This is a genomic window from Pseudomonas sp. LD120, assembly GCF_009861525.1.
In the GTDB taxonomy this organism is placed as follows: domain Bacteria; phylum Pseudomonadota; class Gammaproteobacteria; order Pseudomonadales; family Pseudomonadaceae; genus Aquipseudomonas.
The window spans coordinates 226,047-339,174 of record NZ_WVHL01000001.1 but is presented as its reverse complement, the minus strand read 5'-3'; the positions used below and the strand labels follow the sequence as shown (position 1 = coordinate 339,174).

The 113,128-nt window shown below is 58.4% G+C and carries 110 protein-coding genes, 6 tRNA genes and 3 rRNA genes (2 of these 119 only partly in view); 85 read left to right on the top strand and 34 right to left on the bottom strand.

Features of this window, described 5'->3' with window-relative positions; genetic code table 11:
* Both surA and PLD_RS01675 read right to left on the bottom strand, forming a co-directional pair.
* A protein-coding gene (surA, locus tag PLD_RS01680; protein WP_159889206.1) for a peptidylprolyl isomerase SurA crosses the window boundary here: on the bottom strand, positions 1–1,264 show its 5' portion. It extends 53 nt beyond the left edge of the window; only the first 1,264 of its 1,317 coding nucleotides appear in the window; the start codon lies at positions 1,262–1,264; the stop codon falls past the left edge of the window.
* Positions 1,245–4,073 (bottom strand): LPS-assembly protein LptD, encoded by a 2,829-nt coding sequence (locus tag PLD_RS01675; protein WP_159889204.1) that lies wholly within the window; start codon positions 4,071–4,073, stop codon positions 1,245–1,247. Before PLD_RS01675 ends, surA begins: the two co-directional genes overlap by 20 nt.
* Positions 4,074–4,203: 130 nt before the next feature.
* Here PLD_RS01675 and PLD_RS01670 point away from each other — a divergent pair, with 130 nt between their 5' ends.
* From PLD_RS01670 to PLD_RS01660, 3 genes are read left to right on the top strand one after another with little or no spacing between them, the layout of a single operon-like run.
* Positions 4,204–5,229, top strand: coding sequence for an aminoglycoside phosphotransferase family protein (locus PLD_RS01670; protein ID WP_159889202.1), 1,026 nt, complete (start codon positions 4,204–4,206; stop codon positions 5,227–5,229).
* The gene (gene murU / locus PLD_RS01665) at positions 5,226–5,900 is read left to right on the top strand and encodes an N-acetylmuramate alpha-1-phosphate uridylyltransferase MurU (RefSeq protein ID WP_159889200.1); all 675 of its coding nucleotides are present in this window, start codon (positions 5,226–5,228) and stop codon (positions 5,898–5,900) included. The genes PLD_RS01670 and murU overlap by 4 nt, the downstream gene beginning before the upstream one ends.
* A gap of 1 nt (position 5,901) precedes the next feature.
* A complete protein-coding gene (locus PLD_RS01660; RefSeq protein ID WP_159889198.1) occupies positions 5,902–6,669 on the top strand; it encodes a TerB family tellurite resistance protein in 768 nt (255 codons plus the stop codon).
* A 58-nt stretch (positions 6,670–6,727) separates the two neighbouring features.
* Here PLD_RS01660 and PLD_RS01655 read toward each other — a convergent pair whose 3' ends face one another.
* Positions 6,728–7,723 carry an alpha/beta hydrolase family protein gene (locus PLD_RS01655; protein ID WP_159889196.1) on the bottom strand — a complete coding sequence of 332 codons (996 nt, stop codon included), beginning with the start codon at positions 7,721–7,723 and terminating at the stop codon, positions 6,728–6,730.
* A 74-nt stretch (positions 7,724–7,797) separates the two neighbouring features.
* Between PLD_RS01655 and PLD_RS01650 the strand changes: the two genes are divergently transcribed.
* The 14 genes from PLD_RS01650 to PLD_RS01585 all read left to right on the top strand — a co-directional run bounded on the left by PLD_RS01650 (position 7,798) and on the right by PLD_RS01585 (position 23,244).
* Positions 7,798–10,197 carry a PAS domain S-box protein gene (locus tag PLD_RS01650; RefSeq protein ID WP_159889194.1) on the top strand — a complete coding sequence of 800 codons (2,400 nt, stop codon included), beginning with the start codon at positions 7,798–7,800 and terminating at the stop codon, positions 10,195–10,197.
* Between the two features lie 13 nt (positions 10,198–10,210).
* Entirely contained in the window at positions 10,211–10,840 is a 630-nt protein-coding gene (locus tag PLD_RS01645) for a response regulator transcription factor (RefSeq protein WP_159889192.1), read from the top strand.
* 261 nt (positions 10,841–11,101) lie between these two features.
* Positions 11,102–12,226 (top strand): ABC transporter ATP-binding protein, encoded by a 1,125-nt coding sequence (locus PLD_RS01640; RefSeq protein WP_159889190.1) that lies wholly within the window; start codon positions 11,102–11,104, stop codon positions 12,224–12,226.
* A gap of 43 nt (positions 12,227–12,269) precedes the next feature.
* Positions 12,270–13,331, top strand: a complete 1,062-nt coding sequence (locus PLD_RS01635) for an ABC transporter substrate-binding protein (protein WP_159889188.1) — start codon at positions 12,270–12,272, stop codon at positions 13,329–13,331.
* 145 nt (positions 13,332–13,476) lie between these two features.
* Positions 13,477–14,724 (top strand): ABC transporter permease, encoded by a 1,248-nt coding sequence (locus tag PLD_RS01630; protein ID WP_159889186.1) that lies wholly within the window; start codon positions 13,477–13,479, stop codon positions 14,722–14,724.
* Positions 14,725–14,737: 13 nt separating this feature from the next.
* Complete coding sequence (locus PLD_RS01625) at positions 14,738–15,562, top strand: ABC transporter permease (RefSeq protein ID WP_159889184.1); 825 nt, start codon at positions 14,738–14,740, stop codon at positions 15,560–15,562.
* 138 nt (positions 15,563–15,700) lie between these two features.
* Positions 15,701–16,849, top strand: coding sequence for an iron-containing alcohol dehydrogenase (locus PLD_RS01620; protein ID WP_159889182.1), 1,149 nt, complete (start codon positions 15,701–15,703; stop codon positions 16,847–16,849).
* Positions 16,850–16,928: 79 nt separating this feature from the next.
* Positions 16,929–17,603 carry a ribulose-phosphate 3-epimerase gene (gene rpe / locus PLD_RS01615; protein ID WP_159889180.1) on the top strand — a complete coding sequence of 225 codons (675 nt, stop codon included), beginning with the start codon at positions 16,929–16,931 and terminating at the stop codon, positions 17,601–17,603.
* On the top strand, positions 17,600–18,418 hold the full coding sequence (locus PLD_RS01610; protein WP_159889178.1) for a phosphoglycolate phosphatase: 819 nt from the start codon (positions 17,600–17,602) through the stop codon (positions 18,416–18,418). The genes rpe and PLD_RS01610 overlap by 4 nt, the downstream gene beginning before the upstream one ends.
* 71 nt (positions 18,419–18,489) lie before the next feature.
* Entirely contained in the window at positions 18,490–19,977 is a 1,488-nt protein-coding gene (gene trpE / locus PLD_RS01605) for an anthranilate synthase component I (protein WP_159889176.1), read from the top strand.
* Positions 19,978–19,989: 12 nt separating this feature from the next.
* Positions 19,990–20,583, top strand: a complete 594-nt coding sequence (locus tag PLD_RS01600; RefSeq protein ID WP_159889174.1) for an aminodeoxychorismate/anthranilate synthase component II — start codon at positions 19,990–19,992, stop codon at positions 20,581–20,583.
* A 9-nt stretch (positions 20,584–20,592) separates the two neighbouring features.
* Positions 20,593–21,642 (top strand): anthranilate phosphoribosyltransferase, encoded by a 1,050-nt coding sequence (gene trpD, locus PLD_RS01595; protein WP_159889172.1) that lies wholly within the window; start codon positions 20,593–20,595, stop codon positions 21,640–21,642.
* Positions 21,639–22,475, top strand: coding sequence for an indole-3-glycerol phosphate synthase TrpC (gene trpC / locus PLD_RS01590; RefSeq protein ID WP_159889170.1), 837 nt, complete (start codon positions 21,639–21,641; stop codon positions 22,473–22,475). Before trpD ends, trpC begins: the two co-directional genes overlap by 4 nt.
* A 67-nt stretch (positions 22,476–22,542) precedes the next feature.
* Positions 22,543–23,244 carry a lipoate--protein ligase family protein gene (locus PLD_RS01585; protein ID WP_159889168.1) on the top strand — a complete coding sequence of 234 codons (702 nt, stop codon included), beginning with the start codon at positions 22,543–22,545 and terminating at the stop codon, positions 23,242–23,244.
* On the opposite strand, the gene crp is transcribed toward PLD_RS01585, so the two are convergent.
* Entirely contained in the window at positions 23,241–23,885 is a 645-nt protein-coding gene (crp, locus tag PLD_RS01580) for a cAMP-activated global transcriptional regulator CRP (protein WP_159889166.1), read from the bottom strand. The genes PLD_RS01585 and crp overlap by 4 nt on opposite strands.
* Before the next feature lie 228 nt (positions 23,886–24,113).
* On the opposite strand from crp, the gene PLD_RS01575 reads away from it, so the two are divergent.
* Entirely contained in the window at positions 24,114–24,536 is a 423-nt protein-coding gene (locus PLD_RS01575) for an OsmC family protein (protein ID WP_034101039.1), read from the top strand.
* Between the two features lie 75 nt (positions 24,537–24,611).
* On the opposite strand, the gene coq7 is transcribed toward PLD_RS01575, so the two are convergent.
* The 6 genes from coq7 to hemJ all read right to left on the bottom strand — a co-directional run bounded on the left by coq7 (position 24,612) and on the right by hemJ (position 29,105).
* On the bottom strand, positions 24,612–25,259 hold the full coding sequence (coq7, locus tag PLD_RS01570; protein ID WP_159889164.1) for a 2-polyprenyl-3-methyl-6-methoxy-1,4-benzoquinone monooxygenase: 648 nt from the start codon (positions 25,257–25,259) through the stop codon (positions 24,612–24,614).
* 126 nt (positions 25,260–25,385) lie between these two features.
* Positions 25,386–25,724: a histidine triad nucleotide-binding protein gene (locus tag PLD_RS01565; protein WP_016963742.1), complete on the bottom strand. Its 339-nt coding sequence runs from the start codon at positions 25,722–25,724 to the stop codon at positions 25,386–25,388.
* Positions 25,725–25,799: 75 nt separating this feature from the next.
* On the bottom strand, positions 25,800–26,588 hold the full coding sequence (locus PLD_RS01560; RefSeq protein WP_159889162.1) for an SDR family oxidoreductase: 789 nt from the start codon (positions 26,586–26,588) through the stop codon (positions 25,800–25,802).
* 62 nt (positions 26,589–26,650) lie between these two features.
* Positions 26,651–27,577, bottom strand: a complete 927-nt coding sequence (locus tag PLD_RS01555; protein WP_159889160.1) for a DUF805 domain-containing protein — start codon at positions 27,575–27,577, stop codon at positions 26,651–26,653.
* A gap of 95 nt (positions 27,578–27,672) precedes the next feature.
* On the bottom strand, positions 27,673–28,641 hold the full coding sequence (locus tag PLD_RS01550; protein ID WP_159889158.1) for a nitronate monooxygenase family protein: 969 nt from the start codon (positions 28,639–28,641) through the stop codon (positions 27,673–27,675).
* A 32-nt stretch (positions 28,642–28,673) separates the two neighbouring features.
* Complete coding sequence (gene hemJ, locus PLD_RS01545; RefSeq protein ID WP_159889156.1) at positions 28,674–29,105, bottom strand: protoporphyrinogen oxidase HemJ; 432 nt, start codon at positions 29,103–29,105, stop codon at positions 28,674–28,676.
* A gap of 134 nt (positions 29,106–29,239) precedes the next feature.
* Between hemJ and argC the strand changes: the two genes are divergently transcribed.
* Both argC and erpA read left to right on the top strand, forming a co-directional pair.
* The gene (gene argC / locus PLD_RS01540; protein ID WP_159889154.1) at positions 29,240–30,274 is read left to right on the top strand and encodes an N-acetyl-gamma-glutamyl-phosphate reductase; all 1,035 of its coding nucleotides are present in this window, start codon (positions 29,240–29,242) and stop codon (positions 30,272–30,274) included.
* 167 nt (positions 30,275–30,441) lie between these two features.
* The gene (gene erpA, locus PLD_RS01535) at positions 30,442–30,792 is read left to right on the top strand and encodes an iron-sulfur cluster insertion protein ErpA (protein WP_159889152.1); all 351 of its coding nucleotides are present in this window, start codon (positions 30,442–30,444) and stop codon (positions 30,790–30,792) included.
* A gap of 70 nt (positions 30,793–30,862) precedes the next feature.
* Here erpA and PLD_RS01530 read toward each other — a convergent pair whose 3' ends face one another.
* Positions 30,863–31,954, bottom strand: a complete 1,092-nt coding sequence (locus PLD_RS01530; protein WP_159889150.1) for an anhydro-N-acetylmuramic acid kinase — start codon at positions 31,952–31,954, stop codon at positions 30,863–30,865.
* A 3-nt stretch (positions 31,955–31,957) separates the two neighbouring features.
* Positions 31,958–33,379, bottom strand: coding sequence for a peptidoglycan DD-metalloendopeptidase family protein (locus tag PLD_RS01525; RefSeq protein ID WP_159889148.1), 1,422 nt, complete (start codon positions 33,377–33,379; stop codon positions 31,958–31,960).
* A 210-nt stretch (positions 33,380–33,589) separates the two neighbouring features.
* Between PLD_RS01525 and tyrS the strand changes: the two genes are divergently transcribed.
* The 55 genes from tyrS (at position 33,590) to bfr (ending at position 76,581) form a co-directional block, all read left to right on the top strand.
* On the top strand, positions 33,590–34,792 hold the full coding sequence (tyrS, locus tag PLD_RS01515) for a tyrosine--tRNA ligase (protein ID WP_159889146.1): 1,203 nt from the start codon (positions 33,590–33,592) through the stop codon (positions 34,790–34,792).
* 540 nt (positions 34,793–35,332) lie between these two features.
* Positions 35,333–36,871 (top strand): 16S ribosomal RNA (locus PLD_RS01505).
* 123 nt (positions 36,872–36,994) lie between these two features.
* A tRNA-Ile gene (locus PLD_RS01500) sits at positions 36,995–37,071 on the top strand.
* Between the two features lie 10 nt (positions 37,072–37,081).
* A tRNA-Ala gene (locus tag PLD_RS01495) sits at positions 37,082–37,157 on the top strand.
* Between the two features lie 221 nt (positions 37,158–37,378).
* Positions 37,379–40,270 (top strand): 23S ribosomal RNA (locus PLD_RS01490).
* A gap of 138 nt (positions 40,271–40,408) precedes the next feature.
* Positions 40,409–40,524: ribosomal RNA gene (gene rrf, locus PLD_RS01485) — 5S ribosomal RNA — on the top strand.
* The 16S, 23S and 5S rRNA genes sit together here with 2 tRNA genes alongside, the layout of an rRNA operon.
* Before the next feature lie 210 nt (positions 40,525–40,734).
* The gene (birA, locus tag PLD_RS01480) at positions 40,735–41,694 is read left to right on the top strand and encodes a bifunctional biotin--[acetyl-CoA-carboxylase] ligase/biotin operon repressor BirA (protein WP_159889144.1); all 960 of its coding nucleotides are present in this window, start codon (positions 40,735–40,737) and stop codon (positions 41,692–41,694) included.
* A 56-nt stretch (positions 41,695–41,750) separates the two neighbouring features.
* Positions 41,751–42,197 (top strand): hypothetical protein, encoded by a 447-nt coding sequence (locus PLD_RS01475; protein WP_159889142.1) that lies wholly within the window; start codon positions 41,751–41,753, stop codon positions 42,195–42,197.
* A 142-nt stretch (positions 42,198–42,339) separates the two neighbouring features.
* A tRNA-Tyr gene (locus tag PLD_RS01470) sits at positions 42,340–42,424 on the top strand.
* Positions 42,425–42,448: 24 nt separating this feature from the next.
* A tRNA-Gly gene (locus tag PLD_RS01465) sits at positions 42,449–42,522 on the top strand.
* A 26-nt stretch (positions 42,523–42,548) separates the two neighbouring features.
* Positions 42,549–42,624, top strand: a tRNA-Thr gene (locus tag PLD_RS01460).
* Positions 42,625–42,708: 84 nt separating this feature from the next.
* Positions 42,709–43,902, top strand: coding sequence for an elongation factor Tu (gene tuf / locus PLD_RS01455; protein WP_159889133.1), 1,194 nt, complete (start codon positions 42,709–42,711; stop codon positions 43,900–43,902).
* Positions 43,903–43,956: 54 nt separating this feature from the next.
* A tRNA-Trp gene (locus PLD_RS01450) sits at positions 43,957–44,032 on the top strand.
* Positions 44,033–44,077: 45 nt separating this feature from the next.
* Positions 44,078–44,446 carry a preprotein translocase subunit SecE gene (gene secE / locus PLD_RS01445; RefSeq protein WP_159889140.1) on the top strand — a complete coding sequence of 123 codons (369 nt, stop codon included), beginning with the start codon at positions 44,078–44,080 and terminating at the stop codon, positions 44,444–44,446.
* 9 nt (positions 44,447–44,455) lie between these two features.
* On the top strand, positions 44,456–44,989 hold the full coding sequence (gene nusG, locus PLD_RS01440) for a transcription termination/antitermination protein NusG (RefSeq protein WP_002555501.1): 534 nt from the start codon (positions 44,456–44,458) through the stop codon (positions 44,987–44,989).
* 118 nt (positions 44,990–45,107) lie between these two features.
* Entirely contained in the window at positions 45,108–45,539 is a 432-nt protein-coding gene (gene rplK, locus PLD_RS01435) for a 50S ribosomal protein L11 (protein WP_003176435.1), read from the top strand.
* Positions 45,539–46,234, top strand: coding sequence for a 50S ribosomal protein L1 (rplA, locus tag PLD_RS01430; RefSeq protein WP_011063782.1), 696 nt, complete (start codon positions 45,539–45,541; stop codon positions 46,232–46,234). The genes rplK and rplA overlap by 1 nt, the downstream gene beginning before the upstream one ends.
* Before the next feature lie 198 nt (positions 46,235–46,432).
* Complete coding sequence (rplJ, locus tag PLD_RS01425) at positions 46,433–46,933, top strand: 50S ribosomal protein L10 (RefSeq protein WP_016968679.1); 501 nt, start codon at positions 46,433–46,435, stop codon at positions 46,931–46,933.
* An 80-nt stretch (positions 46,934–47,013) separates the two neighbouring features.
* Positions 47,014–47,379: a 50S ribosomal protein L7/L12 gene (gene rplL / locus PLD_RS01420; protein ID WP_060841342.1), complete on the top strand. Its 366-nt coding sequence runs from the start codon at positions 47,014–47,016 to the stop codon at positions 47,377–47,379.
* 221 nt (positions 47,380–47,600) lie between these two features.
* Positions 47,601–51,674, top strand: a complete 4,074-nt coding sequence (gene rpoB / locus PLD_RS01415; protein WP_072453185.1) for a DNA-directed RNA polymerase subunit beta — start codon at positions 47,601–47,603, stop codon at positions 51,672–51,674.
* Between the two features lie 64 nt (positions 51,675–51,738).
* Complete coding sequence (gene rpoC, locus PLD_RS01410; protein ID WP_159889138.1) at positions 51,739–55,938, top strand: DNA-directed RNA polymerase subunit beta'; 4,200 nt, start codon at positions 51,739–51,741, stop codon at positions 55,936–55,938.
* A 202-nt stretch (positions 55,939–56,140) separates the two neighbouring features.
* Positions 56,141–56,512, top strand: coding sequence for a 30S ribosomal protein S12 (gene rpsL / locus PLD_RS01405; RefSeq protein ID WP_003186084.1), 372 nt, complete (start codon positions 56,141–56,143; stop codon positions 56,510–56,512).
* 111 nt (positions 56,513–56,623) lie between these two features.
* On the top strand, positions 56,624–57,094 hold the full coding sequence (gene rpsG, locus PLD_RS01400; RefSeq protein WP_007925959.1) for a 30S ribosomal protein S7: 471 nt from the start codon (positions 56,624–56,626) through the stop codon (positions 57,092–57,094).
* A 30-nt stretch (positions 57,095–57,124) separates the two neighbouring features.
* Complete coding sequence (gene fusA, locus PLD_RS01395; RefSeq protein ID WP_159889136.1) at positions 57,125–59,272, top strand: elongation factor G; 2,148 nt, start codon at positions 57,125–57,127, stop codon at positions 59,270–59,272.
* Positions 59,273–59,306: 34 nt separating this feature from the next.
* Positions 59,307–60,500 carry an elongation factor Tu gene (gene tuf / locus PLD_RS01390; protein WP_159889133.1) on the top strand — a complete coding sequence of 398 codons (1,194 nt, stop codon included), beginning with the start codon at positions 59,307–59,309 and terminating at the stop codon, positions 60,498–60,500.
* Between the two features lie 140 nt (positions 60,501–60,640).
* Positions 60,641–60,952: a 30S ribosomal protein S10 gene (gene rpsJ, locus PLD_RS01385; RefSeq protein WP_003186070.1), complete on the top strand. Its 312-nt coding sequence runs from the start codon at positions 60,641–60,643 to the stop codon at positions 60,950–60,952.
* Between the two features lie 80 nt (positions 60,953–61,032).
* Positions 61,033–61,668, top strand: a complete 636-nt coding sequence (gene rplC, locus PLD_RS01380) for a 50S ribosomal protein L3 (RefSeq protein WP_007924205.1) — start codon at positions 61,033–61,035, stop codon at positions 61,666–61,668.
* Between the two features lie 12 nt (positions 61,669–61,680).
* A complete protein-coding gene (gene rplD, locus PLD_RS01375; RefSeq protein WP_007924200.1) occupies positions 61,681–62,283 on the top strand; it encodes a 50S ribosomal protein L4 in 603 nt (200 codons plus the stop codon).
* Positions 62,280–62,579, top strand: coding sequence for a 50S ribosomal protein L23 (gene rplW, locus PLD_RS01370; protein ID WP_002555488.1), 300 nt, complete (start codon positions 62,280–62,282; stop codon positions 62,577–62,579). The genes rplD and rplW overlap by 4 nt, the downstream gene beginning before the upstream one ends.
* A gap of 14 nt (positions 62,580–62,593) precedes the next feature.
* Positions 62,594–63,418 (top strand): 50S ribosomal protein L2, encoded by an 825-nt coding sequence (gene rplB, locus PLD_RS01365; protein ID WP_011063775.1) that lies wholly within the window; start codon positions 62,594–62,596, stop codon positions 63,416–63,418.
* Between the two features lie 16 nt (positions 63,419–63,434).
* Positions 63,435–63,710 carry a 30S ribosomal protein S19 gene (rpsS, locus tag PLD_RS01360; RefSeq protein WP_002555486.1) on the top strand — a complete coding sequence of 92 codons (276 nt, stop codon included), beginning with the start codon at positions 63,435–63,437 and terminating at the stop codon, positions 63,708–63,710.
* Between the two features lie 13 nt (positions 63,711–63,723).
* A complete protein-coding gene (rplV, locus tag PLD_RS01355) occupies positions 63,724–64,056 on the top strand; it encodes a 50S ribosomal protein L22 (RefSeq protein ID WP_003103908.1) in 333 nt (110 codons plus the stop codon).
* Positions 64,057–64,069: 13 nt separating this feature from the next.
* Entirely contained in the window at positions 64,070–64,756 is a 687-nt protein-coding gene (gene rpsC / locus PLD_RS01350; RefSeq protein WP_007924192.1) for a 30S ribosomal protein S3, read from the top strand.
* Between the two features lie 12 nt (positions 64,757–64,768).
* Positions 64,769–65,182 (top strand): 50S ribosomal protein L16, encoded by a 414-nt coding sequence (gene rplP / locus PLD_RS01345; protein ID WP_003228729.1) that lies wholly within the window; start codon positions 64,769–64,771, stop codon positions 65,180–65,182.
* Positions 65,182–65,373, top strand: a complete 192-nt coding sequence (gene rpmC / locus PLD_RS01340) for a 50S ribosomal protein L29 (RefSeq protein ID WP_002555481.1) — start codon at positions 65,182–65,184, stop codon at positions 65,371–65,373. The genes rplP and rpmC overlap by 1 nt, the downstream gene beginning before the upstream one ends.
* A 2-nt stretch (positions 65,374–65,375) precedes the next feature.
* A complete protein-coding gene (gene rpsQ, locus PLD_RS01335; RefSeq protein WP_003194644.1) occupies positions 65,376–65,642 on the top strand; it encodes a 30S ribosomal protein S17 in 267 nt (88 codons plus the stop codon).
* A 23-nt stretch (positions 65,643–65,665) separates the two neighbouring features.
* A complete protein-coding gene (gene rplN, locus PLD_RS01330; RefSeq protein WP_002555479.1) occupies positions 65,666–66,034 on the top strand; it encodes a 50S ribosomal protein L14 in 369 nt (122 codons plus the stop codon).
* 11 nt (positions 66,035–66,045) lie between these two features.
* Positions 66,046–66,360: a 50S ribosomal protein L24 gene (gene rplX, locus PLD_RS01325; RefSeq protein WP_007896770.1), complete on the top strand. Its 315-nt coding sequence runs from the start codon at positions 66,046–66,048 to the stop codon at positions 66,358–66,360.
* Between the two features lie 20 nt (positions 66,361–66,380).
* On the top strand, positions 66,381–66,920 hold the full coding sequence (gene rplE, locus PLD_RS01320) for a 50S ribosomal protein L5 (RefSeq protein WP_003210069.1): 540 nt from the start codon (positions 66,381–66,383) through the stop codon (positions 66,918–66,920).
* Positions 66,921–66,933: 13 nt separating this feature from the next.
* On the top strand, positions 66,934–67,239 hold the full coding sequence (gene rpsN, locus PLD_RS01315) for a 30S ribosomal protein S14 (protein WP_003228726.1): 306 nt from the start codon (positions 66,934–66,936) through the stop codon (positions 67,237–67,239).
* 207 nt (positions 67,240–67,446) lie between these two features.
* Complete coding sequence (gene rpsH / locus PLD_RS01310; RefSeq protein ID WP_011063773.1) at positions 67,447–67,839, top strand: 30S ribosomal protein S8; 393 nt, start codon at positions 67,447–67,449, stop codon at positions 67,837–67,839.
* 12 nt (positions 67,840–67,851) lie between these two features.
* Positions 67,852–68,385, top strand: a complete 534-nt coding sequence (rplF, locus tag PLD_RS01305; protein ID WP_025129400.1) for a 50S ribosomal protein L6 — start codon at positions 67,852–67,854, stop codon at positions 68,383–68,385.
* Positions 68,386–68,395: 10 nt separating this feature from the next.
* Positions 68,396–68,746: a 50S ribosomal protein L18 gene (rplR, locus tag PLD_RS01300; protein ID WP_003186037.1), complete on the top strand. Its 351-nt coding sequence runs from the start codon at positions 68,396–68,398 to the stop codon at positions 68,744–68,746.
* A 3-nt stretch (positions 68,747–68,749) separates the two neighbouring features.
* Entirely contained in the window at positions 68,750–69,250 is a 501-nt protein-coding gene (gene rpsE, locus PLD_RS01295; RefSeq protein WP_007924184.1) for a 30S ribosomal protein S5, read from the top strand.
* A gap of 2 nt (positions 69,251–69,252) precedes the next feature.
* Positions 69,253–69,429 carry a 50S ribosomal protein L30 gene (rpmD, locus tag PLD_RS01290; protein ID WP_003176408.1) on the top strand — a complete coding sequence of 59 codons (177 nt, stop codon included), beginning with the start codon at positions 69,253–69,255 and terminating at the stop codon, positions 69,427–69,429.
* Between the two features lie 3 nt (positions 69,430–69,432).
* On the top strand, positions 69,433–69,867 hold the full coding sequence (gene rplO, locus PLD_RS01285) for a 50S ribosomal protein L15 (RefSeq protein WP_007924183.1): 435 nt from the start codon (positions 69,433–69,435) through the stop codon (positions 69,865–69,867).
* On the top strand, positions 69,868–71,196 hold the full coding sequence (gene secY, locus PLD_RS01280) for a preprotein translocase subunit SecY (RefSeq protein WP_007924182.1): 1,329 nt from the start codon (positions 69,868–69,870) through the stop codon (positions 71,194–71,196).
* A gap of 24 nt (positions 71,197–71,220) precedes the next feature.
* A complete protein-coding gene (gene rpmJ, locus PLD_RS01275; RefSeq protein WP_002555468.1) occupies positions 71,221–71,337 on the top strand; it encodes a 50S ribosomal protein L36 in 117 nt (38 codons plus the stop codon).
* 130 nt (positions 71,338–71,467) lie between these two features.
* The gene (gene rpsM / locus PLD_RS01270) at positions 71,468–71,824 is read left to right on the top strand and encodes a 30S ribosomal protein S13 (RefSeq protein WP_003186020.1); all 357 of its coding nucleotides are present in this window, start codon (positions 71,468–71,470) and stop codon (positions 71,822–71,824) included.
* Positions 71,825–71,854: 30 nt separating this feature from the next.
* Complete coding sequence (gene rpsK / locus PLD_RS01265) at positions 71,855–72,244, top strand: 30S ribosomal protein S11 (protein WP_007924177.1); 390 nt, start codon at positions 71,855–71,857, stop codon at positions 72,242–72,244.
* 18 nt (positions 72,245–72,262) lie between these two features.
* Positions 72,263–72,883 (top strand): 30S ribosomal protein S4, encoded by a 621-nt coding sequence (gene rpsD, locus PLD_RS01260; RefSeq protein ID WP_011063772.1) that lies wholly within the window; start codon positions 72,263–72,265, stop codon positions 72,881–72,883.
* A gap of 22 nt (positions 72,884–72,905) precedes the next feature.
* Positions 72,906–73,907: a DNA-directed RNA polymerase subunit alpha gene (gene rpoA, locus PLD_RS01255; RefSeq protein ID WP_007970428.1), complete on the top strand. Its 1,002-nt coding sequence runs from the start codon at positions 72,906–72,908 to the stop codon at positions 73,905–73,907.
* Between the two features lie 42 nt (positions 73,908–73,949).
* A complete protein-coding gene (gene rplQ, locus PLD_RS01250; protein WP_007924175.1) occupies positions 73,950–74,336 on the top strand; it encodes a 50S ribosomal protein L17 in 387 nt (128 codons plus the stop codon).
* A 176-nt stretch (positions 74,337–74,512) separates the two neighbouring features.
* Positions 74,513–75,961, top strand: a complete 1,449-nt coding sequence (locus PLD_RS01245) for a catalase (protein WP_159889131.1) — start codon at positions 74,513–74,515, stop codon at positions 75,959–75,961.
* Between the two features lie 155 nt (positions 75,962–76,116).
* A complete protein-coding gene (bfr, locus tag PLD_RS01240) occupies positions 76,117–76,581 on the top strand; it encodes a bacterioferritin (protein WP_011063770.1) in 465 nt (154 codons plus the stop codon).
* Positions 76,582–76,697: 116 nt separating this feature from the next.
* On the opposite strand, the gene uvrA is transcribed toward bfr, so the two are convergent.
* On the bottom strand, positions 76,698–79,532 hold the full coding sequence (uvrA, locus tag PLD_RS01235; RefSeq protein WP_159889129.1) for an excinuclease ABC subunit UvrA: 2,835 nt from the start codon (positions 79,530–79,532) through the stop codon (positions 76,698–76,700).
* A gap of 178 nt (positions 79,533–79,710) precedes the next feature.
* Between uvrA and PLD_RS01230 the strand changes: the two genes are divergently transcribed.
* Positions 79,711–81,105 (top strand): MFS transporter, encoded by a 1,395-nt coding sequence (locus tag PLD_RS01230; RefSeq protein ID WP_159889127.1) that lies wholly within the window; start codon positions 79,711–79,713, stop codon positions 81,103–81,105.
* 9 nt (positions 81,106–81,114) lie between these two features.
* Positions 81,115–81,624: a single-stranded DNA-binding protein gene (locus tag PLD_RS01225; protein ID WP_159889125.1), complete on the top strand. Its 510-nt coding sequence runs from the start codon at positions 81,115–81,117 to the stop codon at positions 81,622–81,624.
* Positions 81,625–81,714: 90 nt separating this feature from the next.
* Here PLD_RS01225 and PLD_RS01220 read toward each other — a convergent pair whose 3' ends face one another.
* The 13 genes from PLD_RS01220 to PLD_RS01160 all read right to left on the bottom strand — a co-directional run bounded on the left by PLD_RS01220 (position 81,715) and on the right by PLD_RS01160 (position 98,869).
* Positions 81,715–82,767: a hypothetical protein gene (locus tag PLD_RS01220; protein ID WP_159889123.1), complete on the bottom strand. Its 1,053-nt coding sequence runs from the start codon at positions 82,765–82,767 to the stop codon at positions 81,715–81,717.
* A gap of 14 nt (positions 82,768–82,781) precedes the next feature.
* Positions 82,782–84,602, bottom strand: coding sequence for a hypothetical protein (locus PLD_RS01215; RefSeq protein ID WP_159889121.1), 1,821 nt, complete (start codon positions 84,600–84,602; stop codon positions 82,782–82,784).
* 3 nt (positions 84,603–84,605) lie between these two features.
* Complete coding sequence (locus PLD_RS01210) at positions 84,606–85,892, bottom strand: hypothetical protein (protein WP_159889119.1); 1,287 nt, start codon at positions 85,890–85,892, stop codon at positions 84,606–84,608.
* A gap of 13 nt (positions 85,893–85,905) precedes the next feature.
* On the bottom strand, positions 85,906–86,841 hold the full coding sequence (locus tag PLD_RS01205; RefSeq protein ID WP_159889117.1) for a hypothetical protein: 936 nt from the start codon (positions 86,839–86,841) through the stop codon (positions 85,906–85,908).
* A 65-nt stretch (positions 86,842–86,906) separates the two neighbouring features.
* On the bottom strand, positions 86,907–89,291 hold the full coding sequence (locus tag PLD_RS01200; protein ID WP_159889115.1) for a hypothetical protein: 2,385 nt from the start codon (positions 89,289–89,291) through the stop codon (positions 86,907–86,909).
* Positions 89,292–89,303: 12 nt separating this feature from the next.
* Complete coding sequence (locus tag PLD_RS01195) at positions 89,304–90,482, bottom strand: hypothetical protein (RefSeq protein WP_159889114.1); 1,179 nt, start codon at positions 90,480–90,482, stop codon at positions 89,304–89,306.
* Positions 90,461–91,906, bottom strand: a complete 1,446-nt coding sequence (locus PLD_RS01190) for an alkaline phosphatase family protein (protein ID WP_159889112.1) — start codon at positions 91,904–91,906, stop codon at positions 90,461–90,463. Before PLD_RS01190 ends, PLD_RS01195 begins: the two co-directional genes overlap by 22 nt.
* Positions 91,896–93,134, bottom strand: a complete 1,239-nt coding sequence (gene eboE, locus PLD_RS01185) for a metabolite traffic protein EboE (protein WP_159889110.1) — start codon at positions 93,132–93,134, stop codon at positions 91,896–91,898. Before eboE ends, PLD_RS01190 begins: the two co-directional genes overlap by 11 nt.
* Positions 93,131–94,015, bottom strand: coding sequence for a TatD family hydrolase (locus PLD_RS01180; protein ID WP_159889109.1), 885 nt, complete (start codon positions 94,013–94,015; stop codon positions 93,131–93,133). Before PLD_RS01180 ends, eboE begins: the two co-directional genes overlap by 4 nt.
* 52 nt (positions 94,016–94,067) lie before the next feature.
* Entirely contained in the window at positions 94,068–94,835 is a 768-nt protein-coding gene (locus tag PLD_RS01175; RefSeq protein WP_159889107.1) for an EboA domain-containing protein, read from the bottom strand.
* Complete coding sequence (locus PLD_RS01170; RefSeq protein ID WP_159889105.1) at positions 94,832–95,716, bottom strand: UbiA family prenyltransferase; 885 nt, start codon at positions 95,714–95,716, stop codon at positions 94,832–94,834. The genes PLD_RS01175 and PLD_RS01170 overlap by 4 nt, the downstream gene beginning before the upstream one ends.
* Positions 95,713–97,596, bottom strand: a complete 1,884-nt coding sequence (locus PLD_RS01165) for a 3-dehydroquinate synthase (protein WP_159889103.1) — start codon at positions 97,594–97,596, stop codon at positions 95,713–95,715. The genes PLD_RS01170 and PLD_RS01165 overlap by 4 nt, the downstream gene beginning before the upstream one ends.
* A 724-nt stretch (positions 97,597–98,320) precedes the next feature.
* Positions 98,321–98,869, bottom strand: a complete 549-nt coding sequence (locus tag PLD_RS01160; protein ID WP_159889101.1) for a cysteine hydrolase family protein — start codon at positions 98,867–98,869, stop codon at positions 98,321–98,323.
* A gap of 101 nt (positions 98,870–98,970) precedes the next feature.
* Here PLD_RS01160 and PLD_RS01155 point away from each other — a divergent pair, with 101 nt between their 5' ends.
* The 4 genes from PLD_RS01155 (at position 98,971) to PLD_RS01140 (ending at position 104,199) form a co-directional block, all read left to right on the top strand.
* The gene (locus PLD_RS01155; RefSeq protein ID WP_159889099.1) at positions 98,971–99,969 is read left to right on the top strand and encodes a GlxA family transcriptional regulator; all 999 of its coding nucleotides are present in this window, start codon (positions 98,971–98,973) and stop codon (positions 99,967–99,969) included.
* Between the two features lie 113 nt (positions 99,970–100,082).
* On the top strand, positions 100,083–102,185 hold the full coding sequence (locus PLD_RS01150) for a mechanosensitive ion channel family protein (RefSeq protein ID WP_159889097.1): 2,103 nt from the start codon (positions 100,083–100,085) through the stop codon (positions 102,183–102,185).
* A gap of 207 nt (positions 102,186–102,392) precedes the next feature.
* A complete protein-coding gene (locus PLD_RS01145) occupies positions 102,393–103,277 on the top strand; it encodes a sugar nucleotide-binding protein (protein WP_159889095.1) in 885 nt (294 codons plus the stop codon).
* Complete coding sequence (locus PLD_RS01140; protein WP_159889093.1) at positions 103,270–104,199, top strand: NAD-dependent epimerase/dehydratase family protein; 930 nt, start codon at positions 103,270–103,272, stop codon at positions 104,197–104,199. The genes PLD_RS01145 and PLD_RS01140 overlap by 8 nt, the downstream gene beginning before the upstream one ends.
* A gap of 61 nt (positions 104,200–104,260) precedes the next feature.
* On the opposite strand, the gene PLD_RS01135 is transcribed toward PLD_RS01140, so the two are convergent.
* The 5 genes from PLD_RS01135 to PLD_RS01115 form a co-directional block, all read right to left on the bottom strand.
* A complete protein-coding gene (locus tag PLD_RS01135; protein WP_159889091.1) occupies positions 104,261–104,959 on the bottom strand; it encodes an OmpW family protein in 699 nt (232 codons plus the stop codon).
* A gap of 176 nt (positions 104,960–105,135) precedes the next feature.
* Complete coding sequence (locus PLD_RS01130; protein ID WP_178116109.1) at positions 105,136–105,657, bottom strand: DUF3299 domain-containing protein; 522 nt, start codon at positions 105,655–105,657, stop codon at positions 105,136–105,138.
* A gap of 25 nt (positions 105,658–105,682) precedes the next feature.
* Positions 105,683–106,948 carry an ABC transporter permease gene (locus tag PLD_RS01125; protein ID WP_159889087.1) on the bottom strand — a complete coding sequence of 422 codons (1,266 nt, stop codon included), beginning with the start codon at positions 106,946–106,948 and terminating at the stop codon, positions 105,683–105,685.
* Position 106,949: 1 nt separating this feature from the next.
* A complete protein-coding gene (locus tag PLD_RS01120; protein ID WP_159889085.1) occupies positions 106,950–107,660 on the bottom strand; it encodes an ABC transporter ATP-binding protein in 711 nt (236 codons plus the stop codon).
* A gap of 117 nt (positions 107,661–107,777) precedes the next feature.
* A complete protein-coding gene (locus tag PLD_RS01115) occupies positions 107,778–108,383 on the bottom strand; it encodes a DUF2796 domain-containing protein (protein WP_159889083.1) in 606 nt (201 codons plus the stop codon).
* Positions 108,384–108,517: 134 nt separating this feature from the next.
* On the opposite strand from PLD_RS01115, the gene PLD_RS01110 reads away from it, so the two are divergent.
* Positions 108,518–108,859, top strand: a complete 342-nt coding sequence (locus tag PLD_RS01110; RefSeq protein WP_159889081.1) for a hypothetical protein — start codon at positions 108,518–108,520, stop codon at positions 108,857–108,859.
* Between the two features lie 22 nt (positions 108,860–108,881).
* Here the strand turns inward: PLD_RS01110 and trxA are convergent, their stop codons facing one another.
* The 3 genes from trxA to PLD_RS01095 all read right to left on the bottom strand — a co-directional run bounded on the left by trxA (position 108,882) and on the right by PLD_RS01095 (position 110,929).
* Positions 108,882–109,754, bottom strand: coding sequence for a thioredoxin (trxA, locus tag PLD_RS01105; RefSeq protein WP_159889079.1), 873 nt, complete (start codon positions 109,752–109,754; stop codon positions 108,882–108,884).
* Positions 109,755–109,817: 63 nt separating this feature from the next.
* A complete protein-coding gene (locus PLD_RS01100) occupies positions 109,818–110,474 on the bottom strand; it encodes a methyltransferase (protein WP_159889077.1) in 657 nt (218 codons plus the stop codon).
* Positions 110,471–110,929, bottom strand: coding sequence for a YbaY family lipoprotein (locus PLD_RS01095; protein WP_159889075.1), 459 nt, complete (start codon positions 110,927–110,929; stop codon positions 110,471–110,473). The genes PLD_RS01100 and PLD_RS01095 overlap by 4 nt, the downstream gene beginning before the upstream one ends.
* A 129-nt stretch (positions 110,930–111,058) precedes the next feature.
* Between PLD_RS01095 and nrdR the strand changes: the two genes are divergently transcribed.
* The 3 genes in view from nrdR to PLD_RS01080 are tightly spaced (at most 47 nt apart) and all read left to right on the top strand, a layout consistent with a single transcriptional unit that may run on beyond the window.
* Positions 111,059–111,523 carry a transcriptional regulator NrdR gene (gene nrdR / locus PLD_RS01090; protein WP_019095943.1) on the top strand — a complete coding sequence of 155 codons (465 nt, stop codon included), beginning with the start codon at positions 111,059–111,061 and terminating at the stop codon, positions 111,521–111,523.
* A complete protein-coding gene (ribD, locus tag PLD_RS01085) occupies positions 111,520–112,653 on the top strand; it encodes a bifunctional diaminohydroxyphosphoribosylaminopyrimidine deaminase/5-amino-6-(5-phosphoribosylamino)uracil reductase RibD (protein WP_159889073.1) in 1,134 nt (377 codons plus the stop codon). The genes nrdR and ribD overlap by 4 nt, the downstream gene beginning before the upstream one ends.
* A 47-nt stretch (positions 112,654–112,700) precedes the next feature.
* A protein-coding gene (locus tag PLD_RS01080; RefSeq protein ID WP_159889071.1) for a riboflavin synthase crosses the window boundary here: on the top strand, positions 112,701–113,128 show its 5' portion. 238 nt of this gene lie beyond the right edge of the window; only the first 428 of its 666 coding nucleotides appear in the window; the start codon lies at positions 112,701–112,703; its stop codon lies off the right edge, out of view.

The window sequence follows — 113,128 nt, the reverse complement described above, 5'->3', positions numbered from 1 at the left end:
CGCGGATCTGCCGCAACCAGGTCTGCAACTCTTCATCGTATTTACGGTTGCGCAGGACGGTCATGGCTTGCTGTTCACGGGCCTGACTGGTGCTGTCGGTGGCGCGACGGCCAAGAACTTCCAGTACATGCCAGCCATAAGGGCTCTTGAACGGCTTGGATAGCTGACCTTGCGGGGTCTTGGCCATCACTTCGCGGAATTCCGGTACCAGAGCGTTGGGGTCGATCCAGTTGAGATCCCCGCCATTGAGAGCGGAGCCTGGGTCTTCCGAATAGTTTCTGGCCAGTTCGGCGAAGTCTTCGCCGGCTTCGATCCGCTCGTAGAGCTTCTGCGCAAGGCGCTTGGTCTCTACTTCGCTGCGAATTTCGCTTGGTTTGATCAGGATGTGGCGTACATGCACTTCATCGCGTACCTGATTGCCACCGCCGCGCTTGTCCAGCAGCTTGAGGATGATGAAGCCGCCAGGCGTGCGTGCGGGCTGAGTGATGTCACCCACCGCCATTGCGCTCAGCTCGCGGTCGAACGGAGGTGGCAGTTGAGCGGCTTTACGCCAGCCCATATCGCCGCCTTCCAGGGCGTTGTCGCTGCCGGAGCGGGCGATTGCCAACTGCGCAAAGTCTGCACCTTGCTTGAGCTGCTGATACACCTCCATGGCCTGGCGCGCAGCGCGCTGAATGGCTTCGGAGTTGGCGCTTTCCGGGGTCGGAATCAGGATGTTGGCCAAGTGCAGTTCTTCGGAGAGCTGCATTTTGCCCAGATCCGAAGCCAGGAAGTTTTTCACTTCCTGTTCCGATACCTGGATCCGCTCGGCGACACGACGCTGACGAACACGGCTGATGATCATCTCGCGGCGAACCTGATCACGAGCGTCTTCATAAGACAAACCGTCGCGTGCCAGGGCGGCCCGGAACTGCTCGATGCTCATGCTGTTGCGCTGGGCAATTGTACCGATGGCTTGGTTCAGTTCTTCGTCGGTGATGCGGATGCCGGAACGTTCGCCAATCTGCAGTTGCAGGTTTTCAACGATCAGGCGCTCCAGAACCTGCTGTTCCAGAACGCTGGTAGGCGGTACGCCACCGCCACGCTTGGCGATGGTTTGCTGGACTTCGTGAACCCGCTGGTCCAGTTGGCTCTGCATGACCACGTCGTTGTCGACGATGGCCACGACCTTGTCGATGGACTGCACCGCGGCGCTGGCCGCAGTACTCAGGAACAGCGCGCCCAACATCAGCGGGCGCAGACAATCAGAAAGCTTGGTCTTCACGTTCACGATAACCTTGGATGCCTTTGTCGAGGAAGCTCTCTACTTTGGTGCCCATGACGCCACCGAGACCCTTCAGAACAATTTGGAGGAAGATGCCGCGGTCGCCTTTCTCGTTCTCCGGAGCGTTCTGACTGAACTCGTCATACTTGACCCAGTAACGGCTGATCAGGCGCAGTTTCCAGCAGCAGTTGTCGTATTCGAAGCCACCGAAGGCTTCGAGCGTGCGGTTACGGTTGTAGTCGTACTGCCAACGGCTGATGGCGTTCCACTGCGGCACGATCGGCCAGATCACCGAGAAGTCATGCTGCTGGATCTTGTAGTAGTCCTTCACGTAGCCAGGCTGGCCCGCAGTGCCGTAATCGCCGCCCATTTTCCAGGTGCCGCTGTTCTGGTCGTAGCGGATCTGGTCGTTGCGATAGCGATAGCCAACGTTGACCACTTTGTTCGGATTGTCTTCGGGCTGGTAGTGGAGCATTGCGCTGCCGGAGCGCGGGCTGTGGCTGTCCGGATCCCAGTTGTAGTCGGCCGTGGTGCGCCAGTCGCGGTTGTAGCGGTATTCATATTCAAGCGCGTAAGGCGAGACGTTGGACGTGGCGTCGGCGCGGGTGCGGTAGTCGATACCCGGCAACTGGACGGTGCGATCCTTGAAGTACAGGGCCTGGCCCACGCTGATGCGCTGGCGCTGGAAGCCATTGTCTTCGATCCAGCGGCTGGTCACGCCGAGAGACAGCTTGTTTTCGTCGCCAACACGGTCGGAGCCGGAGAAGCGGTTTTCACGGAACAGAGAGGCGTAGTTGAAGGTGGGTTCTCCAGTATCGAATACCGGGATATTCTTCTGGTCTTCCTCAGGAACATAGAGGTAGAACGCGCGCGGCTCGAGGGTCTGGCGGTAATTCTTGCCAAACCATTGAGTGTCACGGTCGAAGTACAGGCCACCGTCGAGACTGGCGATCGGAACGCCGCGGTTTTGCGAGCTCTTGTACGATTCACCCAGTGCTGCCGCTCTGTTGCGGTTGATCACCAGATCATTTTTGCCTTTGGCGTCCAGGTCAAGATTGTACTGGGTGTACATGTACTTGAGGGACGGTGTCAGGTAACCGTAGCTCCAGTTCAGCGGCAGGCTGACACCCGGCTTCAGGTTCAGGCGGTCACCGTTGGCGCGCGCCAGACCGGCAACGTTCTCATCCAGGCGGCGAGTGCCAATTGCAACGCCGTTGGCGTCGAATGGCCCGCCGTCCTTATCAAAGTAGTTGCCTTTCATCAGGTCCCGCTCAAACCGCACCAGTTCCGTCTCGTAGGTGAAATCCAAACCTTGCGGATGGAACGGCAGGGCACCGTTGAAGGTGATCTGCGGCAGGCGGTTGTACGGCGTGATGTTGGACACACTCGCCAGCTCGTACGCCTGCACATTAAGGCGTGCAGTGTAATCATCGCCGCGGTAGGTCACGGCACCTTGCTGGTTGACGTAGTCGGTAGACGACTTCACGCCGAGCTGATCGGTCTGCAGATCCTGGAAGTAATAAGGATCGCTGATCTTGGTGTAGTCGACCTCGGTCATCAGACGCGAATCAAGCCCGCCCTTGTGCTGCCAGTTGAGCATGTAGCGGGTTTTTTCGTAATCGGTCTGCTTGCTGCGATCGGTATCGTCGTCGTTGAGGTAGGCGGCGCCGAACTGACCTTCGCTGCTCTTGGTCAGGTAACGGAACTCGCCTTCCATCAACAGGCCGCGCTTGGCCATGTAGCGAGGGTACAACGTGGCGTCGTAGTTCGGTGCCAGGTTGAAGTAGTAAGGAGTGACCAGCATGAAGCCGGTATCACCGCCTGTGCCGATGCTCGGTGGCAGGAAACCGGACTGGCGACGGTCGTCGATCGGGAAGTAGATATACGGGGTGTAGAGCACCGGAATATCTTTGACCCGCAAGGTCACGTTGGTCGCGGTACCGAAGCCGGTGGCCGGGTTCAAGGTGATGTTGTTGCCCTTGAGTTGCCAGGCGTTGCTGTTCGGTTCGCACGTGGTGTACGTACCATCCTTGAGGCGGATGATGGCGTTTTCCGCGCGTTTGGCGTACAGCGCACTACCACGTACCCGTGACTTGTGCATCACGTACTCGGCGTTATCGACCTTGGCTTCACCAGTGTCGAGCTGGACGTCGGCGTGGTCGCCGACCATCAGGGTGCCGTTATCGCGGATGCGGACGTTGCCGCTCAACTCGCCACGGTTCTCGGCCTGGTACAGGTTGGCCTCGTCGGCCTCGACCTGCATGCTGCCCTGACGCATGACCACGTCACCGGCCAGCGTCGCCACCTGCTGTTCCTGCTGATAACGCGAAGCCTTGGCACCGATAAAGGTCGGGGCGTCACTTTTATTCGTCTTGTCATTCATGCCAGGACGAATCGGTTCGATATAGGAACCAGAGCAGTAAGGGCCGGTTTCGGCCAATTGAGCGGCCGTGAGCTTCTCACGTGGCACCCAGTCGAGGTGGCTGTAGTCCGCACTGCGGGACTTCAGGCCACGGCCTTTGGCTTCGGTGACCAGCACGGGCTTGTCGCCGACAGCTTCGCCTGCGTCACCACCTTCGGTTGCGGTCGTGGCACTGGAGCTGATCGAGCTGGCGTCGTGAATCGGGCGCGGAGGCAGTTGGGCTGCGCTGGTTTTCGGCGCACAGGCCCAGCCACCTGAAGCAGAGACTGAGCAGTCATACTGTTCCGCGGCGACCACGTAAGAGGTGGCTAGAGGTTGCAGGGCCAGCAAACTGCCGGTAACCAGCAACGGAAATTTTTTACGAAACGCGGGGGATTTCAATGCCATCTTATTAGTCCGGGCTTCCTGCGTGCCATCTGCCCGCGGTGTGGGCCGCACGCCTCTCGATGGTCTGAAAAAGATGCTGGATAATAAAGCATGACCCGCTTGACGGCTAGCGCCGTCGGAGACCCTTGTAATGCCTGACCAAGATGTACGCTTGCAACACCTGAACGTTTGGCTCGATGAGCAGTTGGCGATTGTTTATGCCGCGCAAGGCTGGGGCGAAGTGCCCCCCGCAACGTTGACCGCGGCCAGCAGCGACGCGAGTTTCCGCCGTTATTTTCGCTGGCAGGGCGAGGGCCGCAGCTTTGTGGTCATGGATGCGCCGCCGCCTCAGGAAAACTGCCAACCCTTCGTGGATATCGCTCACTTGCTGGCTACGGCGAACATCAATGTGCCGAAAATTTATGCGCAGGATGTTCCTCGTGGGTTCCTGTTGCTAAGCGACTTGGGCAATAAAACCTACCTCGACGTGATCGACGATGACAATGCCGACGCGCTTTTCAAGGATGCCCTGCAGGCATTGCTGGCCCTCCAGCAACTGCCGATGGATGCACCTTTGCCCCGTTACGATGTCGCCTTGCTGCGCCGCGAGCTGGAGTTGTTTCCCGAGTGGTATGTCGGACGGGAGCTGGGTATCACTCTGAATCCGCAGCAGCGTGAACAATGGCAACAGGTCAGCCAGTTGCTGATCGACAGCGCGCTGGCTCAACCCCAAGTGCTGGTGCACCGTGACTATATGCCACGCAACCTGATGATCAGTGAGCCAAACCCCGGGGTGCTGGACTTTCAGGATGCGGTCTATGGTCCTGTGACCTACGACGTGACCTGTTTGTTCAAGGATGCCTTTCTCAGTTGGCCGGAGCCGCGGGTGCGTGGCTGGTTGAACGATTATTGGCACCTGGCACGGGCGCGGGGGATTAGGGTGCAGGAAGATTTTGAAGCGTTCTTTCGTGCCAGTGACCTGATGGGCGTGCAGCGTCACCTCAAGGTGATCGGGATTTTCTCGCGTATCTGCCATCGCGACGGCAAGCCACGCTACCTGGCCGATGTTCCGCGTTTCTTTGCTTATATAGATGCTGTGTTGCAGCGTCGCCCCGAGCTGGCGCCATTGGCGCAGTTGCTGCTCAGTTTGCGTCAGTCCGCAGGAGTCGATGCATGAAGGCGATGATTCTGGCGGCCGGCAAGGGTGAGCGCATGCGTCCCCTGACCCTGACTACACCCAAACCGCTGTTGCCCGTCGCGGGCGTGCCCTTGATCGAATACCACTTGCGAGCCCTGGCGACCGCCGGCTTTAGCGATATCGTCATTAATCATGCCTGGCTCGGTCAGCAGATCGAAGACGCCCTCGGCGACGGTCAGCGCTGGGGGTTGCGCATTCAGTATTCGGCGGAAGACGAAGCGTTGGAAACCGGTGGTGGGATCTTGCGGGCCTTGCCCCTACTCGGCGACGCACCGTTCCTGGTGGTCAATGGCGATATCTGGACCGATTACGACTTTGCCTCCTTGCGCCGACCGCTAGCCGGGCTGGCGCATCTGGTGATGGTGGACAACCCGGCACACCACCCCAGCGGGGGAGACTTCTGCCTGGAGAATGGGTTGTTGCACGATGCCCTGCCTGGGCAGGCGGCCCTGACCTTCAGTGGCATCTCGGTTCTGCATCCGCGTTTGTTCCAGCACTGTGTCGCCGGGCCCTTCAAATTGGCCCCACTGTTGCGCACGGCGATGGCCGAAGATCAGGTCAGCGGCGAGCACATGGCCGGGCAATGGATTGATGTCGGCACGGTTGAGCGTTTGGCGCAAGTTGAACGCTTGCTGCAAGCGAGTCGCTGATATGTGGTGGCCAGGGACTCTGATCGGAGCCGGAGCGGGCTTTGCAATTGCCAGCATTCCGGGGGCCATGCTGGGTGCGTTGTTGGGGCAGGCGCTGGACCGGCGCTTGCAACTGCAAAGCTGGGCGCATGTTCGAGAACGCCTGGGCGGTCGCCCGACGTTACGTAATGATGAACTGCTGTTCGTGCTGTTAGGTCGTTTAGCCAAAAGTGATGGCCGGGTGGTGGACGGTCATATCCAGCAGGCGCGCCAGGAAATGCGTTCGCTGGACATGAATGATGCCGCGCAGCGCCGGGCAATCACGGCCTTCAATCGTGGTAAATCGGGGAGTGATCGTTTGCGCGGCTATCTACGGCGCCTCGGTGCCCAGCCTCACGCTGCGGAAGGCGTGTTGCGGGCCTGTTGGCGCATGGTCTGGGCCGATGGCCGGGTCGGGCCGACGGAGCGCGAGCTGATCCAGCGCTGGGGTAAGTGGTTGGGCTGGACTGCGGAGCAGCTTCAGGCATTGGCGCAAGAGTACGGACCGGCCAGAAGAAGCCTGACTGAAGACACCCTCACTTATCAGGACGCACTGCGCCTGTTAGGCGTCGCTTCCACCAGTGAGCCGGCGCAGATCAAACGAGCTTATCGTCGGCTACTCAGCCGCCATCACCCGGACAAGGTGGCCGGCAGTGGTGCCAGTGCGGCGCAGGTACGCGACGCCACGGAAAAGACTCGTGAGCTGCACAGTGCCTACGCGTTGATACGTCAGCGCCGGGACTTTCGCTGAGAACGGCAGGCGCCAATCCGCCCGCCGCGACCTATCAGGGCGTGGCGGTGAAGGGGCTTCAGCTGTCCGGGGCCTGTGGGTTCAGCCAGCCACGGACTCGCCGAAACAACTGTTCTTGCTGGGCTGCGTAGTTGCCCGGCAGGGCTTTGAGGGAAATCTGGCTGAAGCTCGAGTGCTTCAGTCGTTTACTGGCCTGCAGTCGCTTCAAGGCGGCCGTGCGCGCCTGGCGCTTGTCAACGTAGAAAAAATCGGCGGTTGCCAGCTTCAAGGTGGGCGTCAGTTCCTCCAGTTGCGGTTGCCCGTTGGCCGGAGACTGTGCCGCGACCATCACCAGTTTCTGCACCTGTGAAGGTTGCTTCTCGCTCAGGTAGCGTGCTGCCCAGTACGCGCCGGTGCCATGGCCGAGCAGCACTATGCTGCGGGCGTTTTGCTGCTCGGCAAAGGCCAGCGCTGCGTCGATTCGAGTGAAGATTCGCTCGGCGTCCGCCTTGATTTGTTCTTCAGTACCCTGGGCCACGACTTGATCTGGCGCGTCAGCCTCGCTGCCAGCCACCTGTTCGATGGGCATGGCTTCGGTGCTGGCGCCGTTGGCGGTACTGACGTTTTTCGTGGGTTCTGGGAGGGGCGCAGGCTCGACAACCCGTGGTTGCGCCGCGTCGCTGAGCATGTCCGGAAGGGTCAGGCTCAGGCTACCCCAATCGGTGTCCGGCAACTTGTTGCGCAGCGGCGCGACAACTTGCGGCCAGTCTGCAGTTTCACCCGCCCCGGGGACGATAATCACCACGCCCTTGGGATCGCTGGTGTTGGCGGGTTTCCACAGGGCCAGAAAGGTGTCGCCAGCGGCGTGCAACCGCTGTTGTTCCTGAGCGGACAGTTGGCGTTCGAGGGCTGTGGCTTCTTCCTGGCTACGCTCAGGCAGGGGGGGGCGTTGTACCGGTTGTTCCTCGGGGCTCTTGGTTTCCGGAGCCGGATCGGCAGCTTGTGCAGAAAAGGTCCAAGGCAGGATCAGCGACAGGCACAATGCAGGCAGTGCCGAGCGGTAGACAAGGGGCATCGGTTATTCCAGGCCAGAAGTAATTCCGGCAGCCTAATGGGTTGGTCAGTATTTGTCAGGGTGTGAGATTTCAGATGATGCGTTTTCGCTGCCTTTTGCTTATCGGCTGTCTGTCTCTTCCCTTGATAGGAGCGGCGGCGCCGGCGCCTCGTGTGCCTGGGGCGGAGTTGAGTCACGAACAGCGGCAATGGCTGGAACAACACCCTGAACTGCGGGTGGGGCTGGTGTTGCAGGCACCGTTCGCGTCGTACGATCGGCGCCTTCAGCGTTTATCGGGGGCCAACGTCGAATTGATGCAAGCGCTGGCCAAGGCCTTGAGGATCGAGCTCAGTTGGCGAAACTTTCCCAATCAGATGCAACTGGAAAAAGCCCTGCGCGATGGCGAGGTGGACATGGCCCCCGGCTTGATCCAGACCCCGGCCGGGCTACGGCGGTGGTTGTTCAGCGACCCTTATATGCGTGTACCGCAACTGGTGGTCGGCGAGCAAAAGGGCGCGGGTGCCGTGGACCTGGAAAAACTCGACACTCAGGCCCGGGTCGCGGTACGCATGCCCAGCGCGGTGGCTGATTACCTGCGTGTGACCTATCCAAACCTGAACCTGCAAGGCGTTCCCCTGGAACGTCAGGCCCTGCAACTGCTGCGCAGTCAGCAAGCCCGTTATGCGGTGGTGGATGAGGCGCAGCTCAGCCGCTTGTCGGGTGAGGCGGAGTTCGCCGGGCTGGCGGTGGTAGGCGATATAGGCCTGCCGCAGTTGCTGCGGGTGGCGAGCCGCCGCGACTGGCCCGAGCTGGCCGGCATCATCGAAGCCGGCCTGCACGCGATTCCGGCCAAGGACTTGGAGCAGCTTCACAATCGTTGGTTGCAACCCAAGTACCCACGCCTGAGCGAATCCCCCGGCTTCTGGCAGAACCTTTGCCTGTTGCTGCTGCTCCTGCTGCTGGCCAGCCTGGCGATCGTCTTCTGGCAGCGCCGTCAGCAGCGCAGTCTTGAGCAGCGTCTGCTGGCGGCGCGGGAAGACATCGCCTTGCGTACCGCCAGTGAAGAAGCGCTGCGTCTGACTCAGTTCTCCATTGACCAGAGCACCGTGGGCATTCTTTGGGTCAACTGGGACAGCCATGTGCGTTATGCCAACCGCGCCGCTGAAGAGATGCTCGGTTATTTGCCGGGCGCGGTCATCGACCGGCCATTGATCGACTTTGAGCCCAACCTGCACATGGACCGCTGGCTCAACCTGTGGAAGCGCGCGCGGGCCAGCGAGGAGGGCGCCCACAGTTTCGAGACCCAGTGCATGCGAGCAGATGGCAGCATCCTGCCGGTGGATGTGTCCTTGAGCTTTCTGCGGTTTCGCGACAGTGAGTACTTGGTGGTGTACCTCAATGATGTGACTGAGCGCCGACGGGCGCTGGCGGCGCTGCGTGAAAGTGAAGCGCGCCTGCAGGGCATTGCCGCCAATGTACCGGGCCTGGTCTTTCGCCTGGAGCGGGCGCCGGTCACCGGGCAGATCGACTTCGCCTATATCAGTGAGGGCAGTGAAAACCTGGTGGGCTATTCGCCGGCGGTGCTGGCCCACAGAGACACCGGCTTGCGCAGTCTGGTGCATCCGGACGACAAGGCCAGTTATCACCAGACCCAGGATCAGGCACTGGACACCGACAGCGACTGGTCCTGGCAGGGCCGCATCCTGACGCGCCAGGGCCAGCAGCGTTGGGCCGAGATCAAGGCGATTACACGGCGCCTGGATGACGGTGCTTTCGTCTGGGATGGCATCGTTTGGGATATCAGCGAGAGCAAGCGTATCGAGCTGGAACTGGCCAGCTCTCGTGAGCAGTTGCGCGAGTTGTCGGCGCACCTGGAAAGCGTGCGCGAAGAGGAAAAAGCTCGCATTGCCCGGGAAGTGCATGACGAACTGGGACAGATGCTTACCGTGCTCAAGTTGGAAACGTCCATGTGCGAACTGGCCTATGCCCAGCTCGATCCGGGCCTGCATGAGCGTCTCAACAGCATGAAGCGCCTGATTGCCCAGCTGTTCCAGTTGGTGCGTGATGTGGCCACTGCTCTGCGCCCGCCGATCCTTGATGCGGGCATTGCCTCGGCTATCGAGTGGCAGGCCCGACGCTTTGAAGCGCGCACGCAAATTCCATGTCTGGTCCAAGTGCCGGAGAACCTGCCGCACCTCCATGACGCTAAGGCCATCGGTCTGTTCCGCATCCTTCAGGAAGCCCTGACCAATGTCATGCGCCATGCCCAGGCGCATACTGTGGAGCTGACCCTGGCGCTGGAAGAGGGCGATTTGTGCATGACCATCAGTGACGATGGCCTGGGGTTTGACACCGGCTCAGCGCGTCCGACCTCCTTTGGGCTGGTGGGTATGCGCGAGCGAGTGTTGATCATGGGCGGCAGTCTGTCGTTGCACAGTGAGACGGGCGAGGGAACTACCTTGAGCGTGCGGGTGCCTCTGGGGCGAGAACAATAATGAGGAGAAGTGCGTGATCCGTGTATTGGTAGCTGAAGACCACACCATTGTCCGTGAAGGCATCAAGCAACTGATCGGCCTGGCCAAGGACCTGACGGTGGTGGGGGAGGCCAGCAACGGTGAGCAACTGCTGGAAACCCTGCGGCAGGTGCCCTGTGAAGTGGTGTTGCTGGACATTTCCATGCCAGGGGTGAACGGTCTGGAAGCCATTCCCCGGATACGCGCGCTGAACAATCCGCCAGCGATCCTGGTGCTATCAATGCATGATGAGGCGCAGATGGCGGCGCGGGCACTGAAAATCGGCGCCGCCGGCTACGCCACCAAGGACAGCGATCCGTCGTTGTTGCTGACGGCGATTCGCAAGGTCGCCGCCGGTGGCCGCTACATCGACCCAGACCTTGCGGACCGTATGGTCTTCGAGGTTGGTCTGACCGATGCCCGCCCCCTGCATTCATTGCTCTCCGAGCGCGAGTTTTCGGTGTTCGAGCGCCTGGCCCAAGGTGCCAACGTCAACGACATTGCCCAGCAGTTGGCCCTGAGCAGCAAGACCATCAGTACCCACAAGGCGCGGCTGATGCAAAAACTCAACATCACCTCCCTGGCGGAGTTGGTGAAGTACGCCATGGAGCACAAGTTGCTCTGACGCCATCAGCAGTACCCTCTGCACCTCCCGGGGAGTGCACTTATCCATTTGCGACACCCCCGCTTTCGGGCTTTTGCCGTTTCTTGCTGCTTGCCGCTTGCAGATGACCTCTGCCCTTATCCAATCCCGCCATCTGTGTAGGGCAATCCCTACACGCAACCTTCCAGGCGGCTGAGGCGAATCTCTCCTACCTCCCGATTTGCGCGACCTGTGGGCTCCACTAGGCTTGTTCCACAGCCGTCTAAAACAAAAGGTGTGGGTATGAGCGAGGTCGATTCAAGCGCTGGGGCCAATGATGTTCTGGTCAGTTTTCGTGGTGTGCAGAAGAGCTACGACGGCGAGAACCTGATCGTCAAAGACCTCAACCTGGAAATTCGCAAAGGCGAGTTCCTCACCCTGCTGGGGCCGTCCGGTTCTGGCAAGACCACCAGCCTGATGATGCTGGCGGGTTTCGAGACACCGACTGCTGGTGAGATCCAACTGGCCGGGCGTTCGATCAATAACGTGCCGCCGCACAAGCGCGATATCGGCATGGTGTTCCAGAACTACGCCCTGTTTCCGCACATGACCGTGGCTGAGAACCTGGGCTTTCCGTTGTCGGTACGTGGCCTGAACAAGACCGACATCAGTGAGCGGGTCAAGCGTGTGCTGAGCATGGTCCAGCTCGAGGCATTCGCCCAGCGCTATCCGGCGCAGTTGTCCGGTGGCCAGCAGCAGCGTGTGGCCCTGGCGCGGGCCTTGGTGTTCGAGCCGCAACTGGTGCTGATGGACGAGCCCCTCGGCGCTCTCGACAAACAACTGCGTGAACACATGCAGATGGAGATCAAACACCTGCACCAGCGTCTGGGCGTGACCGTGGTCTATGTGACCCACGACCAGGGCGAAGCCCTGACCATGTCTGACCGGGTAGCGGTGTTCCATCAGGGCGAAATCCAGCAGATCGCACCGCCGCGGACCCTCTACGAAGAGCCGAAAAACACCTTCGTCGCCAACTTCATTGGCGAGAATAACCGCCTGAACGGCCGCCTTCACAGCCTTAATGGTGACAATTGCATCGTGGAGCTGGGGCGTGGGGAGAAAGTCGAGGCGCTGGCGGTGAACGTCGGCCAGATCGGCGGCCCCGTGACCCTGTCCATCCGCCCGGAGCGTGTGAGCCTCAACGGCTCCAGCGAAAGCTGCGTCAACCGCTTCTCAGGAAGGGTGGCGGAATTCATCTATCTGGGCGACCACGTCCGGGTGCGCTTGGAAGTCTGCGGTAAGAGCGACTTCTTTGTGAAACAGCCGATTGCCGAGCTCGATCCAGTGCTGGCGGTGGGTGACGTGGTTCCGCTTGGCTGGCAAGTCGAGCATGTTCGTGCGCTTGACCCGCTTCTAGAGGCGAATTGATCGCCCCCCTGCAACACCAACCTGCAAGTGGAGAACACAATCAATGTTGAGATCCCTGAAATTCACCGCCCCCCTCAGCGCTGTCGCTGTGGCGCTGGGCATGCTAGGTGCGGCGCACGCGATGGCGGCCGGTCCGGACCTGACCGTGGTGTCCTTTGGCGGGGCGAACAAGGCGGCGCAGGCCAAAGCCTTCTATGCGCCGTGGGAAGCAGCAGGCAATGGCAAGATCATCGCTGGCGAATACAACGGCGAGATGGCCAAGATCAAAGCCATGGTCGACACCAATAGCGTGTCCTGGGACCTGGTAGAGGTCGAGTCGCCGGAGCTGTCTCGTGGTTGTGACGAAGACATGTTCGAGCAACTGGACCCGGCGCTGTTCGGCAAGAGTGAAGACTACGTCAAGGGGGCGATCCAGCCGTGCGGCGTTGGTTTCTTTGTCTGGTCCACCGTACTGGCCTACAACGCCGACAAGCTGAAAACCGCACCGACCAGTTGGGCGGACTTCTGGGACACCAAGAAATTCCCGGGTAAACGCGGTCTGCGCAAGGGCGCCAAGTACACCTTGGAATTCGCGTTGATGGCTGACGGTGTTGCGCCGAAAGATGTCTACAAAGTGCTGGCCGGCAAAGGTGGTCAGGACCGCGCCTTCAAGAAACTCGATGAACTCAAGCCGAGCATCCAGTGGTGGGAAGCCGGCGCCCAGCCGCCGCAGTACCTGGCCTCCGGGGATGTGGTCATGAGTTCGGCCTACAACGGTCGGATTGCGGCAGTGCAGAAGGAAAGCAACCTGAAGGTGGTGTGGAACGGCGGCATCTATGACTTCGACGCCTGGGCCATTCCACGTGGCCTGGACAAAGCCCGTGCGCAAGCGGCGAAGAAGTTCATCGCCTACTCGGTTCAGCCGCAGCAGCAGAAAATTTATTCGGAAAACATCGCCTACGGTCCAGCCAATACCCAGGCCGTCCCGCTGCTGGCCAAGGACATTCTCAAGGACATGCCAACCACCCCGGAAAACATCGCCAACCAGGTGCAGATCGACGTCAGTTTCTGGGCTGACAACGGTGAGCAACTGGAACAGCGCTTCAACGCCTGGGCAGCCAAGTAACCAGCGCTGTCGCTGTAGGAACGAGCTGGCCCGTCAAGGCGACATCACAGGCTGCACCGGTGTTCAGTGATGGCCTTTGGTTCGCGGTTCAGCCCGCTCCTACCGCGGTGGTTTGTATTTGAAAGATCGATTCGCGGAGTTTGTCATGACCATCACCGTTCCCTTGAACGCGGTCACCGGCCCAACCCTCAAGCAGCGACTGGCCCGTGCCGAGCGGGTCAACCGCTGGAAGGCGCAGGCCTTGATCGCACCTTTGGTGCTGTTTCTGCTGCTGGTGTTCCTGGTACCGATTGTGGCGCTGTTGTACAAGAGCGTCGGCAACCCGGAAGTGGTCGGGGGCATGCCGCGCACGGTCGCGGCCGTGAGTGCCTGGGACGGTCGTGGCTTGCCCGCCGAATCAGCCTATAAAGCCTTGAGCGAAGACCTGGCGGTGGCCCGCAAGAATCAGACCTTGGGCGACCTGTCCAAACGCCTGAACATGGAGTTGGCCGGCTACCGCAGCCTGCTGACCAAAACTGCTCGCGCCTTGCCGTTCAAGGCCGAGCCCGAATCCTACAAAGAAGCCATGGAGAGCCTGGATGAGCGTTGGGGCGACCCGGCCTACTGGCAGGCGATCCGGCGTAACACCAGTAGCCTGACGCCTTATTATTTGCTGGCAGCGGTGGATCATCGCATCGACGACCTGGGTGAAGTGGCCCCGGCGACTCCGGATCAGTCCATTTACCTGGATATCTTCGCCCGGACCTTCTGGATGGGGCTAGTGATCACTTCCATCTGCCTGGCCCTGGCCTATCCCCTGGCGTACCTGCTGGCCAACCTGCCGGCGCGTAAAAGCAATCTTTTAATGATCCTGGTGTTGCTGCCGTTCTGGACTTCGATCCTGGTACGGGTGGCAGCTTGGATCGTGTTGCTGCAGTCTGGCGGGCTGATCAATAGCGCGCTGCTGGCGATGGGGGTGATCGATAAACCGCTTGAGCTGGTATTCAACCGCACCGGGGTCTACATCTCCATGGTGCACATCTTGTTGCCGTTCATGATCTTGCCGATCTACAGCGTGATGAAGGGCATTTCGCCGACCTACATGCGGGCTGCGATTTCCCTGGGCTGCCATCCGTTCGCCAGCTTTTGGCGTGTGTATGTCCCGCAGACCTACGCCGGTGTTGGCGCGGGATGCCTGTTGGTCTTTATCTTGGCCATCGGCTACTACATCACCCCGGCCTTGCTGGGCAGCCCGAACGATCAAATGGTCAGCTACTTCGTCGCCTTCTATACCAACACCAGCATCAACTGGGGCATGGCCACGGCGTTGGGCGGCCTGCTGTTGCTGGCGACTGTCGTGCTGTATCTGATTTATAGCTGGCTGGTGGGCGCCAGTCGCCTGCGCCTGAGCTAAGGAGAGAATCGAAATGCTGAGCCCCTACATGTCGCCCGTTGAGCGGGTCTGGTTCTACAGCTTGCGGATTCTCTGCGGCTTGGTGCTGTTGTTCCTGGTGCTGCCGGTGTTGGTGGTTATTCCGTTGTCGTTCAACTCGGGGAGTTTTCTGGTGTACCCGTTGCAGGGGTTTTCGCTGCATTGGTATCAGGACTTCTTTGCCTCCGCCGAGTGGATGCGTGCGCTGAGGAACAGCGTCATCGTCGCCCCGGCCGCCACCGTGCTGGCCATGATCTTTGGCACTTTGGCGGCCATTGGTCTGACCCGGGGAGATTTTCCCGGCAAGTCCTTGGTCATGGCCCTGGTGATTTCGCCGATGGTGGTGCCTGTGGTGATCATCGGCGTTGCGAGCTACCTGTTCTTTGCGCCGCTGGGCTTGGGTAACAGCTTCTTCTCGCTGATCGTTGTGCATGCGGTACTGGGCGTGCCGTTTGTGATCATCACCGTGTCGGCGACCCTGCAGGGCTTTAACCAGAATCTGGTACGAGCAGCTGCCAGCCTGGGCGCCTCGCCGCTGACGACTTTTCGTCGGGTGACCTTGCCGCTGATCGCCCCGGGTGTCATCAGTGGAGCGCTGTTCGCCTTCGCCACCTCGTTCGACGAAGTGGTGGTGACTCTGTTCCTTGCCGGACCCGAGCAAGCGACGTTGCCTCGGCAAATGTTCAGCGGCATCCGCGAAAACCTCAGTCCGACCATCGCCGCGGCGGCTACGTTGCTGATTGTCTTCTCGGTGATCCTGCTGCTGACCCTGGAGTGGCTGCGCGGGCGCAGTGAAAAGCTACGCACCGCTCAGGTTTGACGCTGGCCACGGCCGATGCACGCACTCTGTCGGCGTGCGTGCATCGGTAAAGTGTGCTCATTCGTCCGCTGAATAGGCGACAACCGGTAAACCCCAGCTACGCTTGTGCCAGCTCCCACCCTCTAAGAGGCTGCGCACATGAGTATTTCCTCTTTCAAGATCGCCCATAAACTGCTGACCGGCAGCACCGCTATCGAGCAACTGGCTGCCGAGCTGACTCGTCTGGATGTCGACCACCCGCTGATTGTCACGGATGCCGCGCTGCTCAAGTCGGGCACGGTGGAGTTGGCGCTGGCACATCTGGGAGGGCGTACCTACGAGGTCTTCGATCGGGTACAGCCCGACCCGGAAATCGCTATTGTCGAAGATTGCATGCAGGTCTATCGCGAGGGTGGGCATGACGGCCTGATTGGTCTTGGTGGCGGCAGCGCCATCGACATCGCCAAGAGTGTCGGGGCCTATGCCGGTTATCACGGCGCCCTGCAAGACCTGTTCGGTATCGACCAGGTACCGCGCAAGGGGCCACCGCTGATCGCCATTCCCACCACCGCCGGCACTGGCTCGGAAGTCACTAACGTGGCGATTCTCTCGGACAAGTCCGCGCAGATGAAAAAGGGCATCATCAGCGACTTCCTGTTGCCGGACGTGGCGCTGGTCAGTCCGCAGATGACCCTGACCTGTCCTCGCAGTGTGACGGCCGCCAGTGGCGTTGACGCATTGGTGCATGCCATGGAGTCCTATCTGTCGCTCAATGCCTCGGCGATCACCGACTCTCTGGCCCTTGGCGCCATCAAGTTGATTGCCAAGGCGTTGCCCAAGGCCTTTGCCAACCCGGCGAATCTGGACGCCCGGGAAGACATGGCCACCGCCAGCTTGATGGCTGGCATGGCCTTCGGTAATGCCGGGGTCGGGGCCGTGCACGCCCTGGCGTATCCCTTGGGTGGGCGTTTTCATGTGTCCCACGGGGTCAGTAACGCCTTGTTGCTGCCTTATGTCATGACCTGGAACAAGATCGCTTGCGTCGAGCGTATGCAGGATATCGCCGAAGCCATGGGCGTGCAGACTGCGCACTTGAGCGCCAGCGAGGCGGCTGATCGGGCTGTGGATGCCATGACCGCGTTGTGTGCTGCAGTGGAAATTCCCACAGGGTTGCGCAGTTTTGGCATACCCGAGGACGCGATCCCGGCCATGGCGGTCGAGGCTGCGGGTATCGAACGCTTGATGCGCAACAATCCGCGCCGCCTGAGCCCGGCTGATATCGAGAAGATCTACCGGTCGGCCTACTGATGATTGCGGTTACGGTGTGCGCCCCAAAGCATGAGGTATACAATGCGCGCCATCGTGATTCTGCTCAAACAGGTGCGTCATGCAGCCCTTCGCTATTGCTCCGTCGATTCTCTCCGCCGACTTCGCCCGTCTGGGCGAGGAAGTGGACAATGTTCTGGCCGCTGGTGCCGACATCGTTCACTTCGATGTCATGGATAACCACTATGTGCCGAACCTGACCATCGGCCCGATGGTCTGTTCCGCGCTGCGCAAGTATGGCATCACCGCGCCGATCGATGCCCACCTGATGGTGACTCCGGTGGACCGCATCATCGGTGACTTCATCGAGGCGGGCGCGACCTACATCACCTTTCACCCGGAAGCCACGTTGCACGTGGACCGCTCCCTGCAGATGATCCGCGAAGGCGGTTGCAAGGCAGGCCTGGTGTTCAACCCGGCGACTCCGCTGGACGTGCTCAAGTACGTGATGGACAAGGTCGACATGGTCTTGCTGATGAGTGTCAACCCAGGCTTCGGTGGGCAGAAGTTCATTCCCGGCACCCTCGACAAACTGCGTGAAGCGCGTGCCCTGATCGATGCTAGCGGCCGCGATATCCGTCTGGAGATCGACGGTGGTGTCAACGTCAATAACATCCGTGAAATCGCCGCTGCCGGTGCGGACACCTTCGTCGCCGGCTCCGCCATCTTCAATGCGCCGAATTATCAGGAAGTCATCGAGAAGATGCGTGCCGAACTGGCGTTGGCGCGGCCATGAGCGCGTTTGAGCAGTTGTTCCCCGGGCGTTTGCCGCGGCTGGTGATGTTCGACCTGGATGGCACTCTGGTCGACTCGGTGCCGGACCTCGCCGTTGCGGTGGATCAAATGCTGCTCAAGCTGGGGCGCAAGCCGGCGGGTATCGAGGCGGTGCGTGAGTGGGTCGGCAATGGTGCGCCGATGCTGGTGCGCCGGGCCCTGGCCAATAGCCTGGAGGCCGAGGGCGTCGATGATGTCGAGGCCGAGCACGCTCTGGAACTGTTTAATGTTGCTTATGAGGACGGTCATGAACTGACCGTGGCCTATCCTGGTGTGCGTGAGACCCTCAAATGGTTGCACAAGCAGGGCGTGGAGATGGCCCTGATCACCAACAAACCCGAGCGTTTCGTTGCACCGTTGCTGGATCAGGTGAAGATTGGTCGCTATTTCCGCTGGATCATCGGCGGCGACACCCTGCCGCAGAAGAAGCCTGATCCGGCGGCGCTGTTCTTCGTGATGAAGATGGCCAGCGTGCCAGCGTCGCAGTCGCTGTTTGTCGGTGATTCGCGCAGCGATGTGCTGGCGGCCAAGGCTGCCGGGGTAAAGTGCGTTGCGTTGAGCTACGGTTATAACCACGGTCGGCCGATTGCCGAAGAATCACCGGCGCTGGTGATCGACAATCTGCGGTCGCTGCTCCCTGGTTGCTTAGAACCTGCCGCTGAGATAACGTTGCCCGACGCTGTTCCATCCCCTTCTGGAAATTCCATCGTGGTGGTCACTCGCAAACTCTGGATGAAAGTCATCAAGGCCCTGGCCCGTTGGCGTTGGCGCGCCTGATTTTTATCTGGCCGGCCTTGCCGGCGCGTTTGCATACCTGACTGATAGACCCTCAAGCCACGAGGCACCCCATGATTCGCGAAGAATTCCTGCGTTTGGCCGCAGCCGGTTACAACCGTATCCCGCTGGCCTTTGAAACTCTTGCCGACTTCGACACCCCTTTGTCGATCTACCTGAAACTGGCCGATCAGCCCAACTCCTACTTGCTGGAGTCGGTGCAGGGGGGCGAGAAGTGGGGGCGTTATTCGATCATCGGCCTGCCGTGCCGTACCGTTCTGCGCGTGCACGGGCACCAGGTCAGCGTGACCCATGACGGGGTGGAGATCGAACGCCACGAAGTACCTGACCCGCTGGCCTTCGTGGAGGCGTTCAAAGCCCGCTACAACGTGCCGACCATCGCTGGCCTGCCACGCTTCAATGGTGGCCTGGTGGGGTATTTCGGTTATGACTGCGTGCGTTATGTCGAGCCGCGTATGGGGCAGTGCCCGAACCCGGATCCGATCGGCGTGCCGGATATCCTGCTGATGGTCTCCGATGCGGTGGTGGTGTTCGACAACCTGGCGGGCAAGATGCACGCCATCGTGCTGGCCGATCCAAGCCAGGAAAATGCCTTCGACGCTGGGCAGGCGCGCTTGCAGGAGTTGCTTGCGCAATTGCGCCAGCCAATCACCCCGCGCCCTGGGCTGGACTTTAGCCAGCAGCAGGCGGCCGACCCGGTATTCCGCTCCAGCTTCACCCAGGGTGATTACGAGCGAGCTGTGGACACCATCAAGGAATACATCCTGGCCGGGGATTGCATGCAGGTGGTGCCGTCTCAGCGCATGTCGATTGACTTCAAGGCTGCGCCCATCGATCTGTACCGGGCGCTGCGCTGCTTCAACCCGACGCCCTACATGTACTTCTTCAACTTCGGCGACTTTCATGTAGTGGGCAGTTCGCCGGAAGTGCTGGTGCGGGTCGAGGACAACCTGATTACCGTGCGGCCGATTGCCGGCACCCGTCCGCGGGGCGCCACCGAGGAGGCCGACCTGGCCCTGGAGCAAGACCTGCTGTCGGACGACAAGGAAATCGCCGAGCACCTGATGCTGATCGACCTGGGGCGTAACGACACCGGACGCGTCTCCGAGATCGGTTCGGTGAAGCTCACTGAAAAAATGGTCATCGAGCGTTATTCCAACGTGATGCACATCGTTTCCAACGTCACCGGCCAACTGAAAGCCGGGCTGACGGCGATGGATGCGCTACGGGCGATCCTGCCGGCGGGTACTTTGTCCGGGGCACCGAAGATTCGTGCCATGGAAATCATCGACGAGCTGGAGCCGGTCAAGCGTGGGGTCTACGGCGGCGCCGTGGGGTACTTCGCCTGGAACGGCAACATGGACACCGCCATCGCCATTCGCACCGCGGTGATCAAGAACGGCGAGCTGCATGTGCAGGCCGGTGGCGGTATCGTCGCCGACTCGGTGCCGACCCTGGAGTGGGAAGAGACGCTGAACAAGCGTCGTGCAATGTTCCGTGCCGTGGCACTGGCTGAACAGTCCCCTGCATCCAAGGTTTGAGGAGTTTTCACTATGTTGCTGATGATCGATAACTACGACTCCTTCACCTATAACGTCGTGCAGTACTTGGGCGAGTTGGGTGCAGAAGTGAAAGTGGTGCGCAATGACGAACTGACCGTGGCCGAGATCGAAGCGCTCAAGCCCGAGCGTATCGTGGTCTCGCCCGGTCCTTGCACCCCGACCGAAGCCGGGATTTCCATCGAGGCGATCAAGCACTTCGCCGGCAAGCTGCCGATTCTCGGTGTGTGCCTGGGGCATCAGTCCATTGGCCAGGCCTTTGGCGGTCAGGTGGTGCGGGCCCGGCAAGTGATGCACGGCAAAACCAGTCCGGTGTTTCACCGTGACCTGGGTGTGTTTAGCGGCCTGAACATGCCGCTGACCGTAACCCGCTACCACTCCCTGGTGGTCAAGCACGACAACTTGCCCGAGTGCCTTGAAGTCACCGCCTGGACTCAGTGCGACGACGGCGCCGTCGACGAGATCATGGGGCTGCGCCACAAGACGCTGAATATCGAGGGGGTGCAATTTCACCCCGAGTCTATTCTCACCGAGCAGGGCCACGAGCTGTTCGCCAACTTCCTCAAACAGAGCGGCGGCACACGCTAAGGACTTTTTATGGATATCAAGACTGCCCTGAGCCGTATTGTCGGCCATCTGGACCTGAGTACCGACGAGATGCGCGATGTGATGCGCGAGATCATGACCGGCCAATGCACGGATGCGCAGATAGGCGCCTTCATGATGGCCATGCGCATGAAAAGTGAAAGCATCGACGAAATCGTCGGCGCCGTGTCGGTGATGCGCGAGCTGGCAGATAGAGTCGAGTTGAAAACCCTCGACGGCGTGGTGGATGTCGTGGGCACTGGCGGTGACGGTGCGAATATTTTCAACGTGTCCACCGCCTCTTCCTTTGTGGTCGCGGCTGCCGGCTGTACGGTCGCCAAGCATGGCAATCGCGCGGTGTCTGGTAAGAGCGGCAGCGCCGATTTGCTGGAATCGGCGGGCATTTATCTGAACCTGACACCGGTCCAGGTGGCGCGTTGCATTGATAACGTCGGCATCGGTTTCATGTTTGCCCAGTCTCATCATGGCGCCATGAAGTACGCCGCCGGCCCGCGTCGCGACCTCGGCCTGCGGACCCTGTTCAACATGCTCGGCCCGCTTACGAATCCGGCCGGTGTGAAGCACCAGGTGGTGGGCGTGTTCACTCAGGCGTTGTGCCGGCCGTTGGCCGAGGTTCTGCAGCGCTTGGGCAGCAAACACGTGTTGGTGGTGCATTCTCAGGACGGCCTAGATGAGTTCAGCCTGGCGGCGCCGACTTATGTGGCTGAACTGAAGAATGATCAGATCACTGAGTATTGGGTACAGCCCGAGGACTTGGGGATTAAGAGCCAGAGTCTGTTCGGACTGGTGGTGGAGAGCCCGGCGGCGTCGCTTGAGCTGATCCGTGACGCTTTGGGGCGTCGCAAGACCGAGAATGGCCAGAAGGCCGCCGAAATGATTGTGCTCAATGCCGGGGCGGCGCTGTATGCCGCCGACCACGCCAGCAGTCTGAAAGAAGGCGTGGCGCTGGCTCATGACGCGTTGCACACAGGGCTGGCTCGGGAGAAGCTCGAAGAGCTGGGAGCCTTTACCGCGGTGTTCAAGCAGGAGAATGAAGGATGAGTGTGCCGACCGTTCTGGAAAAAATCCTCGCCCGCAAGGCCGAGGAAGTTGCCGAGCGCTGCGCGCGTGTCAGTCTGGCCGAGCTGGAAAGCCTCGCGCGGGCGGCCGATGCCCCACGGGGGTTCGCCAGGGCGTTGCAGGAGCAAGTCAAGCTCAAGCAGCCAGCAGTCATCGCCGAGATCAAAAAGGCCTCGCCGAGCAAAGGCGTGATCCGCGAGAACTTTGTGCCCGCCGACATCGCCAAGAGCTACGAAAAAGGCGGAGCTACCTGCCTGTCGGTGCTCACTGATGTCGATTACTTTCAAGGTGCCGATGCTTACCTGCAGCAGGCACGGGCGGCCTGCAAGCTGCCAGTGATCCGCAAGGACTTCATGATCGACCCGTATCAGATCGTCGAAGCCCGAGCCCTGGGTGCTGACTGCGTGCTGTTGATCGTTGCTGCGCTCGATGACGTGCGGATGGCGGAATTGGCCGCGGTGGCCAAAGGTGTTGGGCTGGATGTGCTGGTGGAGGTTCACGACGGTGATGAACTGGAGCGGGCGCTGAAGACACTTGATACGCCGCTGGTAGGGGTCAACAACCGCAACCTGCATACCTTTGAAGTCGACTTGGAGACCACCCTCGATCTGCTGCCGCGTATTCCCCGCGACCGTCTGGTGATCACCGAGAGCGGCATTCTCAATCGCGCCGATGTCGAGCTGATGGAAATCAGCAACGTCTACTCGTTCCTGGTGGGCGAGGCATTCATGCGCGCTGAAAGTCCAGGCAATGAGCTGCAACGCCTGTTCTTCCCTGAGCGTGGCCTGCCAGTCAGCGGTTCGACCCTGGACTGAGACACTCGCAGTGAACGAGCCGGCAATGCCGGCTTTTTCATCTCCAATGCCAAGGATTTCCACTGCCATGACCCAACCCCTTGCCTTGACTGTCGAAGCAGGCTTGCAGGCCGAGCAGGATCTGCTGGCGCAGGTGTGTACCGGCGAACACGAGTTTGGCCTGCTGTTCTGGCAGCCCAGTGACCGGGCGTTGGTGATGCCTCGACGCCTGAGTCGTCTGCCGGATTTCGAACAGGCTTGCGTGGCGTCGGCGGCCGGCGGTTGGCCGGTGTTGTTGCGAGAAACCGGTGGTGAGCCGGTGCCGCAGTCGGCTGCTACGGTGAATATCGCGCTGGTCTATGCACCGCCGCGCAGTGAGGGTGATCAGGGCCGGATCGAGACGGCTTATCGGCGTCTATGCCAACCGATTTGTGATCTGCTTAGCGAATTGGGGGGCAATCCGTCGTTGGGGGAGGTGGGCGGGGCGTTCTGTGACGGGCGTTTCAACGTCAATCTGGACGGCCGGAAAATGGTGGGCACGGCCCAGCGCTGGCGACAGAGCAAGGGCGGGCAGCGGCCGGTCGGACTGGTGCATGGTGCTCTGTTGCTGGATAACGAGCGCGAGTCCATGGTGGGCGCGGTCAATACCTTCAATCAGGTTTGCGGCCTGGAGCAGCGATGCCGTGCAGAAAGCCATATTGCCTTGCATGAAGCCTTTGCGGCGCCTGATGCCATGACACGCCTGGACCAGTTGTACCGGAAAATGCTCACGGCGTTTTTGCCGGGCTAGCGGGTGCCGAACACCACCATGGTCTTGCCTTTGACGTGAACCAGGTTGCGCTCCTCAAGGTCCTTGAGGACCCGGCCAACCATTTCCCGAGAACAGCCGACAATCCGGCCTATCTCCTGGCGAGTGATCTTGATCTGCATGCCGTCCGGATGAGTCATGGCGTCCGGCTGCTTGCACAATTCCAGCAGGCAGCGGGCAACCCGTCCTGTTACGTCAAAAAAGGCCAGGTCGCCGACCTTGCGTGTGGTATTGCGCAGGCGTTGGGCAATCTGCCCGCTGAGTACATACAGAATGTCAGGGTCGTGCTGCGACAGCTCGCGGAACTTGGCGTAGCTGATTTCGGCGACCTCGCATTCGACCTTGGTCCGCACCCAAGCACTGCGCTGCTGTTCGTGTCCCGCTTCCTCGAACAGTCCCAGTTCGCCGAAAAAGTCCCCGGCGTTGAGGTAAGCAATGATCATCTCCCGGCCGTCGTCATCCTCGATAAGGATGGTGACCGAGCCCTTGATAATGAAATACAGGCTGTCGGACGCATCACCGGCACAGATGATGTTGCTCTTGGCCTGGTAGCGACGGCGTTGACAGTGCATCAGCAACTTGTCGAGGTTTTTGATCTTGGGGGTGGGGGCAATAGCAACCATCGTTGTATCCCGAAGAGCCTGCACGGTATGAATGGGTTTTATAGGGTGAAACAAACCGATGTTCGACGCTGGCAATGCGCCATTCATTTGGCGTCAGCTTAACAGACACATCCTTGTCGGATTTAGGATTTTTCTGGTCAGCTCTTGTTTAGGGATGAAGGGGCAAAGCGCTGTGTGTAAAACCCTGTGCTAAGCTGGCGACCCTTTTTTAGCAGTGGAGTCTTGGCGATGAAGGCACGCATCCAATGGGCTGGCGAAGCCATGTTCCTCGGTGAGTCGGGCAGCGGCCATGTAGTAGTGATGGATGGTCCGCCAGAAGCCGGTGGCCGTAACCTGGGTGTTCGCCCCATGGAAATGCTCCTGCTTGGCGTAGGCGGCTGCAGCAACTTCGACGTGGTCAGCATCCTCAAGAAATCACGCCAAGCCGTTGAAAGCTGCGAAGCCTTCCTCGACGCCGAACGCGCCAGCGAAGACCCGAAGGTCTTCACCAAGATTCACATGCACTTCGTGGTCAAGGGGCGTGGTCTGAAAGAGGCTCAGGTCAAGCGAGCCATCGAGCTGTCCGCAGAGAAATACTGCTCGGCTTCGATCATGCTCGGCGCCGCTGGCGTGGCCATTACTCACGACTATGAAATCGTCGAGCTGGGTTGAACCGCGCTGAGTGTATCGGCAAATGAAAGGGCGCTCTGAGAGCGCCCTTTTTGTAGCCCATCGCCTGACGGGCATTCAGATCCGGTAAGTGCTCTTGGTCATGACCTTGGCCAGCAGGCTCATGCCGAACTTCACCGGTGCCGGAAAGCGGAAACCACCCGCTTCAAGGGCGGTTTCAGCGTGGTGTTCTTCGTCGACGCGCATCTGCTCGAGAATCGCCCGGGACTTTTCATCTTCAGCCGGTAACTGGCCGAGGTGCTCGTTCAGATGCTTGCACACTTGATCTTCGGTGGCAGCGACAAAGCCCAGGCTGACTTTGTCACTGATCAGGCCTGCGGCGGCACCAATGCCGAATGACAAACCATAGAACAACGGGTTGAGGACGCTGGGGTGGCTGCCCAACTGGCGGATGCGCTGTTCGCACCAGGCCAAATGGTCGATCTCTTCTTCGGCGGCATGTTCCATGGCCTGACGCACCTGAGGCAGCTTGGCGGTCAGGGCCTGCCCCTGGTAGAGCGCCTGGGCACAGACTTCCCCGGTGTGGTTGATGCGCATCAGTCCCGCGACGTGGCGGGTATCCTCGTCACTCATCTGCGCGTCCGGCTGCACGATGGCCGGCGACGGGCGATAGGGTTGGCCGCTGAAAGGCAGCAGCGTACGCATGGCCATATCGGCCTGTAGTAGCAGGCGGTCAATCGGCGAGTAGTGACGTTGAGTAGTCATGCTTATCTCCGGGAAGAATCACGGCGGCCAGTTTACTCCAATCGATGGGGTGAAACCTGCGCTGGATCAGCGCGCCCTCGTCTGCAACAGGACGAGAGGGCGCGGCAAAGGGGCCTGCTAGAGCCGTCAGCCCGGAGGCCAGTTCATCTGACGCTGACCCAGCACGTGCATATGAATGTGATAGACGGTCTGTCCGCCCAGCTCATTGCAGTTCATCACAACCCGGAAGCCGTCTTCACAGCCTTGTTCCTTGGCCAGGCGCTGGGCAGTGAACAGAATGTGTCCGGCCAGGGCTTTGTCGTCCTCGGTCAGGTCGTTGAGGGTGCGAATGGGTTTTTTCGGGATCACCAGAAAATGCACCGGCGCTTGCGGGGCAATATCGTGGAAGGCCAGCACCTGGTCGTCCTCGTAGATGATTTTTGCGGGTATTTCTCTGTTGATGATCTTGGTGAACAGAGTATCCACAGCTGTTTCTCCATAGGGTTGGTCCGGGCTGAGTGTACTCAGGCTCACGATGTGCGCCCAGCCCCGAGAGGATGCTTAACGTGGGCAATACGCTCGATTGAGGTAACCGGCGATCTTGCGGGTCAGCCAACGAGCACCCAGGCGGCTGCTGAAGGCCATCCAGCGGTTCAGACGGCCGGGGATGATGATGGCGCGGTTCTTTTCCAGCGCACGGACGGTGTACAGAGCGACTTCTTCGGGGCTCATGGGCAAGTTGCTGGCATTAAGCTTCTCGGCGTTCATCTGTGCCGTGTGAAAGAAGGCGGTTCGGGTTGGTCCAGGACAGAGTACCGAGACCTTGATGGCGCACTTTTTCAGCTCTTCACGCAGCCCCTCGGAAAAGTGCAGGACGTAGGCTTTGCTGGCGTAGTAAGTGCTCATCCAGGGACCGGGATAAAATGCGGCTACCGAAGCGACGTTGAGGATTTGCCCGCCGCCCAGCAACGCCATGCTGTTGCCCAGGGCATGGCACAGGCGGGTAAGAGCGAGGACGTTGACCTCGATCAGATCTTGCTCGGTCATCCAGTCCTGGGCGAGAAAGGGACCGCACGTACCGATGCCTGCGCAATTGACCAGTAGATCGATTTGCCGGTCGCCTTCCTCCAGTTCCAGGAGGAAGCCGGACAGTCGCAAGGGTTCCCCCAGGTCGCAGGCCCGGAACAATACCTCAACCCCGAAACGCTGAGTCAGCTCCAGAGCAATGCTTTCAAGCTGATCACGTTGGCGGGCCACCAGCAGCAGGTTGCGGCCGCGCCTGGCCAGTGCTTCGGCAAGGGCTAGACCTATGCCGCTGGAAGCACCGGTGATCAGAGCGTAACGGGTCATGCATTTCTCCATCGCAACGGCCTGTGGCCTGCGACAGGGAGAGTCGCAGGCGGCGGTGCGTTTTATTCTTGCTCGGATTCTACAGCGGGCGCTGCGGCTTCGGCGGCGTCAGCGGGTTCAGCGTCTTCGTCGCTGTAGCTGGAGTCATAGCTTTCGCTGTAGCTGGTTTCGCTGTAGCGGTCCTCCAGGGAACTCAGGCCGCCAGCCACCATGGCGACGATGAGCAGGGCGATCAGCACCACCCACATCCAGGACAGGACCTTGACCGCCTTGGTGTTAGGCGGTGGAGGTGCGCCGTATCGGTTGGCGACGTTAGTGCCGGGGCTGACCATGAGAACCAGCGGAAAGATGCTGCCGACGAGAGGGACAAAGTTCAGCAACCACAACCAGCCGGACCAGCCCAGGTCATGCAGGCGCTGCACGCTGATCTGAATGCTGACCACAATGAAGCCGATGAAGACGACAACGCCGGCGATGATGCCCATGATTGTCAGGAGGGAGGAGTTGAGCACCGCAGCTGTAAGAATGCCGAAGAAGGTGCCTATGGCCACCACGGCCAGCATGACCACGGTCAAGACCAGGGTCCAGGCCAGATAGCGCAGGCGTCCGATACGGCCGTCGAAGCTGAAGACGTTCAAGGTGGAGTACTGTGGAATGGCCTCGCCGACTGTGGCTTGGGGAGGCGCATAGGGAGATTCGCTGGTGCTCGCCGGGCGTGGCGCAGGAGTCACTTTGTCCAGGCTCAGCTCCAGCGTGTGCTCAGGCTCGACTCGTGCATCGATTCCCGCATTTGTCAGTGCTTGCAGATACCGTTGGGCATCCGCTTGGCTCAGGTCACGCTTGAGTTCCACGGGTTGCCCACTGAACAAGCGCTCAACCGCAGCGGTGTCACTTTTAAACAGCTCGGCGAGGTTCAGCTGTGCGGTGGACTTCTCCACACCGGGTAGTAAGGTGCCGTCGAAAACAATCTTGTAGCGAGTTTCACTCATGGGGGCTTCCCTGTCATGTGCAATGAAGGCTTACATAAAAGGCGCACAGTTTAAGGCCAGCGCCCCCTGACTGGCCAAGAAACTATGAGAACGGATTATCGTGGCCAGTGCTTGGGGAGCTGGGCCGCACATTCCTGGGCCGCGCGATACTCCCTGTCCAGGCGCGCGATCAGTTGATCGGTGCTAGGCAGGTCATGGATTTCCCCCACGCCTTGGCCGGCGGACCAGACGGTCTTCCAGGCCTTGGCCTCGTCACTGATGGGCTTGAGCTTGGCGCCAAAGTTGATTTCACCCTTGCCTTGCAGCGCGTCCATGTCGAAGCCGGCGTTTTCCAGGCTTTGACGCATGAAGCTGGCGGGCACCCCGGATACCGCAGCGGTGTGCACGATGTCTGCTGCCTGAGAGCTGAGCAGCATTTGCTTGTAGGCGTCTGGGGCATGGCTTTCGGTGGTGCCGATGAAGCGCGTGCCCAGATACGCCAGGTCTACACCCAGCAACTGTGCTGCGAGTATCTCGTGACCGTGGTTCAGGCAGCCGGCCAGCAGTAGGGTCTTGTCGAAGAACTGGCGAATCTCGGCGATCAGGGCGAAGGGGCTCCAGGTTCCGGCGTGGCCGCCTGCTCCCGCCGCAACGGCAATCAGTCCGTCGACACCCGCTTGCGCTGCCTTTTCTGCATGTCGGCGGGTGGTCACGTCGTGAAATACCAACCCGCCGTAGCTGTGCACGGCATCCACGACTTCTTTGACCGCTCCCAGACTGGTGATGATGACCGGGACCTTATGTTCGATGCAGATCTGCAAGTCCGCCTGCAGCCGCGGGTTGCTGTTGTGCACGATCAGGTTCACTGCATAGGGGGCGGGGTTCTCCAGCGTCGCCAGTCCTGTCTCAATCTCCTCGAGCCAGGCCTTAAAACCACTGCTCTCGCGCTGGTTGAGTGCGGGAAAGCTGCCGACCACGCCATTACGGCAGCAAGCGAGGACCAGGTCGGGGTTGGAGATCAGGAACATCGGCGCTGCCACCACGGGCAGGCGCAAGCGTTGTTCGAGCATTGCGGGCAGTGACATTGGAGTACCCCCAGGGACGCGATTAATAACAGTTAGAACGGCCGTACAACGACCAAAATTACGATAGCCAGCAAAATTAGAACCGGCACTTCGTTGAACCAGCGATAAAACACATGACTACGGGTGTTTTCGCCACGGGCGAAACGCTTCAATTGGGCACCACACATATGGTGGTAGCCGATCAGAATCACCACCAGGGTGAGTTTGGCGTGCATCCAGCCGCCCTGGCCGAAATAGGCGCTGGGGTTGAGACTGATCAACCAGATACCGAAGATCAGCGTGGCGATCATCGACGGTCCCATGATGCCGCGGTAGAGCTTGCGCTCCATCACACTGAAGCGTTCACGGCTGACGCTGTCTTCGCTTTGCGCGTGATAGACGAACAGTCTTGGCAGATAGAACAGGCCGGCAAACCAGCAGACCACGCTGACGATGTGAAAGGCTTTGAGCCATAGATAGAGCATTTTAGTTATTCCCAGGTTCACGGTGGCGACGATAGTAGAGGGTAGAGCGTCCGCACGTCACCTTGACGGTTGTCGCAGGGGCGCACCGCCCCTATCATCGGCAGCTTTCCAGTGGGTTCGTTGAGGGCAGGTTTATGGTCAAGGTCGGTATCGTCGGCGGCACGGGTTACACCGGTGTCGAACTGCTGCGTCTGTTGGCACAGCATCCGCAAGCGCGTGTAGACGTCATTACCTCTCGATCCGAGGCTGGCCTTGCCGTAGCCGATATGTACCCGAACCTGCGTGGTCACTATGACGGTTTGGCTTTCAGCGTTCCCGACATCAAGACCCTTGGCGCCTGTGATGTGGTGTTCTTCGCCACGCCCCACGGCGTTGCCCATGCGCTGGCTGGTGAGTTGCTGGCGGCGGGCACCAAGGTCATTGACCTGTCGGCGGACTTCCGTCTACAGGATGCCGATGAATGGGCCAAGTGGTACGGCCAACCCCATGGGGCTCCCGAGCTGTTGGACGAGGCGGTTTATGGTCTGCCGGAAGTGAATCGCGAGTTGATCAAGACGTCCCGTTTGATCGCTGTTCCTGGCTGTTATCCAACCGCTACCCAATTGGGCTTTCTGCCGCTGTTGGAAGCAGGTGTGGCTGATGCCTCGCGGCTGATCGCCGACTGCAAGTCCGGTGTCAGCGGTGCGGGTCGTGGCGCGAGCGTAGGTTCCCTGTACGCGGAAACCTCCGAGAGCATGAAGGCCTATGCGGTCAAAGGTCACCGTCACTTGCCGGAGATCCGCCAGGGATTGCGCCGGGCGGCGGGCAAGGATGTGGGGTTGACCTTTGTGCCGCACCTGACACCAATGATTCGCGGTATTCACTCGACGCTCTATGCGACGGTTGTGGACAAGTCGGTTGATCTGCAAGCGCTGTTCGAGAAACGCTATGCCAATGAGCCTTTCGTTGATGTGATGCCCGCCGGCAGCCATCCAGAGACGCGCAGTGTGCGTGGCGCCAACGTCTGTCGGATCGCGGTGCATCGGCCACAGGATGATGATTTGGTGGTGGTGCTGTCGGTGATCGACAACCTGGTCAAAGGCGCTTCCGGGCAAGCGGTGCAGAACCTCAACATTCTGTTTGGTCTGGATGAGCGTCTGGGCTTGTCTCACGCCGGCATGCTGCCGTAAGACGATTTCGAGTGAATAGAAAGGCCCGGTTGACGGGCCTTTCTGCGTTATACGGGCTGCTCTTCGACTATTGATATACCGTAACAATAGTTGACCGATTTTCTGGGAGAAGCGGATAATGCGCGTCATTACGCAGTATGGCGGCTTAGCGCCGGGAGATAGTCAGCATGAGCGTTGAATCCTTCACCCCCATGGCTTTGCAATTCACTCAAGGTGCCGCGCACAAGGTGAAGAGCTTGGTCGATGAAGAGGGCAATGATCGCTTGAAGCTGCGCGTATTCGTTACGGGCGGCGGTTGTTCGGGGTTTCAGTACGGTTTCACTTTCGATGAGGAAGTGGCCGAAGATGACACCATCGTCGAGCGCGAGGGCGTTAGTCTGGTGGTTGACCCGATGAGTTTCCAGTACCTGGCCGGTGCTGAAGTGGACTATCAGGAAGGTCTGGAAGGTTCGCGTTTTGTGATCAAGAACCCGAACGCCACCACGACCTGTGGTTGTGGGTCATCGTTCTCGATCTGATCATTCAGGCGGGGTTTGTCGTTGAGCGCCGCAGGGTCTAGCGATTCTGCGGCGTTTTGTCGTCTGGCAATCAAGCCGGGTAGATGGCGCCCAAGACGCGCAGACCGCGAGCCCCGGTAACGCTGGGACGATTGGCGGCGATGCCTTCCAGGCAACAGTGCGCCAGCCAGGCAAACGCCATGGCCTCAACCCAGTCGGGATCAACGTTGTAAACCGCTGTACTGTTGACCCGGGTTGAAGGCAGTAACGCCGCGAGCCGGTTCATCAACGTGTTGTTGTGGGCTCCACCGCCACACACCAGAAGCTCTTGGGTGTCGCATTGAGCGGCTTGCAGCGACTGGACTATGGTCTGGGCTGTCAGTTCCAGCAGGGTCGCTTGTACGTTCTCTGCGGCAATAGGCTCATGTTGCGCCAGATGTCGCTGCAACCACTCAAGATTGAATACTTCCCGCCCTGTGCTCTTGGGGCCTTGGGTGGCAAAGAAAGGGTCGTTGAGCAGGGCTTTCAAGAGCTCTTGGTCAAGCTGGCCGCTAGCGGCCCATTGACCGTTTCGATCGAAACACTCTGCGCGCTGGATCTGTATCCATGCATCCAGCAGAACGTTTCCCGGGCCGCAATCAAAGCCGGCCACTGGTTTGTCGGTCTCGATCAAGCTGAGATTGCTGAAGCCGCCAATGTTCAACACGGCTCGGTTTCCGCTGCGCTGCTCGAACAGTGCTTCGTGAAAGGCTGGGACCAGAGGCGCTCCTTGGCCGCCGGCCGCTACATCGCGGCTGCGAAAGTCGCTGACCACAGTGATTCCGGTGAGCTCGGTCAGTAATGCCGGGTTGCCGATCTGTACTGTGAATCCGCGGTTTGGCTCATGGCGCACGGTTTGTCCGTGGCTACCGATGGCGCGGATATCTTCAGCCTTTAGATGGCGTTGTTGCAGAAGGGTGTTGATACCCTGCGCGGCCAGTGTGACCCAGTGTTGTTGGGCAATGGCGGAGCGGGCAATCTCGTCGTTGCCGCTGGCACACAAGCTCAAGAGTTCGGCGCGCAGCGCGTCAGGCATTGGAATGTAGTGGCTGGCGACCAGTTTGATCGCCGGGCTTTGCTCAATCAGGGCAATATCCAAGCCATCCAGACTGGTGCCGGACATCACCCCTACATAGAGCGCCATGATTCAGCGTTTACTCGAAGCCAGCATTGTGGCCTTTTCCTGATCCATCCGGGCCATCAGAGGTTGACTCTGCTGGAGGAAGCGAGCGCGTTCGGCTTTGGCGATAGGGTCTGCCATCGGCAGCTTCTGGCCCAATGGATCAACGTGTACGCCATTGACCTGGAACTCGTAGTGCAAATGCGGGCCGGTAGACAGGCCGGTAGTGCCGATATAGCCAATCACCTGCCCTTGCTTCACCGAGCCGCCGGTCCTGATGCCTTTGGCAAAGCCCTGCATGTGACCATACAGCGTGCGGTAAGTATTGCCGTGTTGAATGATAACGGTGTTGCCGTAGCCACCACGGCGGCCGGCCAGCAGAACCTTGCCATCTCCCGCAGCCTTGATCGGCGTGCCCCGTGGAGCGGCATAGTCGACGCCTTTGTGGGCGCGGATTTTGTTCAGAATCGGATGCTTGCGACCCATGGAGAAGCGCGAGCTGATACGGGCAAAGTCCACCGGTGTACGAATGAATGCCTTGCGCATACTGTTGCCGTCGGCGGTGTAGTAGCTGCTGGAGCCTTGTTTGTTGGTGTAGCGCACGGCGGTGTAAGTCTTGCCACGGTTGGTGAAGCGTGCTGAAAGGATATTTCCGGTACCGACCACTTTGTCGTTGACGACTTTCTGTTCGTAGATCACGTCAAACTCGTCACCCTGGCGAATATCCTGGGCGAAGTCGATGTCGTAGCCAAAAACATTGGCCATATCCATGGTCAGGCTGTGGGACAGTCCCGCGCGGGCAGCGGATTGCGACAGCGAGCTGTTAATGATCCCGTGGACGTAGGCAGAGCGGACAACGGGCTTGGTGATTACCCGATTGAACGTAAAGCCTTTGGGGGTTTTGCTCAGCGTAATGGTTTCAAGATCGCTGATTTTGCTGTGCAGACTCTTCAACTGGCCGTCTGGGGTCAACTCGAATTCAAGCTTCTGGCCGTGTTTGAGCTGCGAGAACTGTTTGGCTTGCTTATCGCTAGTCAGCGCTTCATGAAGCGAGGCTGCCGGCAAGCCCACCTTTTCGAACAGCGTGGAAAGGGTGTCGCCCTTGGCAACTATGATTTCTTTGTGACCAGGCACTTCCTTTTCTTGCGCAATCTCCTTCGCAGGTTGAGATTCTGCGCTTGCGGTTGCGCCTCCGGTAGCGTTATCGATCTGTGCGAAAGGTGAAACGACGGCCTCATTTGTGGCTTGTTCAGCAGATGCTGCGTCTTGATCTTGCTTCAGTTGTTCGACAGGGCTTTCAAGGTCAAGGCTTAAGGTGGTTTTTTTGGCTTCTACATCACTGGATGGAAATACCAGCAGGGCCAAGCTTAGAAGGGCTGCGATGCCGCTTGCGGCGAGCAGGTGGCTCTTCGGATAAAGCGGTGGCGCTTTAGACGGTTCGGTGGTCATAGGTAATTTTGACTTTGAAAAGATGAAGTGGAAAAGATGAATGACATGGTGACGATGAAATAACTGTATAAAATATAACCAAATCATCTGTGACGCAAGCACGCGGACGCTCTGTTCGATGAGTGCCTCCGTGCGCCGGGTAAAACTTGTAATTAGTCCGTGTTCTTGTATGGTTGGTTCCCTTTTGAATCTGAGCCTTGCGGGTCTGTTATGAAGTCGGTTGAAGAGCAGCTAGCGCTGATCAAGCGTGGTGCACAAGAGTTGTTGGTCGAGTCGGAACTGATCGAAAAGCTCAAGCGTGGCAAGCCGCTACGCATCAAGGCGGGCTTCGATCCCACGGCGCCGGATCTGCACCTCGGGCATACCGTGCTTATTAATAAGCTGCGTCAGTTTCAGGATCTGGGTCATCAGGTCATCTTCCTGATCGGCGACTTCACCGGAATGATCGGAGACCCTAGTGGTAAGAGTGCCACTCGTCCGCCGTTGACTCGCGAACAGGTTCTAGAAAATGCGGAGACCTATAAAAGCCAGGTTTTCAAGATTCTTGATCCAGCCAAGACTGAGGTGGCTTTCAATTCCACCTGGATGGACAAAATGGGGCCTGCAGACTTCATTCGTCTGACCTCTCAGTACACCGTTGCTCGCATGTTAGAGCGCGATGACTTTGATAAGCGCTATTCGTCCAATCAGCCAATCGCCATTCATGAATTTCTGTATCCGCTGGTGCAGGGGTATGACTCGGTCGCTCTGCATGCTGATGTCGAACTGGGCGGTACTGATCAGAAGTTCAACTTGTTGATGGGGCGTGAGCTACAGCGCGGTTATGGGCAGGAGGCTCAATGCATTCTGACCATGCCGCTGTTAGAGGGCTTGGATGGCGTCAAGAAGATGTCCAAGTCACTGGGCAACTATGTAGGCATTCAGGAAGCGCCGGGCGTTATGTACGGCAAGCTGGTATCGATTCCTGATGCGTTGATGTGGCGTTACTTTGAGTTGCTCAGCTTCCGCTCGATGGATGAAATCAATGCATTCCGAGCTGATGTAGAGGCGGGTGCCAATCCGCGTGACATCAAGATTAAGCTGGCTGAAGAGATTGTTGCGCGCTTCCATGGCGAGGAAGCTGCTGCAAATGCTCATCGTGCTGCAGGTAACCGTATGAAGGATGGCGAGTTGCCGGACGATCTGCCGGAAATCGAGCTGATCGCCGCTGAAGATATGCCGATTGCGGCTGTCCTTAATAAAGCAGGGCTGGTGAAAAATGCAGCTGTGGCGCGCGACCTTCTTGGTTCTGGTGGTGTGCGGGTTGATGGTGAGGTTGTTGATCGCACCTTTATATATGCAGTGGGTGCGACTCATGTGTGCCAGGCCGGGAAGAAGGCGTTTGCGCGCATTTCGCTTAAATCTGAAAAATAAGTGTTGACGGCAGATTCTACAGGTCTATAATTCGCCCCACTTCCGGCGCAGTCGAAACGGAAAACTCCTTGAGATTCAACGAGTTACGCAGTTTTCGGCAGCGGTTACGCTTCAGATCATCGAAGCCAGAAGCAGTTAGTAAGGCAGTGTGTTTTCGCCTTGTTAACGATTCGATCCTCTCGGTCGAAAGCGGTTAAAAAGAGGTGTTGACAGCAGCGTGTAACGCTGTAGAATTCGCCTCCCGCTAACGAGAGATCGGAAGCGCAAGTGGTTGAAGTTAAAAAGGAAACTTTGAAAACTTCTTAAAAAAATCACTTGACAGCAAGTGAGGCTGCTGTAGAATGCGCGCCTCGGTTGAGACGAAAGATCTTAACCAACCGCTCTTTAACAACTGAATCAAGCAATTCGTGTGGGTGCTTGTGGAGTCAGACTGATAGTCAAAAAGATTATCAGCATCACAAGTTACTCCGCGAGAAATCAAAGATGTAACCAACGATTGCTGAGCCAAGTTTAGGGTTTTCTCAAAACCCAAAGATGTTTGAACTGAAGAGTTTGATCATGGCTCAGATTGAACGCTGGCGGCAGGCCTAACACATGCAAGTCGAGCGGCAGCACGGGTACTTGTACCTGGTGGCGAGCGGCGGACGGGTGAGTAATGCCTAGGAATCTGCCTGGTAGTGGGGGATAACGTCCGGAAACGGGCGCTAATACCGCATACGTCCTACGGGAGAAAGTGGGGGATCTTCGGACCTCACGCTATCAGATGAGCCTAGGTCGGATTAGCTAGTTGGTGAGGTAATGGCTCACCAAGGCGACGATCCGTAACTGGTCTGAGAGGATGATCAGTCACACTGGAACTGAGACACGGTCCAGACTCCTACGGGAGGCAGCAGTGGGGAATATTGGACAATGGGCGAAAGCCTGATCCAGCCATGCCGCGTGTGTGAAGAAGGTCTTCGGATTGTAAAGCACTTTAAGTTGGGAGGAAGGGCAGTTACCTAATACGTAATTGTTTTGACGTTACCGACAGAATAAGCACCGGCTAACTCTGTGCCAGCAGCCGCGGTAATACAGAGGGTGCAAGCGTTAATCGGAATTACTGGGCGTAAAGCGCGCGTAGGTGGTTTGTTAAGTTGGATGTGAAAGCCCCGGGCTCAACCTGGGAACTGCATCCAAAACTGGCAAGCTAGAGTATGGTAGAGGGTGGTGGAATTTCCTGTGTAGCGGTGAAATGCGTAGATATAGGAAGGAACACCAGTGGCGAAGGCGACCACCTGGACTGATACTGACACTGAGGTGCGAAAGCGTGGGGAGCAAACAGGATTAGATACCCTGGTAGTCCACGCCGTAAACGATGTCAACTAGCCGTTGGGAGCCTTGAGCTCTTAGTGGCGCAGCTAACGCATTAAGTTGACCGCCTGGGGAGTACGGCCGCAAGGTTAAAACTCAAATGAATTGACGGGGGCCCGCACAAGCGGTGGAGCATGTGGTTTAATTCGAAGCAACGCGAAGAACCTTACCAGGCCTTGACATCCAATGAACTTTCTAGAGATAGATTGGTGCCTTCGGGAACATTGAGACAGGTGCTGCATGGCTGTCGTCAGCTCGTGTCGTGAGATGTTGGGTTAAGTCCCGTAACGAGCGCAACCCTTGTCCTTAGTTACCAGCACGTTATGGTGGGCACTCTAAGGAGACTGCCGGTGACAAACCGGAGGAAGGTGGGGATGACGTCAAGTCATCATGGCCCTTACGGCCTGGGCTACACACGTGCTACAATGGTCGGTACAGAGGGTTGCCAAGCCGCGAGGTGGAGCTAATCCCATAAAACCGATCGTAGTCCGGATCGCAGTCTGCAACTCGACTGCGTGAAGTCGGAATCGCTAGTAATCGCGAATCAGAATGTCGCGGTGAATACGTTCCCGGGCCTTGTACACACCGCCCGTCACACCATGGGAGTGGGTTGCACCAGAAGTAGCTAGTCTAACCTTCGGGAGGACGGTTACCACGGTGTGATTCATGACTGGGGTGAAGTCGTAACAAGGTAGCCGTAGGGGAACCTGCGGCTGGATCACCTCCTTAATCGACGACATCAGCTGCTTCATAAGCTCCCACACGAATTGCTTGATTCATTGAAGAAGACGATAGAAGCAGCTTTAAGCTCCAAGCTGATAGCTCCAAGCTAACAGTTACAAGCTCGAAATTGGGTCTGTAGCTCAGTTGGTTAGAGCGCACCCCTGATAAGGGTGAGGTCGGCAGTTCGAATCTGCCCAGACCCACCAATTTTGTTATGGGGCCATAGCTCAGCTGGGAGAGCGCCTGCCTTGCACGCAGGAGGTCAGCGGTTCGATCCCGCTTGGCTCCACCATAAACTGCTTCTGAAAGCTTAGAAATGAGCATTCACTTTGAATGTTGATTTCTAGTCTTTTGATTAGATCGTTCTTTAAAAATTTGGGTATGTGATAGAAAGATAGACTGAACGTTACTTTCACTGGTAACGGATCAGGCTAAGGTAAAATTTGTGAGTTAAATTGCAAATTTTCGGCGAATGTCGTCTTCATAGTATAACCAGATTGCTTGGGGTTATATGGTCAAGTGAAGAAGCGCATACGGTGGATGCCTTGGCAGTCAGAGGCGATGAAAGACGTGGTAGCCTGCGATAAGCTTCGGGGAGTCGGCAAACAGACTTTGATCCGGAGATCTCTGAATGGGGGAACCCAGCCATCATAAGATGGTTATCTTGTACTGAATACATAGGTGCAAGAGGCGAACCAGGGGAACTGAAACATCTAAGTACCCTGAGGAAAAGAAATCAACCGAGATTCCCTTAGTAGTGGCGAGCGAACGGGGACTAGCCCTTAAGTGGCTTTGAGATTAGCGGAACGCTCTGGAAAGTGCGGCCATAGTGGGTGATAGCCCTGTACGCGAAAATCTCTTAGTCATGAAATCGAGTAGGACGGGGCACGAGAAACCTTGTCTGAATATGGGGGGACCATCCTCCAAGGCTAAATACTACTGACTGACCGATAGTGAACTAGTACCGTGAGGGAAAGGCGAAAAGAACCCCGGAGAGGGGAGTGAAATAGATCCTGAAACCGTATGCGTACAAGCAGTGGGAGCAGACTTTGTTCTGTGACTGCGTACCTTTTGTATAATGGGTCAGCGACTTATTTTCAGTGGCGAGCTTAACCGAATAGGGGAGGCGTAGCGAAAGCGAGTCTTAATAGGGCGTCTAGTCGCTGGGAATAGACCCGAAACCGGGCGATCTATCCATGGGCAGGTTGAAGGTTAGGTAACACTGACTGGAGGACCGAACCGACTACCGTTGAAAAGTTAGCGGATGACCTGTGGATCGGAGTGAAAGGCTAATCAAGCTCGGAGATAGCTGGTTCTCCTCGAAAGCTATTTAGGTAGCGCCTCATGTATCACTGTAGGGGGTAGAGCACTGTTTCGGCTAGGGGGTCATCCCGACTTACCAAACCGATGCAAACTCCGAATACCTACAAGTGCCGAGCATGGGAGACACACGGCGGGTGCTAACGTCCGTCGTGAAAAGGGAAACAACCCAGACCGTCAGCTAAGGTCCCAAAGTTATGGTTAAGTGGGAAACGATGTGGGAAGGCTTAGACAGCTAGGAGGTTGGCTTAGAAGCAGCCACCCTTTAAAGAAAGCGTAATAGCTCACTAGTCGAGTCGGCCTGCGCGGAAGATGTAACGGGGCTCAAACCATACACCGAAGCTACGGGTATCACGTAAGTGATGCGGTAGAGGAGCGTTCTGTAAGCCTGTGAAGGTGAGTTGAGAAGCTTGCTGGAGGTATCAGAAGTGCGAATGCTGACATGAGTAACGACAATGGGTGTGAAAAACACCCACGCCGAAAGACCAAGGTTTCCTGCGCAACGTTAATCGACGCAGGGTTAGTCGGTCCCTAAGGCGAGGCTGAAAAGCGTAGTCGATGGAAAACAGGTTAATATTCCTGTACTTCTAGTTATTGCGATGGAGGGACGGAGAAGGCTAGGCCAGCTTGGCGTTGGTTGTCCAAGTTTAAGGTGGTAGGCTGGAATCTTAGGTAAATCCGGGATTCTAAGGCCGAGAGCTGATGACGAGTTACCTTTTAGGTGACGAAGTGGTTGATGCCATGCTTCCAAGAAAAGCTTCTAAGCTTCAGATAACTAGGAACCGTACCCCAAACCGACACAGGTGGTTGGGTAGAGAATACCAAGGCGCTTGAGAGAACTCGGGTGAAGGAACTAGGCAAAATGGCACCGTAACTTCGGGAGAAGGTGCGCCGGTGAGGGTGAAGGACTTGCTCCGTAAGCTCATGCCGGTCGAAGATACCAGGCCGCTGCGACTGTTTATTAAAAACACAGCACTCTGCAAACACGAAAGTGGACGTATAGGGTGTGACGCCTGCCCGGTGCCGGAAGGTTAATTGATGGGGTTAGCTAACGCGAAGCTCTTGATCGAAGCCCCGGTAAACGGCGGCCGTAACTATAACGGTCCTAAGGTAGCGAAATTCCTTGTCGGGTAAGTTCCGACCTGCACGAATGGCGTAACGATGGCGGCGCTGTCTCCACCCGAGACTCAGTGAAATTGAAATCGCTGTGAAGATGCAGTGTATCCGCGGCTAGACGGAAAGACCCCGTGAACCTTTACTATAGCTTTGCACTGGACTTTGAATTTGCTTGTGTAGGATAGGTGGGAGGCTTTGAAGCGTGAACGCCAGTTTGCGTGGAGCCATCCTTGAAATACCACCCTGGCAACTTTGAGGTTCTAACTCAGGTCCGTTATCCGGATCGAGGACAGTGTATGGTGGGTAGTTTGACTGGGGCGGTCTCCTCCTAAAGAGTAACGGAGGAGTACGAAGGTGCGCTCAGACCGGTCGGAAATCGGTCGTAGAGTATAAAGGCAAAAGCGCGCTTGACTGCGAGACAGACACGTCGAGCAGGTACGAAAGTAGGTCTTAGTGATCCGGTGGTTCTGTATGGAAGGGCCATCGCTCAACGGATAAAAGGTACTCCGGGGATAACAGGCTGATACCGCCCAAGAGTTCATATCGACGGCGGTGTTTGGCACCTCGATGTCGGCTCATCACATCCTGGGGCTGAAGCCGGTCCCAAGGGTATGGCTGTTCGCCATTTAAAGTGGTACGCGAGCTGGGTTTAGAACGTCGTGAGACAGTTCGGTCCCTATCTGCCGTGGACGTTTGAGATTTGAGAGGGGCTGCTCCTAGTACGAGAGGACCGGAGTGGACGAACCTCTGGTGTTCCGGTTGTCACGCCAGTGGCATTGCCGGGTAGCTATGTTCGGAAAAGATAACCGCTGAAAGCATCTAAGCGGGAAACTTGCCTCAAGATGAGATCTCACTGGGATCTTGAATCCCCTAAAGGGCCGTCGAAGACTACGACGTTGATAGGTTGGGTGTGTAAGCGCTGTGAGGCGTTGAGCTAACCAATACTAATTGCCCGTGAGGCTTGACCATATAACACCCAAGCAATTTGCTTAAGAAGCGAGTTGCGGTGTGTGAAGACGAAACGAACCGAAAGTTTGCAAACACACAAATCTATTACATACCCATTCGCTGGCACGTTGCACAGGCAACGGACTGGCTACCGAATTTCTTGACGACCATAGAGCGTTGGAACCACCTGATCCCATCCCGAACTCAGAAGTGAAACGATGCATCGCCGATGGTAGTGTGGGGTTTCCCCATGTGAGAGTAGGTCATCGTCAAGATTAAATTCCGAAACCCCAATTGCGAAAGCAGTTGGGGTTTTGTCTTTGTGGCGTGGAAAAATCCAAGAGCATTCATAGCCTTGGTTTCTTCGCTCCGGCTACGGCTACCAGCGCTCAGACTTCCCTCTGAAGCCCGTTGTCTGCGGTGATTTCTATGCAATGGCTTTGGGCGTGGCTATCATCCCAGCCTCATTGTAAGGCGGAGCTTGCATGTCGACGTTGTTAGAGCTTCTTAAAGATGGGCAATTTCACTCAGGGCAAGCCCTCGGGCGCGCGTTGGGTGTTACTCGTAGTGCTATATGGAAGCAATTGCAGCTTCTTGAGGCGGAGTTGGGCCTCGACATTCATAAGGTGCGAGGTCGTGGTTACCGACTGGCCTCCCCAATTACCTTGTTAAGCGCAGAGAAAATTCATCGTCTTTCTTCCGATGTTCCCTGGACGGTCCAGGTTTTTGATTTTTTAGACTCGACAAACGCCGAGGCGCTGCGCTCCATCGAGCGCGGATGTATTGCTCCTTTCCTGATTCTCGCTGAGCGACAAACGGCGGGACGCGGTCGGCGCGGTCGCAAATGGATCAGTCCTTTCGCTGAAAACATTTACTACAGTCTTGTGTTGCGAGTTGATGGTGGTATGCGGCAGTTGGAGGGGCTCAGTCTGGTTGTAGGCCTGGCTGTGATGCATGCTCTTCGAGGCTGTGGCGTTCCGGGTGCGGGGTTGAAATGGCCAAATGATGTTTTGGTCGGTCAGAAAAAGATTGCTGGAATACTTCTTGAGTTGGTGGGTGATCCTGCAGACGTCTGTCATGTCGTCATTGGTGTTGGGGTCAATGTGAACATGCAAAGTTCTGAAGATGTCGATCAGGAATGGACTTCAGTAAGGCTGGAGTCTGGCAATATCGTAGATCGCAACCAGCTTGCTGCTCGCCTGGGTGAGGTTCTGGCTACTTATCTGGAGCGTCATCGATTGCATGGGTTTTCAGCTATCCAGCATGAGTGGGAGCAAAACCATCTATGGCAAGGGCGCGCAGTATCTCTGATAGCGGGCGTAACTCAGGTCGATGGGGTCGTGCAGGGGATTGATCGTCAGGGAGGGCTGCGTCTTAAGGTGGGGGCCGAGGAAAAGGTATATAGCGGTGGGGAGCTCAGCTTGAGGTTGCGCGACGACTCTTGAGCTCTGGCCAGCGCTAATTGGATTGGCTGTGGCGCGTCCGCTGTCGTGAGGTGTTTATGCGTTGGTTGTTTCTGCTGTTATTGGTACTTAATGTTTTTTACTACGTCTGGCATCAGCAGGAGGCTCCGCTTCGGGCTAAAGAGGTGATGCCGCTCTCGCTTTATCGGGGTCCTCAGCAGGATATTCGACTGCTGAGCGAGTCTGCTGACGCGGTAGAGCGACGCGACAAGGGTCGTGTGGCAGATGCGGAGGCGGGTTGTCTATATGTGGGGGGCTTTGCGCGTCGAGAGGCGGCTCAGCTACTTGAGCGGCGTCTCGGTGAATTGGGTGTCGAGCTCAAATTGCAGTCTTTGAATGCTCCTGGTTCATCAGGTTTTTGGTTGCGTGTATCTCCTGAAAGCAAGCATCTATTGGATGATCCTCAGTTGCTGAGCCTTGTTAAGGAATTCAATGAGTTAAAACATAAAATAATGCCTTGTGAGGGGGTTGCAACTGTCGATTAGGTTGCATAGAATGGCGCCCGCTCCGCAGCGAAGACCTCTTGAGGTTAGAGTTGCTGAGCTAAGTCAATGCAGCTAACCTCAAGATTTTATTGAGAAAATGCTTGACAGAAGGGTGGCATGGTATAGAATGCTGCCTCGCTTAGGAGGGGTTCCCGAGCGGCCAAAGGGATCAGACTGTAAATCTGACGTCTACGACTTCGAAGGTTCGAATCCTTCCCCCTCCACCAGATTTAGCGAGAGCTGCAGGCTCCGCGGGTATAGTTTAGTGGTAGAACCTCAGCCTTCCAAGCTGATGATGCGGGTTCGATTCCCGCTACCCGCTCCAAGTTTGTGGGTTTTGCAAAGTGTTTTGCTCTTGTAGCTCAGTTGGTAGAGCACACCCTTGGTAAGGGTGAGGTCAGCGGTTCAAATCCGCTCAAGAGCTCCATATAACAAGGCAGATATGAAAATATCTGCCTTTGTTTTAATGGCTTGTGTGAGTTGCTTAATTCTTCTCCTAGGGGTGATTTCGATGGCTAAGGAAAAGTTCGAACGTAATAAGCCGCACGTTAACGTGGGTACTATCGGTCACGTTGACCACGGTAAGACCACTCTGACTGCTGCTCTGACTCGCGTTTGCTCCGAGGTTTTCGGTTCGGCCAAGGTCGACTTCGATAAGATCGATAGCGCCCCAGAAGAGAAAGCTCGTGGTATCACCATCAACACTGCTCACGTAGAGTACGATTCGCACATTCGTCACTACGCGCACGTTGACTGCCCAGGTCACGCCGACTACGTCAAAAACATGATCACTGGTGCTGCCCAGATGGACGGCGCGATCCTGGTTTGCTCGGCTGCTGATGGTCCGATGCCGCAAACTCGTGAGCACATCCTGCTGTCTCGCCAGGTTGGCGTTCCGTACATCGTTGTCTTTCTGAACAAGGCTGACATGGTTGACGACGCTGAGCTGCTGGAACTGGTTGAGATGGAGGTGCGCGACCTGCTGAGCACTTACGACTTCCCGGGTGATGACACTCCAATCATCATCGGTTCGGCTCTGATGGCTCTGAACGGCCAAGACGATAACGAAATGGGTACCACCGCTGTTAAGCGTCTGGTAGAAACTCTGGACAGCTACATCCCAGAGCCAGAGCGTGCAATCGACAAGCCATTCTTGATGCCGATCGAAGACGTATTCTCGATCTCCGGTCGCGGCACCGTGGTAACTGGTCGTGTTGAGCGTGGTATCGTTCGCATCCAGGAAGAAGTTGAGATCGTTGGTCTGCGCGATACTCAGAAAACTACCTGCACCGGCGTTGAAATGTTCCGCAAACTGCTCGACGAAGGTCGTGCTGGCGAGAACTGCGGCGTTCTGCTGCGTGGTACCAAGCGTGACGACGTTGAGCGTGGCCAGGTTCTGGTTAAGCCAGGTACCGTTAAGCCGCACACCAAGTTCACCGCTGAAGTTTACGTTCTGAGCAAAGAAGAAGGCGGCCGTCATACTCCGTTCTTCAAGGGCTACCGTCCACAGTTCTACTTCCGTACGACTGACGTGACTGGTAACTGCGAGCTGCCAGAAGGCGTTGAAATGGTAATGCCAGGTGACAACATCCAGATGACTGTCACTCTGATCAAAACCATCGCGATGGAAGATGGTCTGCGTTTCGCTATTCGTGAAGGCGGTCGTACCGTCGGCGCTGGTGTCGTAGCTAAGGTTATCGAATAAGTTCTTGATATATCTCGATTGGGCCGACATAATGGTCGGCCTGATTTTGTTTTTAGGTCAGTAGCTCAATTGGCAGAGCGACGGTCTCCAAAACCGTAGGTTGGGGGTTCGATTCCCTCCTGACCTGCCAGATTCACTCAATGTGTCTGGCTTTCTTTTCACAGGATCTTCATAGATGACTCCTAAGGCTGAAGTTCAAGGCTCTCGCTTCGATCTACTCAAGTGGCTCGTTGTTGTTGCTTTGGTGATTGTTGGGGTTGTTGGCAATCAGTATTACTCTGGCTCGCCGATCCTGTACCGTGTGTTGGCGCTGCTTGCCATTGCTGCTGTTGCTGCCTTTGTTGGCTTGCAGACTGCAAAAGGTAAGTCGTTCTTCGTGCTGGTTAAGGAAGCACGCACTGAGATTCGTAAAGTCGTATGGCCTACTCGCCAAGAGACCACTCAGACCACGTTGATTGTTGTGGCTGTTGTTTTGGTTATGGCGTTGCTGCTGTGGGGGCTAGATTCCCTGCTCGGTTGGCTTGTTTCCTTGATTGTTGGCTAAGGGTGTCCCGTGGCTAAGCGTTGGTACGTTGTGCATGCTTACTCGGGTTACGAGAAGCATGTAATGCGTTCGTTGATCGAGCGTGTGAAGCTGGCTGGCATGGAAGATGGCTTCGGCGAAATTCTGGTCCCCACTGAAGAAGTGGTTGAGATGCGTAACGGCCAGAAGCGCAAAAGTGAGCGCAAATTCTTTCCGGGCTATGTGCTGGTTCAGATGGACATGAATGAGGGTACCTGGCACTTAGTCAAGGATACTCCTCGTGTCATGGGTTTCATTGGTGGTACTGCTGATAAGCCAGCTCCTATTACCGATAAAGAGGCAGAAGCGATTCTGCGTCGTGTCGCGGATGGTAGTGACAAGCCCAAGCCTAAGACCCTGTTTGAGCCGGGCGAAGTGGTCCGCGTTACTGATGGTCCATTCGCTGACTTTAACGGCACGGTCGAAGAAGTTAACTACGAAAAGAGCCGGATCCAAGTGGCAGTGCTCATTTTTGGTCGCTCTACTCCGGTAGAGCTAGAGTTCAGTCAGGTCGAGAAGGCATAACTGGACGAGAATCCCATACCCCGCAGCCTTAGGCTGTGGGGTTTTGTCGTCACTGGGATAAACGCGCAAGTAACCGGGGAGCCTCTCTAGGCGTCTGAACCCGTAATTGGAGTGCCTCATGGCTAAGAAGATTACTGCTTACATCAAGCTGCAAGTTAAGGCCGCTCAGGCCAACCCAAGCCCGCCCGTTGGTCCAGCGCTGGGTCAACACGGCGTGAACATCATGGAGTTCTGCAAGGCTTTCAATGCCCGTACTCAGGGTCTTGAGCCGGGTCTGCCGACTCCTGTGATCATCACTGTTTACAGTGACCGCAGCTTCACTTTCGAAACTAAGAGCACCCCTGCTTCGGTTCTGCTGAAGAAAGCTGCTGGTCTGACCAGCGGTTCCGCTCGTCCTAACACCGTTAAGGTTGGCACTGTTACCCGTGCTCAGCTGGAAGAAATCGCGAAAACTAAAAACGCGGATCTGACTGCAGCTGATATGGATGCAGCCGTGCGTACTATCGCCGGTTCTGCTCGTAGCATGGGCCTTAACGTGGAGGGTGTGTAATGGCTAAGCTGACCAAGCGCCAAAAGGCTATCGCCGGCAAGATTGAAGCAGGCAAGGCCTACAACTTCGTAGAAGCCGCCGCTCTCCTGACCGAACTGTCGACCGTTAAGTTCAGCGAGTCCGTGGACGTTGCTGTGAATCTGGGCGTAGACCCACGTAAATCTGACCAGGTTGTTCGTAGCGCTACTGTGCTGCCACACGGTACTGGTAAGACTGTACGTGTAGCTGTGTTCACCCAGGGTCCAGCTGCTGAAGCTGCTCTGGCTGCCGGTGCAGATCGCGTAGGTATGGATGATCTGGCTGCTGAAATGAAAGGTGGCGACCTGAACTATGACGTGGTTATTGCTTCTCCGGATGCAATGCGCGTTGTGGGTCAGTTGGGTCAGGTTCTGGGTCCTCGTGGCCTGATGCCTAACCCGAAGGTCGGTACCGTTACTCCAGACGTAGCTTCGGCAGTCAAGAACGCCAAGGCTGGTCAGGTTCGTTACCGCACCGACAAAAACGGCATCATCCACACTTCCGTTGGCAAGGTCGGCTTCGACGCCGTCAAGCTGAAGGAAAACGTTGAAGCCCTGATCGCTGATCTGAAGCGTATCAAGCCAGCTTCTTCGAAAGGTATCTACGTCAAGCGCGTTACCCTGAGCACCACTATGGGCCCAGGTCTGGTCATCGACCAGGGTTCTCTGGACGTATAAGACACAAGTGGATGCAAGTGATTGCATCCGCTGAAAAATTGGGGTCCCTGCCTGGCGGGGGCTATCCAAGACCGTAGGCGACGCAAGTCTTAAACCTCAAGCCTACGCAGATGGTGCTCCCGGTTCCTTACCGAATCAGACACCAAAACGACATCCAGCCTAGGTTGGATGAAACGGTAACAAGCAGGAGTTAAACCCGTGGCAATTAAACTCGAAGACAAGAAGGCCATCGTCGCTGAAGTCAACGAGGCTGCCAAAGTCGCTCTGTCTGCTGTTGTGGCTGATGCCCGCGGTGTGACAGTAGGCGCAATGACCGGACTCCGTAAAGAGGCCCGCGAAGCTGGTGTTTACGTACGTGTTGTACGTAACACCCTGCTCAAGCGCGCTGTTGAAGGCACTCAATATGACGTGCTCAACGACGCGTTCGTCGGCCCTACCCTGATTGCATTCTCCAAGGAACATCCGGGCGCTGCTGCTCGTATTTTCAAAGAGTTCGCAAAGGGTCAGGACAAGTTCGAGATCAAGGCAGCTGCGTTCGAGGGCAAGTACCTCGCAGCAAACGAGATCGACGTGTTGGCTTCGCTGCCAACTCGCGACGAAGCTATTGCGAAGCTGATGAGCGTGATTCAAGGCGCTACCAGCAAGCTGGCTCGTACTCTGGCGGCTATTCGCGACCAGAAAGAAGCTGCTGCTGCCTAAGGCACTGCAAGCCCTTTCAAAATCATATGTTTAATTTGATGGCTGCGTAGGCTGTCACCCCAATACAGGAATTTATAGTCATGTCTCTGACTAACGAGCAAATCATCGAAGCAATCGGCCAGAAAACCGTTCTGGAAGTTGTTGAGCTGATCAAGGCAATGGAAGAAACCTTCGGCGTTACCGCCGCTGTTGCCGCCGCTGGCCCAGCTGCTGCTGCCGCTGTTGTTGAAGAGCAAACTGAATTCAACGTCATGCTGACCGAAGCTGGCGAGAAGAAAGTTAACGTGATCAAGGCTGTACGTGAACTGACCGGTCTGGGCCTGAAAGAAGCCAAGGCTGTGGTTGACGGCGCTCCTGCCATGGTTCTGGAAGCTGTTGCTAAAGAAGCAGCTGAAAAAGCCAAAGCGGCTCTGGAAGAAGCAGGCGCTAAAGTCGAGCTCAAGTAAGCATCGACTTTGTGTCTCCAGCCCAAGCGTTAAGCGAACGGCTGATGGCTGGTGGCTTTTGCCACCGGCCTTTTTCCGTTATTGGCGACCGACTGGGTTGGTGCCTTTAACGTGCTGTAACCCACCCTGTGCGGTGGCGCAAACCAAAGGGTTTGCACGATTTTCTGGCTGCTCCCGTCGGGAGGAGCCGAATAAGCAGGTGACCAAGCTGGGGAACGCTGATGGCTTACTCATATACTGAGAAAAAACGTATCCGCAAGGACTTTAGCAAGTTGCCGGACGTCATGGATGTGCCGTACCTCCTGGCCATCCAGCTGGATTCGTATCGTGAATTCTTGCAAGCGGGAGCGACTAAAGATCAGTTCCGCGACGTGGGCCTGCATGCGGCCTTCAAATCCGTTTTCCCGATCATCAGCTACTCCGGCAATGCTGCGTTGGAGTATGTCGGTTATCGCCTGGGCGAACCGGCGTTTGATGTTAAAGAATGCGTGTTGCGTGGTGTGACTTACGCCGTACCTTTGCGGGTAAAAGTCCGTCTGATCATTTTCGACAAAGAATCGTCGAACAAAGCGATCAAGGACATCAAAGAGCAAGAAGTCTACATGGGTGAAATCCCCTTGATGACTGAGAACGGTACCTTCGTAATCAACGGTACCGAGCGTGTAATCGTTTCCCAGCTGCACCGTTCCCCTGGCGTATTCTTCGACCACGACCGTGGCAAGACGCACAGCTCCGGTAAGCTGCTGTACTCTGCGCGGATCATTCCGTACCGCGGTTCGTGGCTGGACTTTGAGTTCGACCCGAAAGACTGCGTGTTCGTCCGTATCGACCGTCGCCGCAAGCTGCCTGCGTCGGTTCTCCTGCGCGCGCTGGGTTACACCACTGAAGAAGTGCTGGACGCGTTCTACACCACCAACGTATTCCATGTGAAAGGCGAGAGCTTGAGTCTGGAGCTGGTGCCTCAGCGCCTGCGTGGTGAAATTGCCGTTCTGGACATCCAGGATGACAAGGGCAAGGTTATTGTCGAGCAGGGTCGTCGTATCACCGCTCGTCATATCAACCAGCTGGAAAAAGCCGGTATCAAGGAGCTGGATGTACCTCTGGACTATGTCCTGGGTCGTACCACTGCGAAGGCTATCGTGCACCCGGCCACCGGCGAAATCCTGGCAGAGTGCAACACCGAGCTGAACACCGAGATCCTGGCAAAAATCGCCAAGGCTCAGGTTGTTCGCATCGAAACTCTGTACACCAACGACATCGACTGCGGTCCGTTCGTTTCCGACACTCTGAAGATCGACTCCACCAGCAACCAATTGGAAGCGCTGGTCGAGATCTATCGCATGATGCGTCCTGGCGAGCCTCCGACCAAAGATGCCGCCGAGACTCTGTTCAACAACCTGTTCTTCAGTCCTGAGCGTTATGACTTGTCCGCCGTTGGCCGGATGAAGTTTAACCGTCGCATCGGTCGTACCGAGATCGAAGGTTCTGGCGTCCTGTGCAAAGAAGACATCGTTGCCGTACTGAAGACTCTGGTCGACATCCGTAACGGTAAAGGCATCGTCGACGACATCGATCACCTGGGTAACCGTCGTGTTCGCTGCGTAGGCGAGATGGCCGAGAACCAGTTCCGCGTTGGCCTGGTGCGTGTAGAGCGTGCGGTCAAAGAGCGTCTGTCGATGGCCGAAAGCGAAGGCCTGATGCCGCAAGACCTGATCAATGCCAAGCCAGTGGCGGCGGCAGTGAAAGAGTTCTTCGGTTCCAGCCAGCTGTCGCAGTTCATGGACCAGAACAACCCGCTCTCCGAGATCACCCACAAGCGTCGTGTCTCTGCGCTCGGCCCAGGTGGTCTGACCCGTGAGCGCGCAGGCTTCGAGGTTCGTGACGTACACCCGACTCACTACGGTCGTGTGTGTCCGATTGAAACGCCGGAAGGTCCGAACATCGGTCTGATCAACTCCCTGGCGGCTTATGCACGCACCAACCAATACGGCTTCCTTGAGAGCCCGTATCGTGTGGTGAAAGACGCTCTGGTTACCGACGAGATTGTGTTCCTGTCCGCCATCGAAGAGGCTGATCACGTGATCGCCCAGGCTTCGGCGACCATGAACGACAAAGGTCAGTTGATCGATGAGCTGGTAGCTGTTCGTCACTTGAACGAATTCACTGTCAAGGCGCCAGAAGACGTCACCTTGATGGACGTTTCGCCGAAGCAGGTAGTTTCGGTTGCAGCGTCGCTGATTCCGTTCCTCGAGCACGACGACGCCAACCGTGCCTTGATGGGTTCCAACATGCAGCGCCAGGCTGTGCCAACCTTGCGCGCTGACAAGCCGCTGGTAGGTACCGGCATGGAGCGTAACGTTGCCCGCGACTCCGGCGTTTGCGTCGTAGCTCGTCGTGGCGGCGTGATCGACTCGGTCGATGCCAGCCGTATTGTGGTTCGTGTTGCGGATGATGAAGTTGAAACTGGCGAAGCTGGTGTCGACATCTACAACCTGACCAAGTACACCCGCTCCAACCAGAACACCTGCATCAACCAGCGTCCGCTGGTAAGCAAGGGTGATCGGGTTCAGCGCAGCGACATCATGGCCGACGGTCCGTCCACCGACATGGGTGAGCTGGCGCTGGGTCAGAACATGCGCATCGCGTTCATGGCGTGGAACGGCTTCAACTTCGAAGACTCCATCTGCCTGTCCGAGCGTGTGGTCCAGGAAGACCGCTTCACCACGATCCACATTCAGGAACTGACCTGTGTGGCCCGTGACACCAAGCTTGGCCCAGAGGAAATCACTGCGGACATCCCGAACGTGGGTGAAGCTGCACTGAACAAGCTGGACGAAGCCGGTATCGTTTACGTAGGTGCTGAAGTAGGCGCTGGCGACATTCTGGTAGGTAAGGTCACTCCGAAAGGCGAGACCCAACTGACTCCGGAAGAAAAGTTGCTGCGTGCGATCTTCGGTGAAAAAGCCAGTGACGTTAAAGACACCTCCCTGCGCGTGCCAACCGGCACCAAAGGTACTGTCATCGACGTGCAGGTCTTCACCCGCGATGGCGTTGAGCGTGATGCCCGTGCCCTGTCGATCGAGAAGAGCCAGCTCGACGAGATCCGCAAGGACCTGAACGAAGAGTTCCGCATCGTTGAAGGCGCGACCTTCGAACGTCTGCGTTCCGCTTTGGTCGGCCACAAAGCCGAAGGCGGCGCCGGCCTGAAGAAAGGTCAGGAAATCACCGACGAAGTTCTCGACGGTCTTGAGCATGGCCAGTGGTTCAAACTGCGCATGGCTGAAGATGCTCTGAACGAGCAGCTCGAGAAGGCCCAGGCCTACATCGTTGATCGCCGCCGTCTGCTGGACGACAAGTTCGAAGACAAGAAGCGCAAACTGCAGCAGGGCGATGACCTGGCTCCAGGCGTGCTGAAGATCGTCAAGGTCTACCTGGCAATCCGTCGTCGCATCCAGCCGGGCGACAAGATGGCCGGTCGTCACGGTAACAAGGGTGTGGTCTCCGTGATCATGCCGGTTGAAGACATGCCGCACGATGCCAATGGCACGCCGGTCGACGTGGTCCTCAACCCGTTGGGTGTACCTTCGCGTATGAACGTTGGTCAGATCCTTGAAACCCACCTGGGCCTCGCCGCCAAGGGACTGGGTGAGAAGATCAACCGTATGGTCGAAGAGCAGCGCAAGGTGGCAGAGCTGCGTACCTTCTTGGACGAGATCTACAACCAGATCGGCGGTCGTAACGAAGATCTGGATAGCTTCTCCGACCAGGAAATCCTGGATCTGGCGAACAACCTGCGCGGCGGCGTGCCAATGGCTACTCCAGTGTTCGACGGCGCCAAGGAAAGCGAAATCAAGGCCATGCTGAAACTGGCGGACCTGCCAGAAAGCGGCCAGATGCAACTGACCGACGGCCGTACCGGCAACAAGTTCGAGCGTCCAGTTACCGTTGGCTACATGTACATGCTGAAACTGAACCACTTGGTAGACGACAAGATGCATGCTCGTTCTACCGGTTCGTACAGCCTGGTTACCCAGCAGCCGCTGGGTGGTAAGGCGCAGTTCGGTGGTCAGCGTTTCGGGGAGATGGAGGTCTGGGCACTGGAAGCATACGGTGCGGCATACACTCTGCAAGAAATGCTCACAGTGAAGTCGGACGATGTGAACGGCCGTACCAAGATGTACAAAAACATCGTGGATGGCGATCACCGTATGGAGCCGGGCATGCCCGAGTCCTTCAACGTGTTGATCAAAGAAATTCGTTCCCTCGGCATCGATATCGATCTGGAAACCGAATAACACGTGACGCGAATCGAGAGCGGGGCAGGATTGCCCGCTCTCTGCTCCGCCAGGAGGAAAGGCCTTGAAAGACCTACTGAATTTGCTGAAAAACCAGGGTCAAGTCGAAGAGTTCGACGCCATCCGTATCGGATTGGCCTCGCCTGAGATGATCCGTTCGTGGTCGTTCGGTGAAGTTAAAAAGCCGGAAACCATCAACTACCGTACGTTCAAGCCTGAGCGTGACGGCCTGTTCTGCGCCAAGATTTTTGGCCCGGTAAAGGATTACGAGTGCCTGTGCGGTAAGTACAAGCGCTTGAAGCATCGCGGCGTGATTTGCGAGAAGTGCGGCGTTGAAGTTGCACTGGCCAAGGTTCGTCGTGAGCGCATGGCGCACATCGAACTGGCTTCGCCGGTTGCCCACATCTGGTTCCTGAAGTCGCTGCCGTCCCGTATCGGCCTGCTGATGGACATGACCCTGCGTGATATCGAACGTGTTCTCTACTTTGAGAGCTATGTCGTTATCGATCCAGGTATGACCACCCTTGAAAAAGGTCAGCTGCTGAACGACGAGCAGTACTTCGAAGCGTTGGAAGAGTTCGGTGATGATTTCGACGCCCGTATGGGTGCCGAGGCTGTCCGCGAGCTGCTGCACGCGATCGACTTGGAGCACGAGATTGGCCGTCTGCGTGAAGAAATTCCGCAAACCAACTCGGAGACCAAGATCAAGAAGCTGTCCAAGCGTCTGAAGTTGATGGAAGCCTTCCAGGGATCCGGCAACTTGCCAGAGTGGATGGTGTTGACCGTTCTGCCGGTTCTGCCGCCAGATCTGCGTCCGCTGGTTCCGCTGGATGGCGGTCGCTTCGCGACTTCCGACCTCAACGATCTGTATCGTCGAGTGATCAACCGTAACAACCGTTTGAAGCGCCTGCTGGACCTGTCCGCTCCGGACATCATCGTGCGCAACGAAAAGCGTATGTTGCAGGAAGCTGTCGACGCACTGCTCGACAACGGTCGTCGTGGTCGCGCTATCACCGGTTCCAACAAGCGTCCTCTGAAATCCCTGGCTGACATGATCAAGGGTAAGCAAGGTCGTTTCCGTCAGAACTTGCTCGGTAAGCGTGTTGACTACTCCGGACGTTCGGTAATTACCGTAGGTCCGACCCTGCGTCTGCATCAGTGCGGCCTGCCGAAGAAAATGGCGCTCGAGCTGTTCAAGCCGTTCATTTTCGGCAAGTTGGAAATGCGTGGCCTGGCCACTACCATCAAAGCTGCCAAAAAGATGGTCGAGCGCGAGCTGCCAGAAGTTTGGGACGTTCTTGCTGAAGTGATTCGCGAACACCCTGTGCTTCTCAACCGTGCGCCGACCCTTCACCGTCTGGGTATTCAGGCGTTTGAGCCGGTACTGATCGAAGGTAAGGCTATCCAGCTGCACCCTCTGGTCTGTGCTGCGTACAACGCCGACTTCGACGGCGACCAAATGGCCGTGCACGTACCGCTGACGCTGGAAGCCCAGTTGGAAGCGCGCGCGTTGATGATGTCGACCAACAACATTCTGTCGCCAGCCAACGGTGAGCCAATCATCGTTCCGTCGCAGGACGTTGTATTGGGTCTGTACTACATGACTCGTGAAGCGATCAACGCCAAGGGCGAAGGTCGTGTGTTCGCGGACCTGCAGGAAGTCGACCGCGTATTCCGCGCCGGCGAAGCGGCTCTGCACGCCAAGATCAAGGTTCGTATCAACGAAACCGTTAACGATCGTGATGGTGGCAGCGTGAGCGCTACCCGTATCGTCGACACTACTGTCGGCCGTGCGCTGCTGTTCCAGGTCGTACCAAAAGGTCTGTCCTTCGACGTCGTCAACTTGCCGATGAAGAAGAAAGCGATCTCCAAGCTGATCAACCAGTGCTACCGCGTGGTGGGTCTGAAAGAAACCGTGATCTTCGCTGACCAGTTGATGTACACCGGTTTCGCTTACTCGACCATTTCCGGCGTTTCCATCGGTGTTAACGACTTTGTTATCCCGGATGAAAAAGCCCGCATCATCGGTGCTGCCACCGACGAAGTGAAAGAAATCGAGAGTCAGTACGCCTCGGGCCTGGTAACTCAGGGCGAGAAGTACAACAAAGTGATCGACCTTTGGTCGAAGGCGAACGACGAAGTATCCAAGGCGATGATGGCTAACCTCTCGAAAGAGAAGGTTATCGACCGCAATGGCGACGAAGTCGAGCAAGAGTCGTTCAACTCGATGTACATGATGGCTGACTCGGGTGCGCGGGGTTCCGCAGCACAGATCCGCCAGTTGGCTGGTATGCGTGGTCTGATGGCCAAGCCAGACGGCTCCATCATCGAAACGCCGATTACTGCGAACTTCCGTGAAGGTCTGAGCGTACTCCAGTACTTCATCTCGACTCACGGTGCTCGTAAAGGTCTGGCGGATACCGCGTTGAAAACTGCGAACTCCGGTTATCTGACTCGTCGTCTGGTAGACGTGGCGCAGGATCTGGTTGTAACCGAGATCGATTGCGGTACCGAGCACGGCCTGCTGATGACTCCGCACATTGAAGGCGGTGACGTTGTAGAGCCGCTGGGTGAGCGCGTATTGGGTCGTGTTATCGCCCGTGACGTATTCAAGCCGGGTACCGAGGACGTCATCGTTCCTGCTGGCACTCTGGTAGACGAGAAGTGGGTCGAATTCATCGAGCTGAACAGCATCGACGAAGTGATCGTGCGTTCGCCGATCAGCTGCGAAACCCGCTATGGCATCTGCGCCAAGTGCTACGGCCGTGACTTGGCTCGCGGTCACCAGGTGAACATCGGTGAAGCGGTTGGCGTTATCGCTGCCCAGTCCATCGGTGAGCCGGGTACCCAGTTGACCATGCGTACGTTCCACATCGGTGGTGCGGCAAGCCGGACCTCGGCAGCTGACAGTGTTCAGGTGAAGAATGGCGGTACCGTCCGTCTGCACAACCTGAAGCACGTTGAGCGTGTCGACGGTCACCTGGTTGCCGTGTCCCGTTCCGGTGAACTGGCCATCGCCGACGACTTTGGTCGTGAGCGCGAGCGCTACAAGCTGCCGTACGGTGCCGTGATCTCGGTGAAGGAAGGTGACAAGGTCGACGCTGGCGCCATCGTCGCCAAGTGGGACCCGCACACCCACCCGATCGTTACCGAAATGAAAGGTACCGTGACCTACGTTGGCATGGAAGAAGGCATCACGATCAAGCGTCAGACTGACGAATTGACCGGTATGACCAACATTGAAGTACTTGACGTCAAAGACCGTCCAGCTGCCGGTAAGGACATTCGTCCTGCTGTGAAGATGGTGGGGATGGATGGCAAGGATCTGCTGCTGCCAGGTACCGATGTACCGGCTCAGTACTTCCTGCCGGCTAACGCCCTGGTCGGTGTTGCCGACGGCGCGCAGATTGCGATCGGTGATGTTATCGCTCGTATTCCGCAAGAAACTTCGAAGACCCGTGACATCACCGGTGGTCTGCCGCGTGTTGCCGACTTGTTCGAAGCTCGTCGTCCGAAAGAAGCCTCGATTCTGGCTGAAGTCAGCGGCACCATCGCGTTTGGTAAAGAGACCAAAGGCAAGCGCCGTCTGGTCATTACTCCGAACGATGGTAGCGATCCGTATGAGGAGCTGATTCCGAAGTGGCGTCACCTGAACGTCTTCGAAGGCGAACAAGTGAACCGCGGCGAAGTTATCTCTGATGGCCCGAGCGATCCACACGACATCCTGCGTCTGCTGGGTGTGAGCGCGCTGGCCAAGTACATCGTCAACGAGATCCAGGACGTTTACCGTCTGCAAGGCGTGAAGATCAACGACAAGCACATCGAGACCATCTTGCGTCAGATGTTGCGTAAAGTTGAGATTGCCGAGTCTGGCGACTCTAGTTTCATCAAGGGCGACCAGATGGAGCTGACTCACGTACTGGTAGAAAACGAGCGTCTGAGCGCCGAAGACAAGTTTGTCGCCAAGTTCACCCGCGTTTTGCTGGGTATCACCAAGGCGTCCTTGTCGACCGAATCGTTCATCTCAGCGGCCTCTTTCCAAGAGACCACTCGCGTACTGACCGAGGCGGCGGTAACCGGCAAGCGCGATTACCTGCGCGGCCTGAAGGAAAACGTGGTCGTGGGTCGTCTGATCCCGGCGGGTACCGGCCTGGCCTACCACAGCGAGCGCAAGCGTCGTCGTGATGCAGACAAGCCATTGCGTGTAAGCGCAAGCGAAGTCGAAGCAGCACTGACTGAAGCGTTGAACTCCAGCGGTAACTGAGGTCTGCAGTAGATTGAGACGGGGCCCCGGCTTTTTCGATTGAGAATCGAGACATTTTTTTGTCGAAGTTCGCTGGTCGGGGAGGTCGGGGCCTTGCCTTGACTGGGGGCAAGATCCTCTTTAGACTCTTGTACCCCTAAATTTGGTGGAGCTTGTGCTCTGCCATTTTGTTTATGTCGAAAGACAACAGTGGAGCTAGTAGATGGCAACTATCAACCAGCTGGTACGTCAGCCGCGTAAGCGTATCGTCGAGAAATCCGACGTGCCTGCGCTGCAGAACTGCCCGCAACGTCGTGGCGTGTGCACTCGTGTGTATACCACTACGCCGAAAAAACCTAACTCGGCATTGCGTAAAGTATGTCGTGTGCGTCTGACCAACGGTTTCGAGGTTTCCTCGTACATCGGTGGTGAAGGCCACAACCTGCAAGAGCACAGCGTCGTACTGATTCGCGGCGGCCGTGTAAAAGACTTGCCAGGTGTTCGTTATCACACCGTTCGTGGTTCCCTGGATACTTCCGGCGTTAAAGGTCGTAACCAAGGTCGTTCGAAGTACGGTACCAAGCGTCCGAAGTAATCGGCCGTTTTGCAGTTTTTAATTTTATTGAGTCGATAAGAGTAAGGTCGGGCACCCATCCATTGGATCAGTTGTCCCGAGCTAACCTGAAGACCGTTTGAGGGCTTATCAATGCCAAGACGTCGCGTAGCAGCCAAACGTGAGATTCTGGACGATCCGAAATACGGAAGCCAGATCCTCGCCAAGTTCATGAACCACGTAATGGAAAGCGGCAAAAAAGCCGTTGCCGAGCGTATTGTTTATGGCGCGCTGGAAAAAGTGAAAGAGCGCAAGAACAGCGATCCCCTGGAAATCTTCGAGAAAGCTCTCGACGCCATCGCTCCGCTGGTCGAAGTGAAGTCGCGCCGCGTAGGCGGTGCTACTTACCAGGTTCCGGTCGAAGTTCGTCCGTCCCGTCGTAACGCTCTGGCAATGCGCTGGTTGGTAGACTTCGCCCGCAAGCGCGGTGAAAAGTCTATGGCTCTGCGTTTGGCTGGCGAACTGCTGGACGCTGCCGAAGGCAAGGGTGCTGCAGTTAAGAAGCGTGAAGACGTTCACCGTATGGCTGAAGCCAACAAGGCTTTCTCGCACTACCGCTTCTAATTTCAGCATCATTCATTTTGCGAGGGCTTTATGGCTCGTACTACAGCAATCAACCGCTACCGTAACATTGGTATCTGTGCCCACGTTGACGCGGGCAAGACTACCACTACCGAGCGGATCCTGTTTTACACAGGTCTCAGCCACAAGATGGGTGAGGTGCATGACGGCGCTGCTACCACCGACTGGATGGTGCAGGAGCAGGAGCGCGGTATTACCATTACCTCCGCTGCTGTAACTACCTTCTGGAAAGGTTCGCGCGGCCAATACGATAACTATCGTGTGAACGTTATCGACACCCCCGGCCACGTAGACTTCACCATTGAAGTAGAGCGCTCTTTGCGTGTACTCGACGGCGCGGTCGTTGTGTTCTGCGGTACTTCCGGTGTTGAGCCTCAGTCTGAAACCGTATGGCGTCAAGCCAACAAGTACGGTGTTCCACGTGTTGTTTACGTGAACAAGATGGATCGTGCTGGTGCTAACTTCCTGCGTGTTGTTGGTCAGATCAAGAACCGTCTGGGCCACACCCCGGTTCCGGTTCAGCTGGCTATCGGCGCTGAAGATAACTTCGAAGGTCAGGTTGATCTGATCAAGATGAAGGCGATCTACTGGAACGACGATGACAAGGGTACTACCTATCGCGAGGAAGAAATTCCTGCCGATATGCTGGACCTGGCTAACGAGTGGCGTTCCAACATGGTTGAAGCTGCTGCTGAAGCCAATGAAGAGTTGATGAACAAGTACCTCGAAGAAGGTGACCTGACTGTCGAAGAAATCAAGGCCGGTCTGCGCGCGCGCACCTTGGCCAGCGAAATCGTTCCGGCTGTCTGTGGTTCTTCGTTCAAGAACAAGGGCGTTCCCTTGGTGCTTGATGCTGTCATCGACTTCCTGCCTGCTCCTACCGAAATCCCGGCGATCAAGGGTATCCATCCGGATCTCATCGAGAAGCCGAAGGATGAGTTGGTAGAGGCGGATTACGATGAGCGTCATGCGGATGATGCTGAACCGTTCTCGGCGCTGGCATTCAAGATCGCTACTGACCCGTTCGTTGGTACTCTGACTTTCGTGCGCGTTTACTCGGGCTTCCTGAGCTCGGGCGACTCCGTGATCAACTCGGTCAAGGGCAAGAAAGAGCGCGTTGGTCGTATGGTGCAGATGCACGCTAACCAGCGCGAAGAGATCAAGGAAGTGCGTGCAGGTGATATCGCCGCGCTGATCGGTATGAAGGATGTCACCACTGGTGACACTCTGTGCGATCTCGACAAGCAGATCATTCTTGAGCGTATGGACTTCCCTGAGCCTGTGATTTCGGTAGCAGTAGAGCCGAAAACCAAGCAGGACCAGGAAAAGATGGGTATTGCACTGGGCAAGCTGGCTCAGGAAGATCCGTCGTTCCGCGTCAAGACTGACGAAGAGACCGGTCAGACCATCATTTCCGGTATGGGTGAGCTTCACCTGGATATTCTCGTTGACCGCATGAAGCGCGAATTCAACGTCGAAGCCAACATCGGCAAGCCGCAGGTTTCGTACCGCGAGAAGATCAGCAAGAGCAACGTTGAGATCGAAGGCAAGTTCGTTCGTCAGTCCGGCGGTCGCGGTCAGTTCGGTCACTGCTGGATCCGTTTCTCGGAGCCGGATGTCGATGCGAGTGGCAACATCACCGAAGGTCTGGTCTTCACCAACGAGGTTGTTGGTGGTGTGGTTCCTAAGGAATACATCCCGGCTATCCAGAAGGGTATCGAAGAGCAGATGAAGAACGGCGTCGTTGCCGGTTATCCGCTGATCGGCCTGAAGGCTACCGTGTTCGATGGTTCCTACCACGACGTCGACTCCAACGAGATGGCGTTCAAGGTGGCGGCCTCCATGGCGACCAAGCAGCTGGCCCAGAAGGGTGGCGGCGTTGTGCTCGAGCCGATCATGAAGGTTGAAGTGGTAACCCCAGAGGACTACATGGGTGACGTGATGGGTGACCTGAACCGTCGTCGTGGTCTGATTCAGGGTATGGATGACTCGGTGTCCGGCAAGGTTATCCGTGCTGAAGTGCCACTGGGTGAAATGTTCGGTTATGCAACTGACGTTCGTTCCATGTCTCAGGGTCGCGCGAGCTACTCCATGGAATTCTCCAAATACGCCGAGGCTCCGTCGAACATCGTCGAAGCTCTCGTTAAAAAACAAGGCTGATTCAGTCTCCCCTTTAGGCTAGGAGTTAATTGTCGTGGCTAAAGAAAAATTTGAACGTAACAAACCGCACGTCAACGTTGGCACTATCGGTCACGTTGACCACGGTAAAACCACTCTGACTGCTGCTCTGACTCGCGTTTGCTCCGAAGTTTTCGGTTCGGCCAAGGTCGACTTCGACAAGATCGATAGCGCCCCAGAAGAGAAAGCTCGTGGTATCACCATCAACACTGCCCACGTAGAGTACGATTCGCACATTCGTCACTACGCGCACGTTGACTGCCCAGGTCACGCCGACTACGTCAAAAACATGATCACTGGTGCTGCCCAGATGGACGGCGCGATCCTGGTTTGCTCGGCTGCTGATGGTCCGATGCCGCAAACTCGTGAGCACATCCTGCTGTCTCGTCAGGTTGGCGTTCCGTACATCGTTGTCTTCCTGAACAAGGCTGACATGGTTGACGACGCTGAGCTGCTGGAACTGGTTGAGATGGAAGTGCGCGACCTGCTGAGCACTTACGACTTCCCAGGTGATGACACTCCAATCATCATCGGTTCGGCTCTGATGGCTCTGAACGGCCAAGACGATAACGAAATGGGTACCACCGCTGTTAAGCGTCTGGTAGAAACTCTGGACAGCTACATCCCAGAGCCAGAGCGTGCAATCGACAAGCCATTCCTGATGCCGATCGAAGACGTATTCTCGATCTCCGGTCGCGGCACCGTGGTAACTGGTCGTGTTGAGCGTGGTATCGTTCGCATTCAGGAAGAAGTTGAGATCGTTGGTCTGCGCGATACTCAGAAAACTACCTGCACCGGCGTTGAAATGTTCCGCAAGCTGCTCGACGAAGGTCGTGCTGGCGAGAACTGCGGCGTTCTGCTGCGTGGTACCAAGCGTGATGACGTTGAGCGTGGCCAGGTTCTGGTTAAGCCAGGTACCGTTAAGCCGCACACCAAGTTCACCGCTGAAGTTTACGTTCTGAGCAAAGAAGAAGGCGGCCGTCATACTCCGTTCTTCAAAGGCTACCGTCCACAGTTCTACTTCCGTACGACTGACGTGACTGGTAACTGCGAGCTGCCAGAAGGCGTTGAAATGGTAATGCCAGGTGACAACATCCAGATGACTGTCACTCTGATCAAAACCATCGCGATGGAAGATGGTCTGCGTTTCGCTATTCGTGAAGGCGGTCGTACCGTCGGTGCTGGCGTCGTAGCCAAAGTTATCGAGTAATCGACGACTCATGAAGAAGCCCCCGCTTGCGGGGGCTTTTTTATTGGGTTGACACTCTGTGGGGCCGTCTATAGAATTGCGCCTCCTTTTAACGGGCGTATTGCGCCCGGTGGGAATAGCAGCCTGGAGTCTGAAATCCAATGCAAAATCAGCAAATCCGTATCAGGTTGAAGGCTTTCGACCATCGCCTGATCGACCAATCCACCCAGGAAATCGTGGAAACCGCGAAACGTACTGGTGCTCAAGTGCGTGGTCCAATTCCACTGCCTACCCGTAAAGAGCGGTTCACCGTTCTGGTCTCCCCGCACGTCAACAAAGACGCGCGTGACCAGTACGAGATCCGTACTCATAAGCGTGTTCTGGACATCGTCCAGCCGACGGATAAAACCGTTGATGCACTTATGAAGCTTGATCTTGCGGCAGGTGTGGAAGTGCAGATCAGCCTCGGCTAAGACTCGGTCTTAGTCGTGTAACGCTCTGAAATGGGCGGCCATAGCGGGTGAAAGCCCCGTACACTCATGAGGTTTACAACATGACTATTGGTGTAGTCGGTCGTAAATGCGGTATGACCCGTATTTTCACCGAAGAAGGTGTCTCCATTCCGGTCACGGTCATTGAGATCGAGCCGAATCGCGTCACCCAGTTCAAAACTGAAGAAACCGATGGCTATCGTGCAGTGCAAGTCACTGTAGGTGAGCGTCGTGCTTCGCGCGTGACTGCTGCTCAGGCAGGTCACTTCGCTAAAGCGAACGTTGCTGCTGGTCGTGGCGTTTGGGAATTTCGTCTTGAAGAAGGCGAGTACCAAGCTGGCGATCTGATCAATGCAGAAATCTTCGCAGCTGGCCAACTGGTAGATGTTACCGGTCAGTCGAAAGGTAAAGGCTTCGCCGGTACCATCAAGCGTTGGAATTTCCGCGGTCAAGATAACACCCACGGTAACTCCGTTTCCCACCGCGTCCCGGGCTCTATTGGCCAGTGCCAGACTCCTGGTCGTGTATTCAAGGGCAAAAAAATGTCCGGTCATATGGGCGCTGAGCGCGTGACCGTGCAGTCCCTGGAAGTAGTGCGCGTCGACGCTGAACGCAATCTGTTGTTGGTCAAGGGTGCTGTTCCTGGCGCTACTGGCGGCAACCTGGTTGTACGTCCGGCGGCCAAGGCTCGCGGTTAAGGGGAAGCTGACATGCAATTAAATGTAAATGACGCTCAAGCGATCGAAGTTTCCGAACTGACATTTGGCGGCGAATTCAACGAGACGCTGGTTCACCAAGCAGTCGTGGCCTACATGGCCGGCGGCCGTCAAGGTAGCAAGCAGCAAAAGACCCGTTCCGACGTTTCCGGTGGCGGCAAGCGCCCATGGCGTCAGAAAGGTACTGGCCGTGCTCGTGCCGGTACTATCCGTAGCCCAATCTGGCGTGGCGGCGGTACCACTTTTGCAGCTCGTCCTCAGGATCACTCCCAGAAGCTGAACAAGAAGATGTATCGCGCAGCAATGCGTTCCATCCTTGCTGAGCTGGTGCGTACTGATCGTCTGGTCGTGGTTCAGGATTTCGCTGTTGAAACTCCGAAAACCAAAGATCTGCTGGGCAAACTGAACAACATGAGCCTGACCGACGTTCTGATCGTGTCGGACGCTGTTGATCAGAACCTGTACCTGGCTGCTCGTAACCTGCCACACGTCGACGTTCGTGACGTGCAGGGTTCCGATCCAGTTAGTCTGATCGCATACGACAAAGTGTTGATCACTGTGTCGGCCGTGAAGAAATTCGAGGAGCTGCTGGGATGAACCAGGAACGCGTATTTAAAGTTCTGCTTGGCCCGCACGTTTCCGAGAAGGCTACGGTTCTGGCAGACAAGAAAGGCCAGTTCGTTTTCAAGGTTGCTACTGATGCAACCAAGCTGGAAATCAAGAAGGCCGTCGAAAGCCTGTTCAGCGTGAAAGTGGAGCGCGTTACTACCCTGAATGTTCTGGGTAAGAGCAAGCGTACCGCTCGCGGTCTGGGCAAGCGTAATGACTGGAAGAAGGCAGTTATCTCCCTTCAGCCAGGCCAAGATCTCGATTTCAGCAGCAGTGCTGAGTAAGGAAGGGGTGCATCATGGCAATCGTTAAATGCAAACCGACTTCCCCTGGCCGCCGTTTTGTGGTCAAGGTGGTCAATCAGGAGCTGCATAAAGGCGCTCCTCACGCACCGCTGCTCGAGAAGAAGTCGAAGTCTGGTGGTCGTAACAACAATGGCCGTATTACCACTCGTCACGTTGGTGGTGGTCATAAGCAGCATTACCGTCTGGTCGACTTCCGTCGCAACGACAAAGATGGCATCGCTGCCACTGTCGAGCGTATCGAATACGATCCAAACCGTACTGCTCACATCGCTTTGCTGCTGTACGCAGATGGCGAGCGTCGCTACATCATCGCCCCTAAAGGCGTGAGCGCTGGCGACCAGCTGATCGCAGGTGCTTTGGCACCGATCAAGCCGGGCAACGCTCTGCAACTGCGCAACATTCCAGTTGGTAGCACCGTACACGGCATCGAACTGAAGCCAGGTAAAGGCGCGCAAATCGCTCGTTCGGCTGGTGCTTCGGCTCAGTTGGTCGCTCGTGAAGGTGTCTACGTGACCCTGCGTCTGCGTTCTGGTGAGATGCGTAAAGTGCTGGCTGAGTGCCGTGCGACCCTGGGCGAAGTCTCGAACTCCGAGCACAGCCTGCGTTCGCTGGGTAAAGCTGGTGCCAAACGCTGGCGTGGCGTTCGCCCAACCGTTCGTGGTGTTGCCATGAACCCGGTTGACCACCCACATGGTGGTGGTGAAGGTCGTACCTCTGGTGGTCGTCATCCGGTATCGCCATGGGGCTTCCCGACTAAGGGCGCGAAGACTCGTGGTAATAAGCGTACCGACAAAATGATCGTCCGTCGTCGCAAGTAAATAGAGGGATACGACAGTGCCACGTTCTCTGAAAAAAGGTCCTTTTATTGATCTTCACCTACTGAAGAAGATCGAAGTGGCGGCGGAAAAGAACGATCGCAAACCAGTTAAGACCTGGTCGCGCCGTTCCATGATCCTGCCACAAATGGTCGGTCTGACCATTGCTGTGCATAACGGTCGTCAGCATGTTCCAGTTCTTGTGAACGAAGACATGGTCGGCCACAAACTGGGCGAGTTCGCCGGTACCCGTACATATCGCGGGCACGTGGCTGACAAGAAAGCCAAGCGTTAAGGGGTAAGGAACGATGGAAGTAGCCGCTAAGTTGTCGGGCGCTCGAATCTCCGCCCAGAAAGCCCGCTTGGTCGCCGACCAGATCCGCGGGAAGAAGGTGGGCGAAGCGCTCAACCTGTTGGCTTTCAGCAGTAAGAAAGCCGCCGAGATCATGAAGAAAGTGCTGGAGTCGGCCGTAGCCAACGCCGAGCATAACGAAGGCGCAGACGTTGATGACCTGAAGGTCTCCACCGTTTTCGTCAACGAAGGGCGTTCGCTGAAGCGCATCATGCCACGTGCCAAAGGCCGTGCTGATCGCATCGTCAAGCGGTCTTGCCATATCACTGTCAAGGTTGCTGACAAGTAACGGAGTCGAAGAGATGGGTCAGAAAGTACATCCCATTGGCATTCGCCTGGGAATCGTCAAGGAGCACACCTCCGTCTGGTACGCAGACGGTCGGACTTATGCGGACTATTTGCTCGCAGATCTGAATGTGCGTGAGTATCTCCAAGACAAACTAAAAAGCGCGTCCGTAAGCCGTATCGATATCCATCGTCCGGCTCAAACTGCACGCATCACCATCCACACCGCTCGTCCCGGCATCGTGATCGGCAAGAAAGGTGAAGATGTTGAGAAGCTGCGTCAGGACCTGACCAAGCAAATGGGTGTGCCTGTGCACATCAATATCGAAGAGATCCGCAAGCCGGAGCTCGACGGTATGCTGGTTGCGCAGAGCGTAGCTCAGCAGCTGGAGCGCCGCGTAATGTTCCGTCGTGCTATGAAGCGCGCCGTACAGAACGCCATGCGTATTGGTGCCAAGGGCATCAAAATCCAAGTGAGCGGTCGTCTCGGCGGTGCTGAAATCGCACGTACTGAATGGTATCGCGAAGGTCGTGTGCCACTGCACACCCTGCGTGCCGATATCGACTATGCCACCTACGAAGCTCACACCACTTACGGTGTGATCGGTGTGAAGGTTTGGATCTTCAAAGGCGAAGTAATTGGTGGTCGCCAAGAAGAGCTGAAGCCACAAGCACCAGCGCCTCGTAAAAAAGCTGCTAAGTAAGGGGTACGCCAAATGTTGCAACCAAAGCGTACGAAGTTCCGCAAGCAAATGACCGGCCACAACCGTGGTCTGGCATTGCGCGGTAGCAAAGTCAGCTTCGGCGAGTTCGCGCTGAAGTCTGTTGCTCGTGGTCGTCTCACCGCTCGTCAGATCGAGTCAGCGCGTCGTGCTCTGACCCGTCACGTAAAACGTGGTGGCAAGATCTGGATCCGTGTATTCCCGGACAAGCCTATTTCCAAAAAACCACTCGAAGTTCGGATGGGTAAAGGTAAGGGTAACGTCGAATACTGGGTTGCCCAGATTCAGCCAGGCAAAGTCCTGTATGAAATCGAGGGTGTTTCTGAAGAGCTGGCGCGTGAGGCTTTCGCCCTGGCTGCTGCAAAGCTGCCGCTCGCCACCTCCTTTGTTAAACGGACGGTGATGTGATGAAAGCGAATGAACTTCGTGAAAAATCCGCACAGCAGCTGAACGAGCAACTGCTCGGCCTGCTGCGCGACCAGTTCAATCTGCGTATGCAGAAAGCAACTGGCCAGTTGGGGCAGTCTCATCTGCTCTCGCAAGTTAAGCGTGACATCGCTCGCGTGAAGACTGTGCTCAACCAGCAGGCAGGTAAGTAATCATGGCTGAAGCCGAAAAAACTGTCCGTACGCTGACTGGCCGTGTTGTCAGCGACAAGATGGACAAGACCATCACCGTTCTGATCGAGCGTCGCGTTAAGCACCCTATCTACGGTAAATACGTTAAGCGTTCGACTAAGCTGCACGCGCACGACGAAACCAATCAGTGCCACATCGGCGACAAGGTCACTATTCGTGAAACTCGTCCGATGGCCAAGACCAAGTCTTGGGCCCTGGTTGATGTTCTCGAACGCGCTGTGGAAGTCTAAGGGCTAGGGGTCGGAGAAATTATATGATTCAGACTCAATCCATGCTCGATGTGGCCGATAACAGCGGCGCTCGCCGCGTTATGTGCATCAAGGTGCTGGGTGGCTCCCATCGTCGTTACGCTGGTATCGGTGACATCATCAAAGTGACCGTCAAGGAAGCAATTCCTCGCGGTAAGGTGAAGAAAGGCCAGGTGATGACTGCTGTTGTGGTCCGCACTCGCCACGGTGTTCGTCGTGCAGACGGCTCCATCATCCGCTTTGACGGCAACGCTGCTGTTCTGTTGAACAACAAGCAAGAGCCGATCGGCACCCGTATCTTTGGGCCAGTGACCCGTGAGCTTCGTACTGAGAAGTTCATGAAGATCGTCTCGCTCGCCCCAGAAGTGCTGTAAGGAGATCCGACATGCAAAAGATTCGTCGTGACGACGAGATCATCGTGATCGCCGGCAAAGACAAAGGTAAGCGCGGTAAGGTGCTTAAGGTTCTGGCTGATGACCGTCTGGTCGTCGGTGGCCTGAACCTGGTCAAGCGTCATACCAAGCCTAACCCGATGTCGGGCGTACAGGGCGGTATCGTCGAGAAAGAAGCGCCACTGCACGCTTCCAACGTCGCCATTTTCAACGGCGAAACCAACAAGGCTGACCGCGTTGGTTTCAAAGTAGAAGACGGCAAAAAAATTCGTGTCTTCAAGTCGACCCAAAAAGCGGTTGATGCTTGAACACTGCTAGGTAGAAGACCATGGCACGACTAAAAGAGATTTACCGGAAGGAAATCGCTCCGAAACTTAAGGAAGAACTTAAGCTTTCGAACGTGATGGAAGTTCCGCGCGTTACCAAAATCACCCTGAACATGGGTCTGGGCGAAGCAATCGGCGACAAAAAAGTCATCGAGCATGCTGTTGCTGACCTGGAAAAGATCACCGGCCAAAAAGTCGTTGTGACCTACGCTCGTAAATCCATCGCTGGCTTCAAAGTCCGCGAAGGATGGCCGATCGGCGTCAAAGTGACCTTGCGCCGTGAGCGTATGTACGAATTCCTGGATCGTCTGCTGTCGATCTCCCTGCCTCGGGTTCGCGACTTCCGCGGCCTGAATGCCAAGTCCTTCGATGGTCGTGGTAACTACAGCATGGGCGTGAAAGAGCAGATCATTTTCCCGGAAATCGATTACGACAAGATCGATGCTCTCCGCGGTCTGGACATTACCCTGACCACCACTGCCAAGAACGATGATGAAGGCCGCGCTCTGCTGCGTGCTTTCAAATTCCCGTTCCGCAACTGATTGGAGTAGGAAAATGGCCAAGAAGAGCATGAAAAACCGTGAGCTGAAGCGTCAGCTCACCGTTGCCAAGTACGCCACCAAGCGTGCAGCGCTGAAAGCGATCATCGTGGATCTGAACGCAAGTCCAGAAGCGCGCTGGGAAGCTACCGTGGCTCTGCAGAAGCAGCCACGTGACGCAAGCGCCTCGCGCATGCGTAACCGCTGCCGCCTGACTGGTCGTCCGCATGGCGTTTATCGCAAGTTCGGCCTTGGCCGTAACAAGCTGCGTGAAGCTGCAATGCGTGGTGACGTACCAGGTCTGGTTAAAGCCAGCTGGTAATAGCTATTAAAGTCGCGGTGACCGGGCTCGTAAGATCCCGATCGCCGGTGGCCTTGAGCATGAATCAAGCCCCTTTTGGGGCTTGATTCATTTCTGGGGTGTGTCTAGAATGACCGGCTCGCCTGAGCCCGTGTTTTTTGCCCGGAATTTCTCGGCGACAGTTGTAGCCGCAAGGCTAATTCTTTTTGTATCAGGAGCATCTAGCCCATGAGTATGCAGGACCCGTTAGCGGACATGCTAACTCGAATCCGTAATGCCCAGATGGCTGAAAAGTCCGTCGTAAGCATGCCGTCTTCCACGCTGAAGGTGGCTGTAGCAAAAGTCCTGAAGGACGAAGGTTACATCGCGGGTTATCAGATCAGCAGCGAAATCAAACCTCTGCTGTCCATCGAGCTGAAATACTTCGAAGGCCGTCCGGTCATCGAGGAAGTGAAGCGCGTTAGCCGTCCAGGCCTGCGTCAGTACAAGTCCGTTGAAGAACTGCCGAAAGTACGTGGCGGTCTTGGCGTGTCTATCGTCTCCACCAACAAGGGTGTGATGACTGATCGTGCTGCGCGCGCTGCCGGTGTCGGCGGCGAAGTTCTTTGCACTGTGTTCTAAGGGGGGATAAGCATGTCTCGCGTCGCTAAGAACCCCGTTAAGCTGCCAGCTGGTGTCGAAGTTAAATTCGCCGGCCAACAGCTTTCGGTGAAGGGTGCCAAGGGCACTCTCGAACTGAACGTTCACTCGTCCGTTGAAATTGTTGAGGAAGCTGGTGAGCTGCGTTTCGCTGCTCGCAATGGCGACCAACAAACTCGTGCAATGGCCGGTACCACTCGTGCTCTGGTAAACAACATGGTCCAAGGCGTTAGCCAAGGCTTCGAGCGTAAGCTCCAGCTGGTCGGTGTTGGTTACAAGGCACAAGCAAAAGGCACAGTGCTGAACCTGGCCCTCGGCTTCTCGCATCCAGTGGATTACGAACTGCCGGAAGGCATCACCGCTGAGACTCCTAGCCAGACCGATATCCTGATCAAGGGCATCGATAAGCAGCTGGTAGGTCAAGTGGCCGCTGAGATCCGCGACTTCCGTCCACCAGAGCCTTACAAAGGTAAAGGTGTGCGCTACGCGGACGAAGTCGTCCGTCGTAAAGAAGCCAAGAAGAAGTAGGGCATAGCAAATGACCGACAAAAAAGTTACTCGACTGCGTCGCGCTCGCAAAGCACGCCTGAAAATGCACGAACTCGAAGTCGTGCGTCTCTGCGTGTTCCGCTCTTCGCAGCACATCTACGCCCAGGTCATTTCGGCCGACGGCAACAAAGTCCTGGCAAGTGCCTCGACTTTGGATAAAGAACTGCGTGATGGCGCCACTGGCAACATCGACGCGGCCACTAAGGTTGGCCAGCTGGTCGCTACGCGTGCAAAAGCCGCTGGCGTCTCGCAGGTGGCTTTCGACCGCTCTGGCTTCAAGTATCACGGCCGCGTCAAGGCGCTGGCTGATGCTGCTCGTGAAGCTGGGCTGGAGTTCTAAGTTATGTCAAATAACGACCAAAAGCGCGACGAAGGCTACATCGAGAAGCTGGTTCAAGTTAACCGCGTAGCCAAAACCGTTAAAGGCGGCCGTATCTTCACTTTCACCGCGTTGACCGTGGTTGGTGATGGTAAAGGCCGTGTTGGCTTCGGCCGTGGCAAGTCGCGTGAAGTGCCTGCTGCGATCCAGAAGGCAATGGAAGCTGCTCGCCGCAACATGATCCAGGTTGATCTGAACGGCACCACTCTGCAGTACGCAATGAAGTCCGCTCACGGCGCTTCCAAGGTGTACATGCAGCCTGCTTCTGAAGGTACCGGTATCATCGCTGGCGGCGCTATGCGTGCTGTCCTCGAAGTTGCTGGCGTTCAGAACGTTCTGGCCAAGTGCTATGGCTCGACTAACCCGGTAAACGTGGTTCACGCCACTTTTAAAGGTTTGAAGGCTATGCAGTCCCCTGAATCCATTGCCGCCAAGCGTGGCAAAAGCGTCCAGGAGATTATCTGATCATGGCTACCGTTAAAGTAACGCTGATCAAAAGCATGACCGGCCGTATCCCTAACCACAAACTGTGCGTTAAGGGTCTGGGTCTGCGTCGCATCGGTCACACTGTAGAAGTCCAAGATACTCCCGAGAACCGCGGGATGATCAACAAGGCTTACTACATGCTGCGTGTCGAGGGTTAATCGATGAAACTCAATGATCTGAGTCCAGCGCCGGGTTCCCGTCGTGAAAAGCATCGTCCGGGCCGTGGTATCGGTAGTGGTTTGGGTAAGACTGGTGGCCGTGGTCACAAAGGTCAGACTTCCCGCTCCGGTGGCACCATTGCTCCAGGCTTTGAAGGCGGTCAACAGCCGCTGCATCGTCGCCTGCCGAAGTTCGGTTTCGTTTCCCTGAAAGCCATGGACCGCGCAGAAGTGCGTCTGTCCGAGCTGGCCAAAGTGGAAGGCGACATCGTCACCGTGCAGTCCCTAAAAGATGCCAACGTGATTAACCAGAACGTTCAGCGTGTGAAAATCATGCTGTCCGGCGAAGTTACTCGCGCTGTGACCATCAAGGGTATCGCAGCCACCAAAGGTGCGCGTGCGGCTATCGAAGCAGCTGGCGGCAAGTTCGAGGAATAAATGGCTAAGCAAGGTGCTCTCTCTGCGCTCGGCAAAGGCGGTATGTCTGAACTCTGGGCTCGTCTGCGTTTTCTGTTCCTGGCGATTATCGTCTACCGAATAGGCGCACACATCCCGGTTCCAGGTATCAACCCTGACCGACTCGCAGACCTGTTTCGACAGAATGAGGGGACCATTCTTAGCTTGTTCAACATGTTTTCCGGCGGCGCGCTGGAACGGATGAGCATCTTTGCACTGGGGATCATGCCGTACATCTCGGCCTCGATCATCATGCAACTGATGACAGCCGTCAGCCCGCAGTTGGAGCAGTTGAAGAAGGAAGGTGAAGCTGGCCGTCGCAAGATCAGCCAGTACACCCGCTACGGCACTGTCGTCCTAGCTCTGGTTCAGGCCATCGGTATGTCCGTTGGTCTGGCAGGGCAGGGCGTTGCGTTCACTGGTGACTTTGGCTTCCATTTCGTCGCGGTATCCACGTTTGTGGCTGGTGCGATGTTCATGATGTGGCTGGGTGAGCAGATTACTGAGCGTGGTGTTGGCAACGGTATCTCGATGTTGATTTTCGCAGGTATCGTCGCCGGTCTTCCGAGAGCGATCGGGCAGTCTTTCGAGTCTGCGCGTCAGGGTGATATCAACATTTTTGCCTTGGTTGCGATCGGTTTGCTGGCAGTAGCGATTATCGGTTTTGTGGTGTTCATTGAGCGTGGCCAGCGTCGTATTGCTGTTCACTACGCCAAGCGTCAGCAGGGCCGTAAGGTTTTTGCTGCGCAGACCAGCCACTTGCCGCTGAAAGTGAATATGGCCGGTGTTATTCCTGCTATCTTCGCGAGCAGCATTTTGCTGTTTCCGGCTTCGTTGGGTGCCTGGTTCGGTCAGTCTGAAGGTATGGGCTGGTTGCAGGACATCTCGCAGTCGATCGCTCCTGGTCAGCCGTTGAATATTCTGCTGTTTAGTGCAGGGATTATTTTCTTCTGCTTCTTCTATACGGCGTTGATGTTCAATCCGAAAGACGTAGCGGAAAACCTGAAGAAGTCCGGTGCCTTTATTCCGGGCATCCGTCCAGGTGAGCAGTCGGCGCGCTACATTGATGGCGTTCTGACCCGCTTGACCATGTTCGGTGCTCTATATATGACGGCCGTGTGTCTGTTGCCCCAGTTCCTGGTGGTTGCTGCAAACGTTCCGTTCTACCTTGGCGGGACCTCGTTGCTGATCGTGGTCGTGGTTGTTATGGACTTTATGTCGCAAGTACAATCGCACCTCGTTTCCCACCAGTACGAATCCCTGATGAAGAAAGCCAACCTGAAGGGTTACGGCAGCGGTATGCTGCGCTAATCCATAAGGTTCGAGGAGTTGGTGATGAAAGTTCGTGCATCGGTGAAAAAGCTGTGCCGTAACTGCAAGATTATTCGCCGCGAAGGTGTTGTTCGAGTAATTTGCAGCGCGGAACCGCGTCACAAACAGCGCCAAGGCTGAGTGTGATTGTGCTTCAAGCCCGGCAGCTAGTGCGCTGCCGGGTTGATTATTTGTTATTACAGCGATATTATCTCGCGCCCTATTTCTTGGCTTCCGGGGCGTAGGTAGCTGTCAATTGGAGTCCCACTGAATGGCCCGTATTGCAGGCGTTAACATTCCAGATAACAAGCATACTGTTATCTCGCTGACCTACATCTATGGTGTTGGTCGCACTACTGCGCAGAAAATCTGTGCAGTGACTGGGGTCAACCCAGCTGCGAAGATCAAGGATCTGAGCGACGAGCAAATTGAACAGCTGCGTGGCGAAGTGGCGAAGTTCACCACTGAAGGTGACCTGCGTCGCGAAATCAACATGAAAATCAAACGCTTGATGGATCTGGGCTGCTACCGCGGTCTGCGCCATCGTCGTGGTCTTCCAGTGCGCGGTCAGCGTACCAAGACCAACGCGCGTACTCGCAAAGGTCCGCGTAAGCCGATCCGCAAGTAATCGCACCAGCGAATCGACAGGAATTTAGTCATGGCAAAACCTGCTGCTCGTCCTCGTAAAAAGATTAAAAAGACAGTGGTTGATGGCATCGCCCACATCCACGCGTCTTTCAACAACACCATCGTGACCATCACCGACCGTCAAGGTAACGCTCTTTCCTGGGCTACCTCCGGTGGTTCGGGTTTCCGCGGTTCTCGCAAGTCCACCCCGTTCGCTGCTCAAGTAGCTGCTGAGCGTGCTGGTCAAGCTGCGCTGGAATATGGCCTGAAAAACCTCGACGTTAACGTCAAGGGCCCAGGTCCAGGTCGTGAATCCGCAGTCCGCGCTTTGAACGGCTGTGGCTACAAGATCGCCAGCATCACCGACGTGACGCCAATCCCGCATAACGGGTGCCGTCCGCCGAAGAAGCGCCGCGTGTAATCCAGGAGATTGTAAAGAATGGCTCGTTACATTGGTCCAAAATGCAAACTGGCTCGTCGCGAAGGCACCGATCTCTTCCTGAAGAGCGGCGTGCGCGCTATCGAATCCAAGTGCAACATCGAAGCAGCTCCTGGCATTCATGGCCAGCGCCGTGGTCGTCAATCCGACTACGGTACTCAGTTGCGTGAAAAGCAAAAAGTTCGTCGTATCTACGGTGTACTTGAGCGTCAATTCAGCGGCTACTACAAACAAGCAGCTGGCAAGAAGGGCGCAACCGGCGAAAACCTGTTGCAATTGCTCGAATGCCGTCTGGACAACGTTGTATACCGCATGGGCTTCGGTTCCACTCGTGCCGAATCCCGTCAGCTGGTATCGCACAAGTCGATCAGCGTAAACGGTCAGACCGTTAACGTTCCGTCCTACCAGGTTCGTGCTGGTGACGTGGTGGCTGTTCGCGAGAAAGCAAAAAACCAACTTCGCATTGTCCAAGCTCTCGATCTGTGTGCTCAACGTGGCCGCGTAGAATGGGTAGAAGTAGACACTGAGAAGAAGTCGGGCGTTTTCAAGAACGTTCCAGCTCGCAGTGATCTGTCCGCCGACATCAACGAAAGCCTGATTGTCGAGCTCTACTCCAAGTAAGGGCTAGAAAATAGGTGCATCCATGCAGATTTCGGTAAATGAGTTCCTGACACCCCGCCACATTGATGTGCAGGTTGTCAGTCCAACCCGCGCCAAGATCACCCTCGAGCCTCTCGAGCGTGGTTTTGGCCACACCCTGGGCAACGCGCTGCGCCGCATCCTGTTGTCCTCAATGCCCGGCTGTGCAGTAGTCGAGGCCGAGATTGACGGTGTGCTCCACGAGTACAGCGCCATCGAAGGTGTACAGGAAGACGTAATTGAAATCCTGTTGAACCTTAAAGGTCTGGCTATCAAGCTGCACGGCCGTGACGAAGTTACGCTGACCTTGTCGAAGAAGGGTTCGGGGGTGGTTACCGCTGCCGATATTCAGCTGGATCATGATGTCGAGATCGTTAACCCCGATCACGTAATCGCTAACCTGGCGTCTAACGGCGCCCTGAACATGAAGCTCGTAGTAGCTCGTGGTCGTGGTTATGAACCGGCCGACTCGCGTCAGAGCGATGAAGATGAAAGCCGCAGCATTGGTCGCTTGCAGCTTGACTCTTCGTTCAGCCCGGTGCGTCGCATCGCCTACGTGGTGGAAAACGCCCGTGTCGAGCAGCGTACTAACCTGGACAAGCTGGTTATTGATCTGGAAACCAACGGTACTCTGGATCCTGAAGAGGCTATCCGCCGTGCTGCAACCATTCTGCAACAGCAGTTGGCTGCGTTCGTCGACCTCAAAGGTGACAGTGAGCCAGTGGTAGTCGAGCAGGAAGACGAGATCGATCCGATCCTGCTTCGCCCGGTTGACGATCTGGAACTGACTGTACGTTCGGCTAACTGCCTTAAGGCGGAAAACATTTACTACATCGGCGACCTGATTCAGCGTACCGAAGTAGAACTGTTGAAGACTCCGAACCTGGGCAAGAAATCCTTGACTGAAATCAAGGACGTTCTGGCCTCCCGCGGTCTGTCCCTCGGCATGCGCCTCGACAACTGGCCGCCTGCAAGTCTTAAGAAGGACGACAAGGCGACTGCCTGATCGTCGTAATCACCGAACGTTGTGTTTGGTAAGGAATGAACCATGCGTCATCGTAAAAGTGGGCGTCACCTGAGCCGCACCAGCTCGCACCGCAAGGCCATGTTCCAAAACATGGCGGTGTCGCTGTTCGAGCACGAGCTGATCAAAACTACACTGCCGAAAGCTAAAGAGCTGCGTCGCGTTGCCGAGCCGCTGATCACTTTGGCCAAGACAGACAGCCTGGCTAACCGCCGTCTGGCTTTCGACCGTACTCGTTCGAAGGCTATCGTTGGTAAGCTCTTCAACGATCTGGGCAAGCGTTACGCTACCCGTGAGGGTGGCTACCTGCGCATCCTCAAGTGCGGTTTCCGCGCTGGCGACAACGCCCCTATGGCGTACGTTGAACTGGTTGATCGTGCTGTCGGCGGCGAAGCTGTATCCGCTGAGTAAGACGTCAGTCTGAAACAAGGAACCGGGCCTAGTGCCCGGTTTTTTGTGTCTGCATGCATTAGATATTTCTATCGCTAGATAATGCGTAATGCATTGGATGTTGTAACACTGGTGGTTAATACTCATCGTCAGCCGATTAGCCGGCAGTTCACCGGATTGACAGAGGAAGATTGAGCATGAGCCAAACTAAAACTCTTACTACCGCAAGTGGCGCTCCTGTCGCTGACAACCAGAACTCTCGTTCTGCCGGCCCTCGTGGCCCGTTGCTTCTCGACGATTTTCACTTGATCGAAAAGCTTGCCCATTTCAACCGCGAGAATATTCCCGAGCGTCGCGTGCACGCCAAGGGATCGGGCGCCTATGGCACCTTCACGGTCTCGCGCGATATTACGCAATACACCAGCGCCAAACTGTTTGAGGCGGTAGGCAAGAAGACTCCGACCTTCCTGCGTTTTTCCACCGTTGGGGGAGAGCGTGGTTCGGCTGATACCGAGCGAGACCCGCGTGGCTTTGCCCTCAAGTTCTATACCGAAGAGGGCAACTGGGACATCGTTGGCAATAACACGCCCGTGTTTTTCATTCGTGACCCGTTGAAGTTTCCCGATTTTATCCACACCCAAAAACGTCTGCCCCAGAGCAACCTGAAGAGCGCACAGATGATGTGGGATTTCTGGTCGCACTCGCCTGAGGCGTTGCACCAGGTCACTATTTTGTTCTCCGATCGGGGCATTCCTGACGGCTATCGCCATATGCACGGCTTTGGCAGTCATACCTACAGCCTGATCAACGCCAAGGGCGAGCGGCATTGGGTGAAGTGGCACTACAAGACCAAGCAGGGCATCAAGAACCTCGCGCCGGCAGAAGCAGCACGTTTGGCGGGTACTGATCCGGATTACGCGCAGCGCGATCTGTTCAATGCGATCGAGCGCGGAGATTTTCCGAAGTGGAGTGTGTGTATCCAGATCATGACTGAGGCTCAAGCCGCGGGGCACTATGAGAACCCGTTCGATGTGACTAAGACCTGGTCGCAGAAGGAGTTCCCTCTGATCGAGGTGGGTGAGTTGGAGTTGAACCGCAACCCGCTCAACTATTTCGCCGAGGTTGAACAGGCGGCTTTTGGTCCAAGCAACATGGTACCGGGTGTAGGGCTTTCACCAGACCGGATGCTGCAGGGGCGTGTATTTGCCTACGCGGACGCCCATCGCTATCGCGTCGGTACCAATCACCAGCAGTTGCCGGTCAATGCTCCAATGAGCCCGGTGAATAGTTACCAGCGTGACGGTGCCATGGCGTTCGGTTCTAACGGCGGTGCTGCACCTAACTACGAGCCCAACAGCTACGCTGATGCGCCGAAGCAGGCGCCGCGCTACGCCGAACCAGCACTGAACCTCACTGGCGCCGCAGATCGTTATGATCACCGTGAAGACACGGACTACTACAGCCATGCGGGTGCTCTGTTCCGTCTGATGAATGACGAACAGAAAGCATTGCTGATCAACAACATTGCCGGTGCGATGGCGGGGGTTACAGACGATGTGGTGGCGCGTCAGTTGCAACACTTCTTCAAGGCCGACCCGGCTTATGGCGAAGGTATTGCCAAGGCGTTGGGCGTATCGCTCAACTAAGTCTAAATAAGAAGCAGAACCGCCCTCATTAGGGCGGTTTTTGCGTAATTTCTACTGCTTTTCTCAGATATTCTTCACTTTTTTGCTTTTTCCTAAGTGACCTGCAAGTCAGCTTGCTTCAAACTACGCACTTTAAAGCAGGGAGATGTAGGGCGATGCAAGGTCACCCGGACGTAATCGATTACCTCAACACGTTGCTGACGGGCGAACTGGCAGCACGTGACCAATACTTTATCCATTCGCGGATGTACGAAGACTGGGGTTTCACCAAACTCTACGAGCGTATCAATCACGAAATGGAAGAAGAGGCGCAACATGCTGACGCCTTGATGCGCCGTATCCTGATGCTCGAAGGTACGCCACGGATGCGCCCCGATGATCTGGACACCGGGACCACTGTACCGGAGATGCTGGCCAGCGATCTGCGGCTGGAATACAAGGTCCGCGCTGCGCTGTGCAAAGGCATCGAGCTGTGCGAGCTGCACAAGGACTATGTCAGCCGTGACATCCTGCGTATTCAGTTGGCGGATACCGAAGAAGATCACACTTACTGGCTGGAGAAGCAGCTTGGGTTGATCAAGTCCATCGGGCTGGAGAACTACCTGCAGTCGCAGTTCTGACTGGAGAAAGCGTGGAGGTCGGTTCGCGAGCCGCTCGTTCTCACGCTAGACGCATCAAGCCTGAGAGGTAAGAAAACCCCTGTCACCCAGAGATGACAGGGGCTTTTTCGTGTTCCTCAGGCGCGATCGCGGGTCAGCAACGGCTTGAGGTAGTGCCCGGTATGAGACTGAGGCATCTCTGCCACTTGTTCCGGAGTACCGACAGCAATGATCTGTCCGCCTTTGGAGCCTCCTTCCGGTCCCAAGTCCACCAGCCAGTCGGCGGTCTTGATCACATCCAAGTTGTGCTCGATGACCACTACGGTGTTGCCGTGATCACGCAGGCGGTGCAGAACGTCCAGCAGTTGTTGAATGTCCGCGAAGTGCAGACCGGTGGTTGGCTCGTCGAGGATATACAGGGTTTTGCCGGTGTCACGCTTGGACAGCTCGCGAGACAGTTTGACCCGTTGGGCCTCGCCGCCGGACAAGGTGGTGGCTGACTGGCCGAGCTTGATGTAGGACAGGCCCACGTCCATCAACGTCTGCAGCTTGCGCGCCAGGGCCGGGACCGGATCGAAGAATTCGCGGGCTTCCTCGATGGTCATTTCCAGCACCTCGTGGATGTTCTTGCCCTTGTATTTGATCTCCAGGGTCTCGCGGTTGTAACGCTTGCTCTTGCAGACGTCGCAGGGCACGTAGATGTCTGGCAGAAAATGCATTTCTACCTTGATCAGGCCATCGCCCTGACAGGCTTCGCAGCGCCCGCCCTTGACGTTGAAGGAGAAGCGCCCTGGTCCGTAGCCACGCGAGCGAGATTCCGGTACGCCGGCGAACAGCTCTCGGATAGGGGTGAACAGCCCGGTATAGGTGGCCGGGTTGGAACGTGGTGTACGACCGATCGGGCTCTGATCGATGTCCACCACTTTATCCAGGTGCTGCAAACCATTGATGCTGTCGTGAGGCGCGGCCTCCAGGGTGGTAGCGCCATTGAGCGCGGTGGCACTCAAGGGGAACAAGGTGTTGTTGATCAGCGTCGATTTTCCGGAGCCGGACACCCCGGTTACGCAGGTCAGTAGGCCAATAGGAATTTCCAGGTCGACATTGCGCAGGTTGTTGCCGCGAGCGCCCTTGAGTGTCAGGGATAGCTTTTTATTACGCGGCGTGCGTTTGGCCGGCACGACAATTTTCACCCGGCCCGACAAGTACTTACCGGTCAGCGAGTCCGGGTGCGCCATGACTTCCGCTGCGGTGCCTTCGGCAACGATGTGACCGCCGTGCACACCAGCCCCCGGCCCGATATCCACCACGTAGTCGGCGAGGCGAATGGCATCCTCATCGTGTTCGACCACGATCACCGTATTGCCGATATCCCGCAGGTGTTTCAGGGTTCCCAGCAAGCGGTCGTTGTCGCGTTGATGCAGGCCGATGGAGGGCTCGTCGAGGATGTACATCACCCCTACCAGGCCAGCACCGATCTGGCTGGCTAGACGGATACGCTGGGCCTCACCGCCAGACAGGGTATCGGCGCTGCGATCCAGGGTCAGGTAGTCGAGCCCGACGTTCACCAGAAACTGCAGGCGCTCGCGGATCTCCTTGAGAATCTTGTCGGCGATTTCACCGCGACGCCCGGTGAGCTTCAGTGTGCCGAAATAGTTGGTCGCGTCGCCGATGGGCAGGCTGGTAACCGCCGGCAGGGTTTTCTCGCCGACCCAAACATGCCGCGCCTCACGACGCAGGCGCGTGCCGCGGCAGTCGGGGCAGGGCTGGGTGCTGAGAAACTTGGCCAGCTCTTCACGCACGGTGGCTGACTCGGTTTCCCGGTAGCGACGCTCCAGGTTCGGCACAATCCCTTCGAACGGGTGGGAGCGCTTGACGATATCGCCTCGGTCGTTGAGGTACTTGAAGTCGACATTCTGTGTACCGCTACCGTGCAGAATGACTTTCTGCTGATCCGCCGGCAGTTGGTTGAACGGTACTTCCAGGCTGAAACCGTAATGAGCGGCCAGCGAGCCGAGCATCTGGAAGTAATAGACGTTGCGTCGGTCCCAGCCGCGAATCGCGCCTTCGGCCAGGGTCAGTTCGCCATTGACCAAGCGTTTGATGTCGAAGAACTGCTTGACCCCCAGGCCGTCACAGGTAGGGCAGGCGCCGGCCGGGTTGTTGAAGGAGAACAGCTTGGGTTCCAGTTCGCTGATGGCATGGCCGCAGATCGGACAGGCGAAGCGTGCGGAGAAGATCGTCTCTTCTCCCGGTTCGTCATCCATTGATGCGACCAGGGCAATCCCGTCCGCCAGTTTCAGCGCAGTCTCAAAGGATTCCGCCAGACGCTGTTGCAGGTCGCCACGCACCTTGAAGCGATCGACCACCACATCAATGGAATGCTTTTTCTGTTTATCCAGCTTCGGCAATTCGTCCAGTTCGAACAGCTTGCCGTTGACCCGTGCGCGGACGAAGCCCTGAGCGCGAAGCTCCTCGAATACCGAAAGATGCTCACCCTTGCGTTCGCGAATCACCGGTGCCAGCAGCATCAGCTTGCTGCCCTCAGGCTGTGCCAGCACCAGGTCGACCATCTGGCTCACGGTCTGGGCTTCCAGCGGGATGTCGTGATCCGGGCACCGTGGTGTACCGACGCGGGCATAGAGCAGGCGCAGGTAATCGTAGATCTCGGTGATGGTGCCGACGGTGGAGCGCGGGTTGTGAGAGGTGGATTTCTGTTCGATGGAAATGGCCGGTGATAGCCCTTCGATGGTGTCGACATCGGGCTTTTCCATCATCGACAGGAACTGACGAGCATAGGCCGACAGCGACTCCACATAGCGGCGCTGACCTTCGGCATACAAGGTGTCGAAGGCCAGGGATGATTTGCCGGAACCAGACAGCCCGGTGATGACGATCAGCTTGTCCCGTGGCAGGGTCAGGTCGATGTTCTTCAGGTTGTGGGTTCGGGCCCCACGAATCAGAATCTTGTCCAAAAGCGGCCTCGATCGGCGGGCGTAAAGGCAGGAGTATAAAACCAAATACTGGATGGATGCACACTATGATGCGGTGCTTTTTCGGTCGCGGATGAGGGCTGCGCGGCAAAGCGTCGCCATATACCCCCTCAATCGATCGGACTGGTAGAATCGCCGCCGGTTCACACGAGGTTTTTCCATGCACGATCCCCACAGCGAACGCATGAGTGGCAGCGAGACCCGCGCGGCAAGCGGTCTGGCCCTGGTGTTCGCCTTCCGTATGCTTGGCATGTTTATGGTATTGCCGGTCCTGGCGACCTATGGAATGGATTTCGCAGGAGCGACCCCGGCCCTGATCGGGCTGGCAATTGGGGCTTATGGCCTGACCCAGGCAGTTTTTCAGATTCCTTTCGGCGTCATCTCTGACCGCATCGGGCGTCGTCCGGTGATTTACCTGGGGCTGATTGTGTTCGCTCTGGGCAGCGTGCTGGCGGCTAATGCCGACTCGATCTGGGGCATCATCGCCGGACGCATTCTGCAAGGTGCGGGGGCGATTTCGGCAGCCGTCATGGCGTTGTTATCGGACCTGACCCGCGAGCAGCATCGTACCAAGGCCATGGCCATGATCGGCATGACCATCGGCCTGTCCTTTGCCGTGGCCATGGTGGTCGGTCCGCTCCTGACTCGCAGTTTTGGCCTGTCGGGGCTGTTCCTGGCCACCGGCGCGATGGCCCTGCTGGGTATCCTGATCATCGCGTTCATGGTGCCGCGCTCTACCGGTCCCTTGCAGCATCGTGAATCGGGGGTGGCGCGCCAGGCCCTGATACCGACACTCAAACATCCCGATCTGTTGCGCCTGGACCTGGGCATCTTTGTATTGCACGCGATGCTCATGTCGAGCTTCGTCGCGTTGCCCTTGGCGTTGGTCGAGAAAGCCGGCCTGCCCAAGGAGCAGCACTGGTGGGTCTACCTCACCGCCTTGTTGATTTCTTTCTTCGCCATGATTCCGTTCATCATCTACGGCGAGAAGAAACGCAAAATGAAACGAGTTTTACTCGGGGCTGTCATTACCCTGCTGCTCACCGAGCTATTCTTCTGGAGGTTCGGCGACAGCTTGCGGGCGCTGGTGATCGGCACTGTGGTGTTCTTCACCGCATTCAACTTGCTAGAGGCTTCGCTACCGTCGCTGATCAGCAAGGTGTCGCCGGCGGGCGGCAAGGGCACGGCAATGGGGGTTTATTCCACCAGCCAGTTCCTGGGTTCGGCACTGGGCGGCATCCTCGGCGGCTGGTTGTTCCAGCATGGCGGTTTGTCGGTTGTGTTCCTGGGAGGCGCAGGTCTGGCTGCACTCTGGCTGGCCTTTGCTGTTACCATGCGCGAGCCCCCGTATGTGACGAGCCTGCGCTTGCCGTTATCGCCCGCAGCGATCCGCGAAGCCGGCCTGGTCGAGCGCCTGAAGGCCGTTGTTGGGGTAACAGATGCCGTTGTGGTGGCCGAAGAGGCCGCCATTTACATCAAATTGGACACCGAATTATTGGATCGCACGACCCTCGAGCAGCTGGTCAATCCAGCGCCGACGGCGCGCGAAGCCTAGGAGAACGTTATGGCCCGTGGGGTTAACAAAGTCATATTGGTCGGCACTTGCGGCCAGGATCCCGAAGTTCGCTACCTGCCTAACGGTAACGCCGTGACCAACCTGAGTCTGGCCACCAGTGAACAGTGGACCGACAAGCAGACCGGTCAGAAGGTCGAGCGAACTGAATGGCACCGCGTGTCGATGTTCGGCAAGGTGGCCGAGATTGCTGGCGAGTACCTGCGCAAAGGTTCGCAGGTCTACATCGAAGGCAAGCTGCAGACCCGCGAGTGGGAAAAAGACGGTATCAAGCGCTACACCACCGAGATCATTGTCGACATGCAGGGCACCATGCAACTGCTGGGCGGCCGTCCACAGGGCGACCAGCAAGGCCAGGGTGGCATGTCCAACTCGGCACCGCGTCCTCAGCAATCGCGTCCAGCGCCGCAGCCACAGCGTGAGGCGCGCCCAGCGCCACAGCAGGCCGCTCCGCAGCCGGCACCGGATTTCGACAGCTTTGATGACGATATTCCGTTCTGATCGTCTTCTTTGGCGTTCAGCATCGATGAAAACGGGGCCCACGCAGGGCCCCGTTTTTTTATGCGTTTTTCCTTCAGGCGGTGGCTAGGGTCAGAGCGCTATCCGACGTAGCCGTCCACTCAGTGCGACTACTTGATCATTCGCGGTAGGAATCGGCCGTCCGCTAAGGCCCATTCCTTCGCTCACCAGTACCGCATCCCTGACGCAGCACAGGTTGGAAGGCGTATCCAGACCGTTGGCGAGCACCTGGACACTGCGCTGCTGCAGGTCACAGCGCAGCAGCCGGCCGCTAAAACGGGCGAAGCCGCCGTGCAGGGGCTCGCCGGCCCAGTCCAAAGCTAGCGGTTGCAAGAGGCGGTCGCACAACTCCAGCACCAGGACCTGGCCTTGCGGGGTGAGGGCCAGTCCGGTGGGCAGTTGCAGCCCACGAATCACTACCTCGATCCTGCCGTTTTCCGGCCAGACCCGAATCACCTGACCGGCCTTGTCGGCAAATTCGATGCCTTGGCGCGCCGGGTCTTTGCGTAATTCACCGGAAAACAGGCTGATCAATAGCGCCTCGGTGTGCGGCTCGTATACCAGAGTCACAGGGACGGCTTCCTGGCCTTGGTCCAGATCGGGCAATTGAGCCAGGACTTGCTCGCCGTCGTGGGTGAACTCCACCAGTTGATTGGTATCGGGCTTGACCGCCAGCCAGCTTCGGCGGGTGGGGTGATAGCACAGTGAGTTGAGGTTGCCGCGTGCGTGGAACATCGGCTCGGGCGGGCTGTATTGCAGGTCGAGGATTTTTGAGCCGTCGACGTAGTCGGTTTGGCTGACTAGGTAGAGGCCGTCCCCCGCAGCGATATCCGATAGGCCCATGATCTCGTCGCGCAGCATGCGCGATTGCATGTTCATCGAGCGAAATCCCTGGACCAGTACCTGCGGCGGCAGGTAGCTGCCGGGTGCTTGCGGGTCGGGTCGCAGGTGACTGAGGCGGCCACTGAAGGGCTGCTCCGGCAGGCCTGAACCGGCTTCAACGAGCAGCAGGCTGCCATCCTCTTGTACACAAACACCGCGCGGGTTGAGCAGGCCGTCGGCGATGACGCGGCTGGGGCGTAACGCCTGCTCGGGGTGAGCGGGAATAGACAGGGCAACGGTCATGCTTGTCTCCTTGTTCAAGGCTGCCAGGGCGTGCCGGTGAGGTAGGCGGTCAGCAGGGCTCGCTGGCTCGGTGACATGGAGCGCACCACCGACATGTACAAGGTGGTGTTTTGGTACTCGGGCGATATCCGCGCCAGGATTGCCTGTTTGTAGCCCATGACGGCGTCCTGCTGGTTGAGTTGGATGTAGCGCGACATGGCGGGGAAGGCCAGGTAGTGAAAGCGTAAGACGTGCTGGTATGCCTGTTCCCAGGTGACGGCGCTGCCAGCGGGAATGCCGAAGTCGGTCTTGGCGTATTTGCGGAAGTTGTTGAAGGTCTGGCAGGCGGGGTTGTTGTTGATGACGTAGGTCAGGCTGGTGAACCCGGCCAAGCTGCCCGAGCCGGCCTTGGGAACCACTTCGAAGCTCACCGAGGGCTTGCCGGCGGGAACGGTCAGTGAACCGGGGAAGGTCAGGAAGTCCCAGTACTGGGCGGCCTCATAGAGTGAAATTGACGAGGCGGTGATGCTGATGGGCGTGTCGGTCGGCACGGCGGCGCCAAGGTAGCGGGCTTGCAGGGTGACCTGCACGCCCTTGCTGTCAGGGTCCAGGTAGGTATTGCGTTGGTCGGTGTAGACCCGGTAAGGGCTTTCGGGAGCCGACAGCGCGGGGTTGCTGCCATTTCCGGGGGCGCTGACACACAGGGGGGTGCTTTGCACCTGTTGTGTCTGGGTGGTATTGAGCGGTATGTCGATGATGCCGCCGTACAGGTAGTAGTCCTGCAGCAGTGGATCGGAGGGTGTGTAGCTCGCCAGTGGCATCGTGCCTGCGGCAATAGTGACGGTGCCGTAGTTGGCGTTGGGGCCGATGGGGCTGGTGATGTCGTCGCGTTTGGCGCGGAAGGTCTGCTTGGGAATCAGGTTGACCATATCGAGGCTCAGTTGCCCATTGGCGACTTCGGCGTAGGCGACGCTGCCGATGTTTTCGTCGGCATTGATCAACTGGCGACCGGCGGGACAGATCTGCGGCTCATCGGCATAGGCGGTGGCCAGGGTACCGATGACCCGGCCAATGCTTGGGTTGGGGGTGAATTGCCCAGCGGCGTAGTCGGCGTTCAATTGCTCGGTGGTCAGGGTCGGGCACATTTCGAACATCACGAAACGCAGCACTATCCCGGTGGCGCCAGGGGCCTCGATCAGGGCTTTGAGGCCCGCGCTGTTCTTGTTGTAGCTGACGATACTGCTGAGGGGGAAGGTCAGTTGAAAGGTCCCGCTGCCATGAAAGGAGCCAGGAGCGTCCATGCTCCTGGGTTCCAGTACCCGTGTGTTGACATCGAAACTGCTGCACACGGTGTTCCAGCGGATCAACAACTGGGGCGTGTCGCCGTTGCCGATCTGCAGGCCGCCAACGAAAATCTGCGTGGTCGTAGTGGCTGTCGGGTCCAGGTCCACCATCATTGGGCCTGAGTAGGGGCCTTGTCCGGTGCCGGGGACAACCGAACCGAGCAGATACACCGGCTGGCCGACCATGTCGCCCTCCGGCAGGATGTTACCCGGCGTGCCTTGGGAACTGATCAGCGCGTTGTCCATCGCCACCACGTGCTCCCCGTAGTGATTCCAGCCGCCAGCGGTGTAGCGGCTGTCGGGGCCGATTCTCGGGTCGGGGGCATTGATCAGTGCATACAGTTGTTCATCGCTGTAGGGCTGGGCCTGCTGGGCCACGGTCGAGGTCGTCAGGTCGAACAGGTCCAGGGATGTGGCAATCCCGTTGGGCAGGGTCGGTGAGTTATTCGGCACGCTGACGTCGGTCGAGATACCGCCCCAGAAATTCAGCCGGGGTCCATTCAATATGCTCATGATCTATTCCTTATCCTTGGCGGCGCTGGGCGCAGGGGCGTGGGCGAATCTGAACAGAAAGGAGAAATCGCTTTTGTTGGCGCTGTTGAGCGGGGTCGCCATGGAGTGGCAGTTCATGCAACTGCTGTTGGGCTGGATATAGCTTTCCATGGTGACGTTGGCCGACAACGACGGCGTTGGCTGACCCAGCGGATTGCCAGGGTTATTCGGCGACTGTGGGCGCTGAGTGGTGATCAACTGGTAGTACTTGAAGACGCTTTGCTGCACCTGCGGATCGGTTTGGTACTGCGTATTGATCTGCTGGGTGCCGGCGGTGATGGGGGTCACCCGGTTCAGCGGGTCCGGGGTAGTGAAGCTGGTGCCGGGCCTGGGGGTGCAGACCAACTGTGTCCCCTGCTGCTGCCACAGGCACGGGGACTGATTGAGGCTTGCGGCGGGCGCCTTGGCGTCAAAGTAGGAGTAGAAGATCCCCGAGACTGGCTGATCGACCCAGGTACTCCCTTGCTTGGCCTTGGGCGGTACGTTGTCGATCTGCTCGAAGGTCGACCAGACCCACTGCGGGAACCCCTCCACCTTGCTGATGATGTGCAGCCCCACCAATCCCAGGTTGGCTTCACCGGTGCCGTTGGGCTGCCCCTGACTGTCGAACTGGGTGACCAGAGCCCTCATCGTCAGATAGCGGCTGCTGTCGTCGGCGCTGGTGAGGATGCGCCAGCTGGCTTTGATTTCACCGGCGTTGTTGGGAAAGCTGATGTGCTTCGCCGCGTCGACGATTGCCGCGTTGTAGAAATCGTTGGCGACGATGTAGTTGTAGGACACCTCGTTGGCGGCGATGTCGTAGTAGGTCGGGTTACCGCGTTGATCGATCAGCCAGCCGCCCACCGCTTGATTGTCCGATTGCACCACTTGGGTGTTCTTGACCGCGGCAATGTTGATCAGGCTGAGGTTTCTGCGTTGCAGTTGCGAATTCCAGGGGCCTGGATTCTTGGCCCCGGGGAGGAAGGTCTCGCTGACGCTTTTATAGGTCTGCCACACGGTATCGCCAGGGCTGCCCAGGGGCTTGCTGCAGTCGGCCACCCCGCGTTGTCCTGTCTGGGCCGGCCAGTTCAGGCTGATGAACATCTGCCAACTGTATTGATCGAAGGCGGCTTGCGATGCACCCGCCGCTGGTACCACGGCGCTGGGCGGGCAGGTGGTCTGCGTTGGCGATGCGCCGGGTTGCAAGGCGCTGGCCGGCAGGCTGCCCAACCCCAGCAACACAAAGGCGGTGAAACGACTCCAGTTGTTCATGGGGTGACTCCTGTCACTGTGCCGCAGGCATGAGTTGATTCCACTGGGCGCGCTGGCCATTGCTCAGCGATGGCGGCGGATTGAACAGCTGGCAGGGCGGCGGGTTGCTTGGGCACATCTTCGCCACCTGGTCCCAAGTCTTCGCCGGTGCCGGGGTCTCGATACGCCAGTTGCGGTAGTTCTGGCTGACGATCGGCGCGTTGGCCACGCTGACATCGCCAGAGAAATAGAACGATTGCGGGTGGCGGTAGCTCGGCTGCCCCGGTCCATCACTGGTGGCCTGTTTGTTGAACGCGTAGCCGAACAGGATCGGGCTTGGCCTGACCGGAATTTCCAAGGCATAGGCCTGCACGCTGGCGTTCAGGTTCTGGCTACGTACCGCGCTGTAGGGCAGGTGCTGGATGAAGTCCTGGCGCGGCGGGTGGTTCATCGGCGAGAACATGCAGCAGGCCGGCATGTCTTTGGGCCGGTCTTCGGGATAGGTGAGGAAGTAGGCCTTGTTGCCCAGCGAGACGAAGGAGCAGGTGTAGTTGTTGTCCTTGATCGGGAAGATTGGCAGGCAGTACTGCTCGTAGTGCTCCATCATCGCGCCGAAGCCGTCACCGTCGGCCGGTATGTAGTTGGCATCGTAGTAACTGGTGCCCTGGGACACGCTGTAGTCCGACGGCTTCAGGGTGCTGGGCGGGCTGCTGTAGGGCGGTGGGTTTTTCTGGTAGTTGCTCGTGACCCGGTACATGGTCCAGTCGCTGACCCAGGTCGCCGGAAAAAACGGGTCGCTCGGCTCTCCGGCCTTACGCTTGGCGATGCAGTTGTGGTTGGCGGCATTGCAGCCCTTGCTGTTGTGCACACCCATGGTGAAGTAGACGTCATCCTGTTGGGCCAGCAGCGCCGGGCTACCGGACAACAGAGCGACAGCCAGCAGCAGTCGATTGCGGATTGGCGTGTTCATTTGGCACTCCTTTGAAAAACCGGGTGACCAGGTCACCCGGTGCTCCTTTGCGTGACGGTCGGGGATCAGCCCTGCGGGTAGTCGGCTGGGTCCAGCGGCCGGGGTGGGTAGCCCATCTTCACCAGGTCCTTGGCCCAGATCTCCAGCACGTTGCGTCGGCTCTGGGGCATGTCCCGGGTAATCGGCATCGCCAGCGTGCTTTCCTCCTGATAGGGCTTGCTGATCAGCACGATCAATTGGTCCACCGCCCCTTCAATGCGTTGCAGGGAGTTGAGCGGCATGAACTTGTTCATGATCGGGTAGAGGTAATAGAAGGGCTGCAACACGCGCGGGAAGATGAACTCGTTCCAGATCCGCAGATTGGCATTCTGATCCTGATAGATGCTGTTCCAGCAGTTGAAGAAATCCTCTTGCAGTTGTGGCTCCAGGGGCAGCACACGCAAGGGCGAGAGGAAGTCGGTGTAGGCGCCGAAGTAGCTGAAACTGAAGGGGACCGTCGGTTGCTGGCCATTGTCCTCGACAAAGAACCGCAAAGTCGGGAAGCCAGGGGCCACGGCTTTGACCTTTAGTTGAGCGATGCCCAGATCGTTGGTCTGGATGTGCGTCAGGCTGTAGTCCACCGTGTCGTGCAGATTGTCTTTGAGGGTTCCGCTCATGGCCTTTGCGTCGACGAATTGCAGGCAGGGGCGCAGGCTGACCGCTGCCGGGGTCTTCAGGTAATCCTGATAGAGCACCGCTACTCCCTTGTCGTCATCGATCGCCTTGGTTGATTGCAGGAAGGCGCTGAGCGTGCGTCCACTGCCGACGGTGCGAACGCTGGCTGTGGCCTTGGCCTCGGCGAATTGTGGCAACGCGGCGGTGTTGTCCTTGCGATGGAGGGGGAAGTCCTGGAAGAGGGTGAAGTTGGCCTTGTTGCTGAACGCTAGGTAGTAGTTGCTGGTGCTCAACATGAAGGCGTTGCCGTATTCCGCGACCCACAGTCTGACGCCGGCGCCGGCCGGCACACCGTCGCGCTGCACCATGATGTTCAGGGTGTAGTCGTCACCGACATCGATAAAGCTGCCGCTTTCGACGACCTCTGCGGTCCACTTCTGCTGAGTGGCGGCGGTCACGCTGGGACTGGATTGCAACTGCAACTCCAGGCTGCCCTTTTGCAACAGGCTCTGGGCTTCGCTGCTGAGGGGCAGATCCAAAAGCCCCGAGCGTTTGTCGAAGGCGGCTTGCTGATATTGCTCGAAGCCGAAGCTGGCCACGCGCTGGAAGGCGCCGCCATCGGCCCGGACTCCCAGTTCATAGCTGCCAGCGGCGAATTTCTCCGCCTCCGGAATCGTGTCAACGGTGTTTGCCAGGGGATAGAACGGGAAGGTATTGGCCAGGTCCAGCGACAGTGTGTCGCCCTGAACGGCAGCGCTGATCACCCCCAGGGTCATGTTCTCAGGATCGCTCGGCTTGGGGATGGGCCGGGACATCGGAACCGGGGACTTGGGCATCAGGCGCCGGCCGGCCGGAGCGGTGGGAAACTCATCGTCGAACCACAGGCCCAGGGTGCCGGCGGTACGGCTGTAGGCGGGGTTGAAGAAGATATCGGCCACGTTGTCCAGGCCCTTCTGATACATCGCCTGCAACTGGGCCTGGCCGGCTTGGCTGTGGCTATCGACCGGCGGGTAATCGTTGAAGATGCCGTTTTTGTCGTAGAAGGTCAGGTAGGTGCTGAACCTGAACATCAGGCCCTTGGCGTTCTGCTTGAGCATCTCCTGTTGCAGCGTTTTGAGCAGGTTCGAGTCGCCAACCACCCAGTGCAGATTGTCTCTTGGGAAACAGGTCTGCCAGGTGGTGGTGACAGAGCTGAGTTGATCGAAAGCCCCCCAGTTGAAGTTGAGGAAACGGTCGAGCATGCGGTACTCGCGGTTCAGGGTCAGGCCGCAGTGTTCGTCTCCCAGTAACAGTTTGTCGAAGTACAGGGCCGTGAAGGTGTTCTGCCAGGGGCTGATATCGACAAAGCGCGCCGGGGTCGGGGCGGTACTGCCGAAGGGGTTGCCCAGTAACTGGAAGTTCTTGTTGATCAGCGAGTCCTGGTCAATGTAGGTGTTGGCCTGGAATTCACCGCCGATGATCCGTGAGTGGGTGCTTTCGTAGTCGACCGTGCCGCAGGCGTTATCGCCAAACATGTCCCATTCCGCGGGGATCATTGGGTAGTGCGAGGGATCACCGTTGCCCGGCACCTGCTGCACATAGGGCGGCAACTGGTCGTAAGCCAACGGAGTGATCGTCCAGGGCATCAATTGGGTCGTGGCGTTCTTTTCGTTGATGTCGTAGTGGGATAAAAACGGCCAGTTCATCTGCGTTTTTACCGCGTCGTAGAGGGGAAACACGTCGTTGTTGTTGGCCGTCGGCGGGTTCCAGAACATATGGCCGTTGAGGTAGATCCGGGGAAAGTTCAAGACGCTCATGGGCTGCTCTCCTTAGCGTTTCCACTGGGCGCGTTTGAGCGACCAGACGTAGTCCAGTTTCTGATAACCGACAAAGTCGGCGTCCGGCAGCACGCTAGTGGGGTAGGCGATGCCACCGCCTTCAGGCAACGCGAAGTTGAAGAAGCCCTTTTTCTTCGAGTAGGCGGCGGTGTTGTGGCAGGCCAGGCACGATGAATGACTCTGGAATGCCGACTCCATCTGCGAGTTGGCCAGCAGTTTGGGCTGGGGCTCATGGCGGTCGAACTGCACGCCGATCAGCTCGTACTGCCCCAAGGCCGGGTACTGCTTCTGAAAGCTGGCATTGACCGGTTGCGCCGGCGCGGTAGGCCCGGTGATGTTGGTCATCGGCTGCGCGGGCATGTCGTTGGTGACGGTGTATTTGGGGTTGTTGTGGTTCTCGAAAGTGGTCCAGACCCAGTCCGGGGTCAGTTTGTTGATCACGTGCATGCCGCTCAGGGCCGCATAGCCGACCTGATACTGGCCGCTCTTGTCGACGTAGTAGGCCTGGGTGATGTAGTAGCCGTCCGTGCTCAGCGTGGCCTTGAACGACTGGTTGGTGCCAATCCACAGCCAGGCGGTCTTCAACTCCCAGGCGCTGGCGGGGAAGTTCAGGTCGCTGGTCAGCGCGTCGATGCCGTTACGGTTGTACAGCTCCTTGCCGACGATGTAGTCGAAGGTGTCCAGGCCCATCATCAGGTGGAAGCGCACCGATTGCCCGCGTTGCGCCTCGGGCACCTGGTTACCCATTTGCAAGGCCAGTCCATCCACCTGCTGGGTGCCGTTGTCGGTGCTGCCGTCGGTGTCGTTGCCCAGGTTCTGGAACGGGCCTGCGGCGTCCATGCCCAGGCTGGCGGCCTGTTGCAGCACCGCTTCGGGCACCGGTTCACGCTGAGCGTAGGGCAAGGGCGCCTGGCCCTGGCTCTGGTAGACCTGCTCGGAGGGCTTGAACGCTTCCCAGACCCGCTGGAGGTTGCTGGCGCTGACGGGTTGGTTGAGGCACACAAACCAGTTCCAGGCCATGGTTTCCGGGCTTTGCTTGAAGGTGCTCAGGGTGCCGGCCTGATCGTTGCCAAAACGTTGGAAGTTGCTGCAATCAAAGGTGTTCGTGGTCTGTGCCTGAGCAAGACTGCTCAACGTGCTCAGCACGACTATAGGGATGGTTCGCCGCATGGAATCTCCTTGGCCGGAGCCGTATCGTCATAGGGGCGCCCTAGGAAATGCTCTAGGAGCAGGTGCTTTACCGCGGTGGCCGGCAGGTGCTCCGGCAGTGGTAAATCGCAATCGGTGATCAGCAGGGGGCCGACCTCATCGTTGCTCGGCAAGCGTCCGTGGCTGCCGCGGATCAGTGAGGTGTCCAGGGGAATCAGGTCCATGTAGTAGCGAAAGCCGAGCTTCTTCTGTAGCAGGCGCCGCGCCACGCGCAGCTTGGGAAAGCGGATCGCCGGGTCGATGAACAGCTCCAGCGGGTCGTAGCCCGGCTTGCGGTGGATATCCACGGTGCGGGCGAAATCCGGGGCCAGGCGGTCATCGAACCAGTAGTAGTAATCGAACCAGAAGCCCGGCGCGGCCACCGCCACCAACTCACCGCTGCGTGGGTGGTCGAGTTGCCAGGCCCGTTGTTCGGCTTTATCCAGTACCTGCTCGATACCGGGCTGGCGCCGTAACAGCGCCTTGACCCGGGCGATGTCTGCCGGTTGGCGCACATAAACGTGGGCGATCTGATGGTCTGCCACGGCAAAGGCGGCGCTGGCGCCGGGGTCGAGCAACTCCCAGCTCAGGGACCGGCGCACCTGCAGCAGGCCTTGCTCGCGCAGGACGCGGTTGATCGAGATCGATTGCTGCACCGCTTCGATGCCGTACTCGGAGACCAGCATCACCGCCGCGCCTTGTTGCTGGGCGAAGTCCAGCAGCCGTCCCACTTCGTGGTCGATGGCCCGTACTTCGTCACGGATGGCCGGATCTTCGGGGCCCAGGCGTTGCAGGCAGTAATCCAGGTGCGGCAGGTAGACCAGTTGCAGGTGGGGGCGGGTGATCTGGAACTCGGCGATGGCGCAATCGACGATCCAGCGGCTGGAGGCAATTCCCGCTGCCGGGCCCCAGAAGCCGGGAAAGGGGAACTCGCCGATCTGCTGTTCGATGCGTTGGTGCAGGTCGGCCGGTGATGAGTACAGGCCGAACATCTTGCGTCCGTCGGCCGGGTAATGCGGTCGCGGGGTGATGGCGGCGTTGATCTCGGCGTACATGTTGAACCACCAGAACAACTGGCTGCAGCGCAGACCGGGAATTTCCCGTTGCAGGGTCTGCCAGACTTTTTCCCCCTGGATCAGGCCATTGGGCTGCAGCCAGAAGCGCACCTCGGCCTGATCGCGGAAATACCAGCCGTTGCCGACGATGCCGTGCTGCGATGGCGGCAACCCAGTGAGGATCGAGGCTTGTACGGTCGAGGTCACCGCTGGAAACACGGGCCGCAGCTTGGCCATTTGCGCCCGCTGCAGCAGGCTGTTGATCCGCGGTGTGGCCGGGCCCAGCAGACTGGGCGTCAGGCCGACCACATTGATCAGCAACAAGGGTGGGCGCAGCGGCTCAGAGGACATGGGCAGGGCTCTCCAAAGACGTGGCTTGCAGGCGTAGCAAGTGCCGCTGGCGCAACTGTTTTTCGACCCAGTGCAGTTCGGCGGCGATGCCTTGCAGCAGGCCTTGTTGGCTGTCCGGGCGCAGGACCTCGGGCAATACGTTCCAGCTGTAGGTTTCCACTTCCAGCACGGGCTGGAAGTGCGGGTGCTGGGCAAGAAAGTCGAAGGTCTGCTGCAGGGCCTGCTGACTGCCGCACAGCTCCGCCAACAGCAACTGCTCACTGAACAGCGGCACATGGAAGTGAACTCGCAGCTCAGCGCACTGCTCCTGTGTCGGCTCCAGCGCTTGCAGCGCCGCGGGCAGGTCGGCCCAGGCCAGCAGTTGTCCGTCGATATTCCGAGCTTTGACCTGATGCAGATAAGTGGCTTCGGCAAAGTTGCCCAGGGCCTGCAATACCTGCTCGCGGCGTTGCCGGTCGCTGAATGGCAAGTGGCAGATCAGCGCGTTGGACAACTGGATCTTGCCCACGGGGATGTGCGCCTGCAGCAGCCGTTGCAGGGACTGGTAGCAGTCCTCGAACACCACGGCCTGGTGGCAGACATCGAAACACAGCGCCAGGTAGCTGTGATGGGGATCGGTGGCGTGCCAGTGTTGGAAAAAGGCAATCGCCTGATCGGTGTTCTCCAGGACGCAGTCGGGCTCCATCTCCAGGCACAGGATGATTTTCTTGCCGCTGTGCCGATGCAGGCTGGCCAGCTCGGCGGTCAGTTGCCGCAACTGCGCCTCGGCCTTTTGTTGCTGGGCCTGGTTCCAGGTGGCGGCGTAACCGAGGGGCACGCTGGAAATCACGCCCTGTGTGCAGTCCACAGGCAACGCGGCGGCAAGCAGGTGGGCCAGTTGCAGGCTGTATTCCAGGCGTTGTGGCTCGGCCCAGGTCGGCCGGTAGACTTCGGCCTTCACCGCGCCTTGATGAAACTGACCATAGGGAAAGCCATTGAGGGACGTCAGGCGTAGCCCACAATCACGCAGCAATTCGAAAAAAGCCTCACGCACTGTCGGCGTTTGCAACTCAGCGGCGGCCTGGGCGCTGATCCATAAGCCGCTGTCTTGCAGCGCCAGCCCACGCTGGCGGCGCACGCCCTGGAAGTGTTCCACGATCGACGCCCGCAGGCCGGCCACATCCCGGGCCGGGTGCACGTTGCTGCAGTAACCAATCTGCGTGGCGCTCCAACCGGCCCGAGCACTCATTTAACCACCGGTTCCTGGCCTCGCAGGGCGGAGTTTTCCTGCCACTGACGGCGCTGGTCGATAGGCAGCGGGGTGCTCACCGTTGACGTGTCCAACTGCCCACTCTGGGCGAAAAAATCCACCGGGTTGTGGAACAACACCTGTTCCACCTGGGCTTCGCTGAAGCCGGCGGCGAGCATCGCCTGTCCAGTCTTGGGCACCTTCAACGGATCACTGATGCCCCAGTCGGCAGCGCTGTTGACCACCATTTTTTCAGTGCCGTATTCCTTGAGCAGCGCCACCATGCGCTGCTCCGACATCTTGGTGTTGGGGTAGATGGAGTGTCCGCGCCAGCACTCGCTGTCGAGCACCAGGGGCAGGGTCAGCTCGTTGAGGTGATCGATGATCACTAGGTGTTCGGCGATGCCTACTTCACGGATCACCGCCAGGGTGCGTTGGGTGCCGCCGATCTTGTCGCGGTGCGGGGTGTGTACCAGCACCGGCAGGTTGAACTGCTTGGCCAGCTCCAGTTGCGCGGCGAGAAAGCGGTCTTCCTCGGGAGTGATGTCGTCATAGCCGATCTCGCCGACCGCCACCACGCCCTCCTTGACCAGGTAGCGCGGGAGGATCTCCAGCACTTCGTTGGCCACCGACAGATCATTGGCTTCCTTGGGATTGAGGCCGATGGTACAGAAATGGTGAATGCCGAACATGCTGGCGCGAAAGCGTTCCCAGCCCAACAGGGTGTCGAAGTAATCAATGAAACTGCCAACGCTGGTGCGCGCCTGGCCCTGCCAGAACGCAGGCTCGATGACCCCGGTGATGCCGGCGGCGGCCATGTTCTGGTAGTCGTCCGTGGTGCGGCTGACCATATGAATATGCGGGTCGAAATACTTCAGCATGGTGAGTCCCTGATGTGGTGAAGAAAATCGGATAGGGGCGGCCTGACGCCGTTCAGGCGTCGCCCGGCAAATGTTCGAGCCAGTGCGGCGGCAAGCGCTGTTGCTGGCACAAGTGCCGCAGGCGCTGGCGTTGTGCGGTGCTTAGCAGGTCGAAAGCAATGGCCTGGGGCAGACCGTCAGATACGCTGCGTTGCGCCGCCAGTTGCTCCTCCATGTGCTCCAGAGCCAGTTGGTTGAGGGGCAGGCTATGGCGCTGGTGCAGGCCGTTGATTCCCCGGCTGTCCAGACCCATGCCCAGGGTTTTGAGCAGCAACTGGTGGAAGGCCCGCTCGTTGTAGTGACGAGCGGGGAAGGGGTTGTCCAGGGCGAGCGCGGCGAAGACTTCGCGGTTGTTGGTGCGCCCAGCCTGGAGCGCCAGTTCGAGGCTGCGGCCTTCGCTGTCCAGGTCGTCCAAGGCTTTGAGCAGCACGATTTTTTCCTGGTCGTCGCCCCACAGAAACAGCTGGCGCAGTAGCAGTAACGGGTCGCTACCGGTGTGTTGTTCGAGCAACTGCGCCATCAGCAAGGCCCGCGCCAGTTGCGTGCGGTTCCAGCCCCGAGCCACGGCCAGCGGCGCGTCGCCGAGGCGGCGCTTGCACTGACTGCTGAGCAGCATCAGGGTGTTGGCCGACGGCTGGCGGGCCAGTTGTGCAAGGGCCTGCTGCCACCAGTCATGGGTTGCGTCGTCCAACTGCGCATCGAGCAGCCTGCGCCTTTCAGCAAAGGCGGCATGGCGCATCGCGAGTGGCGCCGGGGCGGGGGAAATGGCGTCCATGGTCATGTCGGCTTGATCCAGCGTTGAAGGTGGGGAAGCAGGAAGAACACCAGTACGCACAACAGGCTGCCCAAGGGCTGATTGGCCACGGCCAGGACCAGGGCATCGAACAACGGCAGCGCCGCCAGTCCCGCGCCGATAAAGGCGCGGACCTGCCGCTGCTGTGGGTTGGCCAAGTGGCGCTGGTAGTGCCAGCCCAGCCAGCCCAGCCACAGCAGCAGGACCAGCCAGAACACGCCGTTGTCGGCGTAGAAGGCCAGGGCCAGGGGGCTGAGCATCAGCAACAGCGGCAAGCGACTGAGCAGTTGGTTGCGATGTTCCAGTCGGGCCAGGTAGGTCAGGCCGGCGATGTAGGTGCCCAACAGCGCGGCGCACAGCCACAGCGGTTGCGGCGGCATGGCCAGGCTGGCGGCGGCGGTCAGGTACAGCGCCGAGCGGCAACCGCCCATCAGCCAGACGCTGTGGGGATACCGTTTGTGCAGCAGGTTGTAGGCCAGGATAAACAGCAGCAGTAAGCCGGCACTGGCCAGCAGCCAATGAGGCTGGGCGATCAATCGACTCAGGCCCAGAACCGCCAACGCCGCCAGCAGTAACAGCGCTGCCGTGGCCAGGCCGACCTGGGTACGGCTGACCAGCCCGAGGACAATCGGTCGTGGATTGTGGTGCTCCAGGTCCCAGTGAGCGTCCACCCAATCGTTGAGCAGCATGCCCGCCAGGTACAGCGCCGAGAGCGCCACCAGCAGCAGGGTCCAGACCAGCGGCGAAGGCGGAGCAAGAGTGGTGGCACTGCTGGCCAGCAGCGCGGCGGCCAGGGCGTTGGTCCACACCGTTGGCAGGTTGGACACCCGCCCCAGGGTCAGCCAGGTGGTCAGCGAGGCCTGGCTCATTGCGCGCAGCCCTCGCGCCAGGCGAAATCCGGACCACCGAAACTGGCCAGGCGCAGCAGGGCCTGCTCCATCAGGACCAGGTCGATGTGGTGCACGTCGCTGGACTGGCCCAAGCAGTTGAGCATCGGGATCGACAATCGGCCGCCCAGGTGCTGGCGGAACTCTTCTAGCCCCAGCAGGACCAGGGAGCGGCCCTGGGCGTCCTTCACACCCAGTTCCGCAGGGCGCAGGTTGAAGCCCAGTTTGTCCAGCAAGCGCAGCAGGCGCTGGGTTTCGTCGTTGGACAGCAGGCCGCAGGCATTGGCGTAAAGCGCGTCCAGGGCCATGCCCACGGCCACTGCCTCACCATGGCGCAAGCGATGCTGGCTGAGGTTCTCCAGTTTGTGGGCGGCCCAGTGGCCGTAGTCCAAGGGCCGGCCGTTGCCGCGTTCGAACGGGTCGCCAGCACCGGTGATATGCCCCAGGTGCAGCTCGGCGCAGCGGCGGATGGCGTAGCGGCTGGCGCTGTGCTCAAAGGCGGCCAGAGCCTCGGCGTGCTGCTCCATCCACTGGAAGAACGCCGCGTCCTTGATCACCGCGACCTTCACCGCTTCAGCCAGCCCGGCGAGCTGATCCCGCGGTGTCAGGCTGAGCAGCAACTGGAAGTCATTGATCACCGCGGTGGCCGGGTAGAAGGCCCCCAGCAGGTTCTTCTGGGCGAACGCGTTGATGCCGTTCTTTACCCCGATGCCGGCGTCGTTCTGGGCCAGTACCGTGGTCGGGATACGGATCAGGCGCATGCCCCGATGGAAGGTGGCGCAGGCGTAGCCCACCGCGTCCAGCACCGCGCCGCCGCCCAGGGCCAGCACGTAGCAGTGACGGTCCAGGCCGTGCGTCAGCATGTGCGCATACAACTGCTGGAGCACGTCCGGGGTTTTGCTTGACTCTCCCGCCGGCACGGCAATCGGCGCGGCCTTCAGATGCAGGTCGGCGGCGTGGGCACTGAAGTAGTCGCTGATCTGTTGCGGTAATTGGGCGCAGCACTGCAGCAATTGTTCATCGGCAAACACCAGCACCGTGGTCCGACCCTGATGGTGCTGGGTGAGTTGCTGGCGCAGGCAGGGATTGTCGGCCTGGAAAATGTGGTCGCTGAACAGCACCGGGTAGTGGTAGCTGACCTCGAAGCGGCCTTGCAGGGCTTGCGTCTGATCGCTCTTGTGCGGCGCGCTGCGGTTTTTCAGCAGGCTACGGGCGCCCAGGAACAGTCCCGGCAGCACCATACTCGCGAGAATCGTCGCCAGCAGGGCGTTCTGCTCTACCAGCACACTGCCGATGGCGGCGTAGGCCAGGGCCAGTCCAGCGTTGGCCAGGGTGGTGACCAGCAAAAACGAGCGCAGCGGATAACGCTGCATGCCGGCCGCCAGTACCGAGGTTTCAGCCAGCACCGGAACCCCCCGCAGGCAGATCAGCGACAGGGTACTGAGGCGATAAGCCACCTGTCCGGGTTGCCAGGTTCTGAGCCCCAGCCAGCGCGACAGCAGACGAAAGTAGCCGGCCCCCAGCCAATAGCCCAGGCAAGCCCCCAGACATAGGCCGACAAAGATCACCAGATAACCACCGATGGCCCCCAGGGCCGCCACAGCCAGCAGCGCCACCAAGCTTGACGGGACTGGCAACAGCACATCCAGCGCCAGCAAGGTCACCAGCAGCAAGGCCAGGCTTGTGCGTTGCAGCGGATCGCTGGGGAGGAGGCTGGTCAACTGGTTCAGCTGTGTTTGGATCTGCTGTTCAAACAACAGGAAACTGGCAACCACCAAGGTCGAAAACACTAATAACGAGAGCCAGTAATGTTCAGCGGTGCCCTTCAGCGAGAAGGCACGATACAACGAGCTGCGCTTCATCAAGCGTCCCTCTTGATTGATATGACTGATTCCGTGTCAGTGTCAGCTGGTCGGGCAGGAAGGGGGTCTGGTTATTTGATTCCTCGACGGTTCTTATTGGTTTTCTGGCGACGGCATCGGGCTTCAGTGGCGAGTAGCTATCAACTTAGCCAAGGCCCGAGGTTTTGCAAGTAAGCGGCACGAAAGACCATACCCAACGCTTGATGAAGTGTTGAAAAATCCGGCTGTGGTGTATTGCTCACGTTGCAAGGCGTGGTTTTATTCTGCGTTTCTGCGCAACTCTTAGAGGGCCGCGGTCAAGGAATACGGGGGGGTATGAAATATTCTGACTGGATATAAGCTTTATGAGTTTTTGCTATATGTGGAGTCGGTAACCAGTAGCAATAAACTCAGATCTTTATAAGAAAGAGGGTTATGAGGCGTGAACTGATTGTTAAATAATCTTCAAATTCTGATTTAAAAATAGATTTACAGTGGCGACTATCAGTGGGCTATTAAGTCGCTGGCTGAGTGGGCAGTGTTCGGTTTTTTGATGGTTTTATAAGTTGGCGCTGGCGAATGTTTTTTTGTTAATGGGAACTATTCGTATAATTCGTGTTGACTGTTTATGTCGTATTCAACCGATCCCATGGTCCTGCTGCAGTTGATCGACGATGGCACTTCACGCTTCATGGACGCGGCGGTGAGGCTGACCCCACCGCAATCTTGGACTCAGGCGCAACGCTTAGGCGCTGAGGAACTCCTCGGTGGACAGGACGCTGGCATAAGCGAAGGCCAGGGCCGACATCACCGTGCTTTGAACCTGCGCAGCGGGCACCCGCTGGCCGTTGAACTCCAGGTCGAGGGTGGCGCAGGCGTCGTGGATCACCTGCACCGGGTAGCCCAGGTCGGCGGCGGCCCTGGCAGCGCCTTCCACGCACATGTGGCTCATGTTGCCGACGATCACCAACTCTTCGATGCCCCGCTCCTGGAGGATCGCGTGCAGTTCGGTTTCGCGAAACGCATTGACGAAATGCTTGAGTACCACCGGTTCATCGGCACGGTTCAGCACCTTGGCGTGCAAGTGTGCGCCCTCGGAGCCGGGGGTGAAGAACGGCGCGCTGTCAGAGGTGAATTCATGGCGGATGTGCACCACCGGCTCGGCGTTCTGGCGAAAGGCCTGAATCAGCCTGGCGGCGTTGTCCGCTGCTGCCTCGACCCCCACCAGGGGCCACTTGCCGTTGGCGAAGTAGTCATTCTGGATATCGATTACGATGAGCGCCTGTTTGGCCATGGTATTGCCTCCAAGTGAGTGATTGACCTGGGGCCCAGTATCGGCACTCCGTGCTCTTTCGAGGATTGGCCGCACCGACATTAACAGGGGGAAAACTGACAGTGGGCATTCAAGGCGCGGTCGCCGAACTGGGCGTATTGCTGTATCCCGGCGCGCAGATGGCTGCGGTGCATGGTCTGACCGATTTGTTCGAGGTGGCCAATCGCGTGGCCAGTGAACAGCATCAAGCGCAGTGGCCACGGTTGCGCGTCAGCCACTGGCAAGCCTCTGGCGAGCAGGCGCCCGCACGGGTTTACGACAGCCTGCCGGGAGACGCCGGGGCCTTGCAGGCGATTGTGATCCCGCCGTCACTGACGGGCTATTGCGCCGGCCAGTCCGCCTCGGCGCTGGCGATCTGGTTGCGCCAGCAGCATGCGGCGGGCGCCACGCTGGGCGGTGTTTGCGTGGGCTCGATTCTGCTGGCCGACAGTGGCCTGCTCGACGGTCGCAGCGCCACCACGCACTGGACGTCGGCGCAGGCCTTCGCCGCCCGTTATCCACAGGTACGGCTTGAGGCCGATAAACCCATCGTTGATGACGGCGATTTGATTACCACGGCCGGGCTGATGGCCTGGGCCGAGCTGGGACTGCGTTTGGTGGACCGGATGCTGGGGCCGAGCATCGCCGCCGCCACTGCACGCTTTCTGGTAATGGAGCACAGCGACAGCGCCAGTCAGTGTGGCAGCAACTTTGCCCCGATTCTCAGTCACGGCGACGCGGCCGTCCTCAAGCTGCAGCACTGGTTACAGGCCAATGGCGCGGTGGACGTGTCGCTGCCGGTGATGGCGCAGCAGGCGGGCCTTGAAGAACGCACGTTTTTACGCCGATTCCGCGCGGCCACAGGTCTCAAGCCGACCCAGTACTGCCAGCACCTGCGGGTTGGCAAGGCTCGGCAGATGCTTGAGTTCACCAACGGCACCATCGATCACATCGCCTGGACCGTGGGTTACCAAGACCCGGCGACCTTTCGCAGTCTGTTCAAGAAAATCACTGGCCTGGCCCCCAGCGAGTACCGCAACCGTTTTGGTGTAGCTCCTGGCGCGGCGAGCCGAACGTCGTAGCCGGGTAAGGCGCTTGTGTCGCGGTATAAATGCCGCGTCTGATCCGCTAAAGCGAACTTGCCGGACATTTGCTGATCAGTTCCTTACAGACCCTGCTGAAGGAGCTTCGCGTCGTGTTGAATGTCAAGACCGCGATCTTGCTCGGGGTGCTGCTCTTGTTGAGCAGCAGCGAGCTTGATGCTGCCACGCCTGCCACCGCCGCGCCGCCGGCAAAACCGGAACTGTGGGTGGAGGGTGGGTTGCTAGGCGCGATCAGTTCCAGCATCGACCAGGCCCAGGAAACATTCGACCTCAATGACGGCCTTATCGATGCCTGGCGCTTGCGGACCGATCGCGCCGCGGCCGAAGTCGGGCGCCTGGTCAACCCGCCTGCGGACCGTTCGGGCTGGAGCGTCGGCGGCGATTTCCTGATCTTGTCCGCGACCTGGCTGGCCAGCTTCGTCCCGCTCACGCTGCTCGCAGGCTTACTGGTCCGGCGTGTGTGCCGACATCCCTGGTTGCGAAACCAGCCCCGGGGCCAGGGCGTGCTGGCGTACCTGCTGGCGTATACGCTGCCGGCGCTGATGGGCCTGTCGTTGACCTTGTACGTCAGCCATTCCCTGCCAGCCTCAGTGGGACATGCGCTGGCGCTGTGCTTGGCATACGCCACCAGCAGCGGGATTGTTTCGGCCTCGGTGCTGCTGTGTCTGAGTGTGCTGTTCAACATCGGCCACAAGCGCTGCGCTGTACGGATCATCCGTGACTATTGTCCGAAGCCGCTGTTTCTGATCGGTTTTTTCGCGGCCCTCAACGATGCCCTGAGCAGCCCACAGATCGCCCGGCAGTTGGGCGGCAACCTCACCAGCAGCGTGGCGGTGTGTGTCGGGCTGCTGGCGTCGGCGATCTTCGCTGTGCTGGTGATCCGCCTGCGCCGGCCGGTGGCCCACCTGATCCGCAATCGCAGCCTGGCTCAGCGCCTCACGCAACCTGCGTTGCAGGCGTCGCTGCGACTGTTTTCCGGGCTCTGGTACTGGCCGTTCCTGTTGATGGTGCTGGTCTCGGACATCAACCTGATCCGTGTCGATGAAGGCAGCCAGAAGACCTTGCGCTACGCCTTGCTGACCACCGTGCTGCTGATCGGCACGCTGTTTCTGAGCAGCTTGTTGCAGCACATATTCACGTCCCGCAACGCTCAGTCGATCCGGGGTGGCAGCGCTTACAAGGCGCGTTTCCTCAGCTTGCTGCATGCGGTGCTGCGGATCGTCATGGCTGTCGCTTTTCTTGAACTCTTCGGGCGCATCTGGGGTGTTTCGCTATTCGAATTCGCCCAGCGCAATACCGTGGGGCAGGCCATCAGCGACGCTTTGAGCCGCACCGCCTTGATCTTCCTGGTGACCTGGCTGCTGTGGGTGCTGCTGGACACGGCGATCCATGAGGCGCTGAAACCCTCATTCAACGCACACGCCTCTGCGCGCGAGCCCAGTACCCGGGTCAAGACCATCCTGCCGCTGCTGCGCAACGCGATCAAAATCCTTTTGCTGGTGATCTGCACAATCACCACCCTGGCCAACCTGGGAGTCAACGTGGCGCCGTTGCTGGCCGGTGCCGGGGTGGTCGGCCTGGCCATCGGCTTCGGTTCCCAGCAACTGGTGCAGGATGTGATCACCGGCTTGTTTCTCATCATCGAGGACACCCTGTCCATTGGCGATTGGGTGGTGCTCGACTCTGGACACGCCGGCAGCGTCGAGGGACTTACCATCCGCACCTTGCGCCTGCGGGACGGCAAGGGCTTTGTGCACTCGGTGCCGTTCGGTCAGATCAAGGCCGTCACCAACCAGTCGCGGCAATTTGCCTACGCCTTTTTCTCGGTGCAGTTCACCTATGACACCGATGTCGATGCGGCCCTCGAACTGATTCGCGAGGCTGGACGCTCCATCAGCGAGGACCCGCTGCTCAAGTACAGCCTGCAAGGCGGCCTGGATGTGTTCGGACTGGACAAGATGGACCTCAACGGTGTGGTCCTGACGGCGCAGTTCCGTACGGTTTCCGGTGGCCAGTACGCGGTCAACAGAGCCTTTAATCAACGCCTGAAAAAGCTGGTGGATCACTCGTCGCGGGTGCATTTCGCCCAGACTTATCCACAAACGGCGGTGCTGCCGGTGCCGACCCTAGAGCAGGATGCAGCGCCCCAGGATGATTCGCCGCTGCTGCTCCCGGAGTCGGCGCACCGGCCATGATCGCGTTGATATCTTCAGGCCGCCGGCCTGCGGGCGAGGAAATCAGGCTGGCAATCACTGTCGACAGCGGTGCGTACTGATACTTTCTCAGTGACGGTTGCGCCACAAACCCGCAAAATGCAACGATTCTGGCAATTATTGACGGTCCATCCCTTGGGATAGACTCTCCCAAACCATCGTTCTGAACAGACTGGGCCTGCTGACTCTATGCGAATGCGCCTTATGTTACTGGGCGGCGGAAATGCCCTTGGGCAGGCGCTGATTCGCCTCGGTGCGGAGGAAGACATCGGTTTCCTCGCCCCTCGTCCGCCGCAAGACGGTTGGGATGCCGCGAGCCTCACGCAACTGCTCGATGACACCCGCCCGGATGCCTTGATCAACCTGGCTTACTACTTCGACTGGTTTCAGGCGGAGACGGTGAGCGAGGCGCGCCTGAGCGGCCAGGAACGCTCGGTCGAGCGGCTGGCTGAGCTGTGCCAGCATCACAACATCATTCTTGTGCAACCTTCGAGCTACCGGGTATTCGATGGCTCCCGGGCCACCGCCTACAGCGAGAAAGACGAGCCGGTGCCCCTGGGACTGCGTGGTCAGGCGCTGTGGCGGATCGAGCAGAGCGTTCGCGCCACCTGTCCGCAGCACGTGTTGCTACGGTTCGGCTGGCTGCTCGATGACAGCGCCGACGGTATGCTCGGGCGCTTTCTGGGCCTGGCCCAATCCTGCGAGGAATTGCTGATGGCGGATGACCGCCGGGGCAACCCGACGCCGGTGGATGATGCCGCCCGGGTGATCATCTCGGTGCTCAAGCAACTCGATTGCGCCGCGCCCTTGTGGGGCACTTACCACTACGCCGGTCAGGAAGCGACCACGCCTCTGGCTCTGGGGCAGGCGGTGCTTACCGAAGCACGGCAACTGCGCCCGCTGACCATCGAGGCCCCCACCGCTCAGGCACATGCGGCTTGCAGCGATGCCGCCGAAGAGCCGCAGCACGCGGTGCTGGCCTGCAAGAAGATCCTTCACACCTTCGGGATCAAGCCACGCGCCTGGCGTGCAGCGCTCCCGGCTCTACTGGATAGGTTTTATCGTCATGGTTGATAGTCCTGTGTTGATCACCGGCGGCGCCGGTTTTATCGGCTCGCACCTGACCGATGCCTTGCTCGCCAAAGGCTACGCGGTGCGCGTGCTGGACGACTTGTCCACCGGCAAACCGAGCAATCTGCCGCTGGATAACCCGCGGGTGGAACTGATCCAGGGCGACGTGGCCGACGCGGCCCTGGTGAACCGTGCCATGCAAGGCTGTCGCGCAGTGGCGCACCTGGCGGCGGTGGCCTCGGTGCAAGCCTCGGTGGACAACCCCGTGCAGACTCACCAGAGCAACTTTATTGGCACCCTGAACGTTTGCGAAGCCATGCGCGAGCACGGTGTCAAGCGCGTGCTGTTTGCCTCCAGCGCGGCGGTTTATGGCAACAACGGTGAAGGTCAGCCCATTGAGGAAGACACGCCCAAGGCACCATTGACGCCCTACGCATCGGACAAGCTGGCCAGCGAGTATTACTTGGACTTCTACCGGCGCCAGCACGGACTGGAACCGGCGATTTTCCGTTTCTTCAATATCTTCGGTCCACGCCAGGACCCATCTTCGCCGTACTCCGGGGTGATCAGCATTTTCAGCGAGCGGGCCCTGCAAGGCTTGCCCATTACCGTGTTCGGTGACGGTGAACAGACCCGGGATTTTGTCTACGTCGGCGATCTGGTGCAGGTGCTGCTGCAGGCCATCGATGCCCGACAATTGCAAGAGGGGGCCGTTAACGTCGGCCTGAACCAGGCCACCAGCCTCAAGCAGATGCTTGCGGCTCTGGCTGAAGTGGTCGGTGAATTACCGCCCATTCAATACGCCCCGGCTCGAGCTGGCGACATCCATCACTCGCGGGCCAATAATCAGCGGCTGTTGCAACGCTTCAGCTTTCCTGAACCCACCTCGATGAGTGTCGGCCTGGCCCGCTTGCTTGGGCGTTGAGGTTTATCGCGGACATGAAAAAAGGCGCCTTTGAAAGGCGCCTTTTTCGTTGTTGGCAGGCTTAGAACTTGTAGCCCAGGCCAACCATGTAAACCATTGGGTCGACATCGACGTTGACCTTGGCGCGAGTCCCAGGGGCGACGCTATTGTTATCCACATAGGCTGTGGTGTTGATGTCGATGTAACGCACTTGGGCGTTGAGCATCAGCTTGTCGGTCAGCATGTAGTCGGCACCCACCTGCCAGGCCAGGCCCCAGGAGTTCTTGGCACGGAAGTTGTCGAAACCTTCAGCCTGGGCGCGGCTGCCGACGTGCTCGTCGTAGATCCAGGTGTAGTTGATACCGGCGCCGACATAGGGCTGGAACACGGACTTGGAGTCCATGGGGTAGTAGACCACGCTCAGGGTCGGCGGCAGGTGCTTGAGAGTGCCGAGCTTGCCGTTGGCAGCTGCCAGGCCGGTGTTCTTGAGTTTGACATCGTGTTCGAATGGCGTGGCGGCCAGCAGTTCGATACCGATGTTGTTGGTGATCATGTAGGCAAAGTTCAAGCCCAACTGAGTGTCGCTGTCCATGGTGGCCTTGCCACCCAGATTGGTGCCTGCTGCTGGACCACGGTCAACTTTGACGCTGCCGCTGTCGGCTTTCGGATTGACGGTGATGGCACCCGCGCGTACGAGGATATCGCCGGCTTCGTGGGCGTGGGCAATCGGGGCGGCGAGTGCGAGCGCGATCAGGGAAGCGCTAAGCAGAGACTTGTGCATGGGAGCTCCAAAGGACGATTCAAATTGGCTGCGTCCAATGGTAAGGATCGTCAAGTTGACCACCTTGACGCAGCTCAATGAAATGACGAACCCCAGGTGCGCGGCTGAACTATTCTTTTGTTCTGCACTCTTTTGGCCTTTCGTTCAGGCCGGTCTTGCCGGCGCCACCTCCTGAATCATTCCTCCAACTCGTAAATGTAGATTTTCTGCGCCGCCATCTGGTACCCGGCATCCGCCAGTTCGCTGCTGGAGGGTTTGACCTGCATGTCGCCCTCGACCCAGTAAGGCTGATACAGCTCATCGAGCTTCACCCCGACTTCACTGGTGACGTGGACGATCTGATTCGACGGTGGCGGCGGCACGTGAATGCAGGCGCCGAAGTAGGGCACCAGTAAAAAGTCCGTGGTGCGCCCTTGTTCATTGACTTCAAGGGGCACGATATAGCCAGGCAGGCGCACCGACTGACCGTCCAGAGTCTTTACCACCGGCGCGTTGGGCAGGTCCTGTTTGGCGGCCGGCGCGGATTCCGCGGACAAGGCGTCACTTATCTGCGAGAGGTCGTGCAGAGGCTTCATGTCCGGCACTTCCGGCGCAGCGTCCGCGGGGATCATTTCCGACCAGGTCAGGTCCTTCGGTGTCCCGGCTGCCCACAACGGCGTGGCGACCAGCAGCGACAGGGCAAGCAGGGGGCGCAGCAAAAGGTGGGCTTTCATAAAACGGTGCTCATAAACGAATCGACAGGCCATCGGCCAAAGATTGCCGGTAGGCGCGCCAGGCCGGCACGCTGCCCATCAGCAGTGCGGCGATCAGGATACCGCCCAGCAGCGTCCACTCATACGAACTAGGCCAGGACAGTGGCAGGTACAGGCCGTAATTGGCTTGCACGTAGCCCTGGGCCAGGGCGATGCACAGGTACAGCAGGCCAAGCCCGGCCAGCACCCCGAACAGCGCCAGGGCGAAGGCTTCCAGCACCAACAGGGTCGCGATGTGCCAGGGGCGGGCGCCCACCGAACGCAGGATAGCCATTTCCCGGCGGCGCTCGTTGAGGCTGGTGAGGATCGCTGTGAGCATGCCGATCAGACCGGTCAGGACCACGAACAAGGACACCACGAACAAGGCCTTCTCGGCGGTGCCCATCAGGCTCCAGAGTTCCTGCAAGGCCACGCCGGGGAGGATCGCCAGCATCGGCTCGCCACGGAACTCGTTGATCTCACGTTGCAGGGCGAAGGTCGAAATCTTGCTGTTGAGGCCAAGCATGAACGCGGTGATCGCCTGGGGCGTGAGGTCCATGTTGCGCGCCTGATCGGCGCTGACACGGCCGTTGCCACGGGCAGGTACGCCGTTGTGCCAGTCGATATGGATCGCCTCCATGCCGCCCAGACTGATGTGCAAGGTGCGGTCCACCGGGGTGCCGGTGGGCTTGAGGATACCGACCACGGTGAACGGTTTGTCGTCGTGCTTGACCAGGCTGATGGCGGCCACGCCGTGGGCCAGCACCAGTTTGTCTCCCAGTTTGTAGTGCAGGGTATCGGCGACTTCGGCCCCCAGTACCACTTCGAACGGATCGCTGGCGAAGGCCCGGCCCACGGCCAATTGCAAATGCTGTTGGTGGCCGTACTGGTAGTGCTGGAAGTAGGCGTCGGTGGTGCCCATCACCCGGTAACCGCGGTGGGAGTCACCAAGGGAAACCGGGATCGCCCACTTCACCTTCGGGTTGTTGGCGAAGTGCTCGAAGCTGTCCCAACGGATGTTGTTGGTGGCGTTACCGATGCGAAACACCGAGTACAGCAGCAGATTCACCGAGCCGGAGCGGGCGCCGACGATCAGGTCGGTGCCGCTGATGGTGCTGGCAAAACTGGCCCGGGCTTCGGTGCGCACTCGTTCCACGGCCAGCAGCAGGCACACCGAGAGGGCGATGGCGAAGGCAGTGAGGATCGCGGTAAAGCGGCGGTTAGCCAGGCTGGCCATGGCTAGACGGAACAGATACATCTCAGACCTCTGCGGGCTTGGCGGCGCGATTGAGTTCGGCCAGCGACAGGTTGCGATCGAACAGTGGCGCCAGGCTCTGGTCATGGCTGACGAACAACAGACTGGCTCCAGCTTCACGGCACTCGGCGAAGAGCAACTGGATGAAGGCCTCCCGGGCATCGTAATCCAGGGCCGAAGTCGGCTCGTCGGCGATGACCAACTCTGGTTGACCGATCAGTGCGCGGGCTGCGGCAACTCGTTGCTGCTGACCAATGGACAGCGAGTCGGCGCGGCGCCCTAGCAGCGCGGGATCTTTCAGGCCCAAGTGTGCCAGCAATGTAGCGGCGGCCTGGTCGACGCTGCCGTGGCGTTGCACAGCACGACCGGCGCGCAGTGTGGAGAAATGACAGGGCAGTTCGACGTTCTCGCGCACCGAGAGAAACGGCAGCAGGTTGAACTGCTGGAAGATGTAGCCGGTGTGGTCGACACGAAAGCGGTCACGGGCGCCGGCGGACAGTTCGGTCAGCTCCTGGCCCAGCAGGCGGACGCTGCCTTGATTGGGTTTCTGTACGCCGCCCAGCAGGCCCAGCAGGGTGGTCTTGCCGCTGCCGCTAGGACCTTTGAGAAACAGTGTTTCACCAGCTTCCAGGCGGAAGGCCGGGATGTCCAACAACTGAGGATGGCCGGGCCAACTGAAGCCCAGGTTGGACAATTCGATAAGTGCTTGGGTCATGGTGGGCCGATCATCGAGTGAATGTTGCCGCTGTCGCAGCTCGCGATAAGGCCCGCAAGGCCTGTCGCAGGCCTCGGGAGCGGCGGCTCCCTGGCCTCGATCGTCGTCAGCGAGCGGTCAGAACTTCAGCGTAGCGGCCTGGGCAGTGGCTTCGACACCTTGCTGGCCGCTTGGCGAAATGAGTTGTACCTGAATTTTCTGGGTAGCGGGGAAGGTCTTGAAAACCGCCCCCAGGTCGAGATTCCTCAGTGCTTCGGGATTGGCGCAGGTGAACTGGTAGTGAGCGTGGATTTCACTGTGTTGGTGATGATGCTCATGGCCGTCGGCGTCCTTGGCGTCGTGGTCGTGATCATCGTCATGGTCGTCGGCTTGCGGCGTGTCGCCGAACAGCGGGCTTTCCAGTTCTTGCTTGGCGACTACGCAGGCAGCCGCCTTGGGCAGGCTGAACAGCGCCAGGGGGTGTTCCAACTGAGTGCGGGCTGCCGCTACCTTGGCCCGGTCGACGTCGGTGCTGGGGGCGTGCTCGAAGCCCACCAGGTTCATGGCCGGGCTTTGCAGTTCCAGTTCCAGGACCTGGCCATCAAGCGCTGCGTTCAAGCGCGCGACGCCATGTTCGTGGGCTTCGAGACTGCCATGCTCATGTTCGTGATCATGGGCGTGCGCGACCTGAACTGCGGCCAACGGCAACAGGGCGAACGGCAGAGCGAGTAGCAGAGGACGCATGGCAAGTCTCCAGGGCCAAGATGAAAATAATGTTATGTAATCTTATAACGATTGGCCGCAGAGTTTGACCGTCTGCTTGGCGTTGTGCAAGACGCGTGGGAGCATGCTCGTCAGAAAAATATGGGAGCACAGCGATGTTGCGGATTCGTGGAAGCATTGGCGATTGGCCGGTGGATTTGACCCTGGAGCTGGACGAGGGTGACTGGGCGCAACTGGGCGCGCAGTTGCAGGCGGCCAAACCCGACAGTGTCGAGGTGGCGGCCAAACCGGTGAGTCAGGACGATGCCGTATGGCAGGCCGCCAAGGACCTGCTGCGTCAGGCGGGGCAGATCAGCGGCCCGGAATTGCTGGAGCAGTTGCAGGGGCTGGCCGGCAACGCGGCGGCGGGCAAGCGCTTGCTGGTGCGCCTGCGCCACTGCGCCGAGGTCAAGGTGGTCAGCGGCGCCGATACGCCGCTCTACCGTTGGCAGCAATGAACCGCGGGTGAATCACGGCGGCTCAATACAGGGCCGCGAACAGTTTGCGACGGTAGGTCGTCACCAGCGGATGATCGTTGCCCAGCAGGTCGAACACTTGCAGCAGGGTCTTGTGGGCGATGCCTTCGTTGAAGCTGCGGTTGCGCATGAACAGTTTGAGCAGGGCGTCCAGCGCGGCTTCATATTGCTGGCGTGCCAGTTGCTGGATCGACAGCTGATACGCGGCCTCGTCGTCCAATGGGTCCTTGGCCAGGCGGGCCTTGAGGTCGGCGGCGTCGGGTAGGTTCGCGGCTTGTTTGAGGAAAGTGATCTGCGCCTTGGCGCCGGCCAGTGCGGCTTTGTGGTCGTCGCTTTTGACGGCGTCGAGCACGCTCTGGGCTTCATCCAGCTCGCCCCGTTCAGTCAGGCAGCGGCCGTAGAGGATCAGTGCTTTGGCGTTGCTGTTGTCTTCCCCCAGCAGCGCTTTGAGGACGGCTTCGGCATCGCCGATCCGACCTTCGCTGAACAGCGCCTCGGCCTGTTCCAGTGGGTCGGCGGCAGGCGGTGGCGGCATCTGCACATGGGGTTCGAGCATCGTTCGTACCGCGGATTCCGGTTGTGCGCCGGCAAAACCGTCTACCGGCTGACCGTCCTTGAACAGCACCACGGTCGGCAGGCTGCGGATGCCGAAGCGGGCGACGATGTCTTGCTCCAGGTCGCAGTTGACCTTGGCCAGCAGCAACTCGCCCTGATAGCTCTCGGCGATCTGTTGCAGCATCGGCATCAGCGCTTTACAGGGCGCGCACCACTCGGCCCAGAAGTCCACCAGGACCGGCTTGTGAAAGGAATTCTCGATCACCGACTGGTCAAAATCAGCGGTGCTGGCGTCGAAGATATACGGCGTGTCCTGACTCATGGGGTCTCTCGAATAAGCGGGAATGGGGCCACTATAAAGGCTGCTCGGGGGGGCTGGAAATCGCTATCGCCGTTGTGCGTGATACAGGCTCACATTGCGAAACTCCCAGGGCTCGGCGAGGTCCGGCAAGGTGAAGGCGTTGAGCATTTCCAGGCGCTGGTACAGCGGGTGCTTGAAGTCCCTGACGCGGGAGTCGGCCACCAGGGCTTGTTGGCCGCGGCTGAGGAATTCGTCCAGTAGCGGCAGGTTGGCCCGGTCGTAGAGCACGTCCGCCACCAGGATCAGGTCGAAACGATCGGTCTCGGCGAAAAAGTCCATGGAGTAGCTCAGCGCGACGTCATTGAGTTCGGCGTTGGCCCGGCACGCGGCGATGGCCAGCGGGTCGAGGTCGCAGGCCACGGCCTCCAGGGCACCGGCCTTGAGCGCGGCAATCGCCGCCACGCCAGAGCCCGCACCGAAATCCAGGATGCGCTTGCCTTGCACCCAGTGCGGGTGCTGCGCCAGGTAGCGGGCCAGGGCCAGCCCGCTGGCCCAGCAGAAACTCCAGTAGGGCGGCTCGTGAAGGATGCGGCGGGTTTCTTCCGGGGTGAAGGCGCGGTCCATGTTTTGCGCGTCGAGCAACCAGAGCTTGAGCGTGGTTTCGGGCAGCTCACAAGGGACCAGTTGCGCATCCCCCAGCAGTTCGCTGAGGGCGTCTTGCAGGTCGAACGGAGGATTCATGGGGCTTTTAGGAATTGCAGTGGTCCCAGGGACTGGGTGGTGGGTTGGTCAATGCGTTGCGCCGGCAGGTGCAGGATCAACTGGCCGGACTGACTGGCACGACCGCGCAGTTCGACGCGCGCGCCGGCCGGGAACGCCTCGGCGGCAAAGCGCAGGCGAAACGGCAGAGGCTGTTGGGTGCCGGTCAGGTTGCTGCTGGCCAGCAGGCGTTGCGGGCGGCCGCGTTGATCAACCACCAGCAGCGCCAGTTCGACGTGGGCGCCGCTGGGGATACCGCCGAGGGTACCGCTGAGTTCGCGCTGGTAGGCCGGCAACGGACCGAGATCGGCAGGCACGCGGCTTGTTTCGAGTGTTTGTTGCGCTGGCGAAGCGCTGGTTTCAGGTTTCGGGGCGTCGTTGCTGCAGGCCACCAGCAGGCTGACAAGACTGAGCAAAACGAGCGGTCTGAGCGGCATCTGAAGCTCCAGCAAGGCGAATTTCCGTGTGCGAAACATAATAGTCGGTCTGTATACCGTAAAGGCTATGGCTTGTCTTGCCAGTGGGATGCGCTACCATGGCCCTCCCTTTTTTTGTTGCCTGCCACCATGCACTGTCCCTTCTGCGGTGCCAACGACACCAAGGTCATCGACTCGCGTCTGGTCGCCGAGGGCGAACAGGTGCGCCGCCGGCGTGAATGCCTGGCCTGCGGTGAGCGTTTCACCACCTTCGAAACCGCCGAGCTGGTGATGCCGCGCCTGATCAAGACCGACGGCAGCCGCCAGCCCTTCGACGAAGAAAAACTGCGCGCCGGTATGCAGCGCGCCCTGGAAAAACGCCCGGTGAGTGTCGAACGCCTGGAGGCGGCGCTGGTGCACATCAAGCACAAGCTGCGGGCCACCGGTGAGCGCGAAGTCAAATCCCTGGTCGTGGGTGAATTGGTGATGACCGAGCTGCAGAAGCTCGATGAAGTCGCCTACATCCGTTTCGCCTCGGTCTATCGACGCTTTCAGGACCTCAACGAATTCCGCGAAGAGATCGACCGCCTCGCCCGCGAGCCGGCCAAGCAATGAGTCTGCCCGCCGAACAAGCCGTCCTTGACGCGCATTACATGGCCCGCGCCCTGGAGTTGGCGCGCAAGGGGGTGTACAGCACCCATCCCAATCCCCGTGTCGGTTGCGTCATCGTGCGCGACGGCCAGGTGGTGGGCGAGGGCTGGCATGTGCGGGCCGGCGAGCCCCACGCCGAAGTCCACGCCCTGCGCGCGGCCGCTGACCAGGCCCGTGGCGCCACGGCTTATGTGACCCTGGAGCCTTGCAGCCATCACGGTCGCACCCCGCCTTGTGCCGATGCCCTGGTCAATGCTGGGGTGGCGCGGGTGGTCGCGGCGATGCAGGACCCCAATCCGGAAGTGGCTGGCCGTGGTTTGCAGCGCCTGGCCCAGGCCGGCATCGCCACCCATAGCGGCGTGCTGGAAGCCGAGGCCCGGGCGATCAACAAGGGGTTCCTCAAACGCATGGAGCACGGCCTGCCTTACGTGCGGGTCAAGCTGGCCATGAGCCTCGATGGTCGAACAGCGATGGCCAGCGGGGAGAGCCAATGGATCACCGGACCTGCTGCGCGCTCTGCGGTGCAGCGCCTGCGGGCCGAATCGTCCGTGGTGCTGACCGGTGCCGATACGGTGCTGGCCGATGATGCGCGGCTGACCGTGCGCGCCGCCGAACTGGGCCTGGATGCTGAGCAGACGGCCCTGGCCATGAGCCGACCGCCGCTGCGAGTGTTGATCGATGGGCGCCTGCGAGTGCCCCTCGACGCACCGTTCTTCAAGGCGGGGCCGGCGTTGGTGGCCACCTGTGCAGCGGTGGAAGAGCAATACGCCAACGGCCCGGAATGCCTGATCGTTCCCGGTGCCGATGGCCAGGTCGATTTGCACAAGCTGCTGCTGGAGCTGGCGGCTCGTGGTGTCAATGAGCTGCTGGTGGAAGCGGGCCCGCGATTGGCCGGAGCCTTTGCCCAGCTGGGCCTGGTGGACGAGTACCAGATTTTCATCGCTGGCAAGTTTCTCGGCTCCTCGGCGCGACCGTTGCTGGACTGGCCGTTGGCGCAGATGAGCGAGGCGCCCTTGCTCAAGATCATTGAAATGCGCGCAGTGGGCGATGACTGGCGAGTCACTGCCATCCCGGCCCCGCCTGCGAGCGTATAATTCCCGACTTTCGCCTACCCGGCGGCCCTGTTCTCGAGGAGGACTCCATGTTCACCGGCATCATCGAATCCATCGGCAGCATTCGCGCATTGACCCCAAAAGGCGGAGATGTGCGGGTCTATGTAGAAACCGGCAAGCTTGATCTGGCCGACGTCAAACTGGGCGACAGCATCGCGGTGAACGGCGTCTGCCTGACCGCAGTTGAACTGCCGGGCGATGGTTTCTGGGCCGATGTCAGCCGCGAGACCTTGGACTGCACCGCTTTTCATCAGTTGAAGGCCGGTAGCCGGGTCAACCTGGAGAAAGCCCTGACCCCGACCACCCGCCTGGGCGGTCACCTGGTCAGCGGTCATGTCGACGGTGTCGGCGAAGTGGTGGCGCGGGAAGAAAATGCCCGGGCCATTCAGTTCCGTATCCGTGCTCCCAAAGAGCTGGCCAAGTACATCGCCCATAAAGGTTCGATCACCGTCGACGG

Excerpts from the sequence above, each read along its gene's own strand:
- PLD_RS01675 (WP_159889204.1), bottom strand. The coding sequence starts at position 4,073 with ATGGCATTGAAATCCCCCGCGTTTCGTAAAAAATTTCCGTTGCTGGTT.
- PLD_RS01670 (WP_159889202.1), top strand. The coding sequence starts at position 4,204 with ATGCCTGACCAAGATGTACGCTTGCAACACCTGAACGTTTGGCTCGAT.
- murU (WP_159889200.1), top strand. The coding sequence starts at position 5,226 with ATGAAGGCGATGATTCTGGCGGCCGGCAAGGGTGAGCGCATGCGTCCC.
- PLD_RS01660 (WP_159889198.1), top strand. The coding sequence starts at position 5,902 with ATGTGGTGGCCAGGGACTCTGATCGGAGCCGGAGCGGGCTTTGCAATT.
- PLD_RS01655 (WP_159889196.1), bottom strand. The coding sequence starts at position 7,723 with ATGCCCCTTGTCTACCGCTCGGCACTGCCTGCATTGTGCCTGTCGCTG.
- PLD_RS01650 (WP_159889194.1), top strand. The coding sequence starts at position 7,798 with ATGATGCGTTTTCGCTGCCTTTTGCTTATCGGCTGTCTGTCTCTTCCC.
- PLD_RS01640 (WP_159889190.1), top strand. The coding sequence starts at position 11,102 with ATGAGCGAGGTCGATTCAAGCGCTGGGGCCAATGATGTTCTGGTCAGT.
- PLD_RS01635 (WP_159889188.1), top strand. The coding sequence starts at position 12,270 with ATGTTGAGATCCCTGAAATTCACCGCCCCCCTCAGCGCTGTCGCTGTG.
- PLD_RS01630 (WP_159889186.1), top strand. The coding sequence starts at position 13,477 with ATGACCATCACCGTTCCCTTGAACGCGGTCACCGGCCCAACCCTCAAG.
- PLD_RS01625 (WP_159889184.1), top strand. The coding sequence starts at position 14,738 with ATGCTGAGCCCCTACATGTCGCCCGTTGAGCGGGTCTGGTTCTACAGC.
- PLD_RS01620 (WP_159889182.1), top strand. The coding sequence starts at position 15,701 with ATGAGTATTTCCTCTTTCAAGATCGCCCATAAACTGCTGACCGGCAGC.
- rpe (WP_159889180.1), top strand. The coding sequence starts at position 16,929 with ATGCAGCCCTTCGCTATTGCTCCGTCGATTCTCTCCGCCGACTTCGCC.
- PLD_RS01610 (WP_159889178.1), top strand. The coding sequence starts at position 17,600 with ATGAGCGCGTTTGAGCAGTTGTTCCCCGGGCGTTTGCCGCGGCTGGTG.
- trpE (WP_159889176.1), top strand. The coding sequence starts at position 18,490 with ATGATTCGCGAAGAATTCCTGCGTTTGGCCGCAGCCGGTTACAACCGT.
- PLD_RS01600 (WP_159889174.1), top strand. The coding sequence starts at position 19,990 with ATGTTGCTGATGATCGATAACTACGACTCCTTCACCTATAACGTCGTG.
- trpD (WP_159889172.1), top strand. The coding sequence starts at position 20,593 with ATGGATATCAAGACTGCCCTGAGCCGTATTGTCGGCCATCTGGACCTG.
- trpC (WP_159889170.1), top strand. The coding sequence starts at position 21,639 with ATGAGTGTGCCGACCGTTCTGGAAAAAATCCTCGCCCGCAAGGCCGAG.
- PLD_RS01585 (WP_159889168.1), top strand. The coding sequence starts at position 22,543 with ATGACCCAACCCCTTGCCTTGACTGTCGAAGCAGGCTTGCAGGCCGAG.
- crp (WP_159889166.1), bottom strand. The coding sequence starts at position 23,885 with ATGGTTGCTATTGCCCCCACCCCCAAGATCAAAAACCTCGACAAGTTG.
- PLD_RS01575 (WP_034101039.1), top strand. The coding sequence starts at position 24,114 with ATGAAGGCACGCATCCAATGGGCTGGCGAAGCCATGTTCCTCGGTGAG.
- coq7 (WP_159889164.1), bottom strand. The coding sequence starts at position 25,259 with ATGACTACTCAACGTCACTACTCGCCGATTGACCGCCTGCTACTACAG.
- PLD_RS01560 (WP_159889162.1), bottom strand. The coding sequence starts at position 26,588 with ATGACCCGTTACGCTCTGATCACCGGTGCTTCCAGCGGCATAGGTCTA.
- PLD_RS01555 (WP_159889160.1), bottom strand. The coding sequence starts at position 27,577 with ATGAGTGAAACTCGCTACAAGATTGTTTTCGACGGCACCTTACTACCC.
- PLD_RS01550 (WP_159889158.1), bottom strand. The coding sequence starts at position 28,641 with ATGTCACTGCCCGCAATGCTCGAACAACGCTTGCGCCTGCCCGTGGTG.
- hemJ (WP_159889156.1), bottom strand. The coding sequence starts at position 29,105 with ATGCTCTATCTATGGCTCAAAGCCTTTCACATCGTCAGCGTGGTCTGC.
- argC (WP_159889154.1), top strand. The coding sequence starts at position 29,240 with ATGGTCAAGGTCGGTATCGTCGGCGGCACGGGTTACACCGGTGTCGAA.
- erpA (WP_159889152.1), top strand. The coding sequence starts at position 30,442 with ATGAGCGTTGAATCCTTCACCCCCATGGCTTTGCAATTCACTCAAGGT.
- PLD_RS01530 (WP_159889150.1), bottom strand. The coding sequence starts at position 31,954 with ATGGCGCTCTATGTAGGGGTGATGTCCGGCACCAGTCTGGATGGCTTG.
- PLD_RS01525 (WP_159889148.1), bottom strand. The coding sequence starts at position 33,379 with ATGACCACCGAACCGTCTAAAGCGCCACCGCTTTATCCGAAGAGCCAC.
- tyrS (WP_159889146.1), top strand. The coding sequence starts at position 33,590 with ATGAAGTCGGTTGAAGAGCAGCTAGCGCTGATCAAGCGTGGTGCACAA.
- birA (WP_159889144.1), top strand. The coding sequence starts at position 40,735 with ATGTCGACGTTGTTAGAGCTTCTTAAAGATGGGCAATTTCACTCAGGG.
- PLD_RS01475 (WP_159889142.1), top strand. The coding sequence starts at position 41,751 with ATGCGTTGGTTGTTTCTGCTGTTATTGGTACTTAATGTTTTTTACTAC.
- tuf (WP_159889133.1), top strand. The coding sequence starts at position 42,709 with ATGGCTAAGGAAAAGTTCGAACGTAATAAGCCGCACGTTAACGTGGGT.
- secE (WP_159889140.1), top strand. The coding sequence starts at position 44,078 with ATGACTCCTAAGGCTGAAGTTCAAGGCTCTCGCTTCGATCTACTCAAG.
- rplK (WP_003176435.1), top strand. The coding sequence starts at position 45,108 with ATGGCTAAGAAGATTACTGCTTACATCAAGCTGCAAGTTAAGGCCGCT.
- rplA (WP_011063782.1), top strand. The coding sequence starts at position 45,539 with ATGGCTAAGCTGACCAAGCGCCAAAAGGCTATCGCCGGCAAGATTGAA.
- rplL (WP_060841342.1), top strand. The coding sequence starts at position 47,014 with ATGTCTCTGACTAACGAGCAAATCATCGAAGCAATCGGCCAGAAAACC.
- rpoB (WP_072453185.1), top strand. The coding sequence starts at position 47,601 with ATGGCTTACTCATATACTGAGAAAAAACGTATCCGCAAGGACTTTAGC.
- rpsL (WP_003186084.1), top strand. The coding sequence starts at position 56,141 with ATGGCAACTATCAACCAGCTGGTACGTCAGCCGCGTAAGCGTATCGTC.
- rpsG (WP_007925959.1), top strand. The coding sequence starts at position 56,624 with ATGCCAAGACGTCGCGTAGCAGCCAAACGTGAGATTCTGGACGATCCG.
- fusA (WP_159889136.1), top strand. The coding sequence starts at position 57,125 with ATGGCTCGTACTACAGCAATCAACCGCTACCGTAACATTGGTATCTGT.
- rpsJ (WP_003186070.1), top strand. The coding sequence starts at position 60,641 with ATGCAAAATCAGCAAATCCGTATCAGGTTGAAGGCTTTCGACCATCGC.
- rplC (WP_007924205.1), top strand. The coding sequence starts at position 61,033 with ATGACTATTGGTGTAGTCGGTCGTAAATGCGGTATGACCCGTATTTTC.
- rplD (WP_007924200.1), top strand. The coding sequence starts at position 61,681 with ATGCAATTAAATGTAAATGACGCTCAAGCGATCGAAGTTTCCGAACTG.
- rplW (WP_002555488.1), top strand. The coding sequence starts at position 62,280 with ATGAACCAGGAACGCGTATTTAAAGTTCTGCTTGGCCCGCACGTTTCC.
- rplB (WP_011063775.1), top strand. The coding sequence starts at position 62,594 with ATGGCAATCGTTAAATGCAAACCGACTTCCCCTGGCCGCCGTTTTGTG.
- rplV (WP_003103908.1), top strand. The coding sequence starts at position 63,724 with ATGGAAGTAGCCGCTAAGTTGTCGGGCGCTCGAATCTCCGCCCAGAAA.
- rpsC (WP_007924192.1), top strand. The coding sequence starts at position 64,070 with ATGGGTCAGAAAGTACATCCCATTGGCATTCGCCTGGGAATCGTCAAG.
- rplP (WP_003228729.1), top strand. The coding sequence starts at position 64,769 with ATGTTGCAACCAAAGCGTACGAAGTTCCGCAAGCAAATGACCGGCCAC.
- rpmC (WP_002555481.1), top strand. The coding sequence starts at position 65,182 with ATGAAAGCGAATGAACTTCGTGAAAAATCCGCACAGCAGCTGAACGAG.
- rpsQ (WP_003194644.1), top strand. The coding sequence starts at position 65,376 with ATGGCTGAAGCCGAAAAAACTGTCCGTACGCTGACTGGCCGTGTTGTC.
- rplN (WP_002555479.1), top strand. The coding sequence starts at position 65,666 with ATGATTCAGACTCAATCCATGCTCGATGTGGCCGATAACAGCGGCGCT.
- rplX (WP_007896770.1), top strand. The coding sequence starts at position 66,046 with ATGCAAAAGATTCGTCGTGACGACGAGATCATCGTGATCGCCGGCAAA.
- rplE (WP_003210069.1), top strand. The coding sequence starts at position 66,381 with ATGGCACGACTAAAAGAGATTTACCGGAAGGAAATCGCTCCGAAACTT.
- rpsN (WP_003228726.1), top strand. The coding sequence starts at position 66,934 with ATGGCCAAGAAGAGCATGAAAAACCGTGAGCTGAAGCGTCAGCTCACC.
- rpsH (WP_011063773.1), top strand. The coding sequence starts at position 67,447 with ATGAGTATGCAGGACCCGTTAGCGGACATGCTAACTCGAATCCGTAAT.
- rplF (WP_025129400.1), top strand. The coding sequence starts at position 67,852 with ATGTCTCGCGTCGCTAAGAACCCCGTTAAGCTGCCAGCTGGTGTCGAA.
- rplR (WP_003186037.1), top strand. The coding sequence starts at position 68,396 with ATGACCGACAAAAAAGTTACTCGACTGCGTCGCGCTCGCAAAGCACGC.
- rpsE (WP_007924184.1), top strand. The coding sequence starts at position 68,750 with ATGTCAAATAACGACCAAAAGCGCGACGAAGGCTACATCGAGAAGCTG.
- rpmD (WP_003176408.1), top strand. The coding sequence starts at position 69,253 with ATGGCTACCGTTAAAGTAACGCTGATCAAAAGCATGACCGGCCGTATC.
- rplO (WP_007924183.1), top strand. The coding sequence starts at position 69,433 with ATGAAACTCAATGATCTGAGTCCAGCGCCGGGTTCCCGTCGTGAAAAG.
- secY (WP_007924182.1), top strand. The coding sequence starts at position 69,868 with ATGGCTAAGCAAGGTGCTCTCTCTGCGCTCGGCAAAGGCGGTATGTCT.
- rpmJ (WP_002555468.1), top strand. The coding sequence starts at position 71,221 with ATGAAAGTTCGTGCATCGGTGAAAAAGCTGTGCCGTAACTGCAAGATT.
- rpsM (WP_003186020.1), top strand. The coding sequence starts at position 71,468 with ATGGCCCGTATTGCAGGCGTTAACATTCCAGATAACAAGCATACTGTT.
- rpsK (WP_007924177.1), top strand. The coding sequence starts at position 71,855 with ATGGCAAAACCTGCTGCTCGTCCTCGTAAAAAGATTAAAAAGACAGTG.
- rpsD (WP_011063772.1), top strand. The coding sequence starts at position 72,263 with ATGGCTCGTTACATTGGTCCAAAATGCAAACTGGCTCGTCGCGAAGGC.
- rpoA (WP_007970428.1), top strand. The coding sequence starts at position 72,906 with ATGCAGATTTCGGTAAATGAGTTCCTGACACCCCGCCACATTGATGTG.
- rplQ (WP_007924175.1), top strand. The coding sequence starts at position 73,950 with ATGCGTCATCGTAAAAGTGGGCGTCACCTGAGCCGCACCAGCTCGCAC.
- PLD_RS01245 (WP_159889131.1), top strand. The coding sequence starts at position 74,513 with ATGAGCCAAACTAAAACTCTTACTACCGCAAGTGGCGCTCCTGTCGCT.
- bfr (WP_011063770.1), top strand. The coding sequence starts at position 76,117 with ATGCAAGGTCACCCGGACGTAATCGATTACCTCAACACGTTGCTGACG.
- PLD_RS01230 (WP_159889127.1), top strand. The coding sequence starts at position 79,711 with ATGCACGATCCCCACAGCGAACGCATGAGTGGCAGCGAGACCCGCGCG.
- PLD_RS01225 (WP_159889125.1), top strand. The coding sequence starts at position 81,115 with ATGGCCCGTGGGGTTAACAAAGTCATATTGGTCGGCACTTGCGGCCAG.
- PLD_RS01220 (WP_159889123.1), bottom strand. The coding sequence starts at position 82,767 with ATGACCGTTGCCCTGTCTATTCCCGCTCACCCCGAGCAGGCGTTACGC.
- PLD_RS01215 (WP_159889121.1), bottom strand. The coding sequence starts at position 84,602 with ATGAGCATATTGAATGGACCCCGGCTGAATTTCTGGGGCGGTATCTCG.
- PLD_RS01210 (WP_159889119.1), bottom strand. The coding sequence starts at position 85,892 with ATGAACAACTGGAGTCGTTTCACCGCCTTTGTGTTGCTGGGGTTGGGC.
- PLD_RS01205 (WP_159889117.1), bottom strand. The coding sequence starts at position 86,841 with ATGAACACGCCAATCCGCAATCGACTGCTGCTGGCTGTCGCTCTGTTG.
- PLD_RS01200 (WP_159889115.1), bottom strand. The coding sequence starts at position 89,291 with ATGAGCGTCTTGAACTTTCCCCGGATCTACCTCAACGGCCATATGTTC.
- PLD_RS01195 (WP_159889114.1), bottom strand. The coding sequence starts at position 90,482 with ATGCGGCGAACCATCCCTATAGTCGTGCTGAGCACGTTGAGCAGTCTT.
- PLD_RS01190 (WP_159889112.1), bottom strand. The coding sequence starts at position 91,906 with ATGTCCTCTGAGCCGCTGCGCCCACCCTTGTTGCTGATCAATGTGGTC.
- eboE (WP_159889110.1), bottom strand. The coding sequence starts at position 93,134 with ATGAGTGCTCGGGCCGGTTGGAGCGCCACGCAGATTGGTTACTGCAGC.
- PLD_RS01180 (WP_159889109.1), bottom strand. The coding sequence starts at position 94,015 with ATGCTGAAGTATTTCGACCCGCATATTCATATGGTCAGCCGCACCACG.
- PLD_RS01175 (WP_159889107.1), bottom strand. The coding sequence starts at position 94,835 with ATGACCATGGACGCCATTTCCCCCGCCCCGGCGCCACTCGCGATGCGC.
- PLD_RS01170 (WP_159889105.1), bottom strand. The coding sequence starts at position 95,716 with ATGAGCCAGGCCTCGCTGACCACCTGGCTGACCCTGGGGCGGGTGTCC.
- PLD_RS01165 (WP_159889103.1), bottom strand. The coding sequence starts at position 97,596 with ATGAAGCGCAGCTCGTTGTATCGTGCCTTCTCGCTGAAGGGCACCGCT.
- PLD_RS01160 (WP_159889101.1), bottom strand. The coding sequence starts at position 98,869 with ATGGCCAAACAGGCGCTCATCGTAATCGATATCCAGAATGACTACTTC.
- PLD_RS01145 (WP_159889095.1), top strand. The coding sequence starts at position 102,393 with ATGCGAATGCGCCTTATGTTACTGGGCGGCGGAAATGCCCTTGGGCAG.
- PLD_RS01140 (WP_159889093.1), top strand. The coding sequence starts at position 103,270 with ATGGTTGATAGTCCTGTGTTGATCACCGGCGGCGCCGGTTTTATCGGC.
- PLD_RS01135 (WP_159889091.1), bottom strand. The coding sequence starts at position 104,959 with ATGCACAAGTCTCTGCTTAGCGCTTCCCTGATCGCGCTCGCACTCGCC.
- PLD_RS01125 (WP_159889087.1), bottom strand. The coding sequence starts at position 106,948 with ATGTATCTGTTCCGTCTAGCCATGGCCAGCCTGGCTAACCGCCGCTTT.
- PLD_RS01120 (WP_159889085.1), bottom strand. The coding sequence starts at position 107,660 with ATGACCCAAGCACTTATCGAATTGTCCAACCTGGGCTTCAGTTGGCCC.
- PLD_RS01115 (WP_159889083.1), bottom strand. The coding sequence starts at position 108,383 with ATGCGTCCTCTGCTACTCGCTCTGCCGTTCGCCCTGTTGCCGTTGGCC.
- PLD_RS01110 (WP_159889081.1), top strand. The coding sequence starts at position 108,518 with ATGTTGCGGATTCGTGGAAGCATTGGCGATTGGCCGGTGGATTTGACC.
- trxA (WP_159889079.1), bottom strand. The coding sequence starts at position 109,754 with ATGAGTCAGGACACGCCGTATATCTTCGACGCCAGCACCGCTGATTTT.
- PLD_RS01100 (WP_159889077.1), bottom strand. The coding sequence starts at position 110,474 with ATGAATCCTCCGTTCGACCTGCAAGACGCCCTCAGCGAACTGCTGGGG.
- PLD_RS01095 (WP_159889075.1), bottom strand. The coding sequence starts at position 110,929 with ATGCCGCTCAGACCGCTCGTTTTGCTCAGTCTTGTCAGCCTGCTGGTG.
- nrdR (WP_019095943.1), top strand. The coding sequence starts at position 111,059 with ATGCACTGTCCCTTCTGCGGTGCCAACGACACCAAGGTCATCGACTCG.
- ribD (WP_159889073.1), top strand. The coding sequence starts at position 111,520 with ATGAGTCTGCCCGCCGAACAAGCCGTCCTTGACGCGCATTACATGGCC.